The organism is Vogesella facilis (genome assembly GCF_042648525.1).
Classification (GTDB): Bacteria; Pseudomonadota; Gammaproteobacteria; order Burkholderiales; family Chromobacteriaceae; genus Vogesella; species Vogesella facilis.
The window spans coordinates 111,121-222,540 of record NZ_JBHRXN010000036.1 but is presented as its reverse complement, the minus strand read 5'-3'; the positions used below and the strand labels follow the sequence as shown (position 1 = coordinate 222,540).

General features: G+C 62.5%; 107 protein-coding genes, 1 tRNA gene and 3 pseudogenes (2 of these 111 cut by a window edge). 59 read left to right on the top strand and 52 right to left on the bottom strand.

Annotated features, from left to right (window positions below; translation table 11 throughout):
* A protein-coding gene (locus tag ACFOLG_RS16420) for a glycerate kinase (protein ID WP_386093874.1) crosses the window boundary here: on the top strand, window position 1 shows a 1-nt sliver of it. 1,124 nt of this gene lie to the left of the window's left edge; only 1 of the gene's 1,125 nt is visible here; its start codon lies beyond the left edge, outside the window; the stop codon is cut by the window's left edge — 1 of its three bases falls inside, at window position 1.
* A protein-coding gene (locus ACFOLG_RS16415) for an O-acetyl-ADP-ribose deacetylase (protein WP_386093871.1) crosses the window boundary here: on the top strand, window positions 1-531 show its 3' portion. It extends 6 nt beyond the left edge of the window; 531 of the gene's 537 nt are visible here — the last part of the coding sequence; its start codon lies off the left edge, out of view; its stop codon occupies window positions 529-531. Before ACFOLG_RS16420 ends, ACFOLG_RS16415 begins: the two co-directional genes overlap by 7 nt.
* Window positions 532-645: 114 nt before the next feature.
* Window positions 646-1,578 carry a cysteine synthase A gene (cysK, locus tag ACFOLG_RS16410; RefSeq protein WP_386093868.1) on the top strand — a complete coding sequence of 311 codons (933 nt, stop codon included), beginning with the start codon at window positions 646-648 and terminating at the stop codon, window positions 1,576-1,578.
* 46 nt (window positions 1,579-1,624) lie between these two features.
* Window positions 1,625-2,059 (top strand): hypothetical protein, encoded by a 435-nt coding sequence (locus ACFOLG_RS16405; protein ID WP_386093865.1) that lies wholly within the window; start codon window positions 1,625-1,627, stop codon window positions 2,057-2,059.
* On the top strand, window positions 2,056-2,469 hold the full coding sequence (locus tag ACFOLG_RS16400; RefSeq protein WP_386093862.1) for a YchJ family protein: 414 nt from the start codon (window positions 2,056-2,058) through the stop codon (window positions 2,467-2,469). Before ACFOLG_RS16405 ends, ACFOLG_RS16400 begins: the two co-directional genes overlap by 4 nt.
* A 55-nt stretch (window positions 2,470-2,524) precedes the next feature.
* Entirely contained in the window at window positions 2,525-2,869 is a 345-nt protein-coding gene (locus ACFOLG_RS16395; protein ID WP_386093859.1) for a hypothetical protein, read from the top strand.
* 59 nt (window positions 2,870-2,928) lie between these two features.
* On the opposite strand, the gene ACFOLG_RS16390 is transcribed toward ACFOLG_RS16395, so the two are convergent.
* The 3 genes from ACFOLG_RS16390 to dcd form a co-directional block, all read right to left on the bottom strand.
* Window positions 2,929-3,372, bottom strand: a complete 444-nt coding sequence (locus tag ACFOLG_RS16390) for a MarR family winged helix-turn-helix transcriptional regulator (protein WP_386093856.1) — start codon at window positions 3,370-3,372, stop codon at window positions 2,929-2,931.
* The gene (locus ACFOLG_RS16385; protein ID WP_386093853.1) at window positions 3,369-3,845 is read right to left on the bottom strand and encodes a glutathione peroxidase; all 477 of its coding nucleotides are present in this window, start codon (window positions 3,843-3,845) and stop codon (window positions 3,369-3,371) included. Before ACFOLG_RS16385 ends, ACFOLG_RS16390 begins: the two co-directional genes overlap by 4 nt.
* A gap of 271 nt (window positions 3,846-4,116) precedes the next feature.
* Complete coding sequence (gene dcd / locus ACFOLG_RS16380) at window positions 4,117-4,686, bottom strand: dCTP deaminase (protein ID WP_349583067.1); 570 nt, start codon at window positions 4,684-4,686, stop codon at window positions 4,117-4,119.
* 181 nt (window positions 4,687-4,867) lie between these two features.
* Here dcd and bfr point away from each other — a divergent pair, with 181 nt between their 5' ends.
* Window positions 4,868-5,353 carry a bacterioferritin gene (gene bfr / locus ACFOLG_RS16375; protein WP_386093848.1) on the top strand — a complete coding sequence of 162 codons (486 nt, stop codon included), beginning with the start codon at window positions 4,868-4,870 and terminating at the stop codon, window positions 5,351-5,353.
* 88 nt (window positions 5,354-5,441) lie between these two features.
* Here bfr and mscL read toward each other — a convergent pair whose 3' ends face one another.
* The 5 genes from mscL to ACFOLG_RS16350 form a co-directional block, all read right to left on the bottom strand.
* The gene (gene mscL / locus ACFOLG_RS16370; RefSeq protein WP_386093845.1) at window positions 5,442-5,900 is read right to left on the bottom strand and encodes a large conductance mechanosensitive channel protein MscL; all 459 of its coding nucleotides are present in this window, start codon (window positions 5,898-5,900) and stop codon (window positions 5,442-5,444) included.
* A 192-nt stretch (window positions 5,901-6,092) separates the two neighbouring features.
* Complete coding sequence (locus ACFOLG_RS16365) at window positions 6,093-7,760, bottom strand: L-lactate permease (RefSeq protein ID WP_386093842.1); 1,668 nt, start codon at window positions 7,758-7,760, stop codon at window positions 6,093-6,095.
* Between the two features lie 310 nt (window positions 7,761-8,070).
* Complete coding sequence (locus ACFOLG_RS16360; RefSeq protein WP_386093839.1) at window positions 8,071-8,805, bottom strand: UDP-2,3-diacylglucosamine diphosphatase; 735 nt, start codon at window positions 8,803-8,805, stop codon at window positions 8,071-8,073.
* Window positions 8,806-8,858: 53 nt separating this feature from the next.
* Window positions 8,859-9,356 carry a peptidylprolyl isomerase gene (locus ACFOLG_RS16355; protein WP_386093836.1) on the bottom strand — a complete coding sequence of 166 codons (498 nt, stop codon included), beginning with the start codon at window positions 9,354-9,356 and terminating at the stop codon, window positions 8,859-8,861.
* A gap of 18 nt (window positions 9,357-9,374) precedes the next feature.
* Window positions 9,375-9,938: a peptidylprolyl isomerase gene (locus tag ACFOLG_RS16350; RefSeq protein WP_386093833.1), complete on the bottom strand. Its 564-nt coding sequence runs from the start codon at window positions 9,936-9,938 to the stop codon at window positions 9,375-9,377.
* Window positions 9,939-10,109: 171 nt separating this feature from the next.
* Here ACFOLG_RS16350 and ACFOLG_RS16345 point away from each other — a divergent pair, with 171 nt between their 5' ends.
* The 5 genes from ACFOLG_RS16345 (at window position 10,110) to ACFOLG_RS16325 (ending at window position 16,025) form a co-directional block, all read left to right on the top strand.
* Window positions 10,110-10,832 carry an LPP20 family lipoprotein gene (locus ACFOLG_RS16345; RefSeq protein WP_386093830.1) on the top strand — a complete coding sequence of 241 codons (723 nt, stop codon included), beginning with the start codon at window positions 10,110-10,112 and terminating at the stop codon, window positions 10,830-10,832.
* A gap of 3 nt (window positions 10,833-10,835) precedes the next feature.
* A complete protein-coding gene (locus ACFOLG_RS16340; RefSeq protein WP_386093827.1) occupies window positions 10,836-12,143 on the top strand; it encodes a flagellar assembly protein T N-terminal domain-containing protein in 1,308 nt (435 codons plus the stop codon).
* An 81-nt stretch (window positions 12,144-12,224) separates the two neighbouring features.
* Window positions 12,225-13,217: an extracellular solute-binding protein gene (locus ACFOLG_RS16335; RefSeq protein ID WP_386093824.1), complete on the top strand. Its 993-nt coding sequence runs from the start codon at window positions 12,225-12,227 to the stop codon at window positions 13,215-13,217.
* 142 nt (window positions 13,218-13,359) lie between these two features.
* On the top strand, window positions 13,360-14,982 hold the full coding sequence (locus ACFOLG_RS16330) for an ABC transporter permease (RefSeq protein WP_386094795.1): 1,623 nt from the start codon (window positions 13,360-13,362) through the stop codon (window positions 14,980-14,982).
* The gene (locus ACFOLG_RS16325) at window positions 14,982-16,025 is read left to right on the top strand and encodes an ABC transporter ATP-binding protein (RefSeq protein ID WP_386093821.1); all 1,044 of its coding nucleotides are present in this window, start codon (window positions 14,982-14,984) and stop codon (window positions 16,023-16,025) included. The genes ACFOLG_RS16330 and ACFOLG_RS16325 overlap by 1 nt, the downstream gene beginning before the upstream one ends.
* 78 nt (window positions 16,026-16,103) lie before the next feature.
* On the opposite strand, the gene ACFOLG_RS16320 is transcribed toward ACFOLG_RS16325, so the two are convergent.
* Complete coding sequence (locus tag ACFOLG_RS16320; protein WP_386093818.1) at window positions 16,104-16,958, bottom strand: serine hydrolase; 855 nt, start codon at window positions 16,956-16,958, stop codon at window positions 16,104-16,106.
* A gap of 143 nt (window positions 16,959-17,101) precedes the next feature.
* On the opposite strand from ACFOLG_RS16320, the gene uvrB reads away from it, so the two are divergent.
* The 19 genes from uvrB to ACFOLG_RS16225 all read left to right on the top strand — a co-directional run bounded on the left by uvrB (window position 17,102) and on the right by ACFOLG_RS16225 (window position 33,792).
* Window positions 17,102-19,117 carry an excinuclease ABC subunit UvrB gene (gene uvrB / locus ACFOLG_RS16315; protein ID WP_386093815.1) on the top strand — a complete coding sequence of 672 codons (2,016 nt, stop codon included), beginning with the start codon at window positions 17,102-17,104 and terminating at the stop codon, window positions 19,115-19,117.
* Between the two features lie 55 nt (window positions 19,118-19,172).
* Window positions 19,173-19,610 carry a low molecular weight protein-tyrosine-phosphatase gene (locus ACFOLG_RS16310; protein ID WP_386093812.1) on the top strand — a complete coding sequence of 146 codons (438 nt, stop codon included), beginning with the start codon at window positions 19,173-19,175 and terminating at the stop codon, window positions 19,608-19,610.
* Window positions 19,611-19,640: 30 nt separating this feature from the next.
* On the top strand, window positions 19,641-20,336 hold the full coding sequence (locus ACFOLG_RS16305) for a chemotaxis protein CheB (RefSeq protein ID WP_386093809.1): 696 nt from the start codon (window positions 19,641-19,643) through the stop codon (window positions 20,334-20,336).
* 20 nt (window positions 20,337-20,356) lie between these two features.
* A complete protein-coding gene (locus ACFOLG_RS16300; protein ID WP_386093806.1) occupies window positions 20,357-21,703 on the top strand; it encodes a sigma-54-dependent transcriptional regulator in 1,347 nt (448 codons plus the stop codon).
* Between the two features lie 32 nt (window positions 21,704-21,735).
* On the top strand, window positions 21,736-22,056 hold the full coding sequence (fliE, locus tag ACFOLG_RS16295; protein ID WP_386093803.1) for a flagellar hook-basal body complex protein FliE: 321 nt from the start codon (window positions 21,736-21,738) through the stop codon (window positions 22,054-22,056).
* Between the two features lie 54 nt (window positions 22,057-22,110).
* Complete coding sequence (fliF, locus tag ACFOLG_RS16290; RefSeq protein WP_386093800.1) at window positions 22,111-23,844, top strand: flagellar basal-body MS-ring/collar protein FliF; 1,734 nt, start codon at window positions 22,111-22,113, stop codon at window positions 23,842-23,844.
* Window positions 23,837-24,835 (top strand): flagellar motor switch protein FliG, encoded by a 999-nt coding sequence (gene fliG, locus ACFOLG_RS16285; protein WP_349583118.1) that lies wholly within the window; start codon window positions 23,837-23,839, stop codon window positions 24,833-24,835. Before fliF ends, fliG begins: the two co-directional genes overlap by 8 nt.
* Complete coding sequence (locus tag ACFOLG_RS16280) at window positions 24,825-25,601, top strand: FliH/SctL family protein (RefSeq protein WP_386093797.1); 777 nt, start codon at window positions 24,825-24,827, stop codon at window positions 25,599-25,601. Before fliG ends, ACFOLG_RS16280 begins: the two co-directional genes overlap by 11 nt.
* Entirely contained in the window at window positions 25,594-26,988 is a 1,395-nt protein-coding gene (gene fliI, locus ACFOLG_RS16275; protein ID WP_386093794.1) for a flagellar protein export ATPase FliI, read from the top strand. The genes ACFOLG_RS16280 and fliI overlap by 8 nt, the downstream gene beginning before the upstream one ends.
* Window positions 26,989-27,005: 17 nt before the next feature.
* Window positions 27,006-27,431, top strand: coding sequence for a flagellar export protein FliJ (gene fliJ, locus ACFOLG_RS16270; protein WP_386093790.1), 426 nt, complete (start codon window positions 27,006-27,008; stop codon window positions 27,429-27,431).
* A gap of 56 nt (window positions 27,432-27,487) precedes the next feature.
* Window positions 27,488-28,663: a flagellar hook-length control protein FliK gene (locus tag ACFOLG_RS16265; RefSeq protein ID WP_386093787.1), complete on the top strand. Its 1,176-nt coding sequence runs from the start codon at window positions 27,488-27,490 to the stop codon at window positions 28,661-28,663.
* Window positions 28,664-28,749: 86 nt separating this feature from the next.
* Window positions 28,750-29,286 carry a flagellar basal body-associated FliL family protein gene (locus ACFOLG_RS16260; protein WP_386093784.1) on the top strand — a complete coding sequence of 179 codons (537 nt, stop codon included), beginning with the start codon at window positions 28,750-28,752 and terminating at the stop codon, window positions 29,284-29,286.
* Window positions 29,287-29,295: 9 nt separating this feature from the next.
* Window positions 29,296-30,306, top strand: coding sequence for a flagellar motor switch protein FliM (gene fliM, locus ACFOLG_RS16255; protein WP_349583133.1), 1,011 nt, complete (start codon window positions 29,296-29,298; stop codon window positions 30,304-30,306).
* Complete coding sequence (fliN, locus tag ACFOLG_RS16250; RefSeq protein ID WP_386093780.1) at window positions 30,299-30,751, top strand: flagellar motor switch protein FliN; 453 nt, start codon at window positions 30,299-30,301, stop codon at window positions 30,749-30,751. The genes fliM and fliN overlap by 8 nt, the downstream gene beginning before the upstream one ends.
* A 2-nt stretch (window positions 30,752-30,753) precedes the next feature.
* Window positions 30,754-31,179 carry a flagellar biosynthetic protein FliO gene (gene fliO, locus ACFOLG_RS16245; protein WP_386093777.1) on the top strand — a complete coding sequence of 142 codons (426 nt, stop codon included), beginning with the start codon at window positions 30,754-30,756 and terminating at the stop codon, window positions 31,177-31,179.
* Window positions 31,176-31,916 (top strand): flagellar type III secretion system pore protein FliP, encoded by a 741-nt coding sequence (gene fliP, locus ACFOLG_RS16240; RefSeq protein ID WP_386093774.1) that lies wholly within the window; start codon window positions 31,176-31,178, stop codon window positions 31,914-31,916. The genes fliO and fliP overlap by 4 nt, the downstream gene beginning before the upstream one ends.
* A 9-nt stretch (window positions 31,917-31,925) precedes the next feature.
* Window positions 31,926-32,195: a flagellar biosynthesis protein FliQ gene (gene fliQ, locus ACFOLG_RS16235; protein WP_349583141.1), complete on the top strand. Its 270-nt coding sequence runs from the start codon at window positions 31,926-31,928 to the stop codon at window positions 32,193-32,195.
* A 13-nt stretch (window positions 32,196-32,208) separates the two neighbouring features.
* Window positions 32,209-32,985 carry a flagellar biosynthetic protein FliR gene (fliR, locus tag ACFOLG_RS16230; protein ID WP_386093771.1) on the top strand — a complete coding sequence of 259 codons (777 nt, stop codon included), beginning with the start codon at window positions 32,209-32,211 and terminating at the stop codon, window positions 32,983-32,985.
* Between the two features lie 81 nt (window positions 32,986-33,066).
* Window positions 33,067-33,792, top strand: a complete 726-nt coding sequence (locus ACFOLG_RS16225) for a YebC/PmpR family DNA-binding transcriptional regulator (RefSeq protein WP_386093768.1) — start codon at window positions 33,067-33,069, stop codon at window positions 33,790-33,792.
* Between the two features lie 190 nt (window positions 33,793-33,982).
* Here the strand turns inward: ACFOLG_RS16225 and ACFOLG_RS16220 are convergent, their stop codons facing one another.
* From ACFOLG_RS16220 to ACFOLG_RS16195, 6 genes are all read right to left on the bottom strand, one after another.
* The gene (locus ACFOLG_RS16220; RefSeq protein WP_386093765.1) at window positions 33,983-34,897 is read right to left on the bottom strand and encodes a glutaminase; all 915 of its coding nucleotides are present in this window, start codon (window positions 34,895-34,897) and stop codon (window positions 33,983-33,985) included.
* 95 nt (window positions 34,898-34,992) lie between these two features.
* Window positions 34,993-35,637 (bottom strand): HD domain-containing protein, encoded by a 645-nt coding sequence (locus tag ACFOLG_RS16215; RefSeq protein WP_386093762.1) that lies wholly within the window; start codon window positions 35,635-35,637, stop codon window positions 34,993-34,995.
* 121 nt (window positions 35,638-35,758) lie between these two features.
* Window positions 35,759-36,619 carry a flagellar motor stator protein MotA gene (gene motA, locus ACFOLG_RS16210; protein WP_386093759.1) on the bottom strand — a complete coding sequence of 287 codons (861 nt, stop codon included), beginning with the start codon at window positions 36,617-36,619 and terminating at the stop codon, window positions 35,759-35,761.
* Between the two features lie 201 nt (window positions 36,620-36,820).
* Window positions 36,821-37,744, bottom strand: coding sequence for a pseudouridine-5'-phosphate glycosidase (locus ACFOLG_RS16205; protein ID WP_386093756.1), 924 nt, complete (start codon window positions 37,742-37,744; stop codon window positions 36,821-36,823).
* Window positions 37,745-37,759: 15 nt separating this feature from the next.
* Entirely contained in the window at window positions 37,760-38,851 is a 1,092-nt protein-coding gene (locus tag ACFOLG_RS16200; RefSeq protein ID WP_386093753.1) for a PfkB family carbohydrate kinase, read from the bottom strand.
* A gap of 272 nt (window positions 38,852-39,123) precedes the next feature.
* Window positions 39,124-40,911 carry an ABC transporter ATP-binding protein/permease gene (locus ACFOLG_RS16195; RefSeq protein WP_386093750.1) on the bottom strand — a complete coding sequence of 596 codons (1,788 nt, stop codon included), beginning with the start codon at window positions 40,909-40,911 and terminating at the stop codon, window positions 39,124-39,126.
* 137 nt (window positions 40,912-41,048) lie between these two features.
* Here ACFOLG_RS16195 and cysS point away from each other — a divergent pair, with 137 nt between their 5' ends.
* From cysS to ACFOLG_RS16165, 6 genes are all read left to right on the top strand, one after another.
* A complete protein-coding gene (gene cysS, locus ACFOLG_RS16190) occupies window positions 41,049-42,422 on the top strand; it encodes a cysteine--tRNA ligase (RefSeq protein ID WP_386093747.1) in 1,374 nt (457 codons plus the stop codon).
* Between the two features lie 124 nt (window positions 42,423-42,546).
* Window positions 42,547-42,762 (top strand): 50S ribosomal protein L31, encoded by a 216-nt coding sequence (gene rpmE, locus ACFOLG_RS16185; protein ID WP_386093744.1) that lies wholly within the window; start codon window positions 42,547-42,549, stop codon window positions 42,760-42,762.
* A gap of 132 nt (window positions 42,763-42,894) precedes the next feature.
* Window positions 42,895-44,541 (top strand): ArnT family glycosyltransferase, encoded by a 1,647-nt coding sequence (locus ACFOLG_RS16180; protein WP_386093741.1) that lies wholly within the window; start codon window positions 42,895-42,897, stop codon window positions 44,539-44,541.
* A gap of 359 nt (window positions 44,542-44,900) precedes the next feature.
* Complete coding sequence (locus ACFOLG_RS16175; RefSeq protein ID WP_386093738.1) at window positions 44,901-46,217, top strand: tyrosine-type recombinase/integrase; 1,317 nt, start codon at window positions 44,901-44,903, stop codon at window positions 46,215-46,217.
* Between the two features lie 371 nt (window positions 46,218-46,588).
* A complete protein-coding gene (locus tag ACFOLG_RS16170) occupies window positions 46,589-46,840 on the top strand; it encodes a helix-turn-helix domain-containing protein (protein WP_386093735.1) in 252 nt (83 codons plus the stop codon).
* 1,256 nt (window positions 46,841-48,096) lie between these two features.
* Window positions 48,097-48,387 carry a hypothetical protein gene (locus tag ACFOLG_RS16165; protein ID WP_386093733.1) on the top strand — a complete coding sequence of 97 codons (291 nt, stop codon included), beginning with the start codon at window positions 48,097-48,099 and terminating at the stop codon, window positions 48,385-48,387.
* A gap of 86 nt (window positions 48,388-48,473) precedes the next feature.
* Here ACFOLG_RS16165 and ACFOLG_RS16160 read toward each other — a convergent pair whose 3' ends face one another.
* Together ACFOLG_RS16160 and ACFOLG_RS16155 are read right to left on the bottom strand one after the other, a co-directional pair.
* On the bottom strand, window positions 48,474-48,674 hold the full coding sequence (locus ACFOLG_RS16160) for a hypothetical protein (protein WP_386093730.1): 201 nt from the start codon (window positions 48,672-48,674) through the stop codon (window positions 48,474-48,476).
* 87 nt (window positions 48,675-48,761) lie between these two features.
* A pseudogene (locus ACFOLG_RS16155) lies at window positions 48,762-49,142 on the bottom strand (SOS response-associated peptidase family protein); the annotation flags it as partial.
* Between the two features lie 333 nt (window positions 49,143-49,475).
* On the opposite strand from ACFOLG_RS16155, the gene ACFOLG_RS16150 reads away from it, so the two are divergent.
* The gene (locus ACFOLG_RS16150) at window positions 49,476-49,916 is read left to right on the top strand and encodes a LexA family protein (protein ID WP_386093727.1); all 441 of its coding nucleotides are present in this window, start codon (window positions 49,476-49,478) and stop codon (window positions 49,914-49,916) included.
* 55 nt (window positions 49,917-49,971) lie between these two features.
* Here ACFOLG_RS16150 and ACFOLG_RS16145 read toward each other — a convergent pair.
* Window positions 49,972-51,122 (bottom strand): IS3 family transposase gene (locus ACFOLG_RS16145; protein WP_386093724.1). Its coding sequence is split into 2 segments (ribosomal slippage): window positions 49,972-50,879 and window positions 50,879-51,122, totalling 1,152 coding nucleotides; the frame shifts between segments, so codons are not numbered across the junction.
* 85 nt (window positions 51,123-51,207) lie between these two features.
* Here ACFOLG_RS16145 and ACFOLG_RS16140 point away from each other — a divergent pair.
* From ACFOLG_RS16140 to ACFOLG_RS16120, 5 genes are all read left to right on the top strand, one after another.
* Entirely contained in the window at window positions 51,208-51,843 is a 636-nt protein-coding gene (locus ACFOLG_RS16140) for a transposase (protein WP_386093721.1), read from the top strand.
* 382 nt (window positions 51,844-52,225) lie between these two features.
* Window positions 52,226-57,286, top strand: coding sequence for a hypothetical protein (locus ACFOLG_RS16135; protein ID WP_386093718.1), 5,061 nt, complete (start codon window positions 52,226-52,228; stop codon window positions 57,284-57,286).
* Window positions 57,287-57,627: 341 nt separating this feature from the next.
* A complete protein-coding gene (locus ACFOLG_RS16130) occupies window positions 57,628-58,392 on the top strand; it encodes a hypothetical protein (RefSeq protein WP_386093716.1) in 765 nt (254 codons plus the stop codon).
* Entirely contained in the window at window positions 58,389-61,196 is a 2,808-nt protein-coding gene (locus tag ACFOLG_RS16125) for a DEAD/DEAH box helicase (RefSeq protein WP_386093713.1), read from the top strand. The genes ACFOLG_RS16130 and ACFOLG_RS16125 overlap by 4 nt, the downstream gene beginning before the upstream one ends.
* A gap of 353 nt (window positions 61,197-61,549) precedes the next feature.
* The gene (locus tag ACFOLG_RS16120; RefSeq protein ID WP_386094792.1) at window positions 61,550-61,771 is read left to right on the top strand and encodes a DNA/RNA non-specific endonuclease; all 222 of its coding nucleotides are present in this window, start codon (window positions 61,550-61,552) and stop codon (window positions 61,769-61,771) included.
* 88 nt (window positions 61,772-61,859) lie between these two features.
* Here the strand turns inward: ACFOLG_RS16120 and ACFOLG_RS16115 are convergent, their stop codons facing one another.
* The 7 genes from ACFOLG_RS16115 to ACFOLG_RS16085 all read right to left on the bottom strand — a co-directional run bounded on the left by ACFOLG_RS16115 (window position 61,860) and on the right by ACFOLG_RS16085 (window position 66,421).
* The gene (locus ACFOLG_RS16115) at window positions 61,860-62,168 is read right to left on the bottom strand and encodes an H-NS histone family protein (RefSeq protein WP_386093711.1); all 309 of its coding nucleotides are present in this window, start codon (window positions 62,166-62,168) and stop codon (window positions 61,860-61,862) included.
* A 224-nt stretch (window positions 62,169-62,392) separates the two neighbouring features.
* The gene (pilV, locus tag ACFOLG_RS16110; protein WP_386093708.1) at window positions 62,393-62,746 is read right to left on the bottom strand and encodes a type IV pilus modification protein PilV; all 354 of its coding nucleotides are present in this window, start codon (window positions 62,744-62,746) and stop codon (window positions 62,393-62,395) included.
* Between the two features lie 8 nt (window positions 62,747-62,754).
* Window positions 62,755-64,251 (bottom strand): PilX N-terminal domain-containing pilus assembly protein, encoded by a 1,497-nt coding sequence (locus ACFOLG_RS16105; RefSeq protein ID WP_386093706.1) that lies wholly within the window; start codon window positions 64,249-64,251, stop codon window positions 62,755-62,757.
* Window positions 64,252-64,262: 11 nt separating this feature from the next.
* Entirely contained in the window at window positions 64,263-64,838 is a 576-nt protein-coding gene (locus ACFOLG_RS16100) for a PilW family protein (RefSeq protein WP_386093703.1), read from the bottom strand.
* Complete coding sequence (locus tag ACFOLG_RS16095; RefSeq protein ID WP_386093700.1) at window positions 64,835-65,296, bottom strand: pilus assembly FimT family protein; 462 nt, start codon at window positions 65,294-65,296, stop codon at window positions 64,835-64,837. The genes ACFOLG_RS16100 and ACFOLG_RS16095 overlap by 4 nt, the downstream gene beginning before the upstream one ends.
* Window positions 65,293-65,691, bottom strand: coding sequence for a type IV pilin protein (locus tag ACFOLG_RS16090; protein ID WP_386093697.1), 399 nt, complete (start codon window positions 65,689-65,691; stop codon window positions 65,293-65,295). The genes ACFOLG_RS16095 and ACFOLG_RS16090 overlap by 4 nt, the downstream gene beginning before the upstream one ends.
* A gap of 654 nt (window positions 65,692-66,345) precedes the next feature.
* A tRNA-Thr gene (locus ACFOLG_RS16085) sits at window positions 66,346-66,421 on the bottom strand.
* 132 nt (window positions 66,422-66,553) lie between these two features.
* On the opposite strand from ACFOLG_RS16085, the gene ACFOLG_RS16080 reads away from it, so the two are divergent.
* Both ACFOLG_RS16080 and ACFOLG_RS16075 read left to right on the top strand, forming a co-directional pair.
* Window positions 66,554-67,210: a HugZ family pyridoxamine 5'-phosphate oxidase gene (locus ACFOLG_RS16080; RefSeq protein WP_386093694.1), complete on the top strand. Its 657-nt coding sequence runs from the start codon at window positions 66,554-66,556 to the stop codon at window positions 67,208-67,210.
* 68 nt (window positions 67,211-67,278) lie between these two features.
* A complete protein-coding gene (locus tag ACFOLG_RS16075) occupies window positions 67,279-68,916 on the top strand; it encodes an EAL domain-containing protein (RefSeq protein WP_386093691.1) in 1,638 nt (545 codons plus the stop codon).
* Window positions 68,917-69,006: 90 nt separating this feature from the next.
* On the opposite strand, the gene ACFOLG_RS16070 is transcribed toward ACFOLG_RS16075, so the two are convergent.
* The 11 genes from ACFOLG_RS16070 to ACFOLG_RS16020 all read right to left on the bottom strand — a co-directional run bounded on the left by ACFOLG_RS16070 (window position 69,007) and on the right by ACFOLG_RS16020 (window position 77,600).
* Entirely contained in the window at window positions 69,007-69,588 is a 582-nt protein-coding gene (locus tag ACFOLG_RS16070; RefSeq protein ID WP_386093688.1) for a YceI family protein, read from the bottom strand.
* Window positions 69,589-69,614: 26 nt separating this feature from the next.
* A complete protein-coding gene (locus ACFOLG_RS16065; RefSeq protein WP_386093685.1) occupies window positions 69,615-70,154 on the bottom strand; it encodes a YceI family protein in 540 nt (179 codons plus the stop codon).
* 20 nt (window positions 70,155-70,174) lie between these two features.
* Window positions 70,175-70,714 carry a cytochrome b gene (locus tag ACFOLG_RS16060; protein WP_386093682.1) on the bottom strand — a complete coding sequence of 180 codons (540 nt, stop codon included), beginning with the start codon at window positions 70,712-70,714 and terminating at the stop codon, window positions 70,175-70,177.
* The gene (locus ACFOLG_RS16055; protein ID WP_386093679.1) at window positions 70,715-71,167 is read right to left on the bottom strand and encodes a MarR family winged helix-turn-helix transcriptional regulator; all 453 of its coding nucleotides are present in this window, start codon (window positions 71,165-71,167) and stop codon (window positions 70,715-70,717) included. It lies immediately after the preceding gene.
* 219 nt (window positions 71,168-71,386) lie between these two features.
* The gene (locus ACFOLG_RS16050) at window positions 71,387-72,379 is read right to left on the bottom strand and encodes a GlxA family transcriptional regulator (RefSeq protein ID WP_386093676.1); all 993 of its coding nucleotides are present in this window, start codon (window positions 72,377-72,379) and stop codon (window positions 71,387-71,389) included.
* A 182-nt stretch (window positions 72,380-72,561) separates the two neighbouring features.
* Window positions 72,562-73,365 carry an ABC transporter ATP-binding protein gene (locus ACFOLG_RS16045; RefSeq protein WP_386093674.1) on the bottom strand — a complete coding sequence of 268 codons (804 nt, stop codon included), beginning with the start codon at window positions 73,363-73,365 and terminating at the stop codon, window positions 72,562-72,564.
* Window positions 73,362-74,489, bottom strand: coding sequence for a succinylglutamate desuccinylase/aspartoacylase family protein (locus ACFOLG_RS16040; RefSeq protein WP_386093671.1), 1,128 nt, complete (start codon window positions 74,487-74,489; stop codon window positions 73,362-73,364). The genes ACFOLG_RS16045 and ACFOLG_RS16040 overlap by 4 nt, the downstream gene beginning before the upstream one ends.
* A 9-nt stretch (window positions 74,490-74,498) precedes the next feature.
* The gene (locus ACFOLG_RS16035; RefSeq protein WP_386093668.1) at window positions 74,499-75,230 is read right to left on the bottom strand and encodes an ABC transporter permease; all 732 of its coding nucleotides are present in this window, start codon (window positions 75,228-75,230) and stop codon (window positions 74,499-74,501) included.
* Entirely contained in the window at window positions 75,227-75,916 is a 690-nt protein-coding gene (locus ACFOLG_RS16030) for an ABC transporter permease (RefSeq protein ID WP_386093665.1), read from the bottom strand. The genes ACFOLG_RS16035 and ACFOLG_RS16030 overlap by 4 nt, the downstream gene beginning before the upstream one ends.
* A 78-nt stretch (window positions 75,917-75,994) precedes the next feature.
* The gene (locus ACFOLG_RS16025) at window positions 75,995-76,759 is read right to left on the bottom strand and encodes an ABC transporter substrate-binding protein (RefSeq protein WP_386093663.1); all 765 of its coding nucleotides are present in this window, start codon (window positions 76,757-76,759) and stop codon (window positions 75,995-75,997) included.
* A gap of 76 nt (window positions 76,760-76,835) precedes the next feature.
* Entirely contained in the window at window positions 76,836-77,600 is a 765-nt protein-coding gene (locus tag ACFOLG_RS16020) for an ABC transporter substrate-binding protein (RefSeq protein ID WP_386093660.1), read from the bottom strand.
* A gap of 520 nt (window positions 77,601-78,120) precedes the next feature.
* On the opposite strand from ACFOLG_RS16020, the gene ACFOLG_RS16015 reads away from it, so the two are divergent.
* The 5 genes from ACFOLG_RS16015 to ACFOLG_RS15995 all read left to right on the top strand — a co-directional run bounded on the left by ACFOLG_RS16015 (window position 78,121) and on the right by ACFOLG_RS15995 (window position 88,164).
* Window positions 78,121-82,923 (top strand): NAD-glutamate dehydrogenase, encoded by a 4,803-nt coding sequence (locus tag ACFOLG_RS16015; protein ID WP_386093657.1) that lies wholly within the window; start codon window positions 78,121-78,123, stop codon window positions 82,921-82,923.
* 666 nt (window positions 82,924-83,589) lie between these two features.
* A complete protein-coding gene (locus tag ACFOLG_RS16010; protein WP_386093655.1) occupies window positions 83,590-84,705 on the top strand; it encodes an ABC transporter ATP-binding protein in 1,116 nt (371 codons plus the stop codon).
* Between the two features lie 229 nt (window positions 84,706-84,934).
* A complete protein-coding gene (locus ACFOLG_RS16005; RefSeq protein WP_386093652.1) occupies window positions 84,935-85,909 on the top strand; it encodes an ABC transporter substrate-binding protein in 975 nt (324 codons plus the stop codon).
* Between the two features lie 161 nt (window positions 85,910-86,070).
* Window positions 86,071-87,333: an ABC transporter permease gene (locus ACFOLG_RS16000; RefSeq protein ID WP_386093650.1), complete on the top strand. Its 1,263-nt coding sequence runs from the start codon at window positions 86,071-86,073 to the stop codon at window positions 87,331-87,333.
* Window positions 87,334-87,336: 3 nt separating this feature from the next.
* Entirely contained in the window at window positions 87,337-88,164 is an 828-nt protein-coding gene (locus ACFOLG_RS15995; RefSeq protein WP_386093647.1) for an ABC transporter permease, read from the top strand.
* A gap of 65 nt (window positions 88,165-88,229) precedes the next feature.
* Here the strand turns inward: ACFOLG_RS15995 and ACFOLG_RS15990 are convergent, their stop codons facing one another.
* The 3 genes from ACFOLG_RS15990 to coaBC are packed head-to-tail and all read right to left on the bottom strand — an operon-like array spanning window position 88,230 to window position 90,908.
* Window positions 88,230-89,216 (bottom strand): GGDEF domain-containing protein, encoded by a 987-nt coding sequence (locus ACFOLG_RS15990; protein WP_386093644.1) that lies wholly within the window; start codon window positions 89,214-89,216, stop codon window positions 88,230-88,232.
* 26 nt (window positions 89,217-89,242) lie between these two features.
* Window positions 89,243-89,698, bottom strand: a complete 456-nt coding sequence (gene dut, locus ACFOLG_RS15985; RefSeq protein ID WP_386093641.1) for a dUTP diphosphatase — start codon at window positions 89,696-89,698, stop codon at window positions 89,243-89,245.
* A 31-nt stretch (window positions 89,699-89,729) separates the two neighbouring features.
* Entirely contained in the window at window positions 89,730-90,908 is a 1,179-nt protein-coding gene (coaBC, locus tag ACFOLG_RS15980; protein ID WP_386093638.1) for a bifunctional phosphopantothenoylcysteine decarboxylase/phosphopantothenate--cysteine ligase CoaBC, read from the bottom strand.
* A gap of 147 nt (window positions 90,909-91,055) precedes the next feature.
* Here coaBC and radC point away from each other — a divergent pair, with 147 nt between their 5' ends.
* The 4 genes from radC (at window position 91,056) to ACFOLG_RS15960 (ending at window position 93,577) form a co-directional block, all read left to right on the top strand.
* A complete protein-coding gene (radC, locus tag ACFOLG_RS15975) occupies window positions 91,056-91,730 on the top strand; it encodes a RadC family protein (protein WP_386093635.1) in 675 nt (224 codons plus the stop codon).
* Window positions 91,731-91,847: 117 nt separating this feature from the next.
* The gene (locus ACFOLG_RS15970) at window positions 91,848-92,099 is read left to right on the top strand and encodes a hypothetical protein (protein ID WP_386093632.1); all 252 of its coding nucleotides are present in this window, start codon (window positions 91,848-91,850) and stop codon (window positions 92,097-92,099) included.
* A 135-nt stretch (window positions 92,100-92,234) separates the two neighbouring features.
* Window positions 92,235-93,119 (top strand): ribokinase, encoded by an 885-nt coding sequence (gene rbsK / locus ACFOLG_RS15965; RefSeq protein WP_386093629.1) that lies wholly within the window; start codon window positions 92,235-92,237, stop codon window positions 93,117-93,119.
* An 83-nt stretch (window positions 93,120-93,202) separates the two neighbouring features.
* Window positions 93,203-93,577 (top strand): oxidoreductase, encoded by a 375-nt coding sequence (locus tag ACFOLG_RS15960; RefSeq protein WP_386093626.1) that lies wholly within the window; start codon window positions 93,203-93,205, stop codon window positions 93,575-93,577.
* Window positions 93,578-93,703: 126 nt separating this feature from the next.
* Here ACFOLG_RS15960 and ACFOLG_RS15955 read toward each other — a convergent pair whose 3' ends face one another.
* From ACFOLG_RS15955 to ACFOLG_RS15945, 3 genes are all read right to left on the bottom strand, one after another.
* Window positions 93,704-94,312 carry a 3'-5' exonuclease gene (locus ACFOLG_RS15955; RefSeq protein WP_386093624.1) on the bottom strand — a complete coding sequence of 203 codons (609 nt, stop codon included), beginning with the start codon at window positions 94,310-94,312 and terminating at the stop codon, window positions 93,704-93,706.
* Window positions 94,309-96,117 (bottom strand): putative nucleotidyltransferase substrate binding domain-containing protein, encoded by a 1,809-nt coding sequence (locus ACFOLG_RS15950; protein ID WP_386093621.1) that lies wholly within the window; start codon window positions 96,115-96,117, stop codon window positions 94,309-94,311. The genes ACFOLG_RS15955 and ACFOLG_RS15950 overlap by 4 nt, the downstream gene beginning before the upstream one ends.
* A gap of 79 nt (window positions 96,118-96,196) precedes the next feature.
* Window positions 96,197-97,057: a class II glutamine amidotransferase gene (locus tag ACFOLG_RS15945; protein ID WP_386093618.1), complete on the bottom strand. Its 861-nt coding sequence runs from the start codon at window positions 97,055-97,057 to the stop codon at window positions 96,197-96,199.
* Here ACFOLG_RS15945 and ACFOLG_RS15940 point away from each other — a divergent pair.
* The 3 genes from ACFOLG_RS15940 (at window position 97,056) to hslO (ending at window position 98,827) form a co-directional block, all read left to right on the top strand.
* On the top strand, window positions 97,056-97,259 hold the full coding sequence (locus tag ACFOLG_RS15940) for a hypothetical protein (protein WP_386093615.1): 204 nt from the start codon (window positions 97,056-97,058) through the stop codon (window positions 97,257-97,259). The two genes, ACFOLG_RS15945 and ACFOLG_RS15940, sit on opposite strands and share 2 nt — an antisense overlap.
* 108 nt (window positions 97,260-97,367) lie before the next feature.
* Entirely contained in the window at window positions 97,368-97,952 is a 585-nt protein-coding gene (locus ACFOLG_RS15935; RefSeq protein WP_386093612.1) for an MFS transporter, read from the top strand.
* Entirely contained in the window at window positions 97,949-98,827 is an 879-nt protein-coding gene (hslO, locus tag ACFOLG_RS15930; RefSeq protein ID WP_386093610.1) for an Hsp33 family molecular chaperone HslO, read from the top strand. Before ACFOLG_RS15935 ends, hslO begins: the two co-directional genes overlap by 4 nt.
* A 98-nt stretch (window positions 98,828-98,925) precedes the next feature.
* Here hslO and eat read toward each other — a convergent pair whose 3' ends face one another.
* The 5 genes from eat to ACFOLG_RS15905 form a co-directional block, all read right to left on the bottom strand.
* The gene (eat, locus tag ACFOLG_RS15925) at window positions 98,926-100,356 is read right to left on the bottom strand and encodes an ethanolamine permease (protein ID WP_386093607.1); all 1,431 of its coding nucleotides are present in this window, start codon (window positions 100,354-100,356) and stop codon (window positions 98,926-98,928) included.
* Window positions 100,357-100,590: 234 nt separating this feature from the next.
* Window positions 100,591-101,298, bottom strand: a complete 708-nt coding sequence (locus tag ACFOLG_RS15920; protein WP_386093604.1) for a gamma-glutamyl-gamma-aminobutyrate hydrolase family protein — start codon at window positions 101,296-101,298, stop codon at window positions 100,591-100,593.
* A complete protein-coding gene (locus tag ACFOLG_RS15915) occupies window positions 101,291-102,457 on the bottom strand; it encodes an iron-containing alcohol dehydrogenase (protein ID WP_386093601.1) in 1,167 nt (388 codons plus the stop codon). Before ACFOLG_RS15915 ends, ACFOLG_RS15920 begins: the two co-directional genes overlap by 8 nt.
* 56 nt (window positions 102,458-102,513) lie before the next feature.
* Window positions 102,514-103,899, bottom strand: coding sequence for an aldehyde dehydrogenase family protein (locus tag ACFOLG_RS15910; RefSeq protein ID WP_386093599.1), 1,386 nt, complete (start codon window positions 103,897-103,899; stop codon window positions 102,514-102,516).
* A 1-nt stretch (window position 103,900) separates the two neighbouring features.
* Window positions 103,901-105,268: a glutamine synthetase family protein gene (locus tag ACFOLG_RS15905; RefSeq protein WP_386093596.1), complete on the bottom strand. Its 1,368-nt coding sequence runs from the start codon at window positions 105,266-105,268 to the stop codon at window positions 103,901-103,903.
* A 183-nt stretch (window positions 105,269-105,451) separates the two neighbouring features.
* Here ACFOLG_RS15905 and ACFOLG_RS15900 point away from each other — a divergent pair, with 183 nt between their 5' ends.
* On the top strand, window positions 105,452-106,309 hold the full coding sequence (locus tag ACFOLG_RS15900; protein WP_386093593.1) for a MurR/RpiR family transcriptional regulator: 858 nt from the start codon (window positions 105,452-105,454) through the stop codon (window positions 106,307-106,309).
* Window positions 106,310-106,464: 155 nt separating this feature from the next.
* Here ACFOLG_RS15900 and ACFOLG_RS15895 read toward each other — a convergent pair whose 3' ends face one another.
* The 4 genes and pseudogenes from ACFOLG_RS15895 to ACFOLG_RS15880 form a co-directional block, all read right to left on the bottom strand.
* A complete protein-coding gene (locus ACFOLG_RS15895; protein WP_386093590.1) occupies window positions 106,465-107,550 on the bottom strand; it encodes an aminotransferase class I/II-fold pyridoxal phosphate-dependent enzyme in 1,086 nt (361 codons plus the stop codon).
* 84 nt (window positions 107,551-107,634) lie between these two features.
* Window positions 107,635-108,531: an alpha/beta fold hydrolase gene (locus ACFOLG_RS15890; protein ID WP_386093587.1), complete on the bottom strand. Its 897-nt coding sequence runs from the start codon at window positions 108,529-108,531 to the stop codon at window positions 107,635-107,637.
* 152 nt (window positions 108,532-108,683) lie between these two features.
* Window positions 108,684-110,357, bottom strand: coding sequence for a type I secretion C-terminal target domain-containing protein (locus ACFOLG_RS15885; RefSeq protein WP_386094789.1), 1,674 nt, complete (start codon window positions 110,355-110,357; stop codon window positions 108,684-108,686).
* A 159-nt stretch (window positions 110,358-110,516) separates the two neighbouring features.
* A pseudogene (locus ACFOLG_RS15880) lies at window positions 110,517-111,074 on the bottom strand (Ig-like domain-containing protein); the annotation flags it as partial.
* Between ACFOLG_RS15880 and ACFOLG_RS15875 the strand changes: the two are divergent.
* Entirely contained in the window at window positions 111,007-111,201 is a 195-nt protein-coding gene (locus ACFOLG_RS15875) for a hypothetical protein (protein WP_386094808.1), read from the top strand. The pseudogene ACFOLG_RS15880 and the gene ACFOLG_RS15875 sit on opposite strands and share 68 nt — an antisense overlap.
* A 5-nt stretch (window positions 111,202-111,206) precedes the next feature.
* Here the strand turns inward: ACFOLG_RS15875 and ACFOLG_RS15870 are convergent.
* Window positions 111,207-111,383, bottom strand: a pseudogene (locus tag ACFOLG_RS15870) (cadherin repeat domain-containing protein); the annotation flags it as partial.
* Window positions 111,384-111,420 lie beyond the last annotated feature (37 nt).

Sequence of the window (111,420 nt, the reverse complement as noted above, 5' to 3'; positions counted from 1 at the left end):
ACACGCAAGCACGGCGTCACCATCGAGTTGTGGCGCGGCGACATTACCCGCCTGGAGGTGGATGCCATCGTTAATGCGGCCAACAATGGCCTGCGTGGCGGCGGTGGAGTGGATGGCGCCATCCATCGTGCCGCCGGGCCGGAGCTGTTGCAGGCCTGCATGCATATCGGCCATTGCCCCACCGGCGAGGTGCGGCTGACGCCGGGCTTTCGCCTGCCGTGCCGCTACGTGTTCCATACCGTGGGGCCGGTGTGGCGTGGCGGCGACGAGGGGGAGGAGACCCTGCTCGCCAATTGCTACCGTAACTGCCTGCAGCTGGCGGCGGAGCATGCGGTGCGCAGCATTGCGTTTCCGGCCATCAGCTGCGGCGTGTATGGCTATCCGGCGTTATCGGCGATGCATATCGCCTGGCAGCAGATCAGCGACTGGCTGACGGAGGCTCCCGAGCACAGCCTGCAGCGCATCGTGCTGGTGGCGTACGACGACGCGGTGTGGCAGGCCGGCTGCCGGGTGATGCCCGGCATCAGCTAAAGCCGGGCATTCGGAAAAAACATAGCAGCAATCGGTATTAGCTAAGCGTGTCTTGGCTGTTTAGAATTATCGAGAATAACGGATTGGCCGTTAACAGGATTGGAGAATATGCTCATGCGCATCGCCGCTACCGTAACTGATCTGATCGGCAATACCCCGCTGGTCCGCCTGAACCGCGTCACCGCCGGCGTGGGCGCCACCGTGGTTGCCAAGCTGGAGTTTTACAACCCGGCGCACAGTGTGAAAGACCGTATCGCGGTATCGATGATCGATGCCGCCGAAGCCGCCGGCAAGATTGGCGCGGATACGGTGATCGTGGAGCCGACCTCCGGCAACACCGGCATCGGTCTGGCGATGGTGTGTGCGGCGCGTGGCTACAAGCTGGTGATCACCATGCCGGAAACCATGAGCCGCGAACGTCGCCAGCTGCTGCGCGCCTACGGTGCCGAGCTGGTGCTGACCCCGGGGCCGGACGGCATGGGTGGCGCCATCGCCAAGGCCAAGGAAATCGTGGAGGCCAACCCGGACACCCACTTCATGCCGCAGCAGTTCGAGAACCCGGCCAACCCGGAGATCCATCGCCGCACCACCGCCGAGGAGGTGTGGAACGACACCGACGGCCAGGTGGATATTTTCGTGGCTGGCGTCGGCACCGGCGGCACCATCACCGGGGTGGGCGAAGTGCTGAAGGCACGCAAGCCGGGCGTGCAGATCGTGGCGGTGGAGCCGGATGCCTCGCCGGTGTTGTCCGGTGGCCCGAAAGGCCCGCACCCGATCCAGGGTATTGGCGCCGGTTTCGTGCCGCCGATCCTGAATACCGCCATCTACGACGAAATCATCCGCGTAAAGAATGACGACGCCTTCACCACCGCCCGCGCCATGGCGGCAGAGGAAGGCATCCTCACCGGCATCTCGTCCGGCGCTGCCGTCTGGGCGGCGCTTGAGCTGGCCAAGCGTCCGGAAAACGCCGGCAAACTGATCGTGGTGGTGATTCCGTCGTTCGGCGAGCGCTATCTGTCCACGCCGCTGTTCGAGCATCTGGCCTGACAAACGGCGAAAGCGCGCTACAATAACGGCCATGAACAGACTATTCATGGCCGTTTTGCTTGGCGCGCTGACCGCGTGCGCCAATCTGCCGCAGTTCTCCTTCCCTTCCTCGTCGCCTACCCCGCAAACGCGCTCTGCCAATGCGGCGGATGCCTTGCTGAACGAGGCCAACCGCCTGGCGGGCAAGGTCGGCAACGGCGAGCTGACACGGGTGGAAGCGGCGGAAAAACTGGGCGAGATGCGGATAAAGCTGGCCGGGCGCAACCAGGTCGATGACGATGTCTACCGCCTCTACTACCAGATTGCGCAGCTGCGTGATGCCGGCAAGCTCGATAACGACGCGGCCCGCAAGCAGATGGAAGAGCGGCTGAAATACTGGCAGCGCCGCTGGCCCGGGCTGCAGAGCAAACCGCTGAATCCGGCATTCACCCAGTTCATGTTCAAGGTATACGGCTTGCCGCCATTGCAGGTCGGCAAATGAAAAAATCCAGCTCGACCGTGGTTGCAGATCCCTGTCCTTGCGGCCAACCTTTGGCCTATGCCCAATGCTGCGGCCGCTTTCATCATGGCGCCTTGCCGGCCACCGCGGCACAGCTGATGCGCTCGCGCTACAGCGCCTACGTGCGGCGTGACGAGGCCTACCTGCTGCAAAGCTGGGCCAGCAGCACGCGCCCGACCACGCTGGATCTGGCGGACGACGACGGCGTGAAATGGCTGGGCCTGCAGCTGCTGGAAAGCCAGGCAGGCGAAGCGGGCGACGAGACCGGCACCGTGCGCTTCGTGGCGCGTTACAAGCTCGGTGGCCGGGCCTTCCGCCTGCAGGAAAACAGCCGCTTTATCCGCGAGCAGGGCGCCTGGCGCTACCTGGATGGCGAGGTCAGCGAGGGCTGATTGCCTGTTATCAGGCTATAACCAATTGTGCCTTGGCTTCCTGTGTTGATGTGCCATGCTGGTGGTGAACAATCTCACCAGGAGGCTCGCCATGACCGACGTTCTCTACGATTTTGTCAAACAACTGGAAGCGCACCGGGCCGATGGCAAGGACTTGATGCCGCTGCTGCATGCCCCGGCGGTACGGCAGTTGTCGGTGCCGCTATGCCATGAATGCTGTGCCGAATTGCGTGCCATGGCCGAAGTGTTCCAGTGCGATGAAGCACTGCTGGCCGGTGCCATCTTGCGCGGTGCGCTGCGCCACATGCAGGCGCATCTGGATGAAGATCTGGATGAGCTGGCGACCATGGCCAGCCTGCTGGTTGACAGCCCCTGCCCGCAGGCCAGCGAATCTATTTGATGCCAGCGGCAAAGTAGCTACAGGATGAAGAAGATGGCGCCTGCGGGCGCCATCGGCGTTTATGGCAGCGTGCAGCCTTGCAGCAGGCGGGTCAGCTGCTGCAGGGTGTCGCGCAGCTGCGCGCTGCGCTCGCTGCCGACGTCGCCAAAGCGGCAGGACAGCGTGCCCGGAATCGTCGCGGCCTGCTCCTCCAGTTGTTTGCCGGCGGCGGTGAGGCGGATGACCACGCTGCGTTCATCGCTGCTGCTGCGGCGGCGTTGCAGCAGTCCGGCGCTTTCCAGCCGTTTCAGCAGCGGGGTGAGGGTGCCGGAATCCAGCTGCAGCCGTTCGCCCAGCTGTTTCATGCTTATGTCATCATTTTCCCACAGCACCAGCATGGCCAGATACTGCGGGTAGGTCAGTCCCAGCGGCGCCAGCAGCGGCTGGTAGGCCTGTGTCATCGCGCGGCTGGCGGCATACAGCGCAAAGCACAGTTGCTTGTCCAGTTGCAGTTGCGGCTTCATAGCAGCGCCTTGATGTGCTCGGCCAGCGCCTGCGGTGTGGTGAGCGAGCCGTAGCGGCCAACCACGCGGCCGTGGCGATCGACCAGGAACTTGGTGAAATTCCACTTGATGCGGCGGGTGCCCAGCACGCCGGCCTGCTGCTGCTTCAGGTATTGCCACAGCGGGTGCGCCTGCGGGCCGTTGACATCGATCTTCTCGCTCAGCAGAAAGCTGACGCCATAGTTCTTCTGGCAGAAGGCGCCGATCTCGGCGGCGCTGCCCGGCTCCTGCGCGCCGAACTGGTTGCAGGGAAAGCCGATCACGACCAGGCCCTCGTCGGCAAACTGGCGGTGCAGCTGTTCCAGCTCGGCGTACTGCGGGGTAAAGCCGCAGGCGCTGGCGGTGTTGACCAGCAGCAGCACCTTGTCCTGATAGGCGGCCAGATCGATATCTTGGCCGTTCAGGCCATGCAGTGGGTATTGATAGAGTGTCATGAGCGAAGCTGGTGGTGATTTGCCGCTAGTGTAGCGCAATAAAAATTGCATGCAATTGAATTGCTTAATCTGCTTGCGTGTAAAAAAAGAGCGATGCGGCAAGGGGGAACCACAACGCTCAGGAAGAAACGGCTTGCTGTGCCCAAGCCGGCAAAAAAGCTGGCCGACTCTGACTTTCATCCTAGAACAGGCCGTTCAAAATGCGAGTGGGAAACGCCGCGGCAATAAAAAAAAGCGGCCGGGCGGCCGCTTCCTTGCTTGCTGTCGGTAATTACGGTCGCGGCAGCGTCACGCCGACCTGGCCCATGTATTTACCGGCGCGGTCTTTATACGAGACGTCGCAGATTTCGTCGGACTCGAAGAACAGCACCTGTGCCACGCCTTCGTTGGCGTAGATCTTGGCCGGCAGCGGCGTGGTGTTGGAGAATTCCAGCGTCACATAGCCTTCCCATTCCGGCTCGAACGGCGTGACATTGACGATGATGCCGCAGCGCGCGTAGGTGGACTTGCCCAGGCACACGGTGAGCACCGAGCGCGGGATGCGGAAGTATTCCACGGTGCGCGCCAGCGCGAAGCTGTTGGGCGGGATGATGCAGTAGCCCTTGCCGGAGACTTCCACGAAGGAATCCGGGTCAAAATTTTTCGGGTCGACGATGGTGCTGTTGATATTGGTGAACACCTTGAATTCGTCGGCGCAGCGGATATCGTAGCCGTAGCTGGAGGTGCCGAAGGAAATCACCTTCTGGCCGTCGACATTCTTCACCTGATCGTAGACGAAGGGCTCGATCATGCGCTGTTCTTCCGCCATGCGGCGAATCCACTTGTCCGATTTGATAGTCATCGTCAGTTCTGCAGTCTTTAATCTCGGGGAATCGCCCGATTGTACTGGCTCCACCCTGGCCGCGCCACCGCCGAAAGGCCTAGTCCGCCGGCGCCGCGCGGCGAAAGGACACAGACATCTTGCCGGCGCTGGTCTAGAATCCGGGCACAGTCGTCATGCTAAAAAAGATAAGGAAATTGCTATGCAAGGCCATCCCAAGGTCATCGATCTGCTTAACGAACTGCTGGCAGAAGAACTGTCGGCGGCGGATCAGTATTTTATCCATGCCGAGATGTACAAGGACTGGGGGCTGATGAAGCTGTTCGCGCGTATCGATCACGAGCGCGAGGACGAGCTGGAGCATGCCCGCAGCCTGATCGCCCGCATCCTGTTCCTGGGCGGCAAGCCGAATGTGGCCAAGCGGGTGGCGATTGCGGTGGGCGAGGATGTGCCGTCGATGCTGCGCAACGACCTGGATGTGGAATACCGCGTCGGCAAGGCGCTGAAGGAGGTGATCGCGGTGTGCGAGAAGGAGCGCGACTACGTGACCCGCGACGGGCTGATGGTACTGCTGGAAGAAACCGAGAACGACCACGCGCACTGGCTGGAACAGCAACTGAAGCTGATCGAGCTGACCGGCCTCGCCAATTACCAGCAGTCGCAGCTGGGCGGCAGCCAGGCTAGCTGAGCCGGCAAGCGCCTGCGGCCAACGTTGGCCGCATCCGGCAACAAGGCCGCCCGTGGGCGGCCTTTGTCATGGCTGGCGCTGGCGGTGCTCAGTCCAGCTGCGAGGTGCAGCACGGGCAGCGGCTGGCCTTCAGCGGGATGCTGGACAGGCAGTAGCGGCACTCCTTGCTGGTGACTTCGGCCGGGGCGACGGTTTCTTCGCGCTTCAGGCGGTTGATCACTTTCACCAGCATGAAGATGGCAAACGCCACGATGGTGAAGCTGACCAGCGCATTGATGAACAGGCCGATGTTGAGGGTGACGGCGCCGGCTTCCTTGGCGGCGGCCACCGAGGCATACGGCGCGGCGGCCTTGGCGCCTTCCTTCAGCACGAAGAACAGGTTGGCGAAGTCGACGTTGCCGATCAGCATGCCGATGGGCGGCATGATCACGTCGTCGACCAGGGATTTGACGATGGCGCCGAAGGCGCCGCCGATTACCACACCGACCGCCAGATCGATGACATTGCCGCGCATGGCGAATTCGCGGAATTCCTTGATGATGGACATGGAGCCCCCCTTGTTATTGATAGTGGGTGAATAATGCCGACAGTATCGGTAAAAACGCGACAAATTTGAAGGCTTGGCCGCGGGCAAGGGGGCGGCGACGGCGGCGGCGGCCACGTTGCGGCCAACGTTGTCGCCCGCCGCAACAAAAAACCCCGGTCGCCTGGACCGGGGTTTTGCTTGGTGGTTGCGTGCTTACGGGTGGATCACCAGCGCGGTGAACGGCGGCAGGTAGGCCATCGCCGACACCACCAGACCCACCAGGCAGGCCAGTGCCAGCGAGTGGAAGAACACATAGCGCAGGATCACGCCTTCCTTGCCGTAGTACTGGGTGGCAGTAGAGGCCACCACGATGGACTGCGCGTCGATCATCTTGCCCATCACGCCGCCGGCGGAGTTGGCCGCGGTCATCAGCACTGGCGACAGGCCCAGCTGCTGCGCCGAGGCTTTCTGCAGGCCGCCGAACAGCACGTTGGCTGCAGTGTCGGAACCGGTCAGCGCCACGCCCAGCCAGCCCAGCAGGGTGCCGAAGAACGGGTAGAACACGCCGGTGTGCGAGAACGCCAGGCCGAGGGTGATGTCCACGCCGGAGAAGCGGGTAACGTAGCCCAGTGCCAGCATCGCCACGATGGTGATCAGCGAGAAGCGCAGCGACCAGAAGGTTTCCTTGTACACCTTCAGCATCTGGCCCGGACGGTAGCCCATGATCAGCGCCGAGATCAGCGCCGCCACCAGGATGCCGGTGCCGGTGGTGGACAGCAGGTTGAACTTGTAGATGGCGGCTTCCAGATGCGGCTCGGCCACGACCGGCGGCATCTTGTAGATCAGGTTGTGCAGGCCGGGCCACTGGATTTCCAGCGTGAAGATGCTGTCCAGCACTTTCTTGATCGCCGGCGAGCCGAAGGCGAACACCGCTACCGACAGGATCAGCCATGGCAGCCAGGCGCGGATCACCTCGCCGGTGCTGTAGCCGTGGTGCTTGTCGGCAACGATGGCCTTGGCGCCGTTGGCCGCTTCGCCACCCATGGTGCCGGCGGTGGAGGTGTAGATCTCCTTCGGGTGCCACACTTTCAGGAACGCCACCAGCACGGTGATCGAGCATACCGAGGCGATGACGGCCACCAGTTCCGGCCCCATGGTGTTGGACACGATCAGCTGCGGAATGGCGAACGACAGCCCGGCCACCAGCACCGCCGGCCAGATGCGCATGGTGTTGCGCCAGCCGCAGAAGGCGATCAGCAGCCAGAACGGCACGATGATGGCGAAGATGGTCATCTGGCGGCCAACCATGGACGAAATCTGCAGCACGTCCAGCCCGGTGACCTTGGCCAGGGTGGTGATCGGCGTGCCCAGTGCGCCATAGGCCACCGGTGCGGTGTTGGCGATCAGCGACAGGCCGGAAGCCGCCAGCGGCGAGAAGCCGAGGCCGATCAGCATGGCGCCGGTTACCGCTACCGGGGTGCCGAAGCCGCCGGCACCTTCGAAGAAGGCGCCGAAGCAGAAGGCGATCAGCAAGAGCTGCAGGCGGCGGTCGGTGGTGATGCTGGAAATCGATTCACGCAGGATGGCGAACTGGCCTTTGCGCTCGGTGAGCTGGTACAGAAAGATCACGTTGAGGATGATCCAGCCGATCGGCAGCAGACCGTTGGCCGCACCCAGCAGCGTGGCGCTGGCGGCCATGTCGGCCGGCATGCCGAAGATGCCTACCGCCACCAGCAGCGAGGTGGCCAGGCCCAGCAGCGCGGCCTTGTGTGCCTTGACGTGGAAAATGCCCAGCGCGCCCAGCAGCACGATGACGGGAATGCTGGCAGCGAGGGTAGACAGCCAGGGGTTGCCCAGCGGGTCATAGACGTGTGACCACATGGTTTTTCTCTCCTTGTTGTGTCGGATGCGGCGTTGCTTGTCCTTATTGGCAAGCGGGTTTTACTGCGCACGGGCCGGACTGTAACGGGAGAGAAAAGGCTTGTCTGTTGGGGCTGCCCCTTGCGGGAAAACCCTTAAGTAGCGGGCAAAGCGGGCGGGGCGGGGCACTAGCCGGCCACGGCGGCAAAGGTTGGCCGCATGCTTCGGGCTGGCGTGCTGGGGGAGTTGCGGCGGCTCAGCAATGACAAGGCAGACGTGACAAGGCCCGGCAGCGCCGGGCCTTGCTGGTTGCCGTGGTTGCGGCCAACGTTCAGTGGTGCTGCAGCGTCAGCGGGTGGGCGCTCAGGCCGACGCTGTCCAGCCGCAGGTAGCCGCCGTGGCCGTCGTGCCAGTCGGCGATCACCCAGCGTTCGCGCTCCTCGCCGTTGACGCGGTGCTCATGGCGCGCCGGGCGGTGGGTGTGGCCGTGGATCAGCGTGGCGCCCGGGTAGGCGGCCAGCAGCGCCTCGATGGCGGCCGGGGTGACATCGCTGATGTCGTTCATGCCTTGGGTCTGCTTCTTGTGCTCGCTCACGCCGCGGATCTGGCGGGCAATGGCATGGCGTTCGGCCAGCGGCTTTTGCAGGAACGCCGCCTGCCATGCCGGCTGGCGCACCATGGCGCGGAACTGCTGGTAGGCGGCATCGTCGGCGCATTCACCGTCGCCATGCACCAGCAGGTAGTCGCGGCCATGCACCCGCAGCAGGTGCGGCTCGTCCAGCAAGGTGGCGCCGCTGGCGGCGGCAAAGCCCGGCCCCAGCAGGAAGTCGCGGTTGCCGCGCATCACGTACAGCGGCGTGACGCTGGCGAAATCGCGCATGGCGGCCAGCATGGCGTCGTTGAACGGCTGCCGGTCGTCGTCGCCCACCCAGTATTCGAACAGGTCGCCGAGGATGTACAGCGCGTCGATCTTGCCGCGCCAGTCGGCCAGGGTGCGGGTGAACAGCGCGCCGAGCCAGCTGGCTTCGTCGTGCAGGTGCAGGTCGGAAATGAAATGGATGGCCATGGTCAGCAGTCAAAAAAGGCCGCACATGGCGGCCTGGTATGGATGGGCGCGGATCAGCCCTGGATGATCTCGGCCTTCTCGATCACCACCGGGGTCAGCGGCACGTCCTGGTGACCGCCGGCGCGGCCGGTGGCCACGGTCTTGATGCGGTCTACCACGTCCTGGCCTTCTACGACCTGGCCGAATACGCAGTAGCCCCAGCCCTGCATGCTCTCGGCGCGGAAGTCCAGGAAGTCGTTGTCGGACACGTTGATGAAGAACTGCGCGCTGGCGGAGTGCGGGTCCGGGGTGCGGGCCATGGCGATGGTGTAGGTCTTGTTGGACACACCGTTGTTGGCTTCGTTCTGGATGGTGTCGCGGGTGTCTTTCTGCTCCATGTCGGCAGTGAAACCGCCGCCCTGGATCATGAAGCCGTTGATCACGCGATGGAAGATGGTGCCGTTGTAGTGGCCGTCCAGTACGTACTGTTCGAAGTTGGCCACGGTTTTCGGGGCCTTGTCGGCGAACATTTCCAGCACGATGTCACCGTGGTTGGTGGTCAGCTTGATCATGGGTCAATCCTTGGTCTATCAGGGTTTATAGGTGGCCTTGGTAATCACCACCGGCTCCAGCGGCACATCCTGCATGCCGTCCACGTAGCCGGTGCGTACCTTGGAGATGCGGTTCACCACATCCATGCCGGCGCTTACTTTGCCAAATACGGTATAGCCCCAGCCTTCCGGCGTCTTGCTGCGGAAGTCGAGGAACTCGTTGTTCACCAGGTTGATGAAGAACTGCGAGGTGGCCGAGTTCGGGTTCGGCGTACGCGCCATGGCAATGCTGCCAATCACGTTTTTCAGGCCGTTGTCGGCCTCGATCATCACCGGCGCGCGGGTCGGCTTCTGCACCAGGCTGCCGTTCTGCACGCTGAAGCCGCCGCCCTGGATCATGAAACCGTCGATAATGCGGTGGAACAGCGTGTTGCTGTAATGGCCGGCCTTGACGTAGGCAACGAAGTTTTCCACTGTCTTCGGCGCCTTGGCCGGGTATAGCTCGATGGTGATCGGGCCCTTGTTGGTGGTCAGCTCCACCGTCGGGGTGGCCTGGGCTGCCAGCGGCAGCAGCAACAACAGCGAGGTCAGCAGTTTTTTCATGCGCGGCGATCCGGGGCGGTGACAATGGCCGGCAGTTTAGCATGGCCTCCGCCGGGCGGCAGCCGTTGCCGGTCTTGAAGCATTGCTTGCAAATAGTCTCAAGCTTTGTGAACCGGGGCCGATAAAGCAGACACGCTGTACAACGATATCGATAGCATGCGGAGCCATTCCATGAACTTAACCCGACTGTTGCCCGGCCTGCTGGCCGTTACCGCGCTGACTGCCTGCGCTGCTACTCCTCCTGCCAATCAGGCCGAAGGCCAGCAATGGATGGTGGTGGCTGCCGCACCGGCGCAGGGAACCAATGTCGAAGAGGCGCCGGCGGTGGCGGGTAGCCACGAGCAGCTGGGTATCGCACGCCAGCCGGTGATGACACCGGGCGGGGTGATGATGGGCGGTGGTTACGTCGGCCCGCTGTCCGAGCCGCCGGCTGCCAAGGAAGAAGCCTACAACGCGCTGCGCATCCGCGTGGTTGGCCGCGGCGCGCCGCCGGCCGGCAAGGACCTGTCGCCGGTGCAGCGCCGCCTGCTGGCGATGCGCGCGGCGCAACTGGATGCCTACCGCGCGGTGGCGGAACAGGTGCAGGGCTTCAAGCTGTCCGGCAACAGCTCGGTCGGCAACCTGGTGGCCAGCAACGACAGCTTCCGCGTGTATGTCGATGCCTATCTGCGCGGCGTGCGCCTGCTGTCCACCGAGTTCAAGCCGGACGGCAGTAGCGAAAGCATTGCCGAGATGGTGCTGGACGAGGGCTTCTTCAAGGCTTACCGTACGGCTCTGGCGACCACCGGCAACGTGGCCACCGCGGCCCGCGTGATGCCGGCCAGCGATGGCAGCAAGCTTGGCTGCACGGACAGCGGCTGCGTGTACGGTGGAGACTTCTACGTTGCACACTGAGACATGATGCGAACATCCAGTCTGTTACGCGCCGCCTTCGGGGCGGCGTTTGTTTTGCTGGCCGGGCCGCTGGCCATGGCCGAGGTGTACCAGGCCGAGGGCATGGCGTCGCTGGAGGCCGGCCGGGTGGCGGCGCGCCAGGCGGCCATCGAGGACGCCTTGCGGCAGATTGCCATCACCCACCAGGGCGGCTTGCAAGGCAGCAGCGAGGTGAACAACGGCACGGTGGCGGCGGAAAGCCTGATGCTGGGGCCGGTGTCGCTGCCGGGCAAGACGCGGGTGATCAGCGAAACCCAGCGCGACGGCTTGCTGTTTGTCACCGTGCAGCACGATACCGACCCGCCGGCCACGCCGGCCGAGGCTGCGGCCAACAATGACAAGGCCACCGCCGCCTGCCAGCGTTCCACCTTGCCGCCCGGTCGCTTTCTGGCGCGCCGGCTGGTGGCGACCTATTTCGCCGTGGAGCAGCCGCAGCAGGCGGCGGACCTGGGCAGCATCTCCAGCTGGTTTCCCGCCGAGCTGGTGCGGCGCCTGAATCGGCAGCGTGACGTGCAGGCGCTGGACGCCGGCAATGTGACGCTGTTTCCCGACGGCAAGGTGCAGGACCCGTGGCAGGCCAGCGATGCGGTGCGCGACGTTGGCCGCAGGGAAGGTGTGCAGTTCGTGCTGGCCGGGCGCATCGTCGATAGCGCGGTGACGCGCAAGGAGCCGCGGGCCATGGTGTTCGGCAATGGCAACGAGGCGCAGCAGGGGGTGTACTACACCGGGCCGCTTGCCGGCCTGCTGGGCTTCTCGGTGCGGCAGGTGCCGGTGGAGCGGCGGCTGGTGGTGGAGTACTGGCTGTATGACGCCATCAGCGGCGGGGTGCTGCTGCGCGATGTGCTGAGCCAGGAGGCGCGCGGTGATGTGCATGTCGACTCGGCGCGGCTGTTCGATACCGCGGTGCTGGCGCAGTCCGACTATGGCCGGCTGATCGAGCAGACGCTGGGCGGCATTGCCGACAAGCTGCGCGACACCATGCAGTGCCTGCCGTTCACCACCCGCGTGGCGCGAGTGGAGGGCGACCGCGTGTACCTGGCGGCTGGCGCGCTGGACGGCCTGGCGGTGCGCGACCGCCTGCTGCTGTACAAGCCGCGACCGGCTACCGAGGTGCGACGGCTGGATGGCCAGGTGCTGGGCGTGCCGGAGCAGTTGATTGGCGACCTGGAAATCGAGCAGGTGCAGCCGCGCTTTGCCGTGGCGCGCTTGCGCAACAATAGCCAGCAGGCCGCCACCGGCGACTGGGTACGCTTCCCGGTACGGCCTAATTAAATCGGGTTATTGATAATAATTCTTGTCACGATTATACTTTTCCGCGTTTGTATCAGTTTGTATTGCAGAAAAGGACGGGTCGTGAACAAGAAAATCGCATTGATGGCCGTGCTGGCCGCCGTGAGCGGCGTGGCGGCAGCGGAAGAAATCACCGTGTATACCGCACGTGCCGAGCAGCTGATCAAGCCCATCCTGGGCGTGTTCGAGCAGGAAACCGGCATCAAGGTGAATGTGGTCAGCGGCAGCGAAGGCCCGCTGATGGAGCGCCTGAAGGCCGAAGGCACCAACACCCCGGCCGACATCTTCATGACCGTGGATGCCGGCAACCTGTGGCAGGCCAATAACCTCGGCCTGTTCCAGCCGGTGAAGTCCGCGGCGCTTGCGGCCAACCTGCCGGCGCACCTGCGCGACCCGGGCAACAACTGGTTCGGCCTGTCGGTACGCGCCCGCACCATTTTCTACAACAAGCTGACCGTCAAGCCGGAGCAGCTGTCCAGCTACGAAGACCTGGCCAGCCCGCAATGGAAGGGCAAGCTGTGCCTGCGCACTTCCAAAAAGGTGTACAACCAGTCGCTGGTCGGCACCATGATCGGCAGCTACGGCCCGGTGAAAACCGAGCGCATCGTTAAGGGCTGGGTCGACAACCTGGCTGCCCCGGTGTTTGCCGACGATACCAAGATGCTGGAAGCCATCGGCGCCGGCCAGTGCGATGTCGGTATCGCCAACACCTACTACTACGGCCGCCTGCTGAAAACCCAGCCCAACCTGCCGGTGGGCCTGTTCTGGGCCAACCAGAAGCTGGACGGCGTGCACGTGAACGTGTCCGGCGCCGGCGTGACCAAGCACGCCAAGAACGCCAAGGGCGCGGTGAAGCTGCTGGAGTGGCTGTCGGCCGAGAAGGCGCAGAAGCTGTTCGCCGACATCGACATGGAATTCCCGGCCAACCCGAAAGTGGCGCCGAACCCGGTGGTGACCTCGTGGGGCAAGCCGAAGCAGGACCTGATCAACGTGTCCGAGGCCGGCTCCAAGCAGGCACAGGCCGTGATGCTGATGGATCGCGTTGGCTATAAGTAAGCCTTAGCCAGACCGGCCGACAAGGGCAGTTCGCTGCCCTTGTCGGCTTTTCGCTTTCCGGCTTGTTAACGGAGTGGCCTATGCCATGCAGCTAGAAAAATCCCTGCCCAGCGCCGAGCGCTCGCCGCCGCCGGGCGCCGCCATGCCTACCGCCAGCAGCCGGCAGCTGGCCGCCTGGCCCGGCCGGCTGCTGGCGCTGGCGATCAGCCTGTTCACCGTGGTGCCGCTGGCGGTGGTGATGACTTCCTCGCTCAGCCCCGACCCCGCCATCTGGCAGCATCTGCTGGAATTCGCGCTGCCGGAGCTGCTGCGCAACACGCTGCTGATGCTGCTGGGCGTGTCCGCCGGCGTGCTGCTGATCGGCGTGCCGCTGGCCTGGCTGGTGGCGGTGTACCAGTTTCCCGGGCGGCGCTTCTTCAGCTGGGCGCTGATGCTGCCGCTGGCGATGCCGGCCTATGTGCTGGCGTTTGCCCAGGTGGGCATCTTTGAATTCACCGGCCCGTTGCAGACTCTGCTGCGGCCGCACTTCGGCAATATGCGCTGGTTCCCAGAGATCCGCAGTACCTGGGGGCTGCTGCTGGTGATGTCGCTGGCGTTCTACCCCTATGTCTACCTGCTGGCGCGCAATGCCTTCGCCACCATGGGGCGCCGGGCGCTGGAAGTGGGGCAGAGCCTGGGGCTGTCGCCGCGGCAGGGCTTCTGGCGCATTGCGCTGCCGATGGCGCGGCCGTGGATCATGGGTGGGCTGCTGCTGGTGGTGATGGAAAGCCTGGCCGATTTCGGCACCGTGGCGGTGTTCAACTACGACACCTTCACCACCGCCATCTACAAGGCGTGGTTCGCGCTGTTCTCGCTGGATACCGCCAAACAGCTAGCCTCGCTGCTGGTGGTGATGGTGTTCGTGCTGCTGCTGCTGGAGCAGTACAGCCGCGGTCGCCGCGCCTACTCGCAGGCCGGCCGCGCGGCACCGTTGCCGCGGCTGACGCTGCGCGGCTGGCGCGGCTGGGCGGCGTGTGCCGCCGCCAGCCTGGTGCTGCTGCTGGCCTTCGTGCTGCCGCTGCTGCAGCTGGGCTACTGGGCGTCTCGCGATTTCGCCAACCAGTTCAGTGCCGACTTCCTCGGCTATGCCTGGCGCTCGGTGCTGCTGTCGCTGTTGGCCGCGCTGCTGGTGACGCTGATCGCGCTGGTGCTGGCCTACCTGGTGCGCCGCGATGGCGGCACCGTGGTCAAGCTGGCCGCCCGCGTCGCCACCATCGGCTATGCCATCCCCGGCACCGTGCTGGCGGTGGGGGTGTTCGTGCCGGTGGCGTGGCTGGACAACCAGGTCATCGCGCTGCTGGGCTGGGGCGGCGAGGTTACCGCGGTGTTCAAGGGCACCCTGCTGGCGATGCTGCTGGCCTTTGTCGCCCGCTTTCTGGCAGTGGCGCATTCGGCGGTGGACGCGGCGATGAACCGCATCACCCGCAGCCACGACGAGGCGGCGCGCAACCTGGGCGTGGCCGGCTGGGCGCTGCTGTACCGCGTCTATCTGCCGCTGCTGTCCGGCGGCCTGTTCACCGCGGTGCTGATGGTGTTCGTCGATGTGATGAAGGAGATGCCGATCACGCTGATGACGCGGCCCTTCGGCTGGGACACGCTGTCGGTACGGGTCTACAACATGACCAGCGAGGGCATGTGGGACCAGGCCGCGTTGCCGGCCATCGCCATCGTGCTGGCTGGCCTGCTGCCAACCATTTTGCTGTCGCGTCAACGGGATGTTGCCTGATGAGTTTGCTTGAATTGGTGTCGGTGTCGCAGTCGTACGGCGACAAGAAAATCATCGACCAGATGTCGTTTGCGCTGCAGGCCGGCGAAATCGGCTGCCTGCTGGGCAGCTCCGGTTGCGGCAAGACCACGGTGCTGCGCTGCATTGCCGGCTTCGAGAACCTGCTGGACGGCGAGATCCGCCTGGCCGGGCGCGGCATCGCCAGCGCTGCGGCCAACGTGCCGGCGCACCAGCGCGAAATCGGCATGGTGTTCCAGGATTACGCGTTGTTCCCGCACCTGTCGGTGGCGGAAAACACCGGCTTCGGCCTGGGCAGCCTGCCGCGGCGCGCGCGTGCGCAGCGGGTGGAGGCCATGCTGGAGGTGGTGGGGTTGGCCGCATACGGCAAGGCCTATCCGCACGAGCTGTCCGGCGGTCAGCAGCAGCGGGTGGCACTGGCGCGTGCGCTGGCACCGCAGCCGCGGTTGCTGCTGCTGGACGAGCCGTTCTCCAATCTGGATGTCGACCTGCGCGAGCGGCTGTCGCGCGAGGTGCGCGACATTCTGAAGTCGCAGGGCACCACCGCCATCCTGGTGACGCACGACCAGCACGAGGCGTTTGCCATGGCCGACAAGGTGGGGGTGATGGCCGAGGGGCGGCTGCTGCAGTGGGCGGCGCCGTACGAGCTGTACCATGAGCCGCAGAGCCGCTACGTGGCGGATTTCATCGGCCAGGGCGCGTTTGTGCCGGGCACGGTCACCGGTCCGCGCTGCGTGACGCTGGAGCTGGGTGAGTACTGCAGCGCGGTGCCGCGGCAGTTTGTCACCGGCGACGCCGTCGACGTGCTGCTGCGCCCGGACGACGTGGTGCACGACGACGCCAGCGAGGTGAAGGCGCTGGTGCTGGGCAAGGTGTTCCGTGGCTCGGAGTTCCTGTACACCTTGCAGCTGGCTTCCGGTCGCAGTGTGCTGGCGCAGGTGCCCAGCCATCACAATCACGCTATCGGCGAGGCGATCGGCATCCGGCTGGAGCTGGATCACCTGATCGCCTTCCGCCAGGCCTGAGCGCCAGCCGGCTTCCGGCAAAAAAAAATTGGCCGCCTCCGAAACGGGGCGGCCAATTTCATGCGGCTGGCGGCGGGCTTAGCCGGACAGCCAGGTATTGGGGTGCGACTCCAGCCAGGTCTTGATCGACTTGGCATCGTTGACGCGGGCGGCCGAACCGTTGGCCGCCAGCAGTACCAGGATCAGGTGCTGGCTGCCCACCGTGGCCTGCATCACCAGGCAACGGCCGGCCTCCTCGATGTAGCCAGTCTTGGACAGGCCGATGTCCCACTCGCCTTCACGCACTAGCGGGTTGCTGTTCTTGTAGTGCAGTACGCGGGTAGCGGTAGGGCGGGCGTAGTATTCGGCAGTGGTGGTGAACTGGCGGATCAGCGGGTAGTTGGCCGCGGCTTTCACCATGCGCACCAGGTCCATCGCGGTGGAGGTGTTGCGCATGTCCAGGCCGGTGGCATCGTGGAACACGGTGTTGGTCATGCCCAGCGAGCGCGCCTTGCGGTTCATCTGCGCGATGAAGGCCGCCTTGCCGCCCGGATAGGTGCGCGCCAGCGAGGCGGCGGCACGGTTCTCCGACGACATCAGCGCCAGCAGCAGCATCTCGCGGCGCGTCAGCGTGGAGCCGACCGCCAGGCGCGAGCTGGTGTTCTTCAGGCGATCGACTTCATCGTCGCTGATGGTGATCGGCGTATCCAGCGACAGGTTGGCGTCCAGCGCCACCATCGCCGTCATCAGCTTGGTGATGGAAGCGAACGGCTGAATCTGGTTGGCGTTCTTTTCGTAGACCAGTTGGCCGGTCTGGGCGTCGACCACGGCCACCGCGTGCGAACTCAGGCGCGGCGATTCGGTCAGGGCGGCAAGGGTTACCGGTTGGGCGGCACCCGCCATCAGCGGGGCGCCGGCCAGGCAAACCAGCAAGGCCAGGGTTCTGAGCATCATGTAATGACTCCGATGCGAAGGTGTTGCGATTCGATATCTCAATTTTAAATTGAAATAAACTGTTTGTGCGGGCGAAATTGCGCTGCAAGCCATGATTGGCGCGGTTTTCGGCTACAATCCGCGTGACAAATGAGTGAGATGCCATGGTTGTTACCTATCCCGGCAGCCCGTTCCGGCTGCACCAGCCTTTTCCCCCCGCGGGCGACCAACCGACAGCCATTGCCAGTCTGGTTGAAGGGCTGTCTGACGGCCTGAGCTACCAGACCTTGCTGGGCGTCACCGGTTCCGGCAAAACCTACACCATGGCCAACGTTATCGCGCAGACCGGCCGCCCGGCCATCGTCATGGCGCACAACAAAACGTTGGCCGCACAGCTGTACAGCGAGATGCGCGAGTTCTTTCCGGAGAACGCCATCGAGTATTTCGTCTCCTACTACGACTACTACCAGCCGGAAGCCTATGTGCCGAGCCGGGATCTGTTCATCGAGAAGGATTCCAGCATCAACGAGCACATCGAGCAGATGCGGCTGTCGGCTACCAAGAGCATCCTGGAGCGCCCGGACTGCGTGATCGTGGCCACTGTGTCTGCCATCTACGGTATCGGCGACCCCACCGAATACCACCAGATGATTCTGCACCTGAAGGAAGGCGAGACCACGCCGCAGCGCGAGATCATCGGCCGGCTGACGGCGATGCAGTACGACCGCAACGACATGGACTTCGGCCGCGGCACCTTTCGCGTGCGCGGCGACGTGATCGACATCTTCCCGGCGGAAAGCAACGACAGCGCGCTGCGCGTCAGCCTGTTCGACGACGAGGTGGAGACGCTGACGCTGTTCGACCCGCTGACCGGTGTCACCAAGCAGCGCGTCGGCCGTTATACCGTCTATCCGGGCAGCCACTACGTGACGCCGCGCGACACCGTGCTGCGCGCCTGCGACAAGATCAAGACCGAGCTGCGCGAGCGCATCGAGTGGTATCACAAGGAAGGCAAGCTGGTGGAGGCGCAGCGTATCGAGCAGCGCACCCGCTTCGACCTGGAAATGTTGTACGAGATGGGCTTCTGCAAGGGCATCGAGAACTACTCGCGGCACTTCTCCGGCCGCGCGCCGGGCGAGGCGCCGCCGACGCTGATCGACTACCTGCCGAAGAACGCGCTGATGTTCATCGACGAGAGCCATGTCACCGTGCCGCAGGTCGGGGCGATGTACAAGGGCGATGCGGCGCGCAAGCAGAACCTGGTGGACTACGGCTTTCGCCTGCCATCGGCGGTGGACAACCGGCCGTTGAAATTCCACGAATTCGAGAAGCTGATTCCGCAGGCCATCTTCGTCTCGGCCACTCCGTCGGACTACGAAGCCAAGCATGCCGGCCAGGTGGTAGAGCAGGTAGTGCGGCCAACCGGGCTGGTGGATCCGGTGATCGTGATCCGCCCGGTGTCCACCCAGGTGGACGACCTGCTGTCGGAAATCCACCTGCGCATCGAGCGCGGCGAGCGGGTGCTGGTGACCACGCTGACCAAGCGCATGGCGGAGCAGCTGGCGGATTACTACACCGAGCACGGCATCAAGGTGCGCTACCTGCACTCCGACATCGATACCGTGGAGCGGGTGGAGATCATCCGCGACCTGCGCCTCGGTATGTTCGACGTGCTGATCGGCATCAACCTGCTGCGTGAGGGGCTGGATATTCCGGAGGTGAGCCTGGTGGCGATCCTAGATGCCGACAAGGAAGGCTTCCTGCGCAGCGAGCGCAGCCTGATCCAGACCATCGGCCGCGCCGCGCGCAACCTCAATGGCCTGGCGCTGCTGTACGCCGACCGCATCACCGACAGCATGCGCCGCGCCATCGACGAGACCGAGCGCCGCCGCGCCAAGCAGCTGGACTTCAACGCCGAACACGGCATCGTGCCGCAGGGCATCAACAAGAAAATCAAGGACATCATCGACGGCGTCTACCACGACAAGGCACAGGAGCGGCAGAAGCTGACCGAGACCGCGCGCGTGGCGATGATGGACGAAAAAACGCTGGCCAAGGAAATCAAGCGGCTGGAAAAAGCCATGCTGGAAGCGGCGCGCAATCTGGAGTTCGAGCAGGCGGCCAAGCTGCGCGACGAACTGAAGGCGCTGAAGGAAAAAGCCTGGCTCAGCGATCTGTAAGGCCGGAAGGCAAGGGGGAAACATGGCGCGCAAACTACGGATTTTGATGATCTGCATGGGCAATCTCTGCCGCTCGCCCACCATGGAGGGGGTGATGCGCGCCCGGCTGCAGCATTACGGGCTGGCGGCGCGGGTGGAGGTGGATTCCGCCGGCACCCACGACTACCACGTTGGCCGCGCGCCGGATCCGCGTACGCTGGCCGCCGCCGCGCAGCGCGGTTACGACCTGTCCGCGCTGCGCGCACGGCAGGTGACGGCGGCGGATTTCAGCGCCTTCGACTACCTGCTGGCCGCCGACCGCGACAATGTGGCCAACCTGGAGCGGGTGCGTGGCGGTCGTGGCGTGGCACCGCAGCTGCTATTGTCGATACTGGGGCAGCCGGCGGAAGTGCCTGATCCTTACTATGGCGGGCCGCAGGGCTTCGAGCAGGTGCTGGACCTGGTGGAAGAGGCCTGCGATGCCTGGTGTCGCCATCTGCAGCAGGTGCTGTAGCACGCCATGTCGTTGTCACAAGAGAACACTATGCCGCATACCAACAAGACACCCGATCTCAAGTCATTGTCGGTGTCGCCCAGCCACTCCGCCGATGTGATCCTGCCGCGGCAGCCGGGCAAGATGGCGCTGGGCCGGCAGCCGTTGATTGCCATCGGCTCGTCCACCGGCGGCACCGAGGCGCTGCGCGTGCTGCTGACCAGCCTGCCGGCCGACATGCCGCCGATCGTCATCACCCAGCATATGCCGGAGATGTTCACCAAGTCGTTTGCCGCCCGGCTGGACTCCTTGTGCAAGCTGACGGTGAAAGAGGCCGAGGATGGCGAGCGCCTGCAGGCGGGTACCGTCTACGTGGCGCCCGGCCATTCGCACCTGCTGGTCAAGTCCACCAATGGCATCGGCTATGCCGCCAGCTTGCACCAGGGGCCGCCGGTCAACCGCCACAAGCCGTCGGTGGACGTGCTGTTCCGTTCTGCGGCCAACGTGGCGGGCAAGCATTGCATCGGGGTAATTCTTACTGGCATGGGGCGCGATGGCGCCATTGGCATGCTGGAGTTGAAAGAAGCCGGGGCGCTGAATATTGCGCAGGACGAAGCATCCTGCGTGGTGTTCGGCATGCCCAAGGAAGCGATTGCCAGCGGTGGCGTGCACGAAGTGCTGCCACTGCAGGGCATCGCCAGTCGTTTGATGGCACTGTGTGCCAACCGCCAGGGGGCTGGCGGCTGAAGGATGGAATCCAACAATAAATGAAACGCTTGCCTGTTTTGGTGGTTGAGGATGATGCCGACCTGCGCGAGGCGCTGGTCGACACCCTGATGCTGGCCGGCTTCCCGGTGGTGGAAGCGGCCGATGGCTCGGCGGCGCTGGAGGTGCTGCAGCGCGAGCCGGTTGGGCTGGTGGTCTCGGATGCGCAGATGCAGCCGATGGATGGCTACCAGTTGTTCTTTGCGATCAAGGATCGCTATCCGGGCTTGCCATTCGTGCTGATGACGGCGTATGGCGTGCTGGAGCGCGCAGTGGAGCTGCTGCGTGCTGGCGCCAGTCACTATCTGCTCAAGCCGTTCGAGCCGCAGCAGCTGATCGCCGAGGTGGAGCGCTTCGTGCTGGAGGCGCCGGAAGTCAGCGCCGATACCCTGGTGGCGGAGTCGCCCGCCATGCGCAAGCTGCTGTCGATTGCCAGCCGGGTGGCGCCCAGCGACGCCAGCGTGCTGATCAGCGGTCCCAGCGGCGCCGGCAAGGAAGTGCTGGCGCGCTTCATGCACCAGTATTCCCGCCGCAAGGATGGGCCGTTCGTGGCCGTGAACTGCGCGGCGATTCCGGACAACCTGCTGGAGTCCACGCTGTTTGGCCATGAGAAGGGCGCCTTCACCGGTGCGACTGCCAGCCTGCCCGGCAAGTTTGAACAGGCGCAGGCCGGCACCATCCTGCTGGATGAGGTCACCGAAATGCCGTTGCCGCTGCAGGCCAAGCTGCTGCGGGTGCTGCAGGAGCGGGAGGTGGAGCGTATCGGCGCGACGCGTACCATCAAGCTGGATATCCGTGTGCTGGCCACCACCAACCGCGACATCCAGGCCGAGGTGGCTGCCGGCCGCTTCCGCGAAGACTTGTATTTCCGCCTGAATGTATTCCCGTTGCAGCTGCCCGGTTTGGCGGCGCGGCCGGAGGATATTCTGCCTTTGGCACGGAAATTGCTGCGAAAGTATGCCGACGCAGTGGGCAAGTCGAATTTGACGCTTGGCAGGGATGCCGAACGAGAATTGACTGCCTATAGTTGGGAAGGTAACATCCGCGAGCTAGATAATGTGATGCAGCGAGCGGCAATTCTTGCCGCCGGAACGGAGGTTTTTGCCGCCGATCTGATGTTGGAATCTGTCTCGCCCGAGCGGCCTGTTGCCTTGCCCGACGACATAGCGGAACCTTCCGCCGTCGAGCAGGCGATGGACATGAAGTCCATCGAAAAAAAGCACATTCTGGATGCGCTGGAAGCCGTTGGCGGAGTCAAAAAGTTGGCCGCAGAACGGTTGGGGATCAGCGAACGCACCCTGCGTTACAAGCTACAGCGCTACCGGGAAGAAGATGGTGAGTCCGCCTGAATTAGGGCGGCAACAGACAGGTAGAAACCAACATGTCTACGCAAGGCATCAACCAGCTGCTGGGCGAACTGAAGGCGATGTCGGTACTGGCTGCCGGCAAGCAGCCCGCAGCGCCAGCCCAGGCGCCGGAGGTTGACTTCTCCTCGGTGTTGCAATCAACGCTGGAGCAGGTCAACCAGGTACAGCAAACCTCCCAGGAGCTGCAAAAACGCTTTGAACTGGGGGAAGAAGGGGTCAACATCCAGGACGTGATGGTGACCATGCAGAAAGCCAGCCTGAGCTTCCAAACCATGGTGCAGGCTAGAAACAAACTGGTTTCGGCCTACCAGGAAATCATGAATACGCAAGTGTAGCCCCGCTGTCCGGCCTGGCCTGCAGCGGTAAACCAATAACGAAACAACCACTGTATGGCTGATCTGGTAGACAACGCTACGCCTGCCTGGAGAGTGCGCGTCAATGAAATGACGGCGCGTTTCAATGCTCTCCCAAATAATCGCAAAATCCTCCTCTTCGCCGCGGTCGCTGCGGTGTTGTCTATTGCCATTGCACTAATGGCATTCAATCGTGAACCCAGTTACAAGATATTGTTTACCGGGCTGGCCGATCGTGACGGCGGCCAGATAACGGCTGCGCTGCAGCAGATGAACATTCCTTATCAGCTGGGTGACGGCGGTGTCATCTCGGTGCCTAATGACAAGGTATATGACGCGCGTCTGCGTCTGGCGTCGCAAGGCCTGCCCAAGGCTGGCGGCGTCGGCTTTGAGCTGATGGACAAGCAGAAGTTCGGCATCAGCCAGTTTGCCGAGCAGGTCAACTACCAGCGCTCGATCGAGGGTGAACTGGCGCGTACCATTGAATCGGTGGCCGCGGTGGACAGCGCGCGCGTGCACCTGGCGATGCCCAAGCAGAGTGTGTTCGTGCGCGACCAGCAGCTGCCGACCGCATCGGTGATGCTGACGCTGCGGGGCGGGCGCATTCTGGATGCCGGCCAGATTGCCGGTATCCTGCATCTGGTTTCCAGCTCGGTCCCCAATTTGCCGGTGGGCAATGTGTCCATAGTCGATCAGGACGGCAACCTGCTGTCTGCCGTGCCGGATCTGAACGGCAACTCCGGCATGGACCGTCGCCAGCTCGCCTATATCCGGCAGATTGAAGCCGACTACGCCAAGCGGGTGGAAACCATCCTCGAACCCATCTTCGGCAAGGGTAACGCCCGTGCCCAGGTAACCGCGACGGTGGATTTCTCCGAGGTTGAGCAGACTTCGGAAACCTATCGCCCCAATTCCACACCTAATCCGTCGGCGACTCGCAGCCAGCAGATCGTCGAGTCGCTGGGCAAAGACGCCAGCCTGCCATCCGGGGTGCCGGGGGCGATGACTAATCAGCCGCCGAACGCGGCATCCGCCCCGCTGACCTTGCCGCCGGGGGCTGCGCCAGGCACGGCAACGCTGTCTGGCTTGCCGATGGGGAATGCCTCCGGCGCGGTGCATCGCGAGATCACCACCAACTACGAAATCGACAAGACCATCCAGCACACCAAGCTGCCGCAGGGCAATATCAAGCGCCTGACGGCCGCCGTGGTGGTGAACTACAAGATGGTGCCGGATGCGAATGGCGAGGCGAAGCCGACGCCGATGTCCGAGCGCGAGTACCAGCAGATTAACAATCTGGTGAAAGAGGCGGTTGGCTATAATCAGGAACGCGGTGACTCGGTCAATGTGGTGAATGCCAGCTTTGCCGAGACGGTGCCGGTGGTGTCGGCGAAAGATCGCCTGGTCGAGTACGCTTCCGAGAATGCCGGCAACCTGGTGAAATACGGCCTGTTGCTGATCGCCGTGCTGTACCTGCTGTTCGGCGTGGTGCGCCCGATCATGCGCGACGTGGTCAAACCGGCACCGCCAGCGCAGCCGGAGGGCGAAGAGGCGGCGGCTGCCAGCGGTGGCCGCTTGCTGGCGGTAGCCGGGGAAGAGGGCGAGGGTATGGGCGCCGCTGGTGGCGAGCAGCCATTTGACGCGCTGGATCCGAAAGAACAGTCGCGTCGTCAGTACGAGACCAATATTCAGGCGGCGCGTGATCTGGTGAAAGCCGATCCGCGCATGGCGGCCCAGATCATAAAAGAATGGATTGCGTCCGATGAGTGATGCCGGTATCCGCCGCAGCTCGGTGCTGCTGTTCAGCCTGGGGCAGGCCGAGGCGATCGAGGTGTTCAAATACCTCGGGCCGAAGGAAGTGCAGAAGCTCAGCCTGGCCATGGCCGGCCTTAGCAACCTCAGCCACGACGAAGTGGAAAAAGTGGTTGGCCAGTTCGAGGAAGAGTACGCCGCCCGGGCCAACTTCGGCGCCACCGACGAATACCTGCGCAATGTGCTGATCGAGGCACTGGGGCCGGACAAGGCGGCCAACCTGCTGGACAAGATTCTGCAGGGCAATGACCACAGCGGTATCGAAAGCCTGAAGTGGATGGACCCGTCCTCGGCGGCGGACCTGATTCGCAACGAACACCCGCAGATCATCGCCACCATCATGGTGCACCTGGACCCGGACCTGTCCAGTGCCATCCTGGCCTATTTCCCGGAGCGGCTGCGCAACGAGGTGCTGATTCGTACCGCCACGCTGGAAGGCGTGCAGCCGCAGGCGCTGCGCGAGTTGAACGATGTGCTCACCCAGTTGTTGTCTGGTTCTGACCGCATCAAGAAGAGCGCCGCCGGTGGCGTGGGCATGACGGCGGAAATCCTGAACTTCCTCGGCTCCAACGTGGAAGCCTCGGCGCTGTCCTACATCCGTGAATACGACCCGGAACTGGCACAGCGCATTCAGGACAAGATGTTCGTGTTCGACAACCTGCTGGAAATCGACGACCGTTCGATCCAGACCATCCTGCGCGAAGTGCAGTCCGACTCGCTGGTGATCGCCCTCAAGGGCACTAGCCAGGAGCTCAAGGACAAGATCTTCCGCAATATGTCGTCGCGGGCGGCGGAAATGCTGCGTGATGACCTGGAGTCCAAGGGGCCGGTCAAACTGTCGGAAGTGGAAGCCGAACAGAAGGAAATCCTCAAGATCGTGCGCAAGCTGGCCGACGAAGGCCAGATCGTACTAGCAAGCAAGGGTGGAGACGAAGGACTTGTCGAATAACAATGTAATCCCGGCCGAGGCACTGGGTCAGTGGCAGTCCTGGCGGTTTGGCGAGCTGGGGGCACAGCCCGAAACGCCGCAGCCAGAGTCGCCGGCAGACATCAGCGAACCCCCTGCAGAGGGGGTTTCTGCATTGGAGCCGCCGCCCGTTGAAGCGGAAGCGACCGTCGACCTGCCATCGCAACTGGCCGAGCCGGAAGAGGCTCCGCCGGCCTACCCAACGGCCGCGGAGCTGGAGGCCATCCACCAGGAAGCCTGGCAGGCCGGCTTCGATGCCGGGCAGCAGGAGGGGCTGCAACAAGGGCGTAGCGAAGGCGCCAGCCAGGCCTTGCAGCAGGCGTCGGCCCGCTTTGCCGAATACTGGCAGCCGCTGTCCGAGCTGCAGCAGGCATTCGAGCAGGAACTGCAGTCGCTGGGCGAGTCGCTGTCCGGCGACGTGCTGTTGCTGGCGGTGGAGCTGGCGGAGCGTATTGTGGCAACTCATATCGAGCTGGAGCGTACGGCCATTCTGCCCCTGCTGCAGCAGGCACTGGATGAGCTGGGGCATGGCCTGTTGCAGGCGAAGGTCAGGGCGCACCCGGAGGACATCGCGGTGATTCAGGCATTTGTCAGCGACGCCTATCCCGGCGTGAGCTGGCAGTGGCTGGCCGACGAAGCGGTGGCGCGCGGCGGCTGCGTGATCGAAACCAGCCAGCGCCGGCTGGATCTGGGCCTGCCGCAACGCTTGCAGACGCTACGTCGCGCGCTGGGAGTGGCTGATGTCTGACATGTTGGCCGCACAGCGCCGCTACCTGCAGGCCTGTCGTGAAGCGGCGGTGCAGGTGCCACTGTGGCAGGTGCAGGGCCAGCTGGTCCGGGTGACCGGCCTGGTGATGGAGGCGGTTGGGCTGCGCTTGCCGGTGGGCAGTGCCTGCAGCGTGGAAGTGGCGCCGGGGCATGTGGTGGAGGCGGAGGTCGTCGGCTTTGCCGAAGAACGGCTGTTCCTGATGCCGTTGACCAATATCCAGGGCCTGCTGCCGGGTACGCCGGTCAAACCGGTGGTGTCGTTTCAGCCGCCGGACTATCAGCAGACGACGGTCCGGGCCGAGCTCAACGGCCCGTTGGGGCGCCAGGTGCCGGTGGGCAGCAGCCTGCTCGGGCGTGTGCTCGACTCGCTGGGGCGGCCGCTGGATGGCAAGGGACCGGTGTTCCCCGATGCCTACTTTCCACTGTACAGCCAGCCGCTGAACCCCTTGCACCGCACCCCGGTGCACGATGTGCTGGATGTCGGCGTCAAGGCCATCAACGGCCTGCTGACCGTTGGCCGCGGCCAACGTTTGGGTCTGTTCGCCGGCTCCGGCGTCGGCAAGTCGGTGCTGCTGGGCATGATGGCGCGCTTCACCCGTGCCGACGTGGTGGTGGTGGGGCTGATCGGCGAGCGTGGCCGCGAGGTCAAGGACTTCATCGAGAACATCCTGGGCGAGGAAGGCCTGGCGCGTTCTGTGGTGGTGGCGGCGCCGGCCGACATGCCGCCGCTGATGCGTCTGCATGGCGCGGCCTACGCCACCGCGCTGGCGGAGTACTTCCGCGCCCAAGGGCTGGATGTGCTGCTGCTGATGGATTCGGTGACCCGCTATGCGATGGCGCAGCGCGAGATTGCGCTGGCCATCGGCGAGCCGCCGGTCAGCAAGGGCTACCCGCCGTCGGTATTCGCCAAGCTGCCGCAGCTGATCGAGCGCGCCGGTAACGGCGAGGCTGGTGGTGGCTCGATTACCGCCTTCTACACCGTGCTGTCGGAAGGCGACGACCAGCAGGATCCGATTGCCGACTCGGCGCGGGCGATTCTGGACGGCCACTTCGTGCTGTCGCGCGAACTGGCCGAGTCCGGGCATTACCCGGCCATCGACATCGAGCAGTCCATCTCGCGGGTGATGGTGGATGTGGTCAGCCGCTCGCACATGGACTCGGCGCGCCGCTTCAAGCAGCTGTTCTCGCGCTATCAGCGCAGCCGCGACCTGATCAGCGTCGGCGCCTACGTGCCGGGCTCGGACCCGATGCTCGACGAGGCCATCCGCCGCCATAACCAGCTGGTCGCCTTCCTCACCCAGTCCATGCACGAGAACGTGGATTTCTCCAGCTGCAGCAATCTGCTGGGCGAAACCCTGGCCGGTTGATGCGGGCCCTGTAAATCATGAGCAAGTTTGAACTGTTACTGCGACTGGCCGGCGATCGCGTGGATGCCGCGGCGGAGCGCATGCGCAAGGCGCAGCAACAGCAAGTGCAGGCGCAGCAGACGCTGCAGCAGCTGGAGGGCTTCATTGCCGATTACCAGCAGCAAATGCTGCACAAGGGGCAGGCGGGCATGTCGGTGACGCAGTGGAGCGACTACCGGCTGTTCATGCTCAAGCTGGATGATGCGCGCGTGCAGCAGCAGCAGGAAGTGGAGCGCAGCCTGCAGCGCTTTGCGGTGGAAAAGCAGGGCTGGCTGCAGGAGCGGCGCAAGCTCAAGTCTTACGAAGTGCTGCAAAAACGCGAGCAAAAGCGTGCCGATCTGGCGCAGAAGCGGCGCGAGCAAAAGACGCTGGACGAGTTTTCCGCACGCCTGAAAAAACCCTGAGCGGGCTGGCACGCAACCTGCTTTATGGTGTCATCCTGACACCGGGGGCGCTCAACATGGCCCATGCAATTTCTCCAGCCAACAAGGCCGTGCCATCTGCCGCAGCTGCCAATTCGGCTACTGCCGGCCAGCCGGCCGACAACAGTATTTTTACCGCGCTGCTATCCCAGCTGCAGCCTGCCGCCAGTACCGCGGACAGCCTGCCGTCGACGCTGGACGACTTGCTGGCCGCTGGCGATGACAAGGCGCTCAGCGGCGATATCGCCGCGCAGCCGGGGGCGGATGTCATGGCGGCGCTGCAGTTGCTGATGCAGGGTTACCAGCAGCAGCCGCTTGCCGCAGAGCGGCAGCAATTGCCAGCAGCGGCAGCATTTGCCGACAGTACCTTGCCGGATCAGGCCGCCATGCCGGCCCAGCTGCTCAACGCCTTGCGGCAACAGAGAGCCGGCGACAAGGTGGCGGCGGGTAAGCCGGAGGCGCCGGGGCAGCAGGGCATCGAGCAGGCGCTGGGCCGGCTGACGGAAGCGTTGCAGCAGCAGCCGGCTACGCCAGCCGCCTCGTTGGCCGCAGATGGTGCGCGGCGCAGCGAAGTGTTGCCGGGCAATGTGCGGCTGCTGTTCCGCCCCGAGCAGCGCAGCGAGGCGAGCGAGCTGAGCGACGAGCAGGCCGTGCTGCCACTGGATGCTAGCCAGAGCATGTTGTCCCATGCGGCCAACAGCCTGCTGCCGCAGCGCGGCAACGACAACTGGCAGGAAATCCGCCAGCCGATGACCGCGGGCAGCAGTGCTTGGCGCCAGGAGTTTGCCGAGAAGCTGGGCAACCTGGTGCAGTTCAAGCTCGATTCCGCAAGCATTAAAGTCTCGCCGGAGCATCTCGGCCCGCTGGATATCTCGATTACCTTCGATCCGCAGGACAAGGCACGGATTTCCGTGGTGGCGGCCAACCATGCCGCACGCGAAATCGTGGAAAGCGGTTTGCCGCAGCTGGGCAAGATGCTGGAGCAGTCGGGCATCCAGGTCGGCAGCGTCGAGGTGAGTTCGCAGTCGCAGCAACAGCAGGCGCGTGATCAGGGTGCGCAGTGGCAGCAGGGCCAGCAACAGGGGCAGCATCGCGGGCAGCAGCAGGAGCCATTCCTGCCGCAGACTGAGCCGGGCATTCTGGCGCTGGGCGGTGATTTGCCGCTTGGCAGCGTGGCGGCCGCCGTTTCCGAGCAATTAAGCATTCGCGCGTGACAGCTTTTCTATAGCAGCCCTGTTCAACAGGCGTGGAAATGGAGAAAATAGTCGAAATAATTTCCCGCTAGCGAGTTGACCAAGAGATGGCAGAAAAAAAGGAAGAAACCAAGGCAGCTGCGGCGTCCGCGCCCGCAGGTGGCAACAAGAAGCTGATCATCATCGTCATCGTGCTGCTGGTGGTGCTGTTGGCCGCCATTGGTGGCCTGGCTGCGTATCTGATCCTGGGGCAGTCGCACGCGCCGGAGGCCGCTTCTGCGGCACACGCAGAAGAAGCCGCGCCAAAGAAGGAAAAAAAGGATGGCCCGCCCATTTTTGAAAAAATGGACTCCTTTGTGGTCAACCTGACCGGCGGGCCGACCGCGCCGATGCTGCAGGTGGAAATGCAGGCGGAGCTGGCGGACGAAGAGGCCAAGAATAACTTCAAGGCCTACATGCCCAAGATCCGCAGTGCGGTGATCCTGCTGCTGTCCTCCAAGAATGAGGAAGAGCTGGCCACCCCGGATGGCAAGGTGAAGCTGCGCGCGCAGATCAAGCGCATCATGAATGAAGCCATGGATGCCGCCGATACCGAACCGGTAGAGGGCGTGCTGTTCACCTCCTTCATCATCCAGCAACAATAAAGCTGAGTCATGGCCGACGAGATCCTGTCCCAGGAAGAGGTAGACGCGCTATTACGCGGCGTTACCGGGGAAGAGGAAGATGATGGTGATTCCGGCGACGGAAGCTCGATACGTTCCTACGACATCGGTCGGCAGGAGCGTATCGTCCGTGGCCGCATGCCGACGCTGGAAATCATCAACGAGCGCTTTGCCCGCAACCTGCGTATCGGCTTCTTCAACTTCATCCGCCGCAATGCCGAAATCTCGGTGGGGCCGGTACGGGTGCAGAAGTACAGCGAGTTCATCCGCAATCTGGTCGTGCCGACCAACCTCAATCTGGTGCACATCAAGCCGCTGCGCGGTACCGGGCTGCTGATTTTCGACCCGGACCTGGTGTTCCTGGTGGTGGACAACCTGTTTGGCAGCGATGGCCGCTTCCACGTACGGGTCGAGGGGCGCGACTTCACCCCCACCGAGCAGCGCATCATCCAGAAACTGCTGGAAGTGGTGTTTGCCGAGTACCAGAAGGCGTGGGAGCCAGTGTATCCGATCGAGTTCGGCTATATCCGCTCCGAGATGAACACCCAGTTCGCCAACATCGCCACCCCGACCGAAGTAGTGGTGGCGGTGACCTTCCATATCGAGCTGGGCGCTGGCGGCGGCGACTTCCACGTCTGCCTGCCGTATTCGATGGTGGAGCCGCTGCGCGACATCCTGTCCAGCACCATGCAGGCGGACCGTACCGAAGTGGATAACCGCTGGGTCAACCTGATGCAGCGCCAGGTGCAGGCGGCGGAAGTGGAGCTGGTGGCCACCCTGGCGCAGGCCAAGATCACGCTGGGGCAGATTCTCAATCTGAAGCAGGGCGACGTGGTGATGGTGGAAGTGCCGGAGAAAATCGTGGCCGATGTCTCGGGCATCCCGGTGCTGTCCTGCAGCTACGGCACGGTGGCCGGCAACTACGCGCTGAAGGTGGAAGAAATCCTGGCCGGGGCGCACGACCTGGCCGATATGCCGAATGGAGAAAACGAAGATGGCTGAAGAACAAGGCTTTGACCCGGATTCCGTTGCCGGCGCCGTGGATGGCGACAGCACCGACGTCATGGACGACTGGGCCGCGGCCATGGCCGAGCAGGAGCAGGTGGATGCCGCTGCTGCCGAGGTGAAGCCGGCCTCCGCGCTGTTCCCAGATTTCTCGGCGGCCGGCGGCGCGCAGTCCGTGCCGCAGAACCTGGACATGATCCTGGATATCCCGGTGCAGCTCACCGTGGAGCTGGGGCGCACCAAGATCGCCATCCGCAACCTGCTGCAGCTGGCGCAGGGCTCGGTGGTGGAACTGGACGGCCTGGCCGGCGAGCCGATGGATGTGCTGGTGAATGGCTGCCTGATCGCCCAGGGCGAGGTGGTGGTGGTCAACGACAAATTCGGTATCCGCCTGACCGACATCATTACCCCGGCCGAGCGCTTGCGCCGGCTGCAAAAATAATCATGCTGCGTATCCTGTTCTGTTTGCTGCTTGCCGCCCCGGCGCTGGCGGCCCCTCCAGCCGAGGGGCCGTCGCCGTTATGGGGCATGCTGCAGGTGATCTTCGGCCTGCTGCTGGTGCTGGCGGCCATTGTCGGTATTGCCTGGCTGTTCCGCCGCTTTTCCATGGGCAGCATGCTGGGCCGCTTCCAGCCGGCGCGCGTGGTCAGCGGCGTGATGGTCGGTCCGCACGAGCGGGTGGTGATCGTGGAACTGGCGGAAGAATGGCTGGTGCTGGGGGTGACCTCCCGCAACGTCAACCTGCTGAAGACCATGCCCAAGCCGGCAGGCCATGATGCCGGCCAGCCTGCGGCCAACCCGCCGTTTGCGCAGTGGTTGGCCGCCGCCATGGACAAGGCCCGCAAGCGCCAGGGAGACGGCGACAAATGAAATGGAAGTTGAGTTTCGGCCTGCTGCTGTCGCTGCTGCCGGCAGCGGTGTGGGCTGCCGGCCTGCCGATGATGACCAGCACCCCGTCGCCGGGCGGCGGGCAGAACTATTCGCTCAGCCTGCAGATGCTGCTGCTGATGACCGGGCTGAGCTTCATCCCGGCCATGGTGCTGATGATGACCTCGTTCACCCGCATCATCATCGTGCTGTCGCTGCTGCGCCAGGCGCTGGGCACCATTCAATCGCCGCCCAACCAGGTACTGGTGGGGCTGGCATTGTTCCTCAGCATCTTCGTGATGGCGCCGACGCTGGACGAGGTCTACAGCAAGGCCTGGGTGCCGTTGTCGGAAGACCGCATCACCTTCCAGCAGGCGGCAGACGAGGCCGCCAAGCCGATGAAGGCCTTCATGCTGACGCAGACGCGCGAGAAGGACCTGGCGTTCTTCATCGAAATCTCGCAATCGCCGCCGCCGGCCACGCGCGCCGACGTGTCCTTGAAGACGCTGGTGCCGGCCTTCGTGGTCAGCGAGCTGAAAACCGCGTTCCAGATCGGCTTCATGGTGTTCATCCCGTTCCTGATCATCGACCTGGTGGTGGCCAGCATCCTGATGGCGATGGGCATGATGATGGTGTCGCCGGTGATCATCTCGCTGCCGTTCAAGATGATGCTGTTCGTGCTGGTGGACGGCTGGACCCTGCTGCTGGGTTCGCTGGTGCAGAGCTTTGCCGGGCGCTGAGGTAATCCTATGACTCCAGAAACCGTCATCAACCTGGTGCAGAACGCGCTGTACGTGCTGATCCTGGTATCGGCGCCGCCGCTGGCGGTGTCGCTGCTGGTGGGCCTGCTGGTGAGCATCCTGCAGGCGGCCACTCAGATCAACGAAATGACGCTGACCTTCATCCCCAAGCTGCTGGCGATGTTCCTGGTGCTGGTGCTGGCCGGGCCGTGGATGCTGACCACGCTGCTGGACTACATGACACGGCTGTTCCAGAGCATCCCCAGCGTCATCGGCTGAACGTGACTGACGCATGCTGACGTTCAGCGATACCCAGATCAGCGCTTTCCTGGCGTATTTCCTGTGGCCGTTCGCCCGCATTGTCGGGCTGATGCTGTCCGAGCCGCTGCTCTCGTCGCGCAGCATCCCGCGCCGCTACAAGGCCGGCTTCGCCCTGATGCTGACCCTGCTGCTGGCGCCGCTGCTGCCGCCGTTGCCGGCGATCCCGGTGCTGTCGGCACAGGGTACGCTGCTGGTGGTGCAGCAGCTGCTGATTGGCATCATCATGGGCATGGCGATGCGCATCGTGATCACCGGGGTGGAAATGGCCGGCTTCCTGATGGGCACCCAGATGGGCCTGGGCTTTGCCATGTTCTTCGATCCGCAGCACTCGTCGCAGGTGCCGGCGGTATCGCGGGTGCTGACCGTGTTTGCCACCCTGATCTTCCTGAGTTTCGACGGCCACCACGTGCTGATTGCCGCGCTGGCGGACAGCTTCCAGACCTTCCCGATCGGCCGCAGCCTGCCGGCCAGCAGCCTGCGCGAGGTGGCGATCTGGGGCGGCAAGCTGTTCAGCTGGGGGTTGTGGATGTCGCTGCCGGTGGTGGGCTGCCTGCTGGTGGTCAACCTGGCCATCGGCGTGATGACGCGCGCCGCGCCGCAGTTCAATATTTTCTCCTTCGGCTTTCCGCTCACGCTGATGATAGGTTTCATCGCGCTGTACCTGGCGCTGCCGCTGCTGGAGCCGGCGGTGAGCCAGACTTACCGCGAGGCATTCGAGTTTATTGCGGCGCTGCTGAAGGAGGCCTAGCTTTTTGCTAGAATGTCGCGTTTGTTATTTTCCCGGTCTGTCACCATGCAGGCCGTAAACCACTGATATACCGAGGCTTTTATGGCTGGCCACAGCAAATGGGCGAACATTAAGCACAAGAAGGAACGCGCCGACGCCAAGCGCGGCAAGATCTTTACCCGCCTGATCAAGGAAATCACCGTTGCCGCCAAGATGGGCGGCGCCGATATCGACACCAACCCGCGCCTGCGTCTGGCGGTGGACAAGGCCTGGGATGCCAACATGCCCAAGGACAACGTCCAGCGCGCCATCGACCGTGGCGCCGGCACGCTGGAAGGCGTGGATTACCTGGAATGCCGTTACGAAGGCTACGGTATCGGCGGCGCCGCCGTGATGGTGGACTGCCTGACCGACAACAAGACCCGCACCGTCGCCGACGTGCGTCATGCTTTCTCCAAGTACGGCGGCAATATGGGCACCGACGGCTGCGTGGCGTTCCAGTTCACCCACTGCGGCTCGCTGCTGTTCGCGCCGGGTGTGGACGAGGACGCGCTGATGGAAGCGGCGCTGGAGGCCGGTGCCGACGACGTAGTGAGCAACGACGACGGCTCGCTGGAAGTGCTGACCCCGCCGTACGACTTCCCGCTGATCAAGGCGGCGCTGGAAAGCGCCGGCTTCAAGGCCGAAGGCGGCGAAGTCACCATGCGCCCGCAGAACGAAACCGAACTGACCGGTGACGACGCCGTACGCATGCAGAAGCTGCTGGACGCGCTGGAGGACCTGGACGACGTGCAGGAGGTGTACACCTCCGCGGTGCTGGAAGACTGATTATCCGCCTGTTACGCAAGCAAAAGCCCGCATCGCCTGATGCGGGCTTTTTTGTTTGACGCCAAGGTTGGCCGCATGCGGCCAACCTTGGCGGCCCGGCGCTGCGGACAAAACCACGCCGGCCGACGCCGGCGCTACCCGGCTACGGCAAGGCGGTGCAACGCAGGGCCAAGAGGTATGCCCGCGGCGGCTAGAACACCGACTCGCCGCTGCGGGTGGTGAAGCGGTCCAGCGCCTCCAGCCCGGCCAGCGAGTTGCCACGCGCATCCAGCCCCGGGCTCCATACCGCGATGCTCATCTTGCCCGGCAGGATGGCGAGGATGCCGCCACCGACACCGCTCTTGCACGGCAGGCCGACGCGGTAGGCGAACTCGCCGGCGGCGTCGTAGGTACCACAGGTGAGCATGATGGCGTTGATCTGCTTGGCCTGGCTGCGGCTCAGCCGTTGCCGGCCGCTCACCGGCGAAGCACCGTGATTGGCCAGGAACAGGCCGGCGCGCGCCAGCTCGCGTACGTTCATGCGGATGCTGCAGGCGCGGAAGTAGTGCGCCAGCAGCGGCTCCACGCCGCCGTGGATGTTGCCGCAGCTTTTCATGAAGTGGCCGAGTGCGGCGTTGCGGTGGCCGTGTTCGGCCTCCGAGGCGGCGATCACGTAGTCGAAGTCGATGGCCGCCTCGCCGGTCTCCTCGCGCAGGAAAGCGCGCAGTGCGCTGCTGCTGTCGCCGAACTCGCCGAGGGCGATGTCGGTGACCACCAGCGCGCCGGCATTGATGAACGGGTTGCGCGGGATGCCGTTTTCGTACTCCAGCTGTACCAGCGAGTTGAACGGGTTGCCGGACGGCTCCTTGCCCACGCGCTGCCACAGCGCCTCGCCGTGGCTTTGCAGCGTGTGCGCCAGCATGAAGGCCTTGGAGATGCTCTGGATGGAAAAGCGCTTGTCGGCGAGGCCGGTGGCGTACAGGCCACCATCCAGCGTGGCCACCGCCATGGCGAACTGCTGCGGGCTTTCCATCGCCAGCGCCGGGATATAGTCCGCCGGTCGGCCCTGCGCCAGGAAGGGGTCGACATCATGCGCGATGCTGTCGATCAGGGTCTGAATGTCCATATTGCTCTGTCAGGTGTTGTTATGTGGGTGAACACCGCCGCGGCTGCCCTCTGGGTGGCTTGTGCACCGTGGCGGCAAGGTTGGCCGCAAGCGGCTTAGTCGCCCCATTCGGCGACAAAGTCGTCGCGGAAGCGGTACAGCCAGGCCAGGCGCGCTTCGCCCAGCGCCTTGCCGGCGGCGGTCTGCATGCTGGTCGGCAGGGTAGCCAGCTTGACGGCGATGTGATCCAGCGCGAACTGGCAGTCGTCCAGCGCACGGCTGGCGCCCAGCGCGTCGTGCGGGTGGGCCAGCTGGCTGTTCATGCGCCCGGCGGTATAGAACAGCCGCGCCAGCCCTACCGCGCCCAGCGCGTCCAGGCGGTCGGCATCCTGCACCAGCTGCGCCTCCAGCGTCTGCGGGGCGATGTTGGCGGAGAAGCTGTGCGCTTCGATGGCATGTGCCACTGCGGCCAACTTGTCGGCGGGGAAGCCCTGCGTGGCCAGCTCGCGGCTGGCCAGTGCCGCCGCCTGGCGCGAGGCCAGCTGGCGTTCGGGGTGATTCTTCGGCAGGTTGACCAGGTCGTGCAGGTAGCAGGCGGCCATCACCACCAGCGCATCGGCGTCGGGGTGGCTGGCCAGCAGCTGCTGCGCGGTACGCCACACGCGCTGCAGGTGGTTGAGGTCGTGGGCGCCGTCGTCGCCGGCGTGGTGGCGGGCCAGTTCGGCCAGGCGCGGTTGCCAGCTGGCAAGCAAGGAGGTCATGGGCTGTCCGGGCGGGAAGGGGAACTCATTAAATGAGGCGCTGCGCGGACTGTCAATGCGGCCAGGCCCAAAAGCAAAGACGCCCGTGAAGGGCGTCTTGCGGGGGCAATATTGTGGCGGCTTACTTCTTGCCCTTGATGCTTTCTTCCAGCTCGGCAAAGCTCGGGCGCTCGGTGGAGTACAGCACCTTGCGGCCGAATTCCACTGCCGTCTGCGGCGCATAGCCCTGCATGCTGGCCAGCAGCACGGTCTTGATGCACTGGAACTCCTTGGAGCTTTCGTCCAGTTTCTGCTCCAGCAGCGTGCCCAGCGGGCCGACGAAGGCGTAGGCCAGCAGAATACCCAGGAAGGTACCCACCAGCGCCGAGCCGATCATGCCGCCCAGCACCGCCGGCGGCTGGCCGACCGAGCCCATGGTGTTCACCACCCCCAGCACCGCCGCCACGATACCGAAGGCCGGCAGCGCATCGCCCAGGCGGGTGATGGCGGCGGCCGGCGCGTGGCCTTCGTGGTGGTGGGTTTCGATCTCGATGTCCATCAGGTTCTCGATTTCCATCGCGTTCAGGTTGCCGGACACCATGATGCGCAGGTAGTCGGTGATGAAATCCATGATGTGATGGTCGCTGGAAATGGCTTCGTACTTGGAGAACACCGGGCTGCTGTGCGGGTCGTCCACGTCTTTTTCCACCGACATCAGGCCTTCCTTGCGGATCTTGACCAGGATCTCGAACAGCATGCCCAGCAGGTCCATGTAACGGGCCTTGGTGTAGCGCGAGCCCTTGAACAGGGTGGGCAGCGCGCTTTTTACCGCCTTGAGGGTCTTGCCCTGGTTGGTGACGACGAAGGCGCCCAGCGAGCCGCCGAAAATGGCCAGCAATTCCGTCGGCAAGGCATGGATGATGACCTCCATATTGCCGCCGTGAATGATGTAGGCGCCAAAGATACAGACCAGCGCGATGGCGTAACCGATACCTACGTTCATGAGCCTGCTTTCTCCCGAGTGTGCAAGGCAAGTGGTTTCACTATAAAGCCAGCCCATTGTTGATTGCCAGCGGCGTGGTCAATCCATTTTGCATGCTTGGGCGGCATGATGTGGCAAGTGAATGCAAACACGGGATGCTACCGCGATTGCGCGGGCACTGCCAACCACGGCAGCGCCCGCGGGGCGCGGAAGGAGCGGCGCTTAGCGCTGCTGGCAGTAGGCGCCGGCGATAGCTGCGGCCAACCTGGCGTTGTTCAGCACCAGCTGGATGTTGGCCGCCAGGCTGTCGCCGCCGGTCAGCTCGCAGACGCGGGCCAGCAGGAAGGGGGTGGATTCCTTGCCGCCGATCTGCTGCGCCGCGGCCTCCGCGAGTGCCTGTTCGATGGCGGCGTCGATCTTGTCGCGCGGCATCGCGTACTGCTCGGGAATCGGGTTGGCGATCACCATGCCGCCTTTGAGGCCCAGCTGCCACTTGGCCTGCATCGCCGCGGCGATGTCGGCGGCCTCGTCCAGCTGGTAATCGACGCCGAAGTCGCTGTCGCGGGTAAAGAACGCCGGCAGACGCGCGGTGCGGTAGCCGATCACCGGCACGCCGTGGGTTTCCAGGTATTCCAGCGTCAGCCCCAGGTCGAGGATGGACTTGGCGCCGGCGCACACCACCGCCACCGGCGTCTGTGCCAGCTCCTGCAGGTCGGCGGAGACGTCGAAGCTCGTTTCCGCGCCACGGTGCACGCCGCCGATGCCGCCGGTGGCGAACACGCGGATGCCGGCCATGGCGGCGATGATCATGGTGGAGGCCACGGTGGTGGCACCGGTGCGCTTGGCCGCCACGATGAAGGGCAGGTCGCGGCGGCTGACCTTCACCACCTCGCGGCCGGCCTTGCCCAGGTGTTCGATCTCTTCATGGCTCAGGCCGGCTTTCAGGCGGCCGTCGATGATGGCGATGGTGGCCGGCACCGCACCGTGGGCGCGTACCTCGGCCTCCACCCGCAGCGCGGTTTCCACGTTCTGCGGGTAGGGCATGCCGTGCGAGATGATGGTGGACTCCAGCGCGACGACCGGTTTGCCGGAGGCCAGCGCTGCGGCCACGTCCGGGTGAATGTCGAGGTAAGGCGTGGTGTTCATGGTTTGGCTTCCGTATCAGGCGTGTTGGGCCAGCCAGGTTTCCACCGCGGTGGTAGACAGGCTGGGGTGGTTGGTGGCGCTGGAGCCCAGCGTCAGCGCGGCGCAGGCCTGGGCGAACGGCAGGCTGTCGGCCAACGTCCAGCCCTGCAGCTGGCCATGCACGATGCCGGCCATCAGCGCATCGCCAGCGCCGGTGGCGTTCACCACTGCTACTTGCGCCGCCGCCAGTTGGCCGCGTGTGCCATCGCTGCGGCTCCAGCAGACGCCGCCTTCGCCCTGGCTCAGCACCAGCTGCTGCACGCCCTGGGCGTGGAACCAGTCGGCCACGCGCCAGGCATCATCGCTATTGGCCAGCGGCAGGCCGGACAGCGCCTCGGCTTCCAGCCGGTTGGGCTTCAGGGTGTGGATGTGCGCCAGCCACGGTCGCAGCCGCTGGCATTTGTGGGCAGAGACAGTGTCGGCGAACACCGGCTGGGTGCCGCGGTGGGCGAAGATCCACTGCAGCGAGTCTTCCGGCAGGTTGCAGTCGATCACCAGCGCGGCGGCATGGCGCAGCCGCTCCAGCTTGTCGGCTAGTCGCTCCGGCCCCAGCCGCTGCAGGATGTCCATGTCGTTGACCGCCACCGCCATGTCGCCATCCGGGCCGTGCAGCGACAGATAGGTGGAGGTGGCCTCGTCCGGCAGCAGCCAGGCATCGCGCACGTCCACCCCGGCCTTGTGAGTGGCTTCCAGCAGCGTACGGCCGTACAGGTCGTCGCCCACCACGGTGAGCAGGCGGGCGTCGTTGCCCAGCCGTGCCAGGTTCTCGGCGATATTGCGCGCCACGCCACCGGGCGAGCAGCGGATGTGCCCGGGGGTGGAGTCGCCGCGCTGCAGCACCTGCGCGGTGCTGCCGCAGATGTCCATATTGGCGCCGCCGATCAGCAGCACGTACTGCTGCTGCGCCAGGATGTAGCCCTTGCCGAGGATGCGGCCCTTCTGCATCAGGTTCATGATGTGGCCGGCCACCGCCGAGCGGCTGATGCCCAGGCGGTCGGCCAATTCCTGCTGCGGAATCAGCGGCTCGTCGCGCAGGATGGCGAGAATTTGTTGTTCGCGTTCGGTCATTTAACAAATGTTTGTTATGCAAACTTAAGTTTGAATTTTGGCCGCGACAGGTGAGGCATGTCAAGCATGCTCGGGCAGCTGGACGCAAAGGTTGGCCGCAGTAGTCGTAGTAGGCACTAGCGTGGGGTGCATCTGGAAGATGGCTGCTGGGCTGCGCCAGCCCCTGCTGTCTGGCTGGCGGCGGGCGAGTCGTGGTGGGGAAGGGCCGTGCCCGCCGCATGAAAGACGGCCGGAAGCATGGCATCCGGCCGTGGTGTCCCGCGCCTGCGGGCCTAGCTGGCCTGCAGCTGCCAGCTGCCGCCGCCGTGCAGCAGCAGTTGCAGGTCGTGGTGCCCCAGCAGCGAGCTGCGGTGACCGACGCTGACCAGGGTGGTGTGCGGCAGGCGCTGGCGCAGCAGGCGGTACAGCGTGTCCTCCAGCCCTTCGTCCATGGCCGAGGTGGCCTCGTCGAGGAAGGCGACGTGTGGTGCGGCCAACAGCAGGCGACCGAAGGCCAGCCGTTGCTGCTCGCCCAGTGACAGCGTGTGGCTCCAGTCGGCGTCCACGTCCAGCTTGCCGCTCAGATGGCCCAGGTGCACCGCCTTCAGCACGGCAACGGCGGCGGCGTCGTCATGTCCGGCCGGTTTCGGGTAGTACAGCGCGTCGCGCAGCGTGCCCAGCGGCAGGTAGGGGCGCTGCGACAGGAACAGCAGCTGCTCCGGCGCCGGGTGCTGCATCTTGCCGTCGCAGTGCGGCCACAGCCCGGCGATGGCGCGCAGCAGTGTGGTCTTGCCGCTGCCGGACGGGCCGCGGATCAGCAGCGCGTGGCCCGGCTCCAGCGACAGCTCCAGCTTGCTCAGCAGCGGCTGCTGGTCCGGGCGGCGCACGTTCAGCTCGTGCAGGATCAGCCCGCCGTCGCGCAGGGTGTGGGTGGGCTGCGGCAGGCGCGCGGCATCCTCCACCGAGTCCAGGAAGCCGGTGAGACGATCCAGCACCGCCTTGTACTCGGCAAAGCTGTCGTAGGCGCTGCGGAAGAAGGACAGGTTGTCCTGCAGCTGGTTGAAGGCATTTGCCGTCTGCACCATGTCGCCCAGCGAAATCTGCTTGGCAAAGAAGCGCTTGGCCTGGATCACGAATGGAAAGATCACCGCGGCCTGGCTGACCACCAGGTTGAAGCCGTTGAATTTCAGGCTACGGAACACGATCTGCCACACGTTCTGGATCACATTGTCGAAGCGCTGGCGCAGGGTGCGGCCTTCCACTTCCTCGCCGCGGTAGAACGCCACGCTCTCGCCGTACTCGCGCATGCGGATCAGCGCGTAACGGTAGTCGGCGTTCAGTTTCTCGTTGAGGAAGTTCAGGCGGATCAAGGGCCGGCCGATGCGGAACGCCAGCACGGTGGCCACGATCACGTAGATGTAGGCAACGAACACCATGGCGCGCGGGATGTCGATGCCGAACAGCGTCAGCACCCCGGACAGGCCCCACAGGATCACGGTGAACTCGAAGGTGGATACCAGCGCGTCGATCACCCCCATCGACAGCGACAGCGAACTGGACACGAAGCTGGCCACATCCTGCTGGATACGCTGGTCCGGGTTATCGCCGGGCTGGGCGAGGTGGGCGCTGCGGTAGTAGGCCTGCTGGTTCAGCCAGCGCTTGAGCAGGCTCTCGTTCAACGCCTGGCGCCAGCGGATCAGGAACGACTGCTGGATGTAGTAGTTGAACAGCACGCGGCCAACGTGTACCGCGGCCAGGACGGCGAACACCAGCATCGACAGCCAGAACGCCTTCTGGTCCCACTTCTGCAACGCGGTGTACATGCCGTTGTACCAGTAGGAGAACAGCACGTTGATGCGCACCCCGGCCAGGGTGACCAGCAGGATCAGCAGCAGCGCCAGCAGCGGCCGCCAGCCGTTTTGCGCCGGCAGGAAGAACTCGCCGGCCAGGCGCCAGAACTGCCGTCCCCAGTTGGTGAAGCGCACCAGCAGCCACAGCGCCAGGCCGGACACCGGCAGTGTGATCGCCAGCGCCTTGCCCAGCCAGATGGCGCTGGCAAGCAGTTCGTGATTCCAATCCATCATTTCTCCTTATTGTCCGCGGACGGAAAGCCTATTGAGCGCCGCCGGCACAAACTGTTCCATTGCCGGCTGTGGCGGGCTTGACGGGTTTGCTACAATGGCGCTTTGTCGACCTCGAACAGGCCAATAACCCTGCCATGCTCAATCTCTACAACACGCTGACCCGCCAAAAAGAAGTATTCAAACCTATAGCACCCGGCAAGGTAAAGATGTACGTGTGTGGCATGACCGTTTACGACCTGTGTCACATCGGTCATGCGCGGATGCTGACCGCGTTCGACATCATCTATCGCTGGTTCGCGGCGTCCGGTTACGACGTGACCTACGTGCGCAATATCACCGACATCGACGACAAGATCATCAAGCGTTCCGCCGAGCGCGGCATCAGCCCGGAAGCGCTGGTGGAAGAAACCGTCGCCGACATGCAGGCCGATACCGGTGCGCTGGGCCTGCTGCGGCCAACCTTCGAGCCGCGCGCCACCCAGCACATCGGTGGCATGCAGGACATCATCAGCAAGCTGATCGCCCGCGGCAAAGCCTACCCGGCGGCCAACGGCGACGTGTACTACGCGGTGCGCGAGTTCCCCGGCTACGGCAAGCTGTCCGGCAAGACGCTGGAAAGCCTGCGCGCCGGCGAGCGTATCGAGGTGGACCCGAACAAGCGCGATGCGCACGATTTCGTGCTGTGGAAGGCCGCCAAGCCGGGCGAGCCGCAGTGGCAGAGCCCGTGGGGCGCCGGCCGTCCGGGCTGGCATATCGAGTGCTCGGCGATGAGCTGCCACCACCTGGGCGAGCATTTCGACATCCACGGCGGTGGCGAGGACCTGCAGTTCCCGCACCACGAGAACGAGATTGCACAGAGCGAAGGCGCCAACGGGCAGCAGTACGTCAACTACTGGCTGCACAACGGCTTCATCAACGTCGACGGCGAGAAGATGTCCAAGAGCCTGGGCAACTTCTTTACCATCCGCGACGTGCTGGGGCATTTCGATGGTGAGGTGATCCGCTTCTTCATCGTGCGCAGCCACTACCGCAGCCCGGTGAACTTCACCGACGGCATCCTCAACGACGCCAAGCAGGGCCTGACCCGGCTGTATACCGCGCTGCGCGGGCTGGAACTGCCGGCCTTCGCCGGTATCAACTGGAGCAACCCGTATGCGGCGCGCTTCAAGGCGGCGATGGACGACGACTTCGGTACCTCGGAAGCGGTGGCGGTGCTGTTCGAGCTGGCCGGCGAAGTGAACAAGAGTGGCGACCTGGCACTGGCGCGGCTGCTGAAGGATCTGGGCGGCGTGCTGGGCTTGCTGCAACGCGATCCGGAAGCCTTCCTGCAAGGCGAGGCCGGTGGTGATGGCCTGAGTGCCGAGCAGGTGGAAGCGTTGATCCAGGCGCGCAAGGATGCGCGTGCGGCCAAGAACTGGGCCGAGTCCGACCGCATCCGCGACGAGCTGACCGCCGCCGGCATCGTGCTGGAAGACAGCGCCGCCGGCACCAGCTGGCGCCGTGCCTGAGCATGACAGCGCAGCAGGGGGGGGCTGCAATTGCCCCTTGCCAAGTCCGGCCAATGGTCGGATAATCGCGTGTTCTAAAGAAGTACAGGCAAAACCCCCTGTACCCGTGTGTAAAGGAAAAATCATGCAAGCTGACATCCAGCCGAATTACAAAGAAGTACAGGTTGCCTGCTCCTGCGGTAACCAGTTCGTGACCAAGTCCACTATGGGCAAAGACAGCTTCCATATCGAAGTTTGCTCCCAGTGCCACCCGTTCTACACCGGTAAGCAGAAGATCGTTGATACCGCTGGTCGCGTTGATCGCTTCAACCAGAAGTTCGGCGGCTTCTTCAAGCGCTAAGCGCTGCTTGCAGGATGCTCGAGAAAAAGGCAGCTACGGCTGCCTTTTTTGTTGCCTGCGATTTGCCATCGCGGCACCATGCGCCTGGCTTGCTGTCTCTTTCCCGTTAACGATTTCCCCGGTTTGCACCGCATGCTGACCTATACCCCCTACGATTCCAATCGCCTGCCGGTGGCTACCGAAAAGCCGTGGCTGCTCCTGCTGCTGGCCTTTGTCTGGCTGTGGCCGGGCATCTTTGGCCACACGCCGTGGAAGCCGGACGAACCGTTTGTCACCGCCGTGGTGCAGCACTTTGTTGCCGGCGGGCACTGGATGCTGCCCACCGTGGCCGGCCAGCCCTACCTGGAATACGCGCCGCTGTACTACTGGTTGGCCGCAGTGCTGGTCAAGTTGCTGTCGCCGTGGCTGCTGCCGCTGCACGATGCCGCCCGGCTGGCGACGCCACTGTTCATGGCGGTGGCGCTGGCGTTTGCCGGCGGCCTGGGGCGCGAACTGGTTGGCCGCCGCCATGGCCGCAGCGTGGTGCTGATCCTGATCGGCAGCCTGGGGCTGATTGTCACCGGCCATGAAATGAACCCGGTGGTGGCCGGTTTTGCCGGCTTTGCTGCCGCGCTGTACGCGCTGGTGCTCACCTGGCGCTCGCCCGCGATCGCCGGCGCCTTGCTGGGCGCCGCCATCGTGGTGATCTTTTTGTCCACCAACCTGCTGCAGCTGTTGCTGATCAGCAGCGTCGCCTTGCTGTTGCCAGCCTTCGCCGCCTGGCGCAACAAGAACTACGCCATCACCTTGGCCATGGCGCTGCTGTTTGCGCTGCCCCTGCTGCTGGTATGGCCGTGGGCGCTGTACAAGAATTACCCGCCGGTTTTTGCGCTGTGGTGGCAGAACTACGCGCTGGGGCCGCTGCAGGGCTTTGGCAAGCTGGGGCTGTTCCACGAGCTGGGCTACTACCCCAAGCTGGTGCTGTGGTATGGCTGGCCGGCGTGGCCGCTGGCCGCCTGGACGCTGTGGAAAAACCGCCGCTACGAGCAGCCGCTGCTGCAGCTGCCCTTGCTGTGCTTCGCGGTGATGCTGCTGCTGCTGACCTTTTCCAGTCGCAGCCTGAGCGAAGACGCCATGGTGCTGCTGCTGCCGCTGGCACTGTTGGCCGCAGTGGAGCTGGACAGCCTGCGCCGCGGGGCATCCTCGTTCCTCAACTGGTTCGGCCTGATGGCGTTCGGCTTCTTTGCCGTGCTGGTATGGCTGGGCTGGGCGGCGATGAACTTTGGCTGGCCGGAGCGGCTGGCGCGGCGCGCGGCCTATTTCAGCCCGTACTACACGCCGCAGGTATCCACCGTGGCGGTATTGCTGGCGGTGGTCGCCACCGCGCTGTGGCTGTGGGCGGTGACGCGCCGCCACCTGCGTGGGCGACAGGCGGTCACCAACTGGGCGGCCGGGCTGACGCTGTTCTGGGGGCTGCTGCTCAGCCTGTGGCTGCCGTTTCTGGATGCCGCCAAGAGCTACCAGCCGGTAGTGCAAGGCATGCTGCGGGCCTTGCCTGCCGGTGATCAGTGCGTAGCGGTGGAGCAGGGGCAGACCATGGCACGCATCAGCTGGGGCTATTACGCCAACCTGCAACTGCGCCCATTCGCCCCGGGCCAGCCGCTGCCGTGCCGCCTGTGGTTACTGGTACGCGACCCGAGCCACGGCCTCACGCTGCCGGCCGGTTGGCAGCCGCGCTGGCAGGGCAACCGCGCCCGCGACAAGCACGAGCAATACCTGTTGCTGCAGAAACAGGGATAAACCGCAAAGGCCACCGCTGGGTGGTCTTTGACTTGTCGGCGTAGCATATTGCCGCCATTTTGGAATGGCGGTGGCACAAAGATGGCACAAAATGAAAATGGGTTAGACGGCATCGCCATCTAACCCATTGAATACCTTGGTGCCGGTAAGAGGAGTCGAACCCCCGACCTTCGCATTACGAATGCGAAAGACACTAGAGTCATGGCTGTTGATTTTCGTTGCGGGGAAATGCGTTAACTCAATGTTAGCAATAGTTTAAGGCGTATTGTTCTAAAAATTTTGTTGCACCGTGTTGACCAGAGTAGTCAGAAAAATCTTACAATGCTCTTACAACCTTTGGCCTTGTAAGAAAATTTGCTATGAAGCGTAGACCGCTGACAATCAGCCGCATCGACAAACTTTCCTGCCCGGAAGGGAAGGCGCAGACATTTCTGTGGGATAGCGACGTGCCAGGTCTTGCGGTCCGTTGCACTCCGACTCGAAAGACATTCGTCTTTCAGGCCGAGCTGCACGGGAATACCCTGCGCGTGACCATAGGGGAGTATCCGGCTTGGAGACTGGATGCGTCTGCAGATAGTGCAGAGCCGAATGCCCGCCGTCGGGCCCGCGAGCTGCGCGGTATGGTCGATCAAGGTATAGATCCCCGCGAAAAAGAAAAGCAGGCCAAGGCCGAAAGTGAGCGTCAGCAGCAGGAGGGACGTCGCAAGGCTGCGTTGGTCTCCGATGCATGGGCCGACTATATGGAGTACCTGCGTACTACCAACTCCCCGAAAACGCGGAAGCCACGGTCGGCCCGTTACATTCTCGATCACGAGCGTCTTTCTGCTGCTGGCGGCGACATCAAAAAACGCGGTAAAGGGGAAACCATAGCGGGGCCGCTGTTCCCTCTGTTGGCGAAGCGCCTTGTGGACTTGACTTCCGTAGTCGTGGCGGAGTGGCTTCAGCGGGAAAGTGCCTCTCGCCCCACTGTAGCGGCTCATGCTTACAGGCTGCTGCGCGCATTTCTCGTGTGGCTGAACCAATCGGATTACCGTGGGCTGGTTGATACGGGCGTGTGCACTTCCCATGAGGTGCGTGGGCAGTTGGCGAGGCCGAACGCAAAAGATGACTGTTTGCAGCGCGAACAGCTCGCGTCTTGGTTTGCTGAAGTGCGTAAGTTAGGTGAGCCAGTTGTCGGTGCGTACCTTCAGGCCTTGTTGCTAACGGGGGCGCGCCGCGAGGAGTTGGCGGGTTTGCGCTGGGAGGATGTTGACTTCAAGTGGAGTAGCCTGCGCATCTCGGACAAAATCGAGGGCGAGCGAACCATTCCATTGCCTCCCTATGTTTCTGCCTTGTTGGCCGCGCTGCCGCGCCGAAACGAATGGGTGTTTAGTAGTGTCCGTAGCGAGTCGGGTCGAATCCAGGAGCCGCGAATGGCTCACAACCGCGCTCTTGCTGCTGCCGGTCTGCCGCATCTTAGTCTGCACGGATTGCGTCGCTCGTTTGGCACTCTGGCGGAGTGGGTTGAGTGTCCGGTGGGTATCGTTGCCCAAGTGATGGGGCACAAGCCCAGCGCCACTGCCGAGAAACACTACCGGAGCCGGCCTCTTGATTTGCTGCGGCTGTGGCACGTCCGCATTGAGGGGTGGATGCTTGGGCAGGCCGGCATCGAGCAGCCGTCGGTGGTGTCGCGGTAAGGTTTTGTATGGTAAGGGAAATTGGATTCGGACGTTTACCTTAAATCTAAAGTTCACTCACAGTTTTTCGTTTGTGTCAAATTTTTGTTGATTTTTTTGTGTGATTGTGTTAAAGTCCGTCTCCTGAACTGCAAGAACGCTTGTTAATGAGTGGTTGGAATTACCCGCGACTTGCTGCTTCGGTGCCTACCCTGCCTTCCATGTATTCATGTAGTGAGATGTTACTGTAAGGCGGGCTGGGACGGTTCAAGCTTTAAACTCTTCAAGTCATTCCCTTAGCCAGAGATCACAAGGCCAAGTGCATAGCAGCACTAGGTGGGGATTTCTCTGAATCAGGAGAATGCCATTAACATAAATTAAAAAGGAATTACATGGAGAAACAGTACCGCTCCGACTCTCTTACTCCGAACCTTGATGCCATTGCTGCGTACCGTGATTTTGTTTCGACAGAAGAGGCGGCCGCACTTTTGAATCGAAAGCCGCAGACACTGCGCAAGTGGGCGTGCTCAGATAAGGGGCCGATACGTCCTGTTCGTATCTATGGCCGTCTTATGTGGTTGGTGAAAGAGATTGTCGCTTTGCTGAGCGGAGGTATGCCAGGGACAAATCCAGCTTGTAGCTGAGGTTCTCTGCCGAGTTGTGCAGAGTGGCTGTCTTTGGCAAGTAAGAACTGCCGGAGATATTTAGATATTGCCGATGAATCAATAGGGGCGAGGAGGGATTGGCTTAGCGCCTCTCGCAATTCGGTATGCTTTACTTTCCACGTAATCGACCTTTGCGCGATTTTGCGTGTAAAGCGATGCCCCCTATTGTCCAAGTTGAAATAATTGCGCCAATGGCTGCTATGTGGCCTCTGGTGGCATTGTTAATATGTCTTGGATGCGGATTGTTCTGGAAGCGTGGAATTTCACCATTTTGGCCTGAATTTGTGTGTTTCCTGTAAGGGCATCCCCTGCATTATATCCGGGGAATAATGTGTCCTAGGGCCCGCCAGGGCTGGATTTGCTTAACGACGTTCACTATTACGTTCTCCGCGTAAAACCCCTATATCTTGTGTTTGGTGGGGTATCCCCCATAGCACAACGTTCTCCCCCTAGAAAATCTGATCCGTCTAGACCCTAGACCGCCTGAAACACGGGCCTCGGGGGCATTCTTGCGTGCGTTTGATGTCGGGGGGTCGATATGAGTGTCCGTATCCGCAGGATACGAGACGGAATGTATTACTACTTCAAGAGGAATTACAGAGATTGAAACCAGAAGAGGCGGCTAGCCTCCTTCGGTACGAGCAGTACCAATACAAGGGGACGAATTGCTCCCCAGCCCTAGTTCGGGGTTACAAGAACCTACTGGTAAACGGCGTAGCCCGGCACCAGCGCAGTACCTGCAGCATGGCCACCGTTTGGCTTCGGGACGATTCCCTACTCGCCATCTCCCAACTTGTGGACCACATCCGAGAGAGTTTCAAGGCCAACCCTATCAAAGACGGAATGCGTGACGGCCAGCAACGCTATCGCTCTCGTGGGGACGTGCTGGTGAAGTGGAGGCGAGAGCAGAAGCTACCCAGTGCCACGGATAGTTTCAGCGACTCCGGCATTCACTACCACATCGCAGTGCTTTGGTGCGCAAAGCGTTCAAACAAACGCTTCCTGCACGCGATCTTCAAGGACGCTGTTCAGAAGGGTATCGTCCGTGCCCCCACTTCGGTATGTCGTGAACCCTATCGAATCACTGGTGAGCATGATCTGTCATCTGAGGAGGGGCTACTGGCGGCTGCCGATCATGTCGTGCGGTACTGTAGCAAACTCCAAACTTCTATTTCAAACGGTCTGCGCCAGACAGGCGGGACTATTCTCCAATCGTTGTATAAGTAAAACTAAATATGAATAGTAAACCTAAAGAAAAAAAACATTATCGCGAAAGCTGCGACTGCCAAAAATTTTGGGCGGTGTGGCATCTGGCTAAGAAATTCTCCGAGGAGAAAGGCATGGGGGAAGTGTCTCCACCGAGAAAAGTAGATTATGGCTGGCAGCTCAAGTTGATTACTGGAGAGATCGTGACGGTATACTCTCGCAAAGGTAAGGTGCGCCTTTCTGGAAACCCTAACGGACGATTTCGCGAGGAGTTGCTAGCGTTGATTCCCGCGTGGGAAGTGGCAACATTCAACCGTTGAGAACATGTTTTAACACAGTGGTCCCCACATTGTGTTGCAAGCTACAATAGAACAATGGGGTAGTCTTCCGAGAGGCTGAGAAATAATCAAATCTGCTGTTTCCAGATTGATTCCAATTCTTCCGCCTCTCTGGAGTTTTTCTGGCGTTCATGTTCCAGTGACTCCTTTGCTTGAAGCTCCTCTTCCCCTTGCTGGCGGGCTTTTCTGTATTGGCGGATGTCGTAGCGGGCTTTGATACTAACCACTGCCATGAAACCCAGGACAAATATGATAAATGGAATGTTCATTTTAACTCCGGGTTAGCTACGTAAGTTGCGTAACTTCGCTACTGGCATATCGGAAAGTTGCTTGTTAGGTACTTGCATTCAAGCTCTCTATGGCGGTGCAAAGCTACTGGTGGCGATCATCTTTTCAGCTGGATAGTTCTGCAGCCAGCCTCTTGCCTCCTCCGGACTCTTACAGTTTAGCCATCCCTCGTACTGGTTCGGAGGAATAATCACAACACTCCTCTTCTCATCCCCTGGTTTGTGCATCCTCCCCATGAGGGCATGGTGATCCGCATTGATGGTGATCTGAGTGAAGCTGTAGCTGGTGGTGCCGTCTTGCTCCTGCCAGCCTCGCCACATCCCTGCGACAGCGAAGGGGTCGCCTGATGCTAACGCAATGCGTGTCCGCACGGCCTTACCAGTCTCGTAGCACGGCTCATAGAACGCCTGCATCGGGATAAGGCAAAGCTGTGACTGGTGCCATGCTCTCTTGTAGGTCGGTAGTTAGCCGATGGTCTCCGCTCTAGCGTTCATCGTGGTGAGCCGTCTGCCCGGTGGCATGTGCCTCTTCGGGACAAACCCATAGCTCGCCATGAAGGCAAAGGGGCCGTCTCCCGTGTCGATGATGGCTGGGGCCAGATAGTCTTGCCACGCCTCTGCTTTCCACTCGAACTCTGGTGTGGGGACGCTGAACAGTTCTTCGAGTTGTTGCCGCGTGGGTGTGGAGTAGTTCACGCACATGCAACCAGTATAAGCTCTCGATAGGTTCTTGGTGTTGCTATTGAATTCGTACATAATCAAAAGAAGCAGCAGGAGCCAACCATGATTACAGCTTTTTACCACTCAGATTCCAGCCCACCCAAGCTGGCGGTCCCAGTCTTTTCTTCTCGTGTTCCCGCGGGGTTCCCGTCACCCGCTGACGATTATCTTGAGGCTGTGCTGGACTTGAACGCCTTGTTGATCACAGACCCACCGGCAACTTTCATGGTGCGGGTAGCGGGTGACTCCATGGTGGGCGCTGGGATTGGTAGCGGGGACATTCTGGTGGTGGATCGCAGCCTCACACCTATGCATGGTGATGTGGTGCTAGCTATCGTGGATGGGGACTTCACTGTAAAGCGCCTGCACAAGCGTGGGAGCCGTGTCGCTCTGATCCCTGAGAATCCGGCCTATGCCGCTATTGAGCTGCACGATGGGCAGGAACTGCAGATATGGGGCGTGGTGACTGGCTGTGTGAAGCAGTTCAGGCAGGGGAACCGGTAATGCCACTGTTTGCCCTGGTGGATGGCAACAGCTTCTATGAATCGCCCCGGCTTCTCTAGACACTCTTGAGCCGTTGGAAATATTGCTTTTCAAACTCTACCGGCGATAGCCCGTTTGCGGAACCATGCCGACGTTTCGGGTTGTAGAACATCTCGATGTAATCGAAGATATCCCGCCGAGCTTCTTCTCTGTCGTGATAGGTTTTTCGCTTGATGCGCTCCCGCTTCAGCAACTGGAAGAAACTCTCCGCCACGGCATTGTCGTGGCAGTTCCCGCGCCGACTCATGCTCGGCACCAAGCGATGGGCCTTCAAGAAGTCCTGCCAGTCGTAACTACTGAACTGACTCCCCTGGTCGGAATGCACCAGCACCTCCTGCTTGGGCTGACGCCGCCATACCGCCATCAACAGGGCATTCAGCACCAGCTCTCTATCGATACGTGACTGCATCGACCAGCCAATGACCTGTCGCGAGAACAGGTCGAGCACCACCGCCAGGTACAACCATCCCTCATGCGTGCGGATATATGTGATGTCCGTCACCCAGGCTTTATTCGGTGCATCCACAGTGAACTGGCGCTGCAGGTGATTCGGCGCCACCACCGCCGGGCGGCCACGGTAATGCCCTGGGCGTCGGTGGTAGCCCGTCTGCGAACGCAGGCCCTCCTGCTTCATCAGCCGTGCCACACGATGTTTGCCGCAGTTCTCCCCTTGCGCCTGCAGGTCGTCATACACCTTGCGGTAGCCATAGACACCGCCACTCTCTAGCCAGGCCTGTTTGATTTGCCCCAGCAAGCGTTGGTCTTCGCGGGCACGGGGTGAATGCGGGGACGCTTTCCAAGCGTAGTAGCCACTGGGGTGCACCGACATGACACGACACAGTCGTCGGACTGGAAACTGCTGCTCGTGGGCCCGGATGAAGGCATACCTTACCCGGACTCCTTGGCAAAGTATGCGGCGGCCTTTTTTAGGATGTCGCGTTCCTCGGTCACCCGTTTCAGCTCTGCCTTGAGATGGCGGATTTCGGCTTGCTGGTCAGCTGATTCGGCCGGTTTGGCCCGCGTGGGGTCGTAGCGTTTCAGCCATTGATACAGGCTGTGGGCAGAGACACCGAGACGGCTGGCGACTTCGGCGACGGGATAGCCGCGTTCAGTGACCTGTTTGACGGCTTCAATCTTGAACTCTTCGGGGAAACGCTGCCTGCTCATGACACCTCCTTGTAGGGCCTAGTGTGAGGCTCTTGAGGTGTCTAGGAAAGGAGGGGCGATTCATCAAGCGGAAATCAAGTTTTGCATGCGTGTGGATCAAACAGACAAGGGGGGCTTCGAGTGCGTGCGTAAGTTTTTGCGTTCTGAAGACGTTGAGGCCATTGTCACGTTGAACGCGCCCGACCAAAGAGATATTGCTGATTACGATTGCCCCGCCACGCCGCAAGAAGTTCGCCTTGTGCGTAGCGTTTCCCCTGATGGTTCTGCCTCTCACGTATTGATGACCAACTTGCTTGATTCCCAAGCATTTCCAGTGGCCGAGTTTAGTGAACTCTACCACCAACGATGGCGGATCGAAGAAGCTTTCAAACGGCTGAAGCATCGCCTGAATTTGGAACACGTGTCTGGGCTGTCTCAACTGGCGGTAATGCAAGATTTTGCTGCCAAAGTGCTGTGTGACAATTTGCAAGCTTTGGCTTGCCTTGCTGCGGTGGCAGATGAGCCGCTTCGAGCAGGGAGAAGAATTAATCACGGGTATGCCCATACGGCACTAAAGCGAGTACTGCCGCCCATCCTTCTGCTGGCTGCAAACGCAATTTCACTGCTCAAGGAGGCTTTTTTGCTGATTGCCAGCAGTACCTATCTTCATCGAGATGGGGTATCTAAACCAAGAAAACCAAGGGACAAACCACATAAGCACTTGAGCAATAAGCCTTGCTGAGACCGGCAGTGAGATATTCATCAAACAGATTATTGCCGCAAAGCCACCAAATGGCTCTCAACGCAGCATCCAGCCGCACTACGCAGGCTCATCGGTCAAAGTAGCCAACCATGCTATTGTGCTAACATTGCTCTTGCCCGCTAGGTGCTGACATCGCGCATCGGCTACGAGTCCACTCAATGTCAGACGCGGGCTCTGTCTCGAGCTCGAACGAATGTTGGTACCAACCGTAACCTGTCCTTCGATGGTTGTTATCTCGAATGACTGTTGATCCCCTAACGCAGTTGGCGTGGACCAGTCACCTTAGGGCAGTGTTAATCGCCAGTGGGGCAGAACCGTTCGTGGTTGTCTTAGCAAGGACAAAAGCCCTAGAAAACTGAATATGCCAAACGACCCGAAGCGTTCCCCCCTTAAAGGTACACAAGTAGTCAGCGCTGTTGCCACCGGCGGCGGTGGCGGCGTCTTCCAGACTCGGGTTGCCGCGCTTTACCTGGCGAACATGCTGACCGGATTGCCGACGACGTTCGGCTTGCAAGGAGGCAGGGCAGAGACCCTCCGCTTTGAGGCTCGCTACACTGGGGCGCATACAGACGACATCTACTGCCAACTGCTAGATAAGGAAGGAGTGCGCCTTCAACTCATTCAGTGCAAACGCGGTCTCAACGCCATACCCAGTAATACCGAGTTTATCGATAGTCTTCAAGGGGCTTGGCGAGACTTTCTTGGGGAGGAAGGTAGCCCCTTCAACCGCGCCAGCGATGTACTTGTAATTGCGACAGTCGCTCCCGGGACGCCTGCTAATCATGCAGCCAAGAGGCTCTGCGAGCTGTCACGGGCATCGGTCGATTTGGCTGACTTCCTCCAGAAGCTTGAGTCCAAGCTCTTCGATGCCCAACACAAGCGTACCTGGGGATCGTTCAAGGAGGTCTCCAAGAACACGCTCCAGGAAAAATATGATGAGGAGATCGTTTTTGCGCTGTTGCAAAGACTGCGAGTCGACATTCACGACCTCGGTGTTGAAGCCTCCCAAGAGTTGAGTCTCGTGCAAGCCCTGCTCAACTCCGGCCACCCTGGGGACTCAGGCGAGCAGGTTTGGAACGGCCTGTTCTCCTATGTATTTGAGCAAGGCGTCAACGTAGGCACCGTGACGCGCGAGACCTGGAAGGCGACCGCAATGGCAGGCCTGCAGGAAGCAGTCTCGCGCGTAGCGGGCCAGAGGGGCCTGGGCGGCATAGCCGAACGCTTCAGCGACCGAGCAAGTCTTCAGTTATCGTTCATCTCGACATCGTTGCCAAACGGCAAACACATTCCTCGTGGTCAATGTGCTGCTCAGGTATTGGCGGGATTTGACGAACACCAAGTGGTCATCGTCACCGGTGGGGCAGGCGCAGGTAAGTCTGCGGTTATCGCGGAACTTGCCCCGCTGTTGCGTGAGTCCGGCCCGCTGTTCTTCTTCCGGGCTGACGAGCTCGATCAACCAAGCCTGAGCGCAGTCCAATCACTCAGTGGGATGCCAGACGCGCTTCTGAGCCTAGACAAACTCTTGCGCAACGGAACCCCAACCATCGTCATCGACTCGCTGGAGAAGGCGCTTGAGGCAAGGGCCCCGGGCGCCTTGGAAGAACTCTTGACGTTGGTGCGCACGCACAAGACGGTCAGGCTTTGCGTTTCGACTCGCTCCTATGCCGTCAATGCGCTGTTCGCAAACTTTCTCTTCAACTTCTCCTTCCAGATTGTCGACGTTCCCCAACTGACAGATGCGGAGCTCTTCGCCGCTGTGGCAGGGACCCCCTTGGAGTCACTTGTAATCACTGATGACAGCGTTAGGGAGGTATTGCGGGCACCGTTCTATCTTCGGCTTGCCATTAGCCATATGTCTGCAGGTGCTGCACTGCCGCAGGCGACAGCCAGTGCGCTGCGACTAGCACTCTGGACGGAGAAGGTGGCCCCGAGCAAAGGTTTAGCATCGGGCCTGGCCGCTCGTCGAAGGACAGCCTTCGATGAGGTCTGCTACACGCGAACAGAGCGCTTCTCGCAGTTCGTCGACGCCCCTGTAGATGCGGAGGCGGTTACCTCGCTAGTGCATGATGGCGTGCTATCAAAGGATGCTGCAGATCGCGTAGCTCCTGCGCATGACGTCTTGGAAGACTGGTCGCTCTTCTTCAGAGTCGCGCGAGAAGTCCGAGGGGCTGAGCGCGACTGGGGGGCACTATTCGGGAAATTGGGTTTGCATGCCGGTATGCGCAGGGCTCTACGTGCATGGACGGCTTTGCGCTCGGACGAAGGTGACGAGGATTCCTATGCGCTGCTGGAGGCTGCACTTGCTCAAGACCAGGCTATTCCTCAACTGTGGCGCGACGAGATCGCTATTGGTCTCCTACGCTCAGAGCGGGTCGACGAGCTGATTGCAAAGCTTGGCAGTAATGTGTCTTTCAACAGCGCTGCACTCCTGCAACGCTTGAGCCACTTACTGCGAGTTGCGTGCAAAGGCCCCACCTCGATTGACTACTCAGCCATGACTGAAGACCCAGGCTTTAATGAGATCAGACTTCGGTTTGGGATGGCCGCCCCTATAGGCAAAGCTTGGGACGTCCTCATCGGACTGGTGGCAAAGGTTTTCCCGGGTTTGCCACCAGAGAGCCACTCCTGGGTTGTTCAGCTCGCTGAAGATGCTACTTCGCACGACGCGAATTGGTATAAGCCCTCCCAACGGACACTGGATGTGTTCAATATCGCGGAGCACTTCTGCAAGAAAGACGCTGACACTTGGTTCCAGGAGAGAACTGTCGCAAAGCGGTTCTTTGCTCTCCTATGTCGGTGTCTAGGGGCCGCCCCTACTAAGTTTGAGGAGTTCATTGAGGGGCTACTGAAGCGCATCGCAGCAGATTCAGACGGTAGAGATTTCCACGCCGAGGAACGCCTGCAGTTCCTTGTTGATGTGAATAACTGTCGGGAAGCGTGCTTTTTTGTGCCTGACTTGGTGTGGCGGGTGTTTAAGGCGCTCAACATCGAGCTTGAGCCCAGGAAGCCTCACAGGTTCGGAATGGGTGGATGGGAAGCTGAACTGGGGCTCAGCGAGCGAGCCGCGCATAAGTTCTTCCCGCCCTCAGCCTTGCAGGGGCCCTTCCGTACGCTGCTACTCTACGCTTGGCCCAAGAGCGTCATCTCCGTCGTAGAGCTGTGCAACCATGCAGCGCGGTCACTTGCAAAGACGGCCGAGGATGAAGTGATCATCATACCTGGGGAGCAAAGCCCCAATGGCCGGCCGCACATCCACAGTTTTTCGTTGTGGTCTACGTATCGAGGACTGAGCGTCACCAGCTACCTGCTGAACTCAGCCTTGATGGCGCTGGAAGAGCGCCTGCTCATCGAAGCCAAACCCCAGCCCAGGATAATCTCACGGGTGCTCGAGGTAATCTTGGAGCGAGGAGAGTCGAGCTTCACCACCGGGCTGGTTGCAAGTGTCTTGATTGCACACCCTGAGCTGGTCACCGAGAAGCTACTCTCCATCTTCAAGTGCCCGCAGTTCTTCTCCAATGATATTGCCCGCAGTGTTCAGGAGGGAGGTGCGCTCGCCATCCACGGAGGCCACGACGGGCTGGACGATGCGCGGCAACAAGAGCGAGTGACGAGCAACAGACTTGCCCACCGCCGGCAACACCTTGAGGTACTCGTCCTCAAGCTGCAACTCCAGCAGCCAGAGCTTCGCGAAGCTATCTTCAGTATCTTGGACACACATCTGGGGGCACTGAAGGGAGCAACGAACGTGCCAGACGGCTGGCGCATGAGTCTCAAGCGAATGGACTCTCGCGGTCTTACGCTGGGAGAGCCTACTGTAGATAGTAAGTGGGTCCCTCTTGAGATTGCCAACCTAGAGCCGGAGCTCAAGCAAGCCAGTGACGACGCTGAAGTTCGCATGGCGCGAATGAACCGCATCTCCGGGCTAAGAACTTGGGCCGCAGCAATTATGGGACGCTTTTCAGGGGCCCCCCCTGCAACCAGAGAGCGCTTTTCGTCAGCATCCGAGGCCTACGAAGAATTCGTCAGTGTGGCCAAAGAAGTAGAAAACGATGAAGCTGCCATGTTCACCGGTCTGGAAGACGAACTGGCTTACGCGCTTTGCACGAAGTGGTCCTCCGAGGACTCTGAGGCTCTTCGGTGGGCACGGAGCCTAGTGCTTGAGCGAACTGCAATTGTCGAAGACAAGGATGCTTGGCCGAGTCGCGACCACTCTTTGGGTGAGGCTCGTGCTCGAACCGTTATCGGTCTAGCTGCTGTTGACCCATCACAGGCAAAGATGGGTGAAGCCTTGGCTAACATTATCACCGAACCGATGTGGAAACTGCGCCGAGTGGCAGCCGAAGCGATAGCTGTAGACCTGACGCCGCGGCAACCGATGCTGACAGAGGTCTTGGTGACGGGCTTGGCGCAGTATGCCGAGGCACTTACCAAGGGACTGACCGCGCCATATGGGCGGCGCCGCGACGTCGTCGATGAGGCTAGGGAGGCAACAGTCTACTCGCTGAGCGAAGCCTTGCTGCAGGCAAAGCCCTGTATACGACCATCTCCGAGCTGCCTCGTTGGTATCAAAGAGTGGCTGATAGCAATCTCCGCCGCTCGTAATGAAGCGTCCGACACCTGGCGAATTCAGTCCCTCATCACTTTGGCCAAGTTAGTTGCAGACCAAGAAGGCGGCCCCAGGAGCGACCCTCATGATCCTGACCACGTCGACTTTGAGACGCGCCGGGAACTAGCAGACTCGCTTGCTGCGGAACTCTTGACTCAATCAGACAACGCCTCCCCCCTTTTCGCAGCACTTGACTATTGCATCGACAACGCGCCTAAGCTGACTGCTCGGCTACTGGAGTCGGCTCTCATCGACTCAGCCAAAAAGGAGTTTGCGAACTCAAGTGCGCTTTGGCGAATCTGGGACAGGGCTACGGCGAAAGTGTTTCCTCAAGCTTCGCTAAGGGCAAAAGGTCGAGGACTCTATAGTAAATATGACGAAGTGCTCAGGACATTGTTATTGTGCTCGGTCCCGTGGGGCAAAGGCTTCAACGATCTGGTCCTCTTGAAGTCTCGTCCCCGCTTCATCGCCGACTGTCTGATAGCTGTTGGTGATAGCCGCACAGGGCTGCGGTATCTGCTGCAAATTGCGGCAGGCGTTGGGCGTGTGTCCGCGCTGCCTTCAGCCTTGCTGCAACTCCGCGATGCATTGAATCAGGCTCCCGCTGACATGCTCGACGACGGCAACTGCCTTTGGGACGCCGAGACCATCTGCCGCGTGACAATCCATGAGCACCGAGAGGAACTCATCCGAGATGCCCGGCTGAGGAAGGCTACGCTCGACATACTCGACAGGCTTGTAGATGCTGGATCATCGCTCAGCTTCCAACTTAGAGACTACCTGGCAACGTCCCCGACCAGTCCTGCTGGGTTATAGTGCGGATTCAGACAAATGTGGCTAGGCGTACGTGTCTGGCCATTCCTAGCTCTTTGTGCTGATGATGGCCAAACATGGCGGTATGTGAGGAATATCTGGAGTTCGGCCACAGCGGTCATTGAGCAATCCGGCGATGCAGAGCCGGTTAGAAACCCGAACTGGTCATTCAGCTCCCCGGACGCCAAGTCACTCCAATGCTGAATGCGTGAAGGCGTTGATAGTTATCAACCCGCCAAGACTAGATGACAATACCGCATGCGCTAGAATGCATGCGATTAACCTAAATTTGGCACGTTCGCGAAAGGCGAAGGCCACACAATAGAAAATAATGGGAGATTCCGATGGCTTTCAAGAGGTCACTCTCAAAATCGTCTGGCGGGCGATCTATTCACCTAGTGCGTGGTAATCCCGACTGTGAAACCTTTTATCAATGGATACATAACGAGCTAACAAAAATCACCAAGAAGTGGCCGCCGGAAATTTCAGAGCTTAAGACCGGAAGGCGAGGAAATCTGGGCGAATTCATATCGTATAAGGTGGCTCGGTCGAGCGGTCTGTATGGCAAGAGCAAAGGCTACACGATAGCGATCATGGGGGCTCTTACGCCTCTTCAGGATGGCGCCCCTACTGGTTTAGATACGACCATCATTCACTTGGATCCTAATGGGGACACGAGTAAAGACCGCCTTTACATCATGGAGGTAAAAACAACTGGGGCGATTGATCTGAAGTACGCAAGCGCACTTGTAGGTGACTACGAAAAGCTGCTAGGTAAAGCGAAGTTTGCTGGATCACTGGGGGAGCGAATGAATTGGCTTCAGGGCTACCTGATGGAAGTTCATGAATTTTCACCTGCAGAACTGGAGCGCGTTGGAGATCTTTTTCAGCCCAAGGCGGAAGACTGCACGGGCATTACGTTATTGCCAACGTTGGTGCATGACCGCAAAGCTGGAGACTCAGCAGCATTAACTGCGTTAGATGATGTTGCAGTAAAGATTGAGGGTCTTGGCTGGAGGCAGGACTGCATTGAGGCCTGGAGCATCGCAATCACAGATCTGACGAGTTGTTTCATTCATCTATCGAATAACAAGAGCTCCATGCCATGAGAGAGTTCCCGACATCGGTCGATTTCATCAAGTGTGCGTCCTCAACCGCTGCAAAGGCGAGACAGCTTGAGCCTGTAACACCAACAGATGACCCGCTCGACGTGGCAACGGCGCTCAAGTGTATGAACGTATTCCAGACACGTGTGGACGTTAATTCGCTTGCACTTCTGGATGATGAGAAATATGCAGCTCCACTCGTAGCCGCTGCGAGAATTTTGCTCTCTACCGCACAACATTTGAGAACCTCGGAAAATCCGCCAGCGGAATCGGATCTTGATGAGCTGGCATTCCATGCTGCGCTTGCTTTTGCGATGCATGGCAACTTCCCAAGTGCGCGTGCAGCGTTGTCGGAAGTTTCTGAGGTTTTTTTTCAATCTAGCGATACGTTTCGCATGGTCGCTGCAATATGTGACCCGGGCGGCAAACTCGTGCGCACCCGGAGTGACGGTGTTTTCGAAGAGTTTCGCTTAGACTGGAGAAAAGCGCTCCGCAACACAAATCAGAGTGTTCGTGCAGAAGCTTTTGCGCGTGCGCTAAAGACCTTTACGGGCATCGCACGAAGCGGCTCCATGACGGAGGGTGCGGTTGTGTTGGGTGGCCGTATGGCAGCTCATCAGGCCAAACGGTTGGCAACTGCCAACTTGTTGGAACTGGCGCCCGAGATCCCAGAATGGTTTGTCAAAAATGCGGTCAAGTCAGGGATGGTGACGCTTTTGCCGCCTCAGCACATTCTCTTGACGCAGAGTCGAATTGCCTCGCATGAGCGTAATACGCTTTTGACATTGCCAACTAGCACGGGGAAAACCTTTGTTGCCGAGGCTTGCATGGTCGCCAACTTGGGGGGCGACGGGTTATGTGTCTACGTGGCACCCTACGTCGCGGTGGGCGAACAGGTAAAGGATGCTCTTCAGAAGCACCTCCGTGACGAAGTGCCAGTTATTTCAATGTTTGGCGGTTTCCAGTCCGAGGCCCTGAGCATCTTCGCGGATAGAGAAATTATCGTTGCAACGCCTGAGCGTTTTGATGGCTGGCTTCGCTCGGGCAAAGATATTGAACGGCTGCGTGCTGTGGTCTTTGATGAAATTCATATTCTTGAGAACGGTGCCCGAGGAGCGCGGGTAGAAGGTTTGGTGTCACGGCTGAGGTTGCTGCAGAAGAGCAACCTGAGTCTCCGGGTTATTGGTCTTTCGGCGGTGCTGACCGAACCGCAGAAAGTGTGCGACTGGCTTGGCGTTCAAGCTGACGATCTTCATCAGATTGGCTGGCGACCGACTGCGCGCAGATTGGCTATGTGTCTCTCAAGTGGAGAGATGTTTTGGATTCACGGGAACGATGCGCTGAAGCCTGAAAGCGGGCGTCCGACCACGCTTATTTCCAAGGCGACTAAAATCGATCTGCCGGGAAAGATCAAGTATTCGCAGCACGCCAAGGCCAACGAGAAGAGCGCCGCAATCAATGTTGCCTCTATTGCGCAAGATCTTCTGTCGCGCTTGGGTTCGCCCGGGTTGGTGGTATGCCCGCGCAAGGTCGATACCCGTTTACTTGCCCGTATATTAATGGAATCTCTCCCGCTCGTTGACGATGCTGACATTTTTCAAACCGCCGCCGACGTACTGAGACGCTACCCATATCTGGACTTCCTTGCCGGCTGTTTGCGACATGGAGTGGCCTATCACAACGCCTCTTTACCTTTCGATATTCGCCGTGACATCGAACGTTTAACTCGTGAGCGCAAGCTGTTCGTTGTTTGTGCAACAACTACGCTTGCAGAGGGCGCAGATCTTCCGTTCCGCTGGACCATCGTGGCTCATTGGCTGAGCAGCATGCATGGCGACGGCACGAAAATGAAGTCGATGACTTTTCGCAATATTGCTGGCCGTTGCGGCAGGGCCGGAGCGTTCTCGGAAGGTGACACCGTTCTCTTCCAGAATTTGATGGGGCCTCCGTCTACAAATCGGCAAGACCAAGATCCTAAGCGCTTGGCAGAGGTAATGTTTTCATCGGCTCCACTTATGTCGACGTTTGGCGGTGACTGGAGCGAAACGCCACCGAATGGACAAAACCTATTAGAGGCTATGTTTAGCGCACAACTGCTTGCCTGCATTGGAGAACATCCTGAAGCTGATGACGTTGTCTCGGAGCTTGTTGAAGCTTCCTATGCGGGGCGAACAGGAGGCGAAAATAATGTGCGGCGAATTTTTCAGGAGACAGTTTCTAACGCACTGGACGATTCTCAGCCTGGCGGCGCGATGGCGGTTATGAATAGCCCAATCAAACTGACGGAGTTTGGCGAGGCAGCCAATCTCAGCGGTTTTTCGCCTGACACTTGTCGAAAAATGATCCGATTCCTGTCAAAGGATGGATTCAATTCGGACGCGGCTCTTTTGGGCGAGCTGTTGCGTCAATTCAACGGCATTCCCGAGCAACCGAATGAGGATCTGAGAAAGATCTTTTCAGGGGTTTCGCACAGAAATGTAGTGAAAGCTGACAACGTAGAGAAACTGCTATCGAATCTTTTCGCTCGGATGGATGTTCGCGAAGTCTTTGAAAGTTTGCGTAGTGCTAAGTCCAGGGCGCAGCCGGAGACCGTCGAGACGATGTTCGAGAACTTTGTCTCGTTCATCGATAGTGTTGTTGGCAACTTTTTGCCGTGGCTACTCCGAGGTCTTGCAACGCTTAGCAAGTTTGGAAGTGAGGATGCTGCCAGTACTGATTGGTCTGCAATGGCCAAAGCAGTCGAGCAGGCGTTGAGCGCCAGGGGTGATGACACCGTGGCAGACGATTCGTTGATTCCGCTTGAGTAGATGCACGCGTAAGGTGTGGAAAGAAGGCAAGCGTTTGGCATCAAGTTAGCATTGATCTTAAGCCCAAAGGGAGAGTGCCAACGAGGCCTTGCTGCAATTTTGTTAGCTTGGGTGGATTGGTAGGCCACCTCCCTGCTTGCGTAGACCACCAAACAGCATGCCCACACCAAGGGTGAAAAATACCGTGGCGTGATCACTGGGAAAGGATGCCTCTGGTTTGTGCGCCAGGAAGGTATGGCCCAAGCCGATCATGAAAGGGCGCGGATGTGGCCATACTGTCGTGATGATCTGCCCGACCACCAGTGCCAAGCAGACACCGAGAGCCGCACTGATGGCAGTATGCCGGTGGTGAGATATTCGTGATCACAGGGCCGTACTACGATCCGCAAGTCGCCCCTCATTATGCTGGGCAGGTGCGCGTACCCGATGCCCTGTACAAGCTGGTATTCGATCCTGGCACCGGGAAATCATGGGTGTACTGGACGGCCAATGCCAACGTTCGCAAACCGGAGCGGCTGAGTTATGCTGAGCTCGTTCAGCGCACCGGCATTCACTATTTCCCGAGTCTGCCCTAACCGCTGCATTCGGTAGTCGCATGTTGCGTCGATTTTCCAAATAAAAAGCCCTGCATCTGCAGGGCTTTTTATGCTGTCTTCGGACCAATTAGAACAGTGCTAGCTGTTCCAGGGCGCCGCCATTCTCCAGGTAGGCCAGTACCCACAACGGCTTGCGACCACGACCAGTCCAGGTCAGTGTTGGGTCCGCCGGGTTCTGGTATTTGGCTTCTGCTGGCTTCCGGGAGGCGGCAGCCTTTTTAGTCAGGTCCTCCGTGCTCAGGCCATACGTGGCCATCAACTCCTGCACTTTTTTCAACGCCTCAATTTTCTCTGCCGATTCCAAGCGTGCCACTTCTGTCGCCACTTGATTACGTAGATCGTAGAGTTCCTGCAGGGAAAGTGATTGCAGATCCATATTACCCTCTTTCATTCATTGATATTGTCAGCACGCTTGCCAAGCAAATCGTCAACTGGGCAATCGATTGAAATGCTGACTAGCTGATTGAAGGCGATACTACGCGATTGGCGCCGACGGTACCAGTTGATTTTATTTTTCCCCAAAAAAGCTTCCCATTCGGGTGATATCAATCGAGAACCACTACCCGAATAGCGTCGTGGGCATAGCGCTGGCAATGCAGCTTAAATATTAGTTTGAATCACCAGATTACTATTATCACCCTTGGAATCAACCCAGGTCACGGTTACCACCGGCTGCTTCACGGTGGTACAGGTGACGGTAAGATTATAGGCAGTAGAACCTTGGTATGGAGTGGTAGGGCCTTCCGTAGCTGCAGTACAAGCGCCGGCGTCGCGCAACAGTTCCACCTTGTTTCTAGCATAATTCATCGCCTCAACCCGCTGGCGAGAAGTCTGCGTCGCCATATTAATGCTGAGCTGTAGTTTGGTCGCGCCAATCAGACCGATGCTGAGAATCACGATGGCAATCAGTGCCTCGATCAGACTTAAGCCGGCTTGAGAATGTTGGTTTTGCATCCGGCCTCCTAGTTCATGTCCGACCAGCCGCTGCTGGAAGTGGAAAGGCTGTTGACGCCAGGCGTACCCGCCTCAAATTTGGTAACAATACCCGTGTTTTTCACGATTTCGATACCACCAGTAGTGGCGTAGTTGCCGGACGTCAGTGCGGCGCCTTCAATCAGCGCATTACCGCCACCACTGTTATCCCAAGTACCCAGTACCTCAATAACCACCTGTGTCTGACCGGGGGTGCTCAAATCCCCTACATCCACGGTGATATTGTAAGTACAGGTTGAGCTGCTCCCAACAGCGGTACTGGACGGCATTGATGGCGTGCACTTCAATGCTGAACTGGCGTCTTTGCAGGCAGCAATCGTGCACCACTGCGTCGCGGTGGTAGGCTCATAAGAGGGGCTGCTCCACTGAATTTCATTGCCCTTCTTGGAGATGCGTGTTGTTTTGGCGGTGCAATTACAGGTCGTCGTGCTCGTCACATTGGTCACTGTCGACGAAATTTCGGGCACGTCCACATAGACCACGCCATAAATCTTTGACGTCCCGTTGATCTGTACCGTGCCACTTTCCATCACAAAGATGATCACTGGATCTGCAGTACTACCCAACACGACATTGGCGTTGATCTTCATTCCCCCCGACGTCAGCCACATGAGCCGTGCACCACTGGCATACGCGGCACTCAGGCTGGCATTGCTACAGTCTGAAGGACAGATATAACCATCACTACGTGCCGTAACGGTGGCTTTCACCTCTGCTTTGCAATAGCCCGCCTGTTGTGCAAGCTGCACAGAAGTCGCCGTCCCTGTTGCACGCAGTAAATCGTAGGCTGCCTGGGTATTGGGGCACAGGCCACCAAAGTAATGCATGAAAAATTCATCAGTGGTCCATTTGATTTTGGAACCATCTGCAGCCAGTAAATCGGTTTCGACACCATTAACCAGGGTCTTCTGGTAAAAATCCGACGTTGTTACCGTGCCGACAGAACCGCTGCCTGAGCTAGTAACGCTGCCACCCGACTTAACCGAAGAAACATCTGCATTACCACCAATGCTGATATTGCCCAAGGCGGTCAGGGCATCTGTCACGAGAGTGGGCATGATCGGCGGGCTGCCAGCAGAGAAACTGTAGTTCACTCGTTGGCTAACGGTACGCGTAGCACCGGTCGGGTCGATGCCCTTGCTTTTGATAAAAGGGAATGGCAGGGAGCTGCTTGCCACGCAATCCGAGCTGGCTGCGGTACAAAAACTCGCCGTATACAGGCTATCGGTCAGCTTGGTATTGCTCAATGCCACCCCGGGCGTTGCCGTGATGGTGGCATTCAATTGTGCCAGCATTGTGCGGAAGCCTTGCTCTGCGTTCTGAAATGCAGCCTCGGTCCGGTATAGATTATTCGCCGACTTGACTTCCAGCGTCGAGCTGCGAGCACCGATGATCACATTCAGTGATACCAGCAACACCAGTATCAAGGAAACCAGTAGAGTGGTGAAACCGCGCTGACGTTGCATGCCTACCCCTATCAATTTCGCACCCTGACATAAAAGGTCTGGTTGCGGCTGACTGTACCCCCACTCGGTGTCGCCATATTGACGGCATCAGCCTGCATGTTGATCGTGACCAAGGCCGTACCCGATTCAGTAAAACTCAAGCCAGTTACCTTAATCTGGCCACTGTCAGTTAGTGCCTTCCAGTTGGTTGTGGTACTACAATCTCCATTGCTACTGGTGCTGCTCCAGTAATAAATCTTGTTATTGACCAGGCGGTAGCCGTAGAAAACTTCATTTACAGCAGCGGCAGAATAGACTGCCGGCGTAGAATGCGAGAAGGTAATGCAGCTACTCTGTGCCCGATAGTATTTATTATTCGACTGCTTGGTTAGGGTGACACTTGGGTTGGCATAACCTGCCCGACGAATTTCCGTCACCATTTCATTTCCCAGCACCTGCAAGGTCTGCTCAAAGCGCTGCATTTTGACTGCAGAAACGTTGGCCGCAAGTGTGGTGAAATAGACTTGCTCTGCCCCCAGAATAACCACCATTCCCAAGGTCAGCGCCACCATTAGCTCAATAAGGTTGAAGCCGCGCTGCCGCATCATAGCAAGCTACCTACGCTAACGATCCCGATAATATTCATGTTGATGCTTTGGCTAAAACCATTGGCCGAGACCGTTGCCGTGACATCCTTGGGCATTGGAGTGCCGTAGACACCGCTAAGACTGAATGAGGAAATACTGGCGGGGGTGCTGCTGGAAGTGTCTTTTATGCTGGCAGCCACATCGCTATCTAGGCTATCGCTACGCAACTCACAAGCACTTGCTGAAACCTGACTCAAACAGAGCTTGTTTGCCTGTATCGAAAAATAAATCGTGGCATTCCTGTCCAATGCGTAGGACTTGGCATAATTCATCGACTGAGACACCAAGTCTGCTGTTTTGCGTATCTTGGTTTTCTTGATGCTGGTATTGAAGTTGGGAATCGCAATAGCCGCAAAAATCCCGACGATGGTCATGACGATCATCGCTTCAAACAAGGTGAATCCCTGCTCCCGGGTCACTGCAGACCCCAACAACTGTCATTGCTGGCAGGGAAGCCGTCCTGATTGACAGTCAGGTTGTTGCAGGAGTCCTTTGCCTGTGCACCGGAAGCGTTGATGGTTGCGGTCGCCGAGTAGGTCGAACTCGCAGCAGAGGCAATAGCAATAGTGTAATAGCCCTGAGGCGAGGTTGAGGTCAGGCCTAATGACGCCAGCGTACTGGTATAGGCAGGGTTGTTGCCACGATACTTTTCCTGCGTCAGCTGCAAGGTCGACAAGGCGTTCTTGGCATCGATGCGCCGACTTTTCAGCATGTACTGCGAATACGCGGGGATGGCAATGGCCGCCAGAATCACCACCACCACGCAGACAACCACCAGCTCGATCAGGGTAAAGCCCGCCGCTGACTTTTTCATTAACATTACCAATGACAATGAGTAATCAAATTGGATTTTACATGTGTATCGAAATGTGTCCATGATTTTTTTTAAAAATCACAAACTTGCAGCAAATTTATTATGCATAGTGAAAGGATAGCAACACATGCATAGTAAGTAATATTTGAGGTTTACTAGGGGGGCGAAATGCTGCGACCAACTTTGCCCGACGACAGCATGGCAACAAGGTCTGCTGCTCCCGGTAGAAGGTCACGTAGGTCCACCTTCGCCAGGTGGGCTGTCCCGGCTTCAGTGGGGAAAAGATGAGAGTGCTTTCAGATTGGCAGCCGCCAAGGTCGCGCAGAATGTGAACTTCAGCTTTGGCCGAGGAGAGGGCACTTGGATGGGAGAGGTATTTCTTGTAGTGGGAGGTAGGCGTGTCTAAGAGCAAAGCATACCTCTAGCCAAGATCTGCCCGTAGAGGTGTTAACTAGATAGATGTCACCAGTACAACTGGCCAGCATCACCGGAATCAGCCTAGTAAAAGGCCTACTACGAAAGTGCCGTAAGCCGCTGAGGCATTAGACTCGCGCATAGAGAGAAAAGGGGCACGCCGTTCTTACAATGGTCTTACAAACTGCCAGAAAGCAAAAAGGCCGCCTCAAAAGAGATGGCCTAATTGCTTGAATTCATTGGTGCCGGTAAGAGGAGTCGAACCCCCGACCTTCGCATTACGAATGCGCTGCTCTACCAACTGAGCTATACCGGCACACCGTCAGCCGTGGCTGAAGCGGCAGCGATTATAGCGGTAGCCGCCGGCTTTGGAAATACGGGCGGATATTGCCTGCGGCGCGTGCTGGCCCTATCGTGAAAGCACCTTCAGTTGCTTGTGACCCCTGCCATGAAAATTGCCGTTTCCGACTGCCTGTCCCTGCTGCACGCCTGTGGCGATGCGGCGCTGGCGAGTCATGCGTTGTCGCTGCCGGGTTATCCGTTCGTTACCAGCGTGCCGCTGGCATTGGGGCCGGACCACGCGCCGTGGCTGCTGATGAGCGAGCTGGCCGAGCATTGCCGCAATGTGCGCGCCGATGGCCGCGTCAGCCTGCTGCTGCAACGGGCCGACGGTGCCGATGTGCTGGCGGCCGAGCGCATGACGCTGCTGGGCGAGCTGCTGCCGACGCAGCCGGATACCGGCACCCTGGCGCGCTTATTGCGCTATTGTCCCGACTTTGCCGACTACCTGGCGCTGGGCGATTTTCATTTCTTCCGGCTGCAGCCGCGCCGGGTGCGCTTCATCGGCGGCTTTGGCCGCATGGGCTGGGTGGAGGAGGGCGACTGGCAGCGGGCGGCGTTGCTGCCCGCGGCGCAGGAGGCCGATTTGCTGGCCACGCTGCAGCCGCTGACCCAGCTGGACGTGCTCGGTGTCGACTTGTACGGGCTGGATTGCCGCCACGGTGCCGTGCGCCGGCGGCTGGATTTCGCCGTCACAGCCAATGTTGCTGATGTGGAGGCCGTGGCGCGCGCCAGGCTGCTGGCCGAGGGCCAGGCGCCCGCCTGACGCCGCCGATTGTGTTGCCACCGGGATGCGGCCAACCTGTACCGCCGCGTCCCGGCCGGGAGAAAACCATGTCTGATCTGCAGACTGTGCTCTGCGTCGAGGGCGATGACACGACGCGCCAGCTGCTGTGCGAAGAGTTGCAGTTTGCCGGCTATCGCGTGCTGGAGGCGGACAACGGCCGCAGTGCGCTGGCGCTGATCCGCAGCGAGCGGCCGGAGCTGGTGATCAGCGATATGGCGCTGGCGCAGCTGGATGGCCTGGCCCTGCTGGAGGCGGTGCGCGCCGATGCCGGCATCGCCGACACCCCCTTTATCCTGCTGACCGCACCGGGCGACAGCCGGCAGCAGCGTGGCCGCGAGCTGGCGGTGGCGCAGCTGCTGGATAAACCGGTCGACCTGGATCTGCTGCTGGCCGCGGTGGCGAGCTGCATCCGCCACGCGCGGCACGCGTCGGCTGCGCCGTTGGCCGGCGGCTTTCTGCATCGCCTGCAGCTGCAGCAGCGGCTGCAGCTCGAGCAGCGCGGGCGGCAGCCGGTGCGGGTGGCGTTGCTGAAGCTGGACAGCTACCTGGCGCTGTCGATGCGGCTGCGGCCGCAGGAACTGCAGCAGCTGCAACAAGCGCTGCATGCTCGCCTGCAGCCGCTGGCGGAGCACGGCCAGGTGTACAGCTGGTCGGATGGCTGCTGGGCGCTGATCGAGCTGCCGCACTTGAGCGAGGGCGATTTCGACCAGCTGCAGCAGCGTTACAGCATCGCGCTGGGCAGCATCAGCCTCAACTACACCACCAGCGTGCTGCGGCTGCAGATCGACTGGCCGCAGGCCGATCAGTACCGGCTGGATGGCGCGACGCTGCTGGAGGCCAGCGCGCTGCACCTGAACTTTGCCAGCGCCGGCAATCCGCGCCGCTTGCTGCAATTGCAGGCGGCGGATTATCCCGCGCTGCAGGCGGCGCGCTATGCCGAGCACAACCTGGCGGAGGCGATCCGCAATGGCGAGCTGGAGCTGCTGTTCCAGCCGCGGGTGGCGCTGGCCAACCGCCGCATCGTCGGCGCCGAGGCGCTGCTGCGCTGGCCCGGTGCCACTGTCGGTGCCTTGTCGCCCGGCTTCTTCGTACCGGTCGCCGAGCGCATGGGGCTGGCGGCCGAGCTGGATCGCTGGGTGATCAGCCGGATTCTGGCCGCCGCGCGGCAGCTGGTGGCGCAGCAGGCGGATTTCGTGCTGTCGTTCAATCTGTCCGGCCAGAGCCTGGATGCCGACGTGCCGGCCTATCTGTACCAGTTGCTGCAGCAGCAGCCGGATCTGGCCGCCAATATCGAGATCGAGGTGACGGAAACCTCGATGGCCACGCTCAATGCCGGCGTGGAGCAGGCGATTGCCAACCTGCGCGAGATGGGCACCCGGCTGGCGGTGGATGACTTCGGCGTCGGTTACGCCTCGCTGTCGTATCTGAAGCGGCTGCGCGCCGGGGTGATCAAGATCGATCGTAGCTTCGTCACCGACATCGCGCGCCGCGGCATCGATGCGCAGATCGTGCAGGGGCTGGTGGGGCTGGCGCAGGCGCTGGGCTGCAGCGTGGTGGCGGAGGGGGTGGAGACGGCGGAGCAGGCGGACTGCGTGCGCGAGCTGGGCTGTCAGTATGCGCAGGGCTACCACTTTTACCGGCCGATGCTGCTGGCCGAGCTGCTGCACGGCCTGGCGGCGGCCTGAGGCGCCGGCCGCGCTTGCGGCCAACCTTGGCGCCGGACGAAAAAAAAAACCGCAGCGTGGGCTGCGGTTTTTTCATGCACCAGGCGGCGCTTACTGGGCCTGGGTCTGGGCGGCGGCGGCTTCCAGCGTGATGCTCAGTTTTACTTCGTCGCTGATGGCCGGTACGAAGGTCTTCATGCCGAAGTCGGAACGCTTGATGGTGGCCACGGCGTTGGCACCCCAGGTTTCCACGCCGGTCATCGGGTTCTTGCCCTTGCTGACGCGTGCCAGGGTCAGGGTAACCGGCTTGGTTACGCCCAGCAGGGTCAGGTTGCCTTGCACGGCAGCCGGCTTGTCACCCTTGAACACCACGGCGGTGGACTTGTAAGTCAGGGTCGGGAACTTGGCCACGTTGAAAAAATCCGGGCTCTTCAGATGCTTGTCGCGATCGCCGAGGAAAGTCTGCAGCGAGTCGGCGTCGATGCTGACATCCACGCTGCCTTTCTTGGCGGCTTCGTCCACGACCAGCTTGCCGCTGACCTTGGTGAAGGTGCCGTGCTGCAGCGACAGGCCCAGGTGGTTCACTTCGTAGGCGGCGAAAGTGTGCGTCGGGTCAACGTCGTAGTTGGCCGGGGCGGCAACGGCCATGCCGGCGGAAGCAAACAGGGCAGCGAACAGGGCGGTACGGATCATCGGGTTTCTCCAGTGGGTAAGGGGAATCAAACGTTGTTCAGCACGAGGCGGAACTTGAGATCGACGTTGTCGGCGACGGTGCTGGTGTCGCTCCAGCTGCCTTCACCGATCTTGAAAGCCAGGCGCGACAGCGGAATGGCGCCATCCACGGTCAGCAGTTTGCCTTGCGCGGTCACCTGGAACGGCGCGCTGATGTCGCGGGTAATGCCCTTGAGTGTCAGCTTGCCGTTGACCTGGTAGCGGTTGTTGCCCAGCGGCTTGATGCTGCTGGAGACGAAGCGCGCCTGCGGAAACTGGGCGCTGTTGAACCAGTCTTTCTTGCGCGCTTCGGCATTGGCCTCGGCGGTGGGCAGGCTGATGCTGTTGATATCGATGCTGATATCCGCCTTGCCGGCTTCCGGCTGGGCCGGGTTGAAGGTCACGTTGGCCGCAAATTTCTTGAAGCTGCCGGACACCGGTACGCCCATCTGTTTCATGGTGAAGGCCATCTGGCTCTTGGCCTGATCCAGCGACTGGGCGAAGGCGGGGGCGGCCAGCAGGGGCAGCAGCAGTAGTGCGTGTTTCATGGGTCGGATTCCTGTGGGTGTCAGCGGCGCAGGCTCATGCGTTCGAGCAGGCCGTCCTTGTCGATGAACTGGTGTTTCAGGGCGGCCAGCACATGCGCCACCACCACGATCACCAGCACGTTGTTCAACAGACCGTGGCCGGCTTTCAGTTGTTCCGCCTGCGCAGGGTTGGCCGCAATCAGGTCCGGCAGCGGCAGCACGCCAAACAGCACCACCGGGAAGCCGTAGGCCGAGCTCATCAGCCAGCCGGACAGCGGGATCAGCAGCATCAGCAGGTACAGCGTGGCGTGGCCGATGTGCGCCAGCGCGCGGGCGGCGGCGCTCATGCCGGCCGGCAGCGCCGGGGCGCGCTTGGCCAGCCGTACCGCCACGCGCAGCAGCAGCAGGGCCAGCAGGCTGATGCCCAGCCACTTGTGGTAGCTGATTAGATGGAATTTGGTCGGCGACAGCGGCAGGTCGGCAAGGTAGTTGCCGAACAGAAAGGTGCCGATCAACAGGGCGGCCATCAGCCAGTGCAGCAGGATTTGCGGCGGGCTGTAGCGAGTCTGGATGGTGCTCATTCAGGATTCCTGGAGGTTATCAAGCGCGGTGCGCAGCTGGTGCAGCAGGGCGGTGGCCTGTGCCAGTTCCGCATCGCTCATGTGGTCGAAGGCTTCGCGCAGGTGGCCGGCCACGTCCGGAAACGCGGTGTGGAACAAGGCCTCGCCTGCCGGGGTCAGCGCCACAAACAGGCTGCGGCGGTCGTTGGCATCCACGGTGCGGCTGATCAGCTCCTTTTCCAGCAAGCGGTCCAGCACGCCGGTCAGCGTGCCCTTGGTGATCAGCGTCTTTTCCGACAGCGTCTTGCAGCTCATGCCCTGGGTGTTGCCCAGGGTGGCAATCACATCGAACTGGGCATGGGTCAGCCCGTGCCGGCGGATGCGGTTGTTGGAGCGCTGCTCGAACGCCTGGTAGGCGCGCACCAGTTCGCGGATCAGATCGCGGGTACGCGGCACCATGGAGGCTTGTGGCATATGGATTCCTGGCTGCCAAATTAGTTCCGACAAGAATAGTTCTGGTTCAAACTAATGGCAATCAAGCTTTTTTGAGATGCTTATTCAGAAATTCAGAATAAGGCTGGTAGACGGGGCGGTGGCGAGAGGTGGCGAGTGCTGGCGCGGCGGCAACGGCGGTGGGCGGCGGACGAAAAAAAGGGCGGCCGCAGCCGCCCGCCCGGGTGTGCGCTGCCGCGCTCAGCCGGCCTTGTTGTCCGTCGGATTGCTGCGCTGCGCGCGCTCTTCGCGCGGGGTGATGCCGAAGTGGCTGCGGTAGGTGCTGGAGAAGTGCGGGCCGCTGGAGAAGCCGCAGGCCAGGCCGATCTGCACGATGGATTTGCTGGTCTGCTGCAGCAGCTGGCGCGCGCGATTGAGGCGCAGCTCCAGGTAGTACTTGGACGGCACGGTGCCCAGGTACTGCTTGAACAGCCGCTCCAGCTGGCGGCGCGACACGCCGACGTAGTAGGCGATGTCGTCGGTGGTCAGTGGTTCCTCGATATTGGCTTCCATCAGGCTGACCGCCTCGGTGAGCTTGGGCTGGCTGCCGCCGATGCGGGTGGCCAGCGGGATGCGCTGCCGCTCGCTGCCGGGGCGCAGCCGCTCCATGCTGAACACCTCGGACAGCTGGGCGGCGAATTCGTGGCCAAGGTTGGCCGCAACCAGCCCCATCATGAAATCGTAGGTGGCGGCGCCGCCGGCGCTGCTCATGCGGTTACCGTCCATCTCGTACAGGTTGGACGACACGATCACGTCCGGAAACTCTTCGGTCAGGCGGTTGATTTCCTGCCAGTGAATGGTGGCGCGATGGCCGCCCAGCAGGCCGGCGCGCGCCAGCCAGTAGCTGCCGCAGCCGATGCCGATCAGCGCGGTCTGCTCGGTCAGCTGGCTGCTGATGGCCTTGGACAGATCCTCGCCCGGCACATCCACCCCCACTTCGTCGGCCAGCACCACCAGCACATCCAGCTTGGGCGCATGCGCCAGCGGCAGGTCCACCGGCATTTTCAGGCCGTTGCTCAGGGTGACCATTTCTCCGGACAGCGACAGCGGCAGGAATTCATACACCCGGCGCTCGGCCAGCTGGTTGGCGCGGGTCAGCACCTCGGTGGCGATACCGAAATCGGCCAGCGAGGCATTGGGCAGCAGCAGGAAGCCGAAGCGTACGGGTTTGTTGCTGGAGGTATTGGTGACCATATCCGGTAGCAGGGAAGCGTTGTCGCGGGATGGTAAAGGCAGCGCATTGTGTCGTGATCGCGGCATCGAGGCAACCGCAAACCGGCTTGCTGCCGCTTTATGTATCCCGGTGGCGCAATAACGAAAGAGCCATGCTGACTTTGTAGTCAGCATGGCTCCGGCAAATCAAGGCAGGACGGCGATTATTTCAGGCTGCCGGACAGGAACTGCCCCAGGCGTTCGCTCTTCGGCGTTACCAGCACTTCCTTCGGATTGCCCTGTTCCTCGATGCGGCCCTGGTGCAGGAAGATCACGTGGTTGGACACCTCGCGGGCGAAGCCCATCTCGTGCGTCACCACCACCATGGTGCGGCCTTCCTTGGCCAGATCCTGCATCACGCGCAGCACTTCGCCCACCAGTTCCGGGTCCAGCGCCGAGGTCGGCTCGTCGAACAGCATCACTTCCGGTTCCATCGCCAGCGCGCGGGCAATCGCCACGCGCTGCTGCTGGCCGCCGGACATGTGCGACGGGTACTTGTCTTCCACGCCCTTGAGGCCAACCTTTTCCAGGTACTTGCGGGCGCGGGCGATGGCTTCATCCTTGGGGATGCCCAGCACGTGCACCGGCGCCTCGATGATGTTTTCCAGCACCGTCATGTGCGCCCACAGGTTGAAGTGCTGGAACACCATCGCCAGCTTGGTGCGGATGCGCGCCAGCTGCTTCGGGTCCTGCGCCTTCAGTGCGCCGTTGCGCTTGTCGGTGATCAGCGCCAGTTGTTCGCCGGTAACGGCGATGCTGCCGCTGTTGGGCTGTTCCAGCATGTTGATGCAGCGCAGGAAGGTACTCTTGCCGGAGCCGGAAGAGCCGATGATGCTGATCACGTCGCCGGCGTGGGCGGTGAGCGACACGCCCTTGAGCACTTCGTGGCTGCCGTAGCTCTTGTGCAGATCGGTGACTTGCAGCTTGATGTTGCCGCCGGTGGCGGACGAAGTCTGGTTCTGGTTCATGCTGAGAGTAACTTTCCGGATTTGAATGCGTCAGCGCTGGCGACTTTGGCCAGCCACTGACCGGCAATGGCGTAATGACGGCTTTCCGTGGCGTACAGCATGCCGGCGCGATGGGCGCGTACGGCACTGACACGGTCGTTGATCGGATCGATCACATCGGCGATGTGCTCGCCCGGCTGCACCAGGCAGCCGGAGGCCAGGTAGTAGTGCACCACGCCGGCATGTGGCGCCAGCAGGGTTTCCGAGCCGGCCAGCGGGGTGGCCGGGTAGACCAGGGCCGGCAGGGCGGGGGCATCGCCGCGAATCACGCCGCGATGCGTCAGGAAGGCGATGATGGCGTCGCAGTCCTGGCGGGCGAAGTCGTGGCCGACATCGGCCTGGCCGCGCAGCTCGATGGTCACCGACAGGCAGGCCATGGCGATGGCGGCCTCGCTGCCGGCGGCCTGTGCCAGGTCGCGCAACTGCCACCACAGCTGGCTGCAGGCTTCGTCGAACGGGTTGTCGCCGGAGTCCTCCGCCAGCAAGGTGGCGACGGCGCCCAGGTAGCGCGCCAGCGGCTCGCACTGTGGCCACAGCGGCGTGCCGGTGTACAGGTGCATCGCGGCAGCGCAGTCGCAGTGCAGGTCCAGCACCACGTCGGCATCGCAGGCCAGCTGCATCAGCTGCTTGCGCAATGCGGCCAACTCCGAGGCCGGCTGCATGGCGGCCACCTTCTGCAGCAGCAGCTGGCGGATGCGGCGGGTGTTGGCCGCGGCATCGCTGCCCAGTTCGTGCTGCAGCTCGGCGAAGATCTCGCCGGCAAACGCCGGGTAGTGGCGATTGAAGTTCTGGCCGGTGTGCAGCTCGAAGCGGCCCAGCGCCACGCCGTTCAGGTTCTGGTCGAGGCCGATCGGGTTGGCCACCGGCACCAGCACCACCTCGCCGGCCAGGCGGCCTTCCGCCTCCAGTGCCGCCAGGCGCTGCTTCAGGTGCCAGGCGGTGAGCATGCCCGGTAGCTCGTCGGCATGCAGGCTGGCCTGGATGTACACCTTCTCGCCGCTGCCGGCCTTGCCGTAGTGGAAGCTGCTGATGCTGCGGCTGCTGCCCAGGCTGCCTCCGGCAAGCGGATGATCAATGCGTTGCATTGCGGCTCCTTAGTGCTTGCGCGGCGCCAGGTAGGCCAGCCAGCGGCCTTCCGCCTTCTTGAACAGCCACACGAAGCCGAAGGTCATCAGCAGGTAGATGCCGGCGGCGGTGAGGAAGGGCTCGAACGGCATGTAGGTGTCGCTGAACACGCGGCGGGCCACGCCGGTAACGTCGGCCAGGGTCACCAGGCCGGCCACCGAGGTGGACTGCATCATCATCACCACCTCGTTGCTGTACGCCGGCAGTGCGCGGCGCAGTGCCGACGGCACCACGATGCGGCGCATCATCAGCCACTTGCTCATGCCCATTGCCTTGGCCGCTTCGATTTCACCGTGGTTGGTGTTGCGGATCTGGCCGGCGATGATCTCGGTGGTGTAGGCGGCGGTGTTGAGGGTGAAGGCCAGGATGGCGCAGGCGTAGGCCTCGCGCAGGTATTCCCACGCCCAGCTGTCGCGTACCCATTCGAACTGCGACAGGCCGTAGTAGATGATGAACAGCTGCACCAAGAGCGGGGTGCCGCGGAACACGTAGGTGTACAGCCATACCGCGGTGGACAGCACGCGGTTGCGCGATACGCGCATCAGTGCCAGCGGTACCGACAGCAGCAGGCCGGCGACCAGCGACAGGAACAGCAGCTCCAGCGTCAGTTGCAGGCCTTCGCTGGTGGACAGCATCGGCGCGCCGTCGGTGCCGCCGAAGAACGCCGGCAGCTTTTCGATAATCAGGTTTACGTCGATCACAGTTCAGTCTCCCGTACGCCGCTGGAGTAACGCTTTTCCAGACGCTTCAGAGCAAAGTCGGACACGCTGGTGATGGCCAGGAACACGCCGCCGACTACCGCATACACGGTGAACGGCTCCTGAGTGATGGATTTGGCGGTATCGGCGCGGTACATCACGTCGTTGAGGCCGATCACCGACACCAGCGCGGTGGACTTCACCAGCACCAGCCAGTTGTTGGAGAAGCTCGGCAGCGCGAAGCGCACCATCTGCGGGAAGGTGATGCGGCAGAACACGCGCAGCGGGCTCATGCCGTAGGCCAGGCCAGCTTCCATCTGTCCCTTGGGTACCGCCATAATGGCGCCGCGGAAGGTCTCGGTCATGTAGGCGCCGAAGATGAAGCCGATGGTCATCACGCCGGCGAAGAAGGAGTTGATTTCCGGTGCCGGCCACTCCATGTAGGTACAGAAGTCGTTGATCATCATCTGCACGCCGAAGAACAGCAGCAGCATCCACACCAGGTCGGGCACGCCGCGCACCACGGTGGAGTACAGCTCGGCCAGCCACACCAGCGGCTTGGACGGTGCCATTTTGAACATGGCGCCGATCAGACCCAGCACCACGGATACAGCCAGCGAGGCCACGGCGACCTGAACGGTCAGCAGCGTGCCTTCCAGAATGCTGGGGAGATAACCCTGTAAAAACATTGCATTACTCCGTAAATCTGCCTTGCGGCCGGTTGGGGCTGCGGCCAACGTCAAAGGTTGGCCGCAGGTGCGGACGGCTTACTTGCCGTAGATATCGAAGCTGAAGTACTTCTTCTGGATCTTGTCGTAGCTGCCGTCGGCGCGGATCTGCTTCAGCGCGGTGTTGAGGCGCGCCAGCAGGGCCTTGTCGGCCTTGCGCACCGCAATGCCGGCACCGATGCCGAAGTATTTCGGATCGTTGTAGTCCGGGCCGACCAGCGCAAAGCCTTTGCCGTTCGGGGTCTTGATGAAGTCCACGTCGCCGACCGCGGCGTCAACGAAGGCGGCGTCGACACGGCCGGCCTTCAGGTCGAGGAAGGATTCCGGTGCCTTGCCATAGGGCACCAGTTTGGCGCCCAGCTTGGCAAAGTGCTCGCGGGCGTATTTTTCCTGGATGGAGGAGCGCAGTACGCCGATTTTCTTGCCTTTGAACCAGGCGTCATTGACCGGGGTGCCGCTCTTGGCCACCAGGCGGCTGGCCATGTTGTAGTACTTGTCGGAGAAGTCCACGGCCTTCTTGCGTTCTTCGGTGATGTTCATCGAGGCAATCACCGCATCGAACTTCTTGGCCTGCAGCGCCGGAATGATGCCGTCAAAATCTTGCGGCACCACTTCGCAGGTCGCTTTCATGGCCTGGCACAGCGCCTGGGCAATGTCCGGGTCGAAACCGGTCATCTTGCCATCGGCACCTTGCTTGGAAAACGGTGGGTAGCTGGCGTCAGTCGCGAAACGCAGGGTTTCGGCCTGGGCGGTCAGGCTCAGAATGAGCGAGGCCGCGCCCAGCATCAGCAAGGGCTTCTTCATGGATTTTCTCCGTCTCAGGGGTGTTTTTATTATCAGGGCCCCGCCGGCGGACGCGGGCGGGGCCTTGCATGCCGGCTTAGTTGCCGTACACGTTAAAGTTGAAGTACTTGTCCTGTACTTTCTTGTAACTGCCGTCCTTGCGGATCTGGGCAATCGCCTGGTTCAGGCGATCCTGCAGTGCCTTGTTGCCTTTTTTCACCGCAATGCCGGCACCGTAGCCGAAGTATTTGCTGTCGCTGTAATCGGCGCCGACAAAGGCAAAACCCTTGCCCTGGGCGGATTTCAGGAAATCGGTCTCGCCGACCACGGAGTCAACGAACATGCCGTCGATGCGGCCGGATTTCAGGTCCAGAAAGCCTTCCGGTGCCTTGCCGTAGGACACCACGGTGGCGCCGTTCTTGCCCCAGAAATCCTTGGCGAATTTTTCCTGGGTGGAGGCGCGCAGCACGCCGACTTTCTTGCCCTTGAACGAAGCCTGGCTCACGGTAGTGCCAGTCTTGGCGATCATGCGGCTGGGGGTGTTGTAGTACTTGTTGGTGAAATCAACCGCCTTCTTGCGCTCGTCGGTGATCGACATCGAGGACAGAATGGCATCGAACTTGTTGGCGTTCAGTGCCGGGATCAGGCCGTCCCAGTCCTGCGGCACGATTTCACAGCTGGCCTTCATCGCGCTGCACAGCGCGTAGGCGATATCCACGTCGAAGCCCTGCAGCTTGCCATCGGCGCCTTGTTTGGCAAACGGCGGATAGTTGCCATCGATGCCGAAACGCACGGTATCGGCGTGGGCGCTGAAAGCGATGGAGGACAGGGCCATGCCGGCCAGGATGAATGCTTTTTTCATGCTATCTCTAACTCTCTCTTGAGGTGCGGAGCCCCGTGTCGGGATTCCGGTTTGCCTGCTGCGCCAGCACGTGCCGCTCGCGTAGCCAGCCCGTGCGGGCCTACCCTTGTAATGTTGTTATTTTGCGATCCCCCAGCGCGGGAGGACGGCGAAATCTTGGCATGCAACGAAAGCAGGCACAATGCAGCGTCCGGGCTTGTGGCCCGCTTTGCCGGAAGGCGCGCATTCTACTGATTTTTTCTTTGTTGTGGAAATGTGTTTGTTTTCAATGGCTTGAATGCTGTTTTTGTCGGAGGTGCCGCTGAGCGCCGCATGAGTATTTTGTAATTTGCCGTCGCATTGCTATAAGGCAAAAAGCGCAACCGGTGTCAAATGCAAAACATTTATGAATTCATGATTGTGCGCTGCGTTTATTGAATGTGTACGTCAATGTCGCAATACGGAAATGCCTTGCTGGTGGCGGCTCTTACAATGCCGCCACACAACACCTGTGTCCCCGAGAACAACTACGAGAAGCAACATGTCGCTTACCAAAAAGACCGAAACCCTTGGGCTGGTCGCTGACATTCTGGCAGTGGCTGAACAGAAACTCTCCGCCAGCGAGGCCGCACGCCTCGGCACCTTTATCCCCCTGTACTTCGAAGAAACCGAGCAGGAAGACCTGAAGAGTTTCTCCCCGCTGGACCTGTTTGGTGCCGCCATGGCGCATTTCGAGTTTGCGCAGAAGCGTGCCCCCGGCCAGGCCAAGGCGCGCATCTACAACCCGGATTTCGAACGTGATGGCTGGCTGAGCACCCACAGCGTGATCGAGATCGTGAACGACGACATGCCGTTCCTGATCGACTCGCTGACCATGCTGCTGGGCCGTCACAACCTGAACCTGCACCTGCTGGTGCACCCGGTGCTGTCCGTTGGCCGCGATGGCAACAACGAGATGACCGAGCTGAAGCGCACCGAGGACCGCAGCCTGCCGCTGGAGTCCTTCATTCACGTGCAGGTGGACCGCGTTAGCGACCCGGCCGTGCTGAAGGCGCTGCAGGACGACCTGGACAGCGTGCTGGGCTATCTGCGCCAGGTGGTGGACGACGAGCCGCAGATGCGCGAAACCATGGCCGCGGTACGTGCCGAAGTGGCCAAGATCAACGGCAGCCGCAGCGACGAAGCCAAGGAAGCGCTGGCGTTCCTGGACTGGATGGCGGCCAACCATTTCATCTTCATGGGTTACTGCGACTACGACCTGGTGAAGCGTGACGGCAAGGACAGCCTGAAGATCGTCAAGGACTCCGGCCTGGGCTTCCTGAAAGACCAGGGCGGCAAGGAATACTCCGCCAGCTTCGAGGCGCTGCCGCAAGAGCTGCGCGAACTGGCGCACCAGCCGCATCTGCTGATTCTGAACAAGTCGCAGTCGCGCTCGGTACTGCACCGTCCGGCCTATATGGACTTCGTCGGCATCAAGCGCTTCAACAGCAAGGGCGAGGTGATCGGCGAGCGTCGCTTCCTCGGCCTGTACACCGCCAGCGCCTACCAGAATTCGCCGAAAGACATCCCTATCCTGCGTCAGAAGGTAGCGCACGTTGTCGCCGCCTGCGACTACGTGGACAACAGCTACAAGGCCAAGACCCTGGGCTTCGTGCTGGAAAGCTACCCGCGCGACGAGCTGTTCGAGATTCCGGCCGATGTGCTAACCCCGATCGCCGAAGGCATCGTCAGCCTGCAGGAGCGCCCGCGCGTGCGCCTGTTCACCCGCGCCGACCGCTACCACCGCTACGTGAGCTGCCTGGTATTCGTGCCGCGCGACAGCTTCAATACCGAGATCCGCCTGAAGATCGAGAAAGTGCTGCTGGCCGCCTTCAACGGCGCCTCCACCGAATTCAGCGTACAGATCAGCGACAGCACCCTGGCGCGCGTGCATTACATCATCCGCACCCAGGGCGGCCACCTGCCGCAGTTCCGCGAGAACGAGCTGGAAGCCGACATTGCCCGCGTGGTGCGCGGCTGGGAAGAAGAGCTGCACCAGCAGCTGATCGAAACCCACGGTGAAGAGAAGGGCAACCTGCTGTTCAACCGCTACCGCGGCGCCTTCCCGGTGGCCTACCGCGAAGAGTTCGCGGCCCGCAACGCCGTGCTGGATATCCAGCTGATCGAAGACGCGGCCGAACAACATGGCCTGGCAATGAAGCTGTATCGCGCCTTCAACCGCAGCCACGGCTACAACCTGAAGCTGTTCCGCGCCGGCCAGCCGCTGGGCCTGTCCGCCAGTCTGCCGATCCTGGAAAACATGGGCGTGCAGGTGCGCGACGAGCATCCGTACCTGGTGGAGCGCAACAGCGAAACCGTGTGGATCAGCGACTTCGGCCTGGAGCTGGGCGCGCACGCCGATGCCATGCAGGACGACGCGGTGCAGAAGAACTTCCAGGCACTGCTGTCGCGCGTGTTTGCCAAGGATTGCGAGAACGACGGCTTCAACCGCCTGGCGGTGGTGGCCGGCCTCGACTGGCGCGAAATCACCCTGGTGCGCGCACTGGCCAAGTATCTGCGTCAGGGCGGTCTGACCTTCAGCCAGGCCTATATCGAAAACTGCGTGGCGCACTACCCGGACATCACCCGCAACCTGGTGAAACTGTTCGTTGCCCGCCTGCACCCGAGCGCTTTCGATGATGCCGCTGCCGCCAAGCTGCAGGACACGCTGAAAGAGCAGCTGGACAAAGTGGCCAACCTGGACGAAGACCGCATCCTGAACGGCTTCCTGCAGGTGATCCTGGCGACCCGCCGCACCAACTTCTGGCAGAAGGACGCCAGCGGCGAGTTCAAGTCCTACGCTTCCTTCAAGCTGGATTCCAACCAGATCTCCTTCCTGCCGCAGCCGCGCCCGATGTTCGAAATCTGGGTGTACAGCCCGCGTGTGGAAGGCGTGCATCTGCGCGGTTCCAAGGTAGCGCGTGGCGGCCTGCGCTGGTCCGACCGCATGGAAGACTTCCGCACCGAGGTGCTGGGTCTGGTGAAGGCGCAGATGGTGAAGAACTCGGTGATCGTGCCGATGGGCTCCAAGGGCGGCTTCGTCGGCAAGCAACTGCCGGCGCCGAGCGACCGCGAAGCCTTCATGGCGGAAGGCATCGCCAGCTACAAGACCTTCATCTCCGCGCTGCTGGACGTGACCGACAACCTGGTGAATGGCCAGGTGGTGCCGCCGCTCGACGTGCGTCGCCTGGATCCGGACGATCCGTATCTGGTGGTGGCCGCCGACAAGGGCACCGCGACCTTCTCCGACATCGCCAACGGCATTTCCGCCGCCTACGACTTCTGGCTGGGTGACGCGTTTGCTTCCGGCGGTTCCGCCGGCTACGACCACAAGGGCATGGGCATTACCGCCCGCGGCGCTTGGGAATCGGTGAAGCGCCACTTCCGCCACCTGGGCATCAACACCCAGGAGCAGGATTTCAGCGTGATCGGTATCGGTGACATGGCCGGCGACGTATTCGGCAACGGCATGCTGCTGTCCGAACACATCTGCCTGAAGGCCGCGTTCAACCACCTGCACATCTTCCTGGACCCGACGCCGAATGCGGCAGTCAGCTTCGCCGAGCGTGCCCGCCTGTTCAACCTGCCGCGTTCCAGCTGGACCGACTACAACCGCGAGCTGATCTCGCAGGGCGGCGGCATCTTCGAACGTTCCGCCAAGTCCATCCCGCTGTCGCCGGAAGTGAAGGCCTGGCTGGAAACCGACAAGGACAGCATGGCGCCGAACGAACTGATCCACGAGCTGCTGAAGGCCAAGGTCGACCTGTTCTACAACGGCGGTATCGGTACCTATATCAAGGCATCCACCCAGAGCCATGCCGATGCCCGCGACCGCGCCAATGACCCGGTACGCGTCAACGGCAACCAGCTGCAGGCGCGCGTGGTGGCCGAAGGCGGCAACCTGACTTGCACCCAGCTGGGTCGTGTCGAGTTCGCCCTGGCCGGCGGTCGCATCTGCACCGACGCCATCGACAACTCCGCCGGCGTGGACTGCTCCGACCATGAAGTGAACATCAAGATTCTGGTGGGCGCGGTAATGCAGGCTGGTGACATGACGCTGAAGCAGCGTAATGACCTGCTGGCGGAGATGACCGAAGAAGTGGGCCACCTGGTGCTGCGCAACAACTACCTGCAGACCCAGGTGCTGGCGATCAACCGCAGCCATGCCGCCTCCATGCTGAGCGCGCACAGCCGCATGATCAGCCACATGGAGAAGACCGGCGAACTGAACCGCGAGATCGAATACCTGCCGACCGACACCCAGATCAACGAGCGTCGTCTGGCCCGTCAGGGTCTGACCTCGCCGGAAGTGGCGGTGCTGCTGGCCTACGGCAAGATTTCGCTGGACCAGGCCATCCTGGCCACCGACGTGCCGGACGATGCCGACTTCCTGCCGGTATTGGTCAACTACTTCCCGAAACCGCTGCAACAGCGTTTTGGCGAGCAGATGCAGCGTCACCACCTGAAGCGCGAGATCATCGCCAACCAGCTGGCGAACCAGATCATTAACCGCATGGGCGTGACCTTCGTGTTCCGCCTGCAGGAAGAGTCCTCGTTCTCCGCCGCCGACATCACCCGCGCCTTCTGGGTGGCCAGCCGCGTGTTCGATGCCGACCGTCTGTGGGGCCAGATCGAACAGCTGGATAACAAGGTGTCTGCCGACCTGCAGGTGGAAATGATGGTGATGGTGCGTACCCTGATCGAGCGTGCCGTGCGCTGGGTGCTGCGCAACCGTCGCCCGATCGGCTCGGTAAGCGCCGCCATCGAGCAGTACGGCGCCAAGGTACAGGCGCTGCTGCAGCAGCTGCCGCAGCTGATCAGCGCCGATGGCTACCCGCAGGTAGCGCGTCTGGAAAAACGCCTGAACCAGCCGAACGTGCCGGCCGAACTGGCCAGCGTGCTGGCGCGTCTGGAGTTCGCGGTACCGCTGATGGACATCATCGAAATCGGTGGCAATAGCGAGCTGCCGCTGGACGTGGTTGCGGCCAACTATCTGCAGCTGGGTCACAGCCTGCAACTGGACTGGCTGCGCAGCGCCATCACCCAGCTGCCGCGCGACAACCGCTGGCAGTCGCTGGCCCGCTCCGCGCTGCGTGACGACCTGTATCGCCAGCACCGCGAGCTGACCCGCCGTGCCCTGGCGGCCGGTGGCGACAGTGCCTTCGTGAACGCCTGGATTGCCCAGCGCGCCAGCGATGTCGAGGCCTGCCAGCAGATGTTTGCCGAGCTGCAGTCGTTCGAGGCGCTGGACCTGGCGATGCTGTCCGCCGGCATGCGCGAGCTGAACAACCATCTGCTGGGCTAACGCCTGATTTATTCGCAGTACTCCCTTAAGCCGACCCTCGCGGGTCGGTTTTTTTTCGCCGTTTTCCGGCGATCGGCAGCGCGCCGGCACATGGGGAAGGGCACCGGGCAGCGCTGGGGTGTGGCGCAGGCTGCTGGTCGCCCGTGCTGTTTCGGGAGTGATTTAGCCGAATGGCATGGTTTGGCGCGGTGCTGTATGTCGATGTTGCGCTGCAAAAACGGCGGATTTGGCGGCATTGCGGTCGGAAAAGGGCGGGATATCCACGGTTTTTCATGTGGCTATTTGTCATTTTCGACTATTTTTGTTGTATGCCGACAACAAACGCCTGTTTCACGACATGGTGCATTTTCTGTGCACAAGCGGTGCGTTTCATTGCAGAAAGCCCGGCAGTGCTGGGTAATTAATGCCAACAAATGTAAATAACATGCACCGCGGGGGTGCTGCTGCCAGGTGCGTGCGGAATTGCTCGGGGTTTCACGGGAATTTGTGTACAGTGCATGCTCGTTTTCTTAAACGGTGTGGTTAAATTAATCAACGGCTGTACTGCGGGACAGGTTGGCCGCTGCATCAGGCAGTGTCTTGAATGCTTTACATCCCCGCGAAGGCCGATTAGCCTAATAAAACTGAAACAAGATTCCGCCAAGCGGAACAAGTGGAGAAAGCAGGATGAGCGAGCAACAAGCAGCTTCGGACGTGCTGGTAAGCTTTCGTGGTGTGCAAAAGAGCTACGATGGCGAATCCCTGATCGTCAAAAGCCTGGATCTGGATATTCGCCGCGGCGAGTTCCTCACCATGCTGGGGCCGTCCGGCTCCGGCAAGACCACCTGCCTGATGATGCTGGCGGGCTTCGAAACCCCCACCCACGGTGAAATCCGTCTTGGCGGCCAGTTGCTGAACAATGTGCCCCCGCACAAGCGCAACATCGGCATGGTGTTTCAGAACTACGCGCTGTTCCCCCACATGACCGTAGCTGAAAACCTGGCCTATCCGCTGACCATCCGCAAAATGAGCAAGAGCGATGTCGCCGCGCGCGTGAAAAAGGCGCTGGACATGGTGCAGCTGGGCAATCTGGCCAACCGCTACCCGGGCCAGATGTCCGGTGGCCAGCAGCAGCGCGTGGCGCTGGCGCGCGCGCTGGTGTTCGAGCCGCAGCTGGTGCTGATGGACGAGCCGCTGGGCGCGCTGGACAAGCAGCTGCGCGAACACATGCAGCTGGAGATCAAGCATATCCATGACACCCTCGGCATCACCGTGGTGTACGTGACGCACGACCAGAGCGAAGCGCTGACCATGTCTGATCGCGTGGCCGTGTTCAAGGACGGCATCATCCAGCAGATCGATGCGGCCAACGTGCTGTACGAAAAGCCGGTCAATTCCTTCGTTGCCAACTTCATCGGCGAGAACAACACCCTGCACGGCGAAGTCGTGGCGGTGGAGCAGGGCAGCGCCGTAGTGCGCCTGGCATCCGGCGATACCGTCAAGGCCAGCGCCATTTGCGTCGACCGTGCCGGCGAGCCGACCTCGATGTCGATCCGCCCGGAGCGGGTACGCCTGAACCAGTTTGCCGAAGCCTGCGAAAACCGCCTGTCGGCACGCCTGGCCGAGTTCATCTACTTTGGCGACCACGTGCGCCTGCGCCTGGACGTGGCCGGCCAGAGCGGCTTCATGGTGAAAGTGCCGGTCGGCGAGCTGGACAGCCGCTGGCAAGTGGGTGACACCCTCAATGTTGGCTGGATGTCGCACGACATCCGCGCCCTGGATTCGGCTGTCGTCGCACATTGAACGGATGCGCTGGGCGGCAGGCGGCAACGCCTGCGCCGCAGCCGGCCGACGCTGTGCGCCTGACCAGATGAACCACCCGCAGTACCCAACCAAGTACCAAAACAAGGCCTGTTACAACGGGTCGCTAACTGCTGTCTGCAAACGTGCAATCTTCGAGGAGTTATTCATGACCAAATTTGCCCCCCGCCTTGCCGTTCTGTCCGTTGCCGTCGCGTTCGCTGCGCCGGCCATGGCTAAGGACATTACCGTGATTTCCTTTGGCGGCGCCAACAAGGAAGCGCAAAACGCTGCTTATTACCAGACCTTCGAAAAGACCTCTGGTAACAAGATCACCGCGGGTGATTACAACGGCGAGATGGCCAAGATCAAGGCAATGGTGGACACCAAGAAAGTGACTTGGGACGTCGTTGAAGTTGAATCTCCGGAACTGCTGCGTGGTTGCGAAGAGGGCATGTTCGAGAAGATCAACTGGGCACAGATTGGCAGCAAGGCCGACTTCGTGAAGCCGGCGGTATCCGAATGTGGCGTCGGCATCTTCGTATGGTCCACCGCGCTGGCCTACAACGCCGACAAGCTGAAGGCCGCGCCGCAGAACTGGGCCGACTTCTGGAACGTGCAGAAATTCCCGGGCAAGCGTGGCCTGCGCAAGGGCGCCAAGTACACGCTGGAGTTCGCGCTGCAGGCTGATGGCGTGAAGCCGGCCGACGTGTACAAGGTACTGGCCACCAAGGCCGGTGTGGATCGTGCCTTCAAGAAACTGGACCAGCTGAAGCCGAACATCCAGTGGTGGGAAGCCGGCGCGCAGCCGCCGCAGTTCCTGGCCTCCGGCGACGTGGTGATGAGCTCGGCCTACAACGGTCGTATCGACACCGCGCAGAAGGAAGGCAAGAACCTGAAAGTGGTATGGACCGGCAGCGTGTATGACGTGGATTCCTGGGCCGTGCCGAAGGGCTCGCCGAAGCTGAAGGAAGCCATGGACTTCATCAAGCACGCCAGCAAGCCGGAAAACCAGGCCATCTACTCCAACAAGATCGCCTACGGCCCGACCAACCTGAAGGCGGTACAGAAAGTGGATCCGAAGTCGGCTTCCAACCTGCCGACCTGGCCGGCCAACCTGAAGAACGCGCTGGCGCTGGACGTGAACTTCTGGGTTGAACACGGCGAAGAGCTGGAAGAACGCTTCAACGCTTGGGCTGCCCGCTAAGTAGTGCCTGACGGGCTGTCGTAGCCTGTTGTTGGCCGCACCGCCGGTGCGGCCAACTTCATGGCGCACAGTCAGCCTGCCGGGGGTGGCAAACCCTCGATCTTTGCTGATCTGTCCTGCTATCAATCAGATAACAGGACTTTCCGGAAGTGATGCCCACTATGTCCGAATCCCTTTCCGTCAATGCGCCGCTGACGGCCGCCGATGGCGAGCCGCTCAAGCTGAAGCTGGCGCGTGAGCGTCGTAACAAGCAGCTGAAGGCCGCCGCGCTGGTTGCGCCGCTGGCCATCTTCCTGCTGCTGACCTTTGTGATCCCGATTGTCACCCTGCTCAAGCGCAGCGTGGACAACCCGGAAGTGGTGACCTACCTGCCACAGACCAGCCAGCAGATCGCCGGCTGGGACCGCCGTGCGCTGCCGTCCGAAGAAGTGTTCCGCGCCATGGCGCAGGATCTGACCGTGGCGAAAGAGGCCAAGACCGTGTCCGAAGTGGCCAAGCGCCTGAACATGGATATCAGCGGTTTCCGTTCGCTGCTGCAAAAAACCGCGCGCAAGATGCCGCTGGAGTTGGCCGCAGGCGAGTCGGTACGCGACCGCTTCATCCAGATCGACGAGCGCTGGGGCGACCCGGACCACTGGCACGTGATCGCCAAGAATGCCAAGTCGTGGACACCGTATTACCTGTACAGCTCGCTGGACCTGCGCGAGACCAAGGCCGGCAGCCCGGAGCTGGCACCGGTGGAAGAGCGCGCGTTCCTGAACATCTTTGGCCGCACGCTGTGGATCAGCCTGTGGGTGACGGTGTTCTGTCTGCTGCTGGGTTATCCGCTGGCGTACTGGCTGGCCAACCTGCCGGCACGTAAGAGCAACCTGCTGATGATTCTGGTGCTGCTGCCGTTCTGGACTTCGGTACTGGTGCGCGTGGCGTCGTGGATCGTGCTGCTGCAGCGCGAAGGCCTGATCAATAGCGCGCTGATGAACCTTGGCATTATCGGCGAGCCGTTGCAGCTGGCCTTCAACCGGGTCGGTGTCTACATCGCCATGGTGCACATCCTGCTGCCGTTCGTGATCCTGCCGGCCTACAGCGTGATGAAGAGCATTCCGCAGACCTATATGCGCGCCGCCATTTCGCTGGGCGACCACCCGTTTGCCGCCTTCTGGAAGATCTACTTCCCGCAGACCGTGGCTGGCGTGGCCGCTGGCGCCTTGCTGGTGTTCATCATGTGCATCGGCTACTACATCACGCCGGCACTGCTGGGCAGCCCGGAAGAGCAGATGGTGAGCTACTACGTGGCGTTCTACACCAACGTCACCATCAACTGGGGTATGGCCGCCGCACTGGGCAGCCTGCTGCTTCTCGCCACCATGACGCTGTACGCGGTGTACAGCAAGCTGGTGGGTGCCAACCGTCTGAGCCTGGGGTAAATCATGCTGCCGAATTATGCTTCCCCTATCGAACGCCTCTGGTTCTGGACCTTCCGTACCCTGTGCGTGCTGATCCTGATCTTCCTGGTGTCGCCGTTGCTGGTGATCGTACCGCTGTCGTTCTCCGCCGATACCTTCCTGCTGTACCCGATCCAGTCGTTCTCGCTGCGCTGGTACCAGGAATTCTTCGGCAACGGCGTGTGGCTGTCCTCACTGAAGAACAGCTTCATCGTGGCACCGGCGGCAACGCTGCTGGCCACCTCGCTGGGCACGTTGGCCGCAGTGGGGCTGACCTCGTCGGACTTCCCCGGCAAGTCGTTCCTGATGACGGTGCTGATCTCGCCGATGGTGGTGCCGGTGGTGATTGTCGGCGTCGGTGCCTACCTGTTCTTCGCGCCGATCGGCCTGTCCAACAGCTACCTGGCACTGATCCTGGTGCATACCGCGCTGGGCGTGCCCTTCGTGGTGATCACCGTGTCGGCGACGCTGCGCGGTTTCAACAGCAACCTGATCCGTGCCAGCGCCAGTCTGGGTGGCAATGCCATCACCACCTACCGTCGCGTGGTGCTGCCGCTGATCGCCCCGGGGGTGATTTCCGGCGCGCTGTTCGCCTTTGCCACCTCGTTCGACGAAGTGGTGGTGACGCTGTTCCTCGCCGGCCCGGAGCAGACCACGCTGCCGCGCCAGATGTTCAGCGGCATCAAGGAAAACATCAGTCCGGCGATCGCCGCCGCGGCCACGGTGTTGATCCTGTTCTCTATCGCCTTGTTGCTGACGCTGGAGTGGCTGCGCGGCCGCGCCGAACGCATGCGCACCAGCAAGGTGGAGTAGATCGCCTGACGGCAATAAAAAGCCCCGCTACGGCGGGGCTTTTTTCATGCCAACGGGCGACTGGCTCAGAACAGCTCAATATCGCCTTGCGGCCAACTATCCGCCTGCACCAGCCCCTGCTGTTGCAGCTGCGCGTAGTCCACCACCTGGTTGCGGCCGTGCTCCTTGGCGTGATACAGCGCCTTGTCGGCCTGTTCCACCACGTTGGCCGGCAAGGGCTGGCGCTCGATGCGCACGTGGCCGATGCTGATGGTCACCTGGCCCACCTGCGGAAACGCGGTGCCGGCGATCTGCTGCCGCAGCTGTTGCAGCAGCTGCTCGACGCTGCGGCTGCTGGGCCTGAGCACGGCGGCAAATTCTTCGCCACCATAGCGGTACAGCCGGCCTTCCTGACCCAGGGTATCGGCCATCAACTGCGACATGCGCAGCAGCACCTCGTCGCCGACGATATGGCCGTAGCGATCGTTGATCTGCTTGAAGTGGTCGATGTCCAGCAGTGCCAGCGTGTACTGCGCGCCGGGCATCGACAGCAGCTCATACAGCCGGCTGTCAAAGGTGCGACGGTTCAGCAGCCCGGTCAGCATGTCGCGCTCGGCGTCGTACAGCAGGCGCAGGTAGTTCTCGTGAATCAGTACGATGGCGGCCAGAAAGCCCTGCTCCTGCTCGCCCAGCGTGGCGCCGGCCAGCTCCAGCAGCGCCAGGCGGCGATTGCGCTGGCGGATCACCTGCCAGGTCTGGCCGTCCAGATGCCACGGCGCCGGGTCGTCATCACTGTGCAGGATGGCGCGGCGCATGCTGTCGTCCGGCTGCTGCCAGACGCGCGGGGCAACCTTGCGATAGCCGTCCGCCTTGTCCTGGCGGTGCAGCAGGCGCACTTCCAGCTCCTGGTCGTTGCCGCGCAGGCTGTAAAAGCGGATGTGGTGCTCGGGCAGCAGCACGCCGATCAGTTCCAGCAGGCTGCGCTCCAGCTCGCGCTGCTCACGCTGCGCGCTCATTTTCGCCATCTGCTGTACCAGGTGGGCGATGCTGGGGTTGGCCGCACTGCTGCTCATGTCATCTTTCTGGCGTGAAGTGCCGCTCAAGCGCGGCCGGTGCTGCCAAAGCCGCCGACACCGCGCTCGGAAGCGTCGAAATCCTCGACGATATTCAGCGCCACCTGCACCACCGGCACGATAATCATCTGCGCGATGCGTTCCAGCGGCGCCAGTTTGAAGGTGGTGTCGCCACGGTTCCATACCGACACCATCAGCTGGCCTTGGTAGTCGGAATCGATCAGCCCCACCAGATTGCCCAGCACGATGCCGTGCTTGTGGCCGAGGCCGGAGCGCGGCAGGATCATCGCCGCCAGTGTCGGGTCGGCCAGGTGGATGGCCATGCCGGTGGGCACCAGCACGGTCTGGCCGGGTTCCACCAGCAGGTCGCCATCGATGGCGGCGCGCAGGTCCAGGCCGGCGGAGCCGCTGGTGGCGTAGGCCGGCAGGCAGTCGTGCAGGCGGGAATCGAGAATCTTGACGTCGAGTACGGGTGTGTTCATTGCGTGCGTTTTTCAGTAATACGGTTGGGGGTTAGCGGTTGAGGCAGCGGGCGAGGTGGGCGACGATGGCGCGGCCAACCTCGTCCTTGGACATGGCCGGCAGCGGGTGCTGGCCGGCGTCGTCCAGCAGCACCACTTCGTTGCTGTCGGCACCCATGGCGTGTTGCGCCAGGTTGGCCACCAGCAGCGGCACCTTCTTGCGCTGGCGTTTCTGCTCGGCAAAATCCAGCAGGTTCTGGCTTTCCGCCGCGAAGCCGACGCAGAACGGCGCCGCCGGCAGGCCGGCCACGGTGGCGAGGATGTCCGGGTTTTCTTCCAGCTCGATCACCGGCACGGCGTCGCCTTTCTTCAGCTTGTGCTCGCTGCGGTTCTTCACCCGGTAGTCGGCCACTGCCGCCACGCTGATGAATACATCGCTGCGGCCAACCTCGGATAGTACCGCCTGGTACATTTCCTGTGCACTCTGTACCGGCAGCAGGCGCACATCCACGGGCGGGGTGAGCGCGGTGGGGCCGGATACCAGGGTGACCTCGGCGCCGGCGTCGCGGCAGGCGCGCGCCAGCGCGTAGCCCATCTTGCCGGAGCTGATATTGGTGATGCCGCGCACGGCGTCTATCGGCTCGAAGGTCGGCCCGGCGGTGAGTAGCACCTGTTTGCCACTCAGCACTTTCTCATCGAAAAAGCCCTGCAGCAGCTCGAAGACCTCTTCCGGCTCCAGCATGCGGCCCGGGCCGGTTTCGCCGCAGGCCTGCACGCCATGCGCCGGCCCCCACACCGTTACGCCATCGGCGCGCAGCTGGGCGATATTGCGCTGGTTGGGCGGGTTGTCCCACATTTGGCGGTTCATTGCCGGCACCACCACCAGCGGGCAGGTGCGCGCCGCGGCCATGGTGGAAATCAGGTCGTCGCAGGCGCCGTGCGCCAGCTTGAAGATGCAGTCGGCGGTGGCCGGCACGATCACGAAGGCATCGGCGCGGCGCGACATCTCGATGTGCGCCATGGCGTTGTCCGGGCGGCTGTCCCACACGTCGTGGTACACCGCATGGCCGGATAGCGCCTGGAAGGTCAGCGGCGTCACGAAGCGGGTGGCGCTTTCGCTCATCACCACTTCCACGCGGTGGCCGGCTTTCACCAGCAGCCGCGTCAATTCGGCGGCCTTGTAGGCGGCCACGCCGCCGGTAATGCCCAGAAGAATGTTTTTTTGCGCCATGCCAGTCTCGGAATGCTGCGGTTTCATCACGCCGCAATTGTAACGGAAGCACCCGTGCCGCGGTGCGTATGCGGCCAACTATCGAATAGTGATTTGTCATTAATAATCTGGTAAAAATCATGCTATAGCCAAATCTAGGAGCTTGCGATGTCCATCACGCACTGGCCGGAAGCCGAGCGCCCACGCGAGAAACTGCGGCAGCACGGCCCGCAGATACTGTCGGATGCCGAGCTGCTGGCGATCTTCCTGCGCACCGGGGTGCGTGGCCTGTCGGCGGTGGACATGGCGCGCCAGCTGCTGCAGCGATTTGGCAGCCTGGGCAAGCTGCTGGCCGCCGGCGAGGCGGACATCAGCCGCTGCGCCGGCATGGGGCCGGCCAAGTATGCGCAGTTTGCCGCCATCAAGGAGCTGGCGCGGCGCCTGCTGGCCGAGGACATGCAGCTGGGCGACGTGCTGGACAGCCCGGACGCGGTGCGCCACTACCTGCGGCTGGCCATCGGTGCGCAGGATGTGGAAGTGTTCGTGGTGCTGTTCCTGACGGCACAAAATCGCGTGCTGGCAGTCGAAGAAGTAGCGCGTGGCACCTTGACCGAAACGCGGGTCTACCCGCGGGAGGTGGTGCGCCGGGCCCTGCAGCACAATGCCAGTGCCGTGATCGTGGCGCACAATCATCCTTCCGGCGTGGCCGAGCCATCGGCCGCCGATCGGGCACTGACCGCCACGCTCAAGCAGGCGTTGCTGCTGGTCGATATCCGGTTACTGGATCATTTTGTGGTGACCGGCACGCGCGCCGAATCGCTGGCCGAGCGTGGCTGGGTCTAGCGTGCAGAGGGAGAATCAACGGGTGATGAACGGGTAAGATGTGCCGGCAGCCGGCCGGTGCATACTGGGTGACACAGACCGCGGTCAGCCGGCTGGCCGCCATTGGAGGGGCGTACCATGAACATTCTGCAGTTGCTCAACCAGTCCGATTACATCCAGATCAACAACCAGCTGATCAAGCCGGAATTCATGTTTGCCTCCGAGGATTACGCCGAAGACGACGACGTGGCGCTGGAGGCGCAGCTGGACGGCGCCGAACTGGTGCTGACCGTAGCCGACCTGGAAGACGCCACGCCGCTGGCGGACGGCGCCTACTGGATAGAAAGCGTGGGCTATCTGCGCTTCCTTAGCCGCCAGGCCCTGCATTGACCCACCCCGCAACGGGTAGCCAGCCGCCGCAAGGCGGCTTTCTGCTGTCTGCGGGGCCAGCTTGAGTAATTGCCGGGGCTGCCAGATAATCGCCGCCCCCTTTTTGACCGCACGATACCGGTGGAGCAGGCAGCAATGACCAAAGTTGTAGTGGTAGGCAGCATCAATATGGACTTGGTGGTGGTGACCGACCGCTTTCCTGCGCCGGGCGAAACCATCAGCGGCGAGCGCTTTCTCACCGTGCCGGGCGGCAAGGGTGCCAACCAGGCGGTGGCCGCCAGCCGGCTGGGCGCCAGTGTCAGCATGGTGGGCAAGGTTGGCCGCGATGCGTTCGGCGACGAGCTGCTGGCCGGCCTGCAGCGCGAAGGCATCGATACCCGCCACGTTGGCCGCGCCGAGGTGGCTACCGGTGTGGCGCTGATCACCGTCAGTGGTGGCGAAAACAGCATCGTGGTGGTGCCTGGTGCCAACCATGCGCTGCTGCCGGCCGACATCGCCGCCGCCGAGCCGCAGCTGGCGGCCGCCGACGTGATCCTGACCCAGCTGGAGATTCCGCTGGCGACGGTGCAGGCGCTGCTGCAGCTGGCCGCCCGCCACCGCGTGCCGGTGATCCTCAACCCGGCGCCGGCGCAGCCGCTGCCGGCCGATCTGCTGCAGCGCTGCGCGCTGATCACCCCGAACGAACATGAACTGGCGACGGTGCTGGGTCGCCCGGGCGCGGAGATGGCCAGCCTGCTGCCGTTGCTGCCGGGCAAGGTGGTGATGACGCACGGCAAGCATGGCGCCTGGCATGCGCGTGCCGATGGCTCGCTGCATCACCAGCCGGGCTTCGCGGTGCAGGCGGTGGACAGCACCGGCGCCGGCGATACCTTCAACGGCGCGCTGGCCACCTTCCTGCCGCTGGGGCTGGAAGCGGCGCTGCGCCATGCCGCCGCCGCCGGTGCGCTGGCGGTCACCCGCCTCGGCGCACAGGGCGGCATGCCACGCCGCGACGAGCTGTTGGCCTTCATGAGCAGTTGATCTGGCGCAAGTTGGCAGCCAGACGCGGTCGATAAAATGCCGGCTTCCAAATGCTTAGTGCATGAGCACGAGTTGGGGTCGAGATGGAAAAAATTCGCGTAGCGATGGTGGGGGCGGGCGAGACCGCAACCCCGCTGCTGAAGCAGTTGCTGGCATCGGACTTTGTCGAGCTGGTGGGGGTGGCCGAGCTTAATCCGGCGCTGCCGGGCGTGGCGCTGGTCCAGTCGCATGGCATTCCGGTGACGGACAACTTCATCGAACTGGCGGAGCAGGGCGAGCGGGTGGATATCATCATCGACCTGACCGGCTCGCGCAAAGTGCGCGAAGACCTGCGCCGCTTCATGCAGTTCGCCGGCAACAATCACACCGTGATCATGCACGAGCGCATTGCGCTGCTGCTGATGTCGCTGTCGGCCGGCAAGCTGGTGCAGACCCGCCACGAGTCGCTCGGTTACTGATGGTTTAGTGCCATTGCCGGTTCCGCGACTGGCCGGCAATGTTGAAGGAGGGCTACGGCCCTCCTTTTTTCATGCCTGCCACCGCCAGCGCCTGCGGCCAACGTTGGCCGCAAGCTGCGGCGCAGCCTAGCCGAAGCCGCGTTTCTTCAGCGCCAGATACATCATGCCGGCGGTGATGGCATCGTTCAGCGCATCGTGGCGCGGCAGCGCCGGCACCCCCAGCTCGTCGATCAGCGTGGCCATGTGCAGGTCCACATTGCTGTCCGGCTGCTGGCGGATCTTGTAGTCGTAGAAGCGGCCGGACACCTCGATCTGGCGGTTGGGCAGGCCGATGCCGGCCAGCTCGCGCACATACTTGTTCAGCACTGCCACGTCGTACTCCAGGTAGTAACCGAGCAGCGGTCGCCCTTCGATGAAGGCCAGCAGCTGCGTTACCGCCTCCAGCGGCGACAAGCCCTCCGACACGTCGCGCGGGCGCAGGCCGTGGATCTTCACGCTGCCGGCCTCCGGGCGGCGTTCCGGTTTCACCAGCACGTAGAATGCCTCGCTGCTGAGGATACGTTGGCCGCGTATCTTCACCGCGCCGATGGACAACAGCTCGGCCTCGCGCACGTTCAGGCTGGTGGTTTCGCAATCCACGCTCACCACCTCGCTGTCGTCTGCGTCCAGCAGATAGGCGAAGGCCGGGTCTTTCAGCCGCCAGCGCGCCAGCTGGCGTTTCAGCATCGGCATCATGCGATGGCTCCCAGGCGGAAGTGGTGGCGCAGATAGCCCTTGAAGCGTTTCACCAGTGCCAGCGCGTCTTTCAGCAGGTCGCGCTCCAGCGTCGACAGCCGTTCCGGGTGGATCAGATTGCTGGCGCTGCGGCCATCGGCCAGCTCGGCCAGGCCGTGGCTCAGCCGCAGTCCCAGCAGGAAGGACAGCGCCTCGCCGACATCGTTGGCCAGCTCGCGCTCCAGCAGGCCGCGTTCGGCCAGCAGCTGCAGCCGCTCGAAGGTATTGCAGGCGCCGATGCCATGCCGCAGTGCCAGCGCGCGGATGCCGTGCACGATGGGGAAAATGCCACCTTTCTTGATGTCCAGCGTGGCGGCGCCGTCCTTCTCCTTGGTCAGCAACTGGGCAAAGAAGCCCAGCGGGGTGTCGAACTGCTCGATGGCGCGGGCGAAGCGGGCGTAGAAGCTTTCATCGTCGGACAGCAGGCTGTTCAGATACTGCCGGCATTGCGCCAGCAGGCTGTGGTCGCCGGCCACCGCCTCGGCGTCGATGAAGATCGCCAGCTTCATCAGTGCATCGCCGTCCGGTGTCAGCACCCAGCGGTACAGCTGGTCGCGCATCGCCTGCTCGTGGCGGCACCATTCCGGGTTGCGCACCATGATGCCGCCGGGGCAGGGCGGGTAGCCGAAGCGTGCCAGCGTGTCGCTGAAGGTCTGGCAGGCGCCGGCGATGGCCGGATGCTCGAAACCGTCGCGGATCAGCAGCGCGTTGTCCTGGTCGGTCTTCAGGATCTGCTCGCCGCGGCCTTCCGAACCCATCACCAGCAGGCAGCTGTTGGCCACCAGCTCGGCCGGTGCGATCAGCTGCCAGGCGCGTTCGAACAGCCGCGCGTTCAGCGCCTGCACCAGCCGCCCCAGCTGCGGCGCCTTCACGCCGTGGCTGGACAGGATGCTCACTAGACGGGTGATCTGCTCGGCAATGGCGGCCAGCTCGTCCAGCGATTCGGCGCGGTCCAGCCGCTGCGCGATCAGGTGCGAATGGTTGGAGAAATAGGACAGGATATCCACCTGCGCCAGGATGCCCACCGGCTCGCCGCGCTCCAGCACCACCAGGCGGCGGATGTTGCGCTGGGTCATGGTCAGCAGCGCGTTGAACAGAAAATCGTCGATATCGACGGTGATCAGGTCGAAGTGGCAGACCTGATGCAGCGGCGTGCTCGACGGCGTGGCGGTCAGGATGATGTCGCGGAAGTCGGTGGTGGTGAACATGCCGAGGCGCTCGCCGTGGCGCACCAGGATCGACTTGCTCTTGCGCTGCTTCATCAGCCGTGCGGCGTCGAGGATGCTGTCGCCGCCTTCGGCGAACACCGGCAGCCGCGAACAGGCGTCGCGCACGGTGGCGGTGAGCAGGGTCTGCAGCTCGCGGTTGCCGGATTCGCGTGCCATGGCGCCGAATTTCTGCGAGATGCTGGCAAAGAAAAAGGCGCCGAAGCTGGGATTGCTGTCGGTGAGCGCCAGCACGGTGTCGCGCGGCAGCGCGAACACCAGCGCCTCCTCGTGCACCACGAAGCGGGTGCTGGTGTGGCCGGCCACCATGGAGCGGGCATCGAAGGTGTCGCGCTGGCGGTAGACGGCGATCACCTCGTCGTCGGCCATTTCGCGCACCACACCCTTGATCACCACGTACAGCGCATCCACCGGCTTGCCGGGGGACAGGATCAGCTCTTCGTCGTCGAAGAACACGATGTCGGCGGCGTTTTCCAGCGTCTGGCGCTCGGCATTGCTCAGGTGGGTAAACGGCGGGTGGGAGAAGTCGAAGCGGGACATGCGGGTACTCCGTACGGGACACCCTTGCAGCATAAACGGCCGCCGGCCGCCGTCGCCATGTCAGTGGCGACGGATGTGGTCAGTTTTGCGCTGGATCAGCTTTGGCTGCGGCATCCGCGCCGCAGGCGCTGTCGCAGCTGGCGGCATCGACGCGGGTGGGCGGGCTGCTGATGCTGTGCAGCAGCGGCAGGCCGTCGGCGAACAGCATCAGCTCGCCGTCCTGCAGCGGCGTCCAGTACTCGTTGTCGGTCAGCGGCACGGTGGCGATGATCGCTACCCGGTCCTGCGGCGTGGTGACGGTGGAAAAATCCACGGTCACGTCGTCATCCACCAGGTGCGCGGTGGGGAACGGCGCCTGGCGCACGATGTAATGCAGCTTGGTGGAGCAGTGCACGAACAGCCATTCGCCGTTGGACAGCATGAAATTGCACACGCCGTGGCTGCGCAGCTCTGCGGCCAACGTTTCCACCGCGGCGAACAGCTCCGGCAGCGCCGGCGGCTGGCACCAGCGCTGGCGCAGGGTTTCCAGCAGGTAGCAGAAGGCGCGCTCCGAGTCGGTGCTGCCCACCGGCTGGTAGTGGCTGCCCGGCGTCGGGGCAAAATCCAGCAGGTTGCCGTTGTGGGCGAAGATCCAGTACTGCCCCCACAGCTCGCGCTGGAACGGGTGGCAGTTGGTCAGGTTCACCTCGCCCTGGGTGGCCTTGCGGATATGGGCGATCACGTTCTTCGACTTGATCGAATACTGGCGCACCAGGCTGGCCACCGGCGAATCGGCGGCCGGCTTGTCGTCGAGGAACAGCCGCACGCCGCGCCCTTCGAAAAAGGCGATGCCCCAGCCGTCGGCGTGGTGGTCGGTGAGGCCGCCGCGGCGATGAAAGCCTTCAAAGGAAAACAGGATGTCGGTGGGCGTATTGCAGTTCATGCCCAGCAGCTGGCACATGGGAATTACCGTGGCGGGTGTGGATGTCACCATTTTTTCACGAACTGCCGCCGCGGCCAAGGTTGGCCGCATGGCGGGGGCGGGCGATAATGACGGTCTGGGCAGGGCGGCTCGAAAAAACCGGATTTCCAGGCTAGACAAGGCGCGAATAAAAAATGCCGACGCAGCATATGATCGATATGTAAGAAGGCCTTTTTTGTGAGCAACGCAGTATCGCGACGAAAGCCGGATTTTTTCGAGGCTGTCCGTACTTGCAGTTTGCCGCCGTAGCCCCTATCTATGGCGTTTGCCCGCGTAACCGGAGCCTGTCATGACCACCATAGTCGTTGTCTGCAAGGACGGCCAGGTCGCCATTGCGGCCGATACCCAGACCACGTTCAGCGACGAGCACAAGCTGCTGGCCGGCTACGATGTGTTCCACGACAAGATCTTCCGCATCGGCGACAACTACCTGGCCATCGCCGGCTCCGCCGCGCACGACCTGGTGCTGCAGTCGGCGCTGAAGGGGCTGAAGTCGCGCGACCTCAGCAGCCGCGCCGGGCTGTTCGAAACCTTCCGCAAGATTCACCCCAAGCTGAAGGATCATTTCTTCCTGCGTCCGGAGGAGGACGAGGAAGACCCGTACGAATCCAGCCAGATGATGGTGCTGGTGGCCAACGCCCACGGCATCTTCGGGGTGTTCCCGATGCGCGAGGTGTACCAGTTCGCGCGCTACTGGGCGATCGGCTCCGGGCGCAAGTTCGCCATGGGCGCCATGCAGGTGCTGTACGACAGCCCGCTTTCCGCGGCGCAGATCGCCGAGCGCGCGGTGCAGGCCGCCTGCGAGTTCGACGCCAGCTCCTCGCTGCCGCTGACGCTTTATTCGATATCTACCGACAAGGACAAGCATTCATGAGCCAACACGACAATCTGCAACGCTTCCTGTTCGACGGCGCGCCGGTACGCGGTGCGCTGGTGCGCATGGACGGCGCCTGGCAGCAGGTGCTGGCCCGCCACGACTACCCGCCGGCCATCCGCCAGGTGCTGGGCCAGATGCTGGCGGCCAGCGCGCTGCTGGCGGCCAACCTCAAGTTCGACGGCACGCTGATCATGCAGCTGCACGGCAAGGGCGCGCTGCGCCTGGCGGTGGCCGAGTGCACCAACGAGCGCACCGTGCGCGCCACCGCGCGCTACGACGCCCACATCCACGACGCGCCGCTGGCCGAGCTGCTGGGCGAGGGCGGCACCTGCGTGCTGACGCTGGAGCCGAAGGACGGCGAGCCGTGGCAGGGCATCGTGGCGCTGGAAGGCGACAGCATCGCCGCCATGATCCAGCACTACCTGCAGCGTTCCGAACAGCTGGACAGCCGCCTGATCCTGGCCTGCAACGACGACACCGCCGCCGGCCTCCTGCTGCAGCGCCTGCCGGACGGCCACGGCGACCCGGACGCCTGGCAGCACCTGACGGTGCTGGCCGACACCCTGCGCCCGGACGAGCTGCTGGGCCTGGACGCGCACGACATCCTGCACCGCCTGTACCACGAAGAGCAGGTGCGCGTGTTCGAGCCGGAAGAAGTGAGCTTCGCCTGCAACTGCAGCGAACAGCGTGTCGGCGACATGCTCAAGCTGCTGGGCGGCCAGGAAGTGGCCGAAGTGGTGCTGGAGCAGGGCTCCATCGAAGTGGGCTGCGAATACTGCGGCCAACGTTACGTGTTCGACGAGGACGAGGTGAACGCCCTGTTCGGCATGGACGTGATCGAGGCGGTGCGCGGCGAGCAGCCGCGCCACTGAGCCTGGCGGCGGCAAGGTTGGCCGCAGGCCGCCATGCCCGTCACCAACGACAAGGGCCGCTTGCGCGGCCCTTGTTGTTTACTGCACTACGCTACCGTTCAGTCCTGACCCGGCGCCAGCGACGCGCGCAGCGCGGCGGCGTTGTCCGGGCGGCTTTCCAGCATGTCGTCCTCCGGCGCTGCATCACGCTGCGCCTTGGTGGCCAGGAAGTAACCGTAGCCGGCCACCATGGCGGCGACGAACACCGCGAACACCAGCTGGTTGAGCCAGGCCATGGTCAGCAGCGACACGGTGGCGATCACCAGCGCGATTAGCGGGAACAGCGGGTAGAACGGCGCGCGGAACGGGCGCTCCAGCCGCGGTTCGTTGCGGCGCAGGCGGAACAGGCTCAGCATCGACATGATGTACATCACCAGCGCGCCGAACACCGACATGGTGATGATGTTGGCGGTCAGCGTCTGGCCGCCGAAGCTGATCCACTCGTCGCTGAAGATGGCGGCGATGCCGACGACGCCGCCGAGGATGATGGCCAGATGCGGCGTCTTGAAGCGCGGGTGCACGCGAGCGAACACGCCCGGCATGAAGCCGGCGCGGGACAGTGCGAAAATCTGCCGCGAGTAACCCATGATGATGCCGTGGAAGCTGGCGATCAGGCCGAACAGGCCGATCCACACCAGCATGTGCATCCAGCCGCTGTTGTCGCCCACCACCGCCTTCATCGCCTGCGGCAGCGGGTCGTTGATGTTGGCCAGTTTGCGCCAGTCGCCGACGCCGCCAGCAAAGATCATCACCCCCACCGCCAGCACCACCAGGGTGAGAATGCCGCCGATATAGGCTTTCGGGATGGTGCGGCGCGGGTCTTCCGCTTCCTCCGCCGCCATGGCGGCGCCCTCGATGGCGAGGAAGAACCAGATGGCGAACGGGATGGCAGCCAGGATGCCCAGCAGCGCGGTATGGTTCAGCTCGCTGCCGCCGGCCCAGCCGTTGGCGCTGAAGTTGGCCAGCGAGAAGCCGGGGGTGACCACGCCCATGAACACCAGCAGCTCACCGATGGCCAGCACGGTGACGAACAGCTCGAAGTTGGCCGCCAGCTGCACGCCGAGGATGTTCAGCGTCATGAACACCAGGTAGGCGCCCACCGCCGCCACTTTCGGGTCCAAGCCCGGAAACTGCACGTTCAGGTAGGCGCCGATCGCCAGCGCGATGGCCGGCGGTGCAAACACGAACTCGATCAGCGTGGCGGCGCCGGCGATGAAGCCGCCGGTGGGGCCAAAGGCGCGGCGCGCATAGGCGAACGGGCCGCCGGCATGCGGAATCGAGGTGGTCAGCTCGGTGTAGCTGAAGATGAAGGTGGTGTACATCGCCGCGATCAGCAGCGAGGTGACCAGGAACCCCAGCGTACCGGCGCTGGCCCAGCCGTAGCTCCAGCCGAAATACTCCCCGGAGATCACCAGACCAACAGCGATACCCCACAGATGAATGGTCTTGAGGCTGGGTTTCAGCTCTCGTACGACCTTTTGCTTCTCCATGAATTTCTCCTTTGATCCTAATCGTCTTGCACATTGGCTTGCGCCGCTTGGCCTGTCCGGTCTGCTGCCGGCTCTGGCGTGGCGCGGCGGCCGTGGCTGTCCCGCACGACCGTCGCGAATTACTGCGTTACTGCCGTCTGGCCGGCAAAACCCGCCGGCAAGCCCGGGGCCACGCCTGGCGGTAGCGGGCTACGGCCGGGCGGGGCAACGGGGGTGAGGGTTGGGCTGGCGGGGTCAGGTCGCCTGGCTGGCGGCCAGGCGCACCAGGTGGTCGAACAGCGCCTGCTGGCGGGTGTCGTCGGCGGCGGTGATCTCCGGGTGCCATTGCACCGCGGTGAGCTGCGGGTTGCCCTGCAGCTCCACTGCCTCGATCACCCCGTCCGGCGCCCACGCCACCGGCTGCAGGCCTTCGCCCAGCTGGTCTATCGCCTGGTGATGCCAGGACGCCGACTCGCTGTGCTCGCCCAGCAGGCCGGCCAGGCAGCTGCCGGGCTGTACCCGCACCGGGTGCGGCACCGGCTCGCGCGGCGGGGCGCGGTGCAGGGTGTCCTCGCCCACCACGTCCGGCAGGTGCAGGTGCAGGGTGCCGCCCAGCACGGTGTTCACCAGCTGCAGGCCGCGGCAGATCGCCAGCGTCGGCAGCTTGCTGGCCAGCACCGCGCGGGTCAGTGCCAGCTCGGTGTCGTCGCGCGCCGGGTTGAGGTTGTAGATGGTGGGGTGCTCGCCGCCGTCGTAGCGCGCCGGCTCGATGTCGCCGCCGCCGATCAGCACCACGCCGTCCAGCCGCGACAGCCAGGCATCCACCATGTCGGCGCCGACATGCGGCAGCAGCACCGGCGCACCGCCGGCGCGTACCACCGCCTGCACATACAGCTCCGGGGTGTGCGGGCCGTGGCCGGGGCCGGGCGGGTAGGTGGTCAGGCCAATTACCGGTTTAGCCATGGACTTTGCCCTCGCAGGCGGCCAGGTAGATGGCCGCATAATCATCGGCGGACAGCGGCAGCGGGTTGCCGCCGTCACTCGGGTCTTGCTTGGCGTCGCGGCCGATCATCGCCGCGTGTTCACTGCCGATGCCGATCTCGCTCAGGCTGTGGGCGATGCCCAGCGTGGCGCGCAGCTGCAGGATCCAGTTCAGGAAGCCGTCGAAGCTGGCATCGGCCAGGCCGATGTAGCGCGCGGCGGCCTCGATGCGCTCTTCGATGGCCGGGCGGTTCTTCACCAGCACATAGGGCAGCAGGATGGCGTTGGCCAGGCCGTGATGGGTGTCGAAGTGCGCGCCGATCGGGTGTGCCAGCGCATGCACGCCGCCCAGGCCTTTCTGGAACGCGGTGGCACCCATGATCGATGCGGCCAGCATGTGCGAGCGCGCTTCCACGTTGTTGCCGTTGTCGCAGGCGGCTGGGAGCCAGTCGTGCACCAGGCGCATGCCTTCCAGCGCCACGCCCTGGGCGATGGGGTGGTAGAACGGCGAACAGTAGGCTTCCAGGTTGTGCACGAAGGCATCGATGCCGGTGGCGGCGGTGAGGTGGCGCGGCAGGCCGCAGGTGAGTTCCGGGTCGGCCAGTACCAGCTTGGGCAGCATCGACGGGTGGAAGATGATGACCTTGCGGTGGCCGTTTTCGTCGATGATCAGCGAGGCGCGGCCAACTTCGGAGCCGGTGCCGGCGGTGGTGGGCACCGCGATGGTGGGTGCCACGCCGGCCACGTTGACGCGGGTCCAGTTGTCGCCCACGTCTTCGAAGTCCCACAGCGGGCGATCCTGCCCCACCATCAGCGCGATGGCCTTGCCCACGTCCAGCGCGCTGCCGCCGCCGACGGCGATCACGCCGTCATGGCCGCCGGCCTGGTAGGCGGCCACGCCGGCATCCACATCGCGGCCCACCGGGTTGGGGCGCAGGTCGCTGAACACGTTGGCCGCCAGGCCGGCGCTGTGCAGGTAGTCCAGCAGCCGGGCGATCAGCGGCAGCTTGGCCAGGCCAGAATCGGTGACCAGCAGCGGGCGCTTGATGCCCAGCTCGGCGCACATGGCCGGCAGTTCGCTGGCGCGGCCGGCGCCGAAGCGGATGGCGGTAGGGTAGTTCCAGTTGCCTTTCAGTTGCATGATGCGTGTCCTTGTGCGCGAGCTGCGGCCAACGTTGGCCGCAGCGGAAACGATGATCAGTCTTTGAAGTGGAAGGATTTGACGCGGGTGAGCTGGCTGTAGCCCAGCACCGACAGCGACACGCCGCGGCCGGTGTCCTTCACCCCGGTCCAGGCCAGGGTCGGGTCCAGGTAGTCGCAGCGGTTCATGAACACGGTGCCGGTCTCCAGCCGCTCGCCCAGGCGCAGCGCGGCGTCGCGGTCGGCGGTCCAGAGCGAGGCGGTGAGGCCGTAGCGGCTGTCGTTCATCAGCCGCAGCGCTTCCTCGTCGCCGCTTACCGGCATGATGCCGATCACCGGGCCGAAGCTTTCCTCGCTCATCAGCCGCATGCCGTGGTTCACGTTCACCAGCACCTGTGGTGCCAGATAGGCAGTACCCGGCGCATCGGCGGCGAAGTGGCCGGGCGGAATCAGCGCGGTGGCGCCCTGGGCGATGGCCTCGGCCGTCTGCTGGCGCACGAAGGCGGCGGCGCTGGCGCGCACCATCGGGCCGAGGTTGGTGTTGGCATCCAGCGGGTTGCCGAAGCGGTAGCCCTTGGTGAGTTCGACGAAGCCGGCGACGAAATCATCGTAGTGGCGCTGGTGTACGTAGATGCGCTCGATGCCGCAGCAGGATTGCCCGGAGTTGAAGAAGGCGCCATCCACCAGGTTTTCGATGGCGGAGGCCAGGTTGGCGTCCTCGCGCACATAGGCCGGATCCTTGCCGCCCAGCTCCAGCCCCAGGCCGATGAAGCGCTCGGCGGCGGCGCGCTGCACGGTGCGGCCAGCTTCCACCGAGCCGGTGAAGGCGACGAAGTCGATGCCGTCGCTGGCCACCAGCTGCAGGGTGGCGGCATGGTCCAGATGCAGGATCTGGAACACGCCGGCCGGCAGCCCGGCGGCCTTGAACGCCTCGTCGAACAGCTCGGCCACCAGCGGGGTCTGGCTGGAGTGCTTGAGGATCACGGTGTTGCCGGCCACCAGCGCCGGCACGATGGTGTTGATGGCGGTGAGGAAGGGGTAGTTCCACGGCGCCAGTACCAGCACGGTGCCCAGCGGCTCGCGGCGCAGGAAGCGCTCGAAGCCGGCCTTGGGTGTGGGCTGCACGTCGGCCAGGCCCTGTTCGGCCAGCTCGATCATGGTGCGGGCGCGCTCTTCCAGGCCGCGCACCTCGCCCGGCGACTGGCTGATGGGGCGGCCGATCTGGCGGGTGATGGCCTCGGCGATGCGCTCCTTGCGCGCCACCAGTTCGTCCACCGCGCGGCCAACCATCTGCTTGCGCTCGGTGAGGCTGACCTGGCGCCAGCTGCGGCCGGCAAGGTTGGCCGCATCCAGCGTGGCGCGCACGCTGGCGGCGTCGTGGTAGGGGCGTTGCAGCAGCTCGCTGCCGTCCACCGGAGAGATAACGGAAAAATGCTGGCTCATATCAGATGATCTCGAAGTAGCGGTTCAATTCCCAATCGGTGACGTGGCGCTGGAACTCGCGTTCCTCCCACTCGCGGGTGGCGGCGAAGTGGTCGACGAAATCGTCGCCCAGCCAGTCGCGCGCCACGGCGGACTGCTTCAGCGTCTGTGCGGCCTCCCACAGCGAGCGCGGCAGGCGGCGTTCCGGCGCCACATCCAGCAGGTAGCCGTTGCCGGTGATCGCCTCGTCCGGCTCGATCTCGTGCTCGATGCCGTGCAGGCCGGCGGCCAGCGCGCTGGCCAGCGCCAGGTAGGGGTTGCAGTCGGCGCCGGGCAGCCGGTATTCCACGCGCTGCGATTTGTTGCTGCCGGGAATGGCGCGCAGCGACACGGTGCGGTTGTCGATGCCCCACAGCGCGGTGGTGGGCGCCCAGTAGCCGGGCACCAGGCGACGGAAGCTGTTGATGGTGGGCGCCGCCAGACAGGCGATCTGCGGCATCAGCTGCTGCAGGCCGCCGATGAAGTGGCGCATGGTGCGGCTGATGTTGCCCGGCTGCGCCGGGTCGTAGAAGGCATTGTTGCCGGCGGCGTTCTTCAGCGAGATATGGATGTGGCCGCCCTGGCCGGAATATTCCTGGTGCCACTTGGCCATGAAGCTGGCGGTGCGGCCCTGCTTCTGCGCCAGTACCTTGGCGAAGGTCTTGAACAGCGCGGCGTTGTCGGCGGCGCGCAGCGCTTTTTCCACCCCCAGCGCGGCTTCCAGCTGGCCGGGGCCGGTTTCCTCGTGGAAGCCTTCCAGCGGCATGTCCATCGCCTCGCACAGCTGGATCAGGCCGTGATAGAACTCGGTGTTCACCGAGTTGCGCAGCACCGAGTAGCCGAAGGCGCCGCGGCCCAGCGGCTTGATGTCCTGGTAGCTGCGGCCGAGCAGCGCCTCGTTGCTCTCGTCGGCCACCAGGAACTCGTATTCGATGCCGGCCATCGCCTCGAAGCCAAGGTTGGCCGCACGTTCCAGCACCCGGCGCAGCAGCGCGCGCGGGCACAGCCCTTCCAGCCGGCCGGTTACCTCGCCCTGCAGCAGGATCATATTGCCTTCCAGCGGCAGCTCGCGGCAGCTTTCCGGAATCACCCGCACCTGGGCGTCGGCGTAGCCGCGCTGCCAGCCGGTGAGCTTGGTGTTGTCGTACAACTTGTCGCCCACGTCCCAGCCGAACACCACATCGCAAAAACCGAAGCCGCCGTCCAGCGCGGACAGGAACTTCTCACGCGACATATACTTGCCGGCCATGACGCCGTCCAGGTCATACAAGCCGACCTTGATCTGCTTGAGGTCACGCTGCTGGATCAGCGTGCGCAGATCGTCTGCGGTCCTTACCTTATGCGGTTCCATGATTTCCTCTCTCTTTTCTCTTTGCAGTCATCCGGGGCGGTTTTGTTGCCCTCTGTGCATAGTAGTAGACGTTAGAAAAATTTATTGCAAGGTGTTAAATGTAATAAAAATTACGTTGCCCTCTCGCGGTGCATCCGCCAAACTGTCGACAAGTACCGCCAATGCTGGAAACAAGGACGTCATATGGGACCCAACCGCTCTGTTGCAGAATTGCTGCGCACCGAAATGGACAAGCTCACCCCCACCGAACGCAAGATCGCGCGCGTGTTGCTGGCCAATTACCCGGTCGCCGGGCTGGAGACCATCGCCCAGCTGGCGGCGCGGGTGGAGGTGAGCGGCCCCACCGTGTTGCGGCTGGTGGGCAAGCTGGGTTTCGACAGCTACACCGCGTTCCAGGCCACCCTGCGCGGCGAGCTGGAGGCGCGGTTGCAGTCGCCCTTGGTGCGGCGCGAGGCCACGCCGGAGGAGGGCAGCACCGATTTTCTCGCCAGCTTCGTGCGGCGGCAGAGCGAGCTGATGCAGCAGACGGCGGCCAACGTCAGTAGTGCGGAGTTCGACGGCGCGGTGGCCTTGCTGGCCGACCCCAAGCGCCGGATCTGGCTGCTGGGCGGCCGCCTTACCGAGCCGCTGGCGGCCTATCTGGCGCATCACCTGAAAGTGGTGCGCTCGCAGGTGACGCAGCTGCGCGCGCTGCCGGCCAGCTGGGCCGATCACCTGGTGGACATGGACAAGCACGACGTGCTGGTGGTGTTCGACATCCGCCGCTACTGGCAGGACGCCCAGCGCATGGCGGAGATGGCGGCGCAGCGCAAGGTGCAGGTGGTGCTGTTCACCGACCAGTGGCTGTCGCCGGTGTCGCGCTGCGCCAAATACACGCTGGCGGCGCATACCGCCGGCCCGGCCGGCTGGGACGCCAACACCCCGCTGCTGATGTTGATCGACGCGCTGATCGCGGCGGTGAACACCCGCCACTGGGGCGACATCCACGACCGGCTGCAGGAGCTGGAGCAGATGCGCGCGGCGCTGGGCGAGGGCGGCTGAGCGGCCCGCGCCGCCGCCGCCTGCGTACGCAGCGCCAATGCAAAAAACCGGCCGTGATGGCCGGTTTTTTGCTGGCTGCGCTTGCCGCGGCGTGGCGCCGGGCTGTGCTGGCTGCCGCCGCGTCAGCCCGGCCGCTCAGGCCGGTAGGTGGTGGCTCACGGCTGGCGCAGCGTGGCCAGCACCGCGGCCTGCAGCGCATCCGGGTGCGCGGTGACGCGCAGCACATGCTGCATCGCCGGGTGCGGCGGGCGGTGCACGGCCACGCCCTGCGCCAGCAGCGCCTGCTGCCGCGCCAGCGCGCTGGCGGCATCCGGGTAGACGATGGCGACGAAGTTGGTATGCGATGGCAGCAGCTGCAGGCCGCTAGCCTGTAGCGCTGCGGCCAACTTGTCGCGCAGCTGCAGGGTGTCGGCAATCAGCCGCGCGCTGCATTCTGGCTGCTCCAGCGCCGCCACCGCGGCGGCCTGCGCCACGCTGGAAACGACGAACTGGGTGCGGATCTGGTCGGCCTTGGCGATCCACTCCTCCGGTGCGATGGCATAGCCGACGCGCAGCCCGGCCAGGCCGTGCGCCTTGGATAGCGTGCGCAGGCGGGCGGTGCCTGGCAGCACGCCCTGGCGCTCGCTGTCGGCGCAGAAATCGATATAGGCCTCGTCCAGCAGCAGCAGGCAGTCGGCCGGCAGCTGGCTTTGCAGGGTGCGCACGGCGTCGGTGTGCTGGAAGGTGCCGGTAGGGTTGTCCGGGTTGGCCAGGTACAACAGTGCGGCATCGTGCTCGCGCGCGGCGCGCGCCAGCGCCGGCAGGTCGTTGTGCAGCACACCCTCGGTTTCGGCATACGGCACCTCGACGATGCGCGCGCCGACGCCTTCGGCGAAGTAGCGGAAGGTGGGGTAGGTGCCGGCGGTGCACACCACCACCTCGCCGGGGCTGACGCGGGCGCGCAGGAACAGCGCGATCAGGCTGTCGGCGCCGGCATCCACCACCACGTTGGCCGCAGCCACGCCGTTGAGGGCGGCGGCGCGCTGGCGCACCGCACCGGCGTACGGGTCCGGGTACAGCCGCGCCAGCTCGTACAGCGCCTCGCCCCACTGCTGGCTGACGGTGTGCTCTGCGATGGCCATGCTTTCGTTGGAGCCGATGCGGCTGACGATGCGGCGGCCGATCAGTGCCTCCAGCCGCGGCAGGCCGGGAAACGGGTTGCTGATGGTGACATCCTGCAGGTGGCGGGCGAAGCGGGTCATGGGCTAGTCCGTGGGCTGGGGCGGCGGGCCGCCGGGTTGGGCATTGTGCAGGCGGAAAACTTTACGGGATGCCGGCGGCGCAGGTTATGACGATTGTTCATAAGCAAAGAAGCGCTGCAGCTGCGCGGCCAGGGCTTCCGGCTGCTCCCACTGCAGCATGTGGCCGGCGTCGGCGATGGTGACTTCCTGCAGCCGGGCAAAGCAGGCGCGGCGCTCGTCCAGCGTGGTGGCGATGCCGCGCGCCAGTGGCGTTTCCATGGCCGCGGCCGCCACCACCCACAGCACCGGCGCGCTGATGCGCCGCCAGCAGGCCATGGCTTCTTCCAGCCGGTACAGCACCGGGTTCACCATCTTGTGGCGCGGGTCGGCGCGGTAGTGCAGCGCGCCGTCCTGCTGGCGGCTGAGCGCGGCGGCCATGTAGCGGGCGCGCGGCAGCGTGAGCCAGGCATTGCGCCCCTGCAGCTTTTGCGCCAGTTCCTCCAGCCCCTGCAGCGGCGCGAACGCCGGCGGCTGGCGTTTTTCCTTCAGCCAGTTGCCGTAGCGCCCCGGCGCCTCCACCGGCCGCGACGGCGCCAGGCCGAAGCCTTCCAGCAGCGCCAGCTTGGCCACCCGTTCCGGGCGGATGCCGGCATACAGCCCGGCCACCATCGAACCCATGCTGTGACCGGCAAGGTTGGCCGCAGCGTGCGGGCTGTAGTGCTGCAGCAGCGCGTCCAGGTCGGCCAGGTAGTCCGGCGAGTAGTAGCTGCCGCTGTTCCAGGCGCTGTCGCCAAAGCCGCGCCAGTCTGGCGCGATGACCTGCCAGCCGTCGTCCAGCGCATCGACGGTGAACTGGAAGCTGGCGGCGCAATCCATCCAGCCGTGCAGCAGGAACAGCAGCGGCGCGTCCGGCGCACCCCAGCGCAGCACGTGGTAATCGTGGCCGTTCAGGCTAAGCCGCTCGCTACGCGGCAGGCGGCGGGGGAGGTAGGTGTCGGTCATCGGGGGCGGTTTGGGCGGCAAGGGAATGGCCGCAGTGTACGCAAGGGCGGGGGAGGCGCACAGCCGGCTGGGCAGAACAGCGTTTTCAGCATGGCGCCGGCCCAAAAAAACACCCCGCCGGGGCGGGGTGTCGAGTCTTGGCCGGCAGCGGCTTACAGCGGGTTGGTGTCCACGTGCTTGAGCAGCGTGCTCATGTCGATACCGGTACTGCCTTGCAGAATCACCATGTCCTGCATCTGGTACTGGCTGCCGGCACCATCGCGGTCGATGCTGATTACGGTACTGCCGTTCTCCTCGCGCAGGCTCAGGAACTGGTTGGCCGCATCCGGCTGGTAGCCGCTGAGCAGATCGCCGACGTGCAGCGTGTCGCCACCGTCACTGCTGTCGAAATCGGTGATGGTATCCAGCGCGTTGCCGTCGCTGCGCAGCAGCACGAAGCTGTCGCTGCCGGCGCCACCGCTCAGCGTGTTGTGGCCGGCGCCGCCCAGCAGGATGTCGTTGCCGTCACCGCCGCTCAGCGTGTCATTGCCGGCGGTGCCGATCACCGTGCCGCTGTCGACCTGGCTGGTGTTGACCACGGTATGCCCGGCGGCATCGCTGCCGAGCTGGAAGTCGCCGGCCTGGTAGTGGCCGATCAGCGTCAGGCTGCTGCTGTCGCTGCCATTGCTGATCAGCAGCCGGCCGCTGATGCCGTCATCGTTGCCGATGTAGTCCAGCTGCAGTCCGCTCTGGTAGGCCAGCCCCGCCAGCTCCAGCTGCGCGCCGCTTTCCAGGCCGATGATGCGGCCGCTGAAGTTGGCCGCATCGTCCAGCTGCAGCAGGCCGTGGCTGCCATCGGCAAAGCTCACATCGCTGTCGGCTGCGGCGGCAAAATCGATGCTGCCGGCCCCGGAGATCAGCGCGCTGCCCTGGCCGCTAACCGCCTGCTGCAATTGCAGCGAGCTGTCGTTGGCCCACAGGTTGCCGCTGTTTTCCAGGCTGCTGGTCACCACCATGCCGCCGTCGCCACTGGCCTGCAGCTGGCCGCTGTTGACGATGCTGTTGCTGCCGGTATCCAGCAGCAGCGCATTGCTGCCATCGGCGATGATGCTGGCGTGGTTCACCAGCGTCATCTGCCCGCCGCCCAGCTGGCCGGCACCGCTGATGGTGTTGTCCACGTTGATCAGCGTGGCGTTGGCGGCCCCGCCGAACACGATATTGTTTGCATCGTCCGACAGCACCAGCTGCCCGCCGCCCTGCAGCGTCAGGCTTTCCACCAGCACCTCTAGCCGCGCGTCACCGCCGGCGGCCCCCAGCACGATGCTGCCGCTATTGTCCATTACCCCGCCCAGCGGCAGGATGGCGCCGTCGGCAATGGTCATCACCCCGGCGTTGTGGATTTCCGGCACCTGGTTGAACAGGAAGTTGGCCGCACTCAGGCTGGCCGCATCCACCCCGCGAATGGTGATGTTCTGGCCACTGCCGATGCTGATCAGCGCATTGCCGTTGCCATCGTCGCCGATCTGCAGGTCGGCCAGGCTGCCCACGCCGGCAAAGCCGATCAGGTCGATCCTGTCGTTGGCCGCATCGAAGTTGTAGATCACGTTATTGCCCATCGGCTGGGCGAACACGAAGGTATCGGCCGCCGACGAGCCGGTGAGATTGTCATCGCTGGACAGCGCGAAGATCGGCGAGCCGGGGGCGTAGGCTTCCACGTTGTCGGCTACGTACATGCTGCCGGTGGTGCCATCGGCGTTGGTCCAGCTCATGTTTACGTTCAGCACCAGGGCGCCGGCGTAGTCGGAGGGCGTGGTGACGGTGAGGGCGGACGGATCACTGATCACCACCGTCCAGCTGCCGTTGCTGTTGCGAGTGCCTTCGCTTAGGACCCAGTCAGCAGGGAGGTTGCTGATGGTTAGCGTGACTGGGCCAGAGTGTTCGCTTGGTGTAGGCAAGGCGAGGTTGATCGGCTCGCCGGCAATGCCGGCGGGCAAAGCTTTGGCGGCACCGGCGCCAGGATTGCCTGCCAAATCGGCATATGAACCCGCAGCGACAGAGACACTTACAGAACCATTATTTGGGCCACGTGTAGCGGTGGCTTCATAAACAAGTGGATCTGCCGTTGCGACCAGGTTTGAAATAGTGGCTCTGTTGGTACTGCTGCTAACGATATCAGCCAATGTGAATCCGGTTACGGGCTCAGAGAATGTGAACGTAATCGTGACTGTACTGCCCTGGTTGTTTGGCAGGTTGGCTGGGTTTTGCGTGATGATCAGGGTGGGTGCGACTTCATCCACGTTGGTAATAGTTACGGCAATTGCCTGCTCATCAAATAATGTTCCATCCGAAGCCCTGACAATCACATCGTAAATGTTGTTCCCGCCGACGTCGTTGGGGGCCTCGAAGTTGGGGGCACTGACGAACGAAAGGGCACCGTTGCTGGCGTTGATGCTGAACTTGGTGGCATCGGCACCACCGAATATGGAGTAGGTCAGGATGGTGCCGGAATCTGGGTCGGTGGCGGCGACCGTGGTCACCGCCGTGCCGTTTTCCGCAATGTTCACCGTGGCATTGGCACCGCCACCATTGGAGGTGATGACGGGCGCCTCGTTCACATTGGCCACACCTATGACGAAGCTGGCACTGTTGCTCGAGCCGTCGGCACTGGTGGCGAGCACGGTGATGCTGTGACTGCTGGCGGTTTCGTAGTCGAGCGCGCCGGCCACCGTCACCACGCCGGTAGTGCTGTTGATGGCAAAGCGGCCGCCGGCGTTGTCGCTCAGCGAATAGGTAATGGCTTGGCCACCGGCATCGGCATCGCTGGCGAAGGCGGCCAAACCGACCGTGGCGCCGATGGCGGCATTCTCCAGCACCAGGTTGGCCGCAGCATTGCTGTCGCTGGGGCCGACG

Coding starts and splice junctions, on each gene's coding strand:
- cysK (WP_386093868.1), top strand. CDS start 646: ATGCGCATCGCCGCTACCGTAACTGATCTGATCGGCAATACCCCGCTG.
- ACFOLG_RS16405 (WP_386093865.1), top strand. CDS start 1,625: ATGGCCGTTTTGCTTGGCGCGCTGACCGCGTGCGCCAATCTGCCGCAG.
- ACFOLG_RS16400 (WP_386093862.1), top strand. CDS start 2,056: ATGAAAAAATCCAGCTCGACCGTGGTTGCAGATCCCTGTCCTTGCGGC.
- ACFOLG_RS16395 (WP_386093859.1), top strand. CDS start 2,525: ATGCTGGTGGTGAACAATCTCACCAGGAGGCTCGCCATGACCGACGTT.
- ACFOLG_RS16390 (WP_386093856.1), bottom strand. CDS start 3,372: ATGAAGCCGCAACTGCAACTGGACAAGCAACTGTGCTTTGCGCTGTAT.
- ACFOLG_RS16385 (WP_386093853.1), bottom strand. CDS start 3,845: ATGACACTCTATCAATACCCACTGCATGGCCTGAACGGCCAAGATATC.
- dcd (WP_349583067.1), bottom strand. CDS start 4,686: ATGACTATCAAATCGGACAAGTGGATTCGCCGCATGGCGGAAGAACAG.
- bfr (WP_386093848.1), top strand. CDS start 4,868: ATGCAAGGCCATCCCAAGGTCATCGATCTGCTTAACGAACTGCTGGCA.
- mscL (WP_386093845.1), bottom strand. CDS start 5,900: ATGTCCATCATCAAGGAATTCCGCGAATTCGCCATGCGCGGCAATGTC.
- ACFOLG_RS16365 (WP_386093842.1), bottom strand. CDS start 7,760: ATGTGGTCACACGTCTATGACCCGCTGGGCAACCCCTGGCTGTCTACC.
- ACFOLG_RS16360 (WP_386093839.1), bottom strand. CDS start 8,805: ATGGCCATCCATTTCATTTCCGACCTGCACCTGCACGACGAAGCCAGC.
- ACFOLG_RS16355 (WP_386093836.1), bottom strand. CDS start 9,356: ATGATCAAGCTGACCACCAACCACGGTGACATCGTGCTGGAAATGTTC.
- ACFOLG_RS16350 (WP_386093833.1), bottom strand. CDS start 9,938: ATGAAAAAACTGCTGACCTCGCTGTTGTTGCTGCTGCCGCTGGCAGCC.
- ACFOLG_RS16345 (WP_386093830.1), top strand. CDS start 10,110: ATGAACTTAACCCGACTGTTGCCCGGCCTGCTGGCCGTTACCGCGCTG.
- ACFOLG_RS16340 (WP_386093827.1), top strand. CDS start 10,836: ATGATGCGAACATCCAGTCTGTTACGCGCCGCCTTCGGGGCGGCGTTT.
- ACFOLG_RS16330 (WP_386094795.1), top strand. CDS start 13,360: ATGCCTACCGCCAGCAGCCGGCAGCTGGCCGCCTGGCCCGGCCGGCTG.
- ACFOLG_RS16325 (WP_386093821.1), top strand. CDS start 14,982: ATGAGTTTGCTTGAATTGGTGTCGGTGTCGCAGTCGTACGGCGACAAG.
- ACFOLG_RS16320 (WP_386093818.1), bottom strand. CDS start 16,958: ATGATGCTCAGAACCCTGGCCTTGCTGGTTTGCCTGGCCGGCGCCCCG.
- uvrB (WP_386093815.1), top strand. CDS start 17,102: ATGGTTGTTACCTATCCCGGCAGCCCGTTCCGGCTGCACCAGCCTTTT.
- ACFOLG_RS16310 (WP_386093812.1), top strand. CDS start 19,173: ATGGGCAATCTCTGCCGCTCGCCCACCATGGAGGGGGTGATGCGCGCC.
- ACFOLG_RS16305 (WP_386093809.1), top strand. CDS start 19,641: ATGCCGCATACCAACAAGACACCCGATCTCAAGTCATTGTCGGTGTCG.
- ACFOLG_RS16300 (WP_386093806.1), top strand. CDS start 20,357: ATGAAACGCTTGCCTGTTTTGGTGGTTGAGGATGATGCCGACCTGCGC.
- fliE (WP_386093803.1), top strand. CDS start 21,736: ATGTCTACGCAAGGCATCAACCAGCTGCTGGGCGAACTGAAGGCGATG.
- fliF (WP_386093800.1), top strand. CDS start 22,111: ATGGCTGATCTGGTAGACAACGCTACGCCTGCCTGGAGAGTGCGCGTC.
- fliG (WP_349583118.1), top strand. CDS start 23,837: ATGAGTGATGCCGGTATCCGCCGCAGCTCGGTGCTGCTGTTCAGCCTG.
- fliI (WP_386093794.1), top strand. CDS start 25,594: ATGTCTGACATGTTGGCCGCACAGCGCCGCTACCTGCAGGCCTGTCGT.
- fliJ (WP_386093790.1), top strand. CDS start 27,006: ATGAGCAAGTTTGAACTGTTACTGCGACTGGCCGGCGATCGCGTGGAT.
- ACFOLG_RS16265 (WP_386093787.1), top strand. CDS start 27,488: ATGGCCCATGCAATTTCTCCAGCCAACAAGGCCGTGCCATCTGCCGCA.
- ACFOLG_RS16260 (WP_386093784.1), top strand. CDS start 28,750: ATGGCAGAAAAAAAGGAAGAAACCAAGGCAGCTGCGGCGTCCGCGCCC.
- fliM (WP_349583133.1), top strand. CDS start 29,296: ATGGCCGACGAGATCCTGTCCCAGGAAGAGGTAGACGCGCTATTACGC.
- fliN (WP_386093780.1), top strand. CDS start 30,299: ATGGCTGAAGAACAAGGCTTTGACCCGGATTCCGTTGCCGGCGCCGTG.
- fliO (WP_386093777.1), top strand. CDS start 30,754: ATGCTGCGTATCCTGTTCTGTTTGCTGCTTGCCGCCCCGGCGCTGGCG.
- fliP (WP_386093774.1), top strand. CDS start 31,176: ATGAAATGGAAGTTGAGTTTCGGCCTGCTGCTGTCGCTGCTGCCGGCA.
- fliQ (WP_349583141.1), top strand. CDS start 31,926: ATGACTCCAGAAACCGTCATCAACCTGGTGCAGAACGCGCTGTACGTG.
- fliR (WP_386093771.1), top strand. CDS start 32,209: ATGCTGACGTTCAGCGATACCCAGATCAGCGCTTTCCTGGCGTATTTC.
- ACFOLG_RS16225 (WP_386093768.1), top strand. CDS start 33,067: ATGGCTGGCCACAGCAAATGGGCGAACATTAAGCACAAGAAGGAACGC.
- ACFOLG_RS16220 (WP_386093765.1), bottom strand. CDS start 34,897: ATGGACATTCAGACCCTGATCGACAGCATCGCGCATGATGTCGACCCC.
- ACFOLG_RS16215 (WP_386093762.1), bottom strand. CDS start 35,637: ATGACCTCCTTGCTTGCCAGCTGGCAACCGCGCCTGGCCGAACTGGCC.
- motA (WP_386093759.1), bottom strand. CDS start 36,619: ATGAACGTAGGTATCGGTTACGCCATCGCGCTGGTCTGTATCTTTGGC.
- ACFOLG_RS16205 (WP_386093756.1), bottom strand. CDS start 37,744: ATGAACACCACGCCTTACCTCGACATTCACCCGGACGTGGCCGCAGCG.
- ACFOLG_RS16200 (WP_386093753.1), bottom strand. CDS start 38,851: ATGACCGAACGCGAACAACAAATTCTCGCCATCCTGCGCGACGAGCCG.
- ACFOLG_RS16195 (WP_386093750.1), bottom strand. CDS start 40,911: ATGGATTGGAATCACGAACTGCTTGCCAGCGCCATCTGGCTGGGCAAG.
- cysS (WP_386093747.1), top strand. CDS start 41,049: ATGCTCAATCTCTACAACACGCTGACCCGCCAAAAAGAAGTATTCAAA.
- rpmE (WP_386093744.1), top strand. CDS start 42,547: ATGCAAGCTGACATCCAGCCGAATTACAAAGAAGTACAGGTTGCCTGC.
- ACFOLG_RS16180 (WP_386093741.1), top strand. CDS start 42,895: ATGCTGACCTATACCCCCTACGATTCCAATCGCCTGCCGGTGGCTACC.
- ACFOLG_RS16175 (WP_386093738.1), top strand. CDS start 44,901: ATGAAGCGTAGACCGCTGACAATCAGCCGCATCGACAAACTTTCCTGC.
- ACFOLG_RS16170 (WP_386093735.1), top strand. CDS start 46,589: ATGGAGAAACAGTACCGCTCCGACTCTCTTACTCCGAACCTTGATGCC.
- ACFOLG_RS16165 (WP_386093733.1), top strand. CDS start 48,097: ATGAATAGTAAACCTAAAGAAAAAAAACATTATCGCGAAAGCTGCGAC.
- ACFOLG_RS16160 (WP_386093730.1), bottom strand. CDS start 48,674: ATGAACATTCCATTTATCATATTTGTCCTGGGTTTCATGGCAGTGGTT.
- ACFOLG_RS16150 (WP_386093727.1), top strand. CDS start 49,476: ATGATTACAGCTTTTTACCACTCAGATTCCAGCCCACCCAAGCTGGCG.
- ACFOLG_RS16140 (WP_386093721.1), top strand. CDS start 51,208: ATGCGTGTGGATCAAACAGACAAGGGGGGCTTCGAGTGCGTGCGTAAG.
- ACFOLG_RS16135 (WP_386093718.1), top strand. CDS start 52,226: ATGCCAAACGACCCGAAGCGTTCCCCCCTTAAAGGTACACAAGTAGTC.
- ACFOLG_RS16130 (WP_386093716.1), top strand. CDS start 57,628: ATGGCTTTCAAGAGGTCACTCTCAAAATCGTCTGGCGGGCGATCTATT.
- ACFOLG_RS16125 (WP_386093713.1), top strand. CDS start 58,389: ATGAGAGAGTTCCCGACATCGGTCGATTTCATCAAGTGTGCGTCCTCA.
- ACFOLG_RS16115 (WP_386093711.1), bottom strand. CDS start 62,168: ATGGATCTGCAATCACTTTCCCTGCAGGAACTCTACGATCTACGTAAT.
- pilV (WP_386093708.1), bottom strand. CDS start 62,746: ATGCAAAACCAACATTCTCAAGCCGGCTTAAGTCTGATCGAGGCACTG.
- ACFOLG_RS16105 (WP_386093706.1), bottom strand. CDS start 64,251: ATGCAACGTCAGCGCGGTTTCACCACTCTACTGGTTTCCTTGATACTG.
- ACFOLG_RS16100 (WP_386093703.1), bottom strand. CDS start 64,838: ATGATGCGGCAGCGCGGCTTCAACCTTATTGAGCTAATGGTGGCGCTG.
- ACFOLG_RS16090 (WP_386093697.1), bottom strand. CDS start 65,691: ATGAAAAAGTCAGCGGCGGGCTTTACCCTGATCGAGCTGGTGGTTGTC.
- ACFOLG_RS16080 (WP_386093694.1), top strand. CDS start 66,554: ATGAAAATTGCCGTTTCCGACTGCCTGTCCCTGCTGCACGCCTGTGGC.
- ACFOLG_RS16075 (WP_386093691.1), top strand. CDS start 67,279: ATGTCTGATCTGCAGACTGTGCTCTGCGTCGAGGGCGATGACACGACG.
- ACFOLG_RS16070 (WP_386093688.1), bottom strand. CDS start 69,588: ATGATCCGTACCGCCCTGTTCGCTGCCCTGTTTGCTTCCGCCGGCATG.
- ACFOLG_RS16065 (WP_386093685.1), bottom strand. CDS start 70,154: ATGAAACACGCACTACTGCTGCTGCCCCTGCTGGCCGCCCCCGCCTTC.
- ACFOLG_RS16060 (WP_386093682.1), bottom strand. CDS start 70,714: ATGAGCACCATCCAGACTCGCTACAGCCCGCCGCAAATCCTGCTGCAC.
- ACFOLG_RS16055 (WP_386093679.1), bottom strand. CDS start 71,167: ATGCCACAAGCCTCCATGGTGCCGCGTACCCGCGATCTGATCCGCGAA.
- ACFOLG_RS16050 (WP_386093676.1), bottom strand. CDS start 72,379: ATGGTCACCAATACCTCCAGCAACAAACCCGTACGCTTCGGCTTCCTG.
- ACFOLG_RS16045 (WP_386093674.1), bottom strand. CDS start 73,365: ATGAACCAGAACCAGACTTCGTCCGCCACCGGCGGCAACATCAAGCTG.
- ACFOLG_RS16040 (WP_386093671.1), bottom strand. CDS start 74,489: ATGCAACGCATTGATCATCCGCTTGCCGGAGGCAGCCTGGGCAGCAGC.
- ACFOLG_RS16030 (WP_386093665.1), bottom strand. CDS start 75,916: ATGTTTTTACAGGGTTATCTCCCCAGCATTCTGGAAGGCACGCTGCTG.
- ACFOLG_RS16025 (WP_386093663.1), bottom strand. CDS start 76,759: ATGAAGAAGCCCTTGCTGATGCTGGGCGCGGCCTCGCTCATTCTGAGC.
- ACFOLG_RS16020 (WP_386093660.1), bottom strand. CDS start 77,600: ATGAAAAAAGCATTCATCCTGGCCGGCATGGCCCTGTCCTCCATCGCT.
- ACFOLG_RS16015 (WP_386093657.1), top strand. CDS start 78,121: ATGTCGCTTACCAAAAAGACCGAAACCCTTGGGCTGGTCGCTGACATT.
- ACFOLG_RS16010 (WP_386093655.1), top strand. CDS start 83,590: ATGAGCGAGCAACAAGCAGCTTCGGACGTGCTGGTAAGCTTTCGTGGT.
- ACFOLG_RS16005 (WP_386093652.1), top strand. CDS start 84,935: ATGGCTAAGGACATTACCGTGATTTCCTTTGGCGGCGCCAACAAGGAA.
- ACFOLG_RS16000 (WP_386093650.1), top strand. CDS start 86,071: ATGTCCGAATCCCTTTCCGTCAATGCGCCGCTGACGGCCGCCGATGGC.
- ACFOLG_RS15995 (WP_386093647.1), top strand. CDS start 87,337: ATGCTGCCGAATTATGCTTCCCCTATCGAACGCCTCTGGTTCTGGACC.
- ACFOLG_RS15990 (WP_386093644.1), bottom strand. CDS start 89,216: ATGAGCAGCAGTGCGGCCAACCCCAGCATCGCCCACCTGGTACAGCAG.
- dut (WP_386093641.1), bottom strand. CDS start 89,698: ATGAACACACCCGTACTCGACGTCAAGATTCTCGATTCCCGCCTGCAC.
- coaBC (WP_386093638.1), bottom strand. CDS start 90,908: ATGGCGCAAAAAAACATTCTTCTGGGCATTACCGGCGGCGTGGCCGCC.
- radC (WP_386093635.1), top strand. CDS start 91,056: ATGTCCATCACGCACTGGCCGGAAGCCGAGCGCCCACGCGAGAAACTG.
- ACFOLG_RS15970 (WP_386093632.1), top strand. CDS start 91,848: ATGAACATTCTGCAGTTGCTCAACCAGTCCGATTACATCCAGATCAAC.
- rbsK (WP_386093629.1), top strand. CDS start 92,235: ATGACCAAAGTTGTAGTGGTAGGCAGCATCAATATGGACTTGGTGGTG.
- ACFOLG_RS15960 (WP_386093626.1), top strand. CDS start 93,203: ATGGAAAAAATTCGCGTAGCGATGGTGGGGGCGGGCGAGACCGCAACC.
- ACFOLG_RS15955 (WP_386093624.1), bottom strand. CDS start 94,312: ATGATGCCGATGCTGAAACGCCAGCTGGCGCGCTGGCGGCTGAAAGAC.
- ACFOLG_RS15950 (WP_386093621.1), bottom strand. CDS start 96,117: ATGTCCCGCTTCGACTTCTCCCACCCGCCGTTTACCCACCTGAGCAAT.
- ACFOLG_RS15940 (WP_386093615.1), top strand. CDS start 97,056: ATGGGAATTACCGTGGCGGGTGTGGATGTCACCATTTTTTCACGAACT.
- ACFOLG_RS15945 (WP_386093618.1), bottom strand. CDS start 97,057: ATGTGCCAGCTGCTGGGCATGAACTGCAATACGCCCACCGACATCCTG.
- ACFOLG_RS15935 (WP_386093612.1), top strand. CDS start 97,368: ATGACCACCATAGTCGTTGTCTGCAAGGACGGCCAGGTCGCCATTGCG.
- hslO (WP_386093610.1), top strand. CDS start 97,949: ATGAGCCAACACGACAATCTGCAACGCTTCCTGTTCGACGGCGCGCCG.
- eat (WP_386093607.1), bottom strand. CDS start 100,356: ATGGAGAAGCAAAAGGTCGTACGAGAGCTGAAACCCAGCCTCAAGACC.
- ACFOLG_RS15920 (WP_386093604.1), bottom strand. CDS start 101,298: ATGGCTAAACCGGTAATTGGCCTGACCACCTACCCGCCCGGCCCCGGC.
- ACFOLG_RS15915 (WP_386093601.1), bottom strand. CDS start 102,457: ATGCAACTGAAAGGCAACTGGAACTACCCTACCGCCATCCGCTTCGGC.
- ACFOLG_RS15910 (WP_386093599.1), bottom strand. CDS start 103,899: ATGAGCCAGCATTTTTCCGTTATCTCTCCGGTGGACGGCAGCGAGCTG.
- ACFOLG_RS15905 (WP_386093596.1), bottom strand. CDS start 105,268: ATGGAACCGCATAAGGTAAGGACCGCAGACGATCTGCGCACGCTGATC.
- ACFOLG_RS15900 (WP_386093593.1), top strand. CDS start 105,452: ATGGGACCCAACCGCTCTGTTGCAGAATTGCTGCGCACCGAAATGGAC.
- ACFOLG_RS15895 (WP_386093590.1), bottom strand. CDS start 107,550: ATGACCCGCTTCGCCCGCCACCTGCAGGATGTCACCATCAGCAACCCG.
- ACFOLG_RS15890 (WP_386093587.1), bottom strand. CDS start 108,531: ATGACCGACACCTACCTCCCCCGCCGCCTGCCGCGTAGCGAGCGGCTT.
- ACFOLG_RS15875 (WP_386094808.1), top strand. CDS start 111,007: ATGGTGCCGGAATCTGGGTCGGTGGCGGCGACCGTGGTCACCGCCGTG.